The sequence below is a fragment of the Aurantivibrio infirmus genome (assembly GCF_054767315.1).
This window is the reverse complement of sequence record NZ_BAAFSK010000005.1, coordinates 403,701-504,978: the sequence shown is the minus strand read 5'-3', so window position 1 is coordinate 504,978 and position 101,278 is coordinate 403,701. Positions and strand designations below refer to the sequence as shown.

Sequence of the window (101,278 nt, the reverse complement as noted above, 5' to 3'; positions counted from 1 at the left end):
AACGGGATGTCCAGTCATTACAGGGCACGACGCGTTGCCTGCATTTTCTTTGGGGTTGCAGCCGCCGTCGGCGCAAGCGGGGTCATTAAAATAATAGTAATGTTCATGACACGTAAATGATGAACCACTACCGGGTAATCCCCCACAATGAGTTGGTGCGTAATATAGATGGGCGCCATTTTCAAGAACTTCAACCCAAATATACGCAGCGATATTATCGCCTCTTGGCTTGCATTCATTGTCTGGAACAGCTGCCACACATGCCGTTTGAGCTTCCTCGCTGGTTGTAAAATCACGGCGCTCTTGCGAATCCACTTGAATACCAAAAGACTTCTGCGCTGATACTACTATCCAGATGGTCAGCAACACCTTAACTTTTTTCCTTAGATTCATTTGAGCAAAAAAAATTATATGTCTTCCAATACCACCCTTTACATCATTAACTGAAAACAATTAATCACCTCGAATAAAATTTGGTCTTTTAAAATGTCGTGTCGCGGGTATCATGACGCTATTACACCAGACGCATCTACGTTTCGAAAATATGTCAATGAACAATCTATACAATCGCAAAAAAATTGCGCCTGAAAACGATAAAATTAATCGCAAAAGATAGGAACAAGTGATTGCTTATTCGTGGCCTTTCCTTGATTTAGAATCACTCAAAGAATGATCAATGGCTTTGATCATTTTTGGAAAGCAGAATTATTTTAAATTATTAATGGCGGGATTAAACACTATTCTGATTACTAAATCTATCTCCTCTATAAATTTTTTATTATTTTTTGTTTACAAATTTTTTATGGCAAACCGCTCACAAATTATTCTAAATGCTAGCCTGCGGACTTGCGGCGCAAATAGTTACCAATAGACACTATAAGGAATTTTGAAATCTGTCACACGTAGCGCTAAATAACCCCCAACACCCCTTCCCCATCAAAGGGCCAATTCAGCGTGGCGCCCGAATCAACATTTTCCAATACCGGTATCGTGTACTGATATTTCGCCATCAACTCTTCCGAATCGGCAATATCAATTTCTATCAATTCAAAATTATTTTCTTCTGCTATAGGTAGGACGATCGTCTTTGCGTGTTCGCAGAGATGGCAGCCGAGGGTGGAATAGAGTTTGAGGGTTTTCATTTAAGTTTGAATCTATAGATTAGCGATACGCTAACAGCAGGCTGTTGGCAATTATAATTGCGGAGTGTAGCAAAAAGTGAGACAAAAAAAGAGTGATAATTTATCACGTCAGGTGGTAAATATTGAGCCACAAACAAAAGAGCTATTCCTTGCGCTAAGCCGGAACAACTCTTTTTTTGTTTTTGTCGAAGACAAACGTGAAGTCGGCTAGTTTACTGACGAAGACTTTCTAAAATAGTTTTTATAAAGGGCGCAAAACGATTTTGATCGGTTTGAAAAAACGTGTTATCAATTACTTCGCTCTTATTGTTTTCAGAATTGTCCGCCGGTTTAGCTGCCGAGGGAGAGGATCCCGCTGGCACTTCTGGTTCGACGACTTCTTGCAGTTCATCATCGTCTTGGCCTAATTCTTCATTGATTTTCACCTGCTCTATATACGAAGCTAAATGTTGAATCAAGCGTGTTGGTTGTGAAAATTTACTCGCAGGCTCTAATGCATCAAGTAAACCCTGGGCAAAGTTGCCGATAGGTTGCAGGGCATCAATGAGTTTATTTGATTCCTGGTTCCCATTTGGTGCAAATTCATCATAAGCGACACGTACACGTTCGACTTCTACTTGACGAAGGTTTAACGAGTAGCCAACGATTTCTTCCGTATCATAGCCAAGATTTTGCGCTTGCGAAAATGCTGCATCAAGGTCGCCGGAGAAGAACTCTCTCGACAACCTTTCGACTTGTCTAAACAAATCGTTGAGCGCAAGCAATTCATCTTCATCCAACTCACCACTCACCTCAAACTGAAAACCTTGTGTAAACTCGGATGTTTCGGAAAAATACTCGGCAGTATTTTCAGCGGCATAAAGATCTTTGGTGTTTGCGGTCACCGTAACTTTATCGCCGTCAGCAGTCTCAACTTCAAAACTAAAAGTATTGGATTGTGCGAACTGATAGTTTGCGTAAGAATCAATTGGAGCCGAAACCGATGATGCGGTTTGGTTTAACGAGCCGAGAATATTTTGCTCTGCTTCTGCTGCAAAACTGTCGCGTTGTTGGGCGAGGCTAGAAATTCTATTTGATCCGGACCCTGAATCTTTTTGGTTTTCACGGCTTGGATTGTTTTCTAGTGCAGCATTTGGCACATCTTGTTTCGGCGCACTCTCGACGGCGTCGGATGCGTTTGAATCGACATCGTTCCGATCTGTTTCATTCGTTGTTTTTCCGCCCAGTAAACCTTGTTTTAAATTTTCAATGCCTCTAGTCACGGTATCGTAAGTCGCATGGATATCATCTTCGACTGATTGAGATAACAAACCACTTGCACGAAGTTCATTTTTCGCCTCATTGAAACCTTTCTCAAACGCATTAAGTGCGGTCTCTGCTCGCGCAACTAACTCTTCTTCACTTGCGCCGTTTGCTACATCTCTCTTTAGTTGCGCTTCGATAAAACCTAGAATGTTGTTTGAGGCTTTTTCTGAGGTAATCGCCTCTGAATCTATTGCACCCTGCTCAAAGCTAGGCACTTTCTCAGATGCCGTAGTTCGCTGGTAAGATTTTGACAAAACACTTTCAAAAACTCTAAAACCATCAAAACTGCGAGTTTCTTGACGGTAGCTTTCGGTATAACTTTCTACCACCCTCTCGCCATTGGTAACTTCTGATGAGCTAAATGATTGTTTTTGCTCCACATCATTTTCAGCTGAGCGTAAAAGACTTTCGGTCGCTTGAAAGTCATTTGAAAAATGATGATTAGAGATAGGTGAAAAATGCATGGCGTCAATCCTTAATAGATTCCAGTAATTTTGGTTTCCAATTACCAGTTATCGGCGCAAACTGAAATTCATTAAGACTAAAATCTTATTTCAGGACTTGGTTCACACATACGCGAGGAATAGAAGGCAACACAGGCAATGATTAGCGGTAGAAAAACACTAATAATGCCAGGTTACTAGGAGGGAGTTGGGCTAAAGAGTATTACCAAACTGACTGAAAATTTTTATGGCAACAAGCCCATTGAATAGGCCACAGCGATACAAGCTACAACTAAACCCAATACAATAAACCAAGCTAAAGATTTGCCTTTTCTCGGCTTATCAGCAGTTGCGTCATATTGCGGACGGTTTTGATTTTCTGAATTGGTATTATTTGTCGCTTTAGAAGTCGGTATATTTTTTTGCACCTGAACTTTATTCGCGGAAGACTCTTTGTTCACTGGAGACGCACCCGCGGATCGCGGCGCTGATTTAGCCGAAGCTTGTTTCGGCATCGCAGCAACGGGGCGAATCGTGGTTTTATCCAAATCTTCACTTGGACCAATGACACCAAAACTTAAGGTATCAAACTTTAATTCATCGCCACGTTTAACACGCGCTTCGGTTACCGGGCTGCCATTAATAAAGGTTCCATTTGCAGAACCAAGATCTTTTACATAAAGCAAACCATTTTTTACGGTGAGCTCAGCATGTCTTCTGGATAAATGCGCAGCCGCTAAAGTAATATCGCACTCGTTCGAGCGACCGACAATAGTTTTAGGACTAATTGTGAAAACACGATTGGCGAGTGCCGCGTGATTTGATTTTAGCGCCCATCCGGTGGCACTACTTACCTTCGGTGCCGCTTTTGCTTCTTCTCTCTGTTCTAATTTTGGATCAACCACTTCTATTTCAATATTGCCGATGGTGACGACATCATTAATATTTAAAGGAGAACTATTTTCAACTTCCTTACCATTAACGGATAACGGTTTACTCTCGACAAGATTTACTAGCGTGAGATTCTCATGCTTGACTAACACTTCTGCATGATTTGCTTCGACACTTGAATCGGCAACAACAAAACCATTTGTTGGCGCTGTTCCAATACTAACTTTTGGCTCCACTAGCCACACCGCGCTGTGTTTATTATTTTTGAGTCGGAGTTTTAACATTGACAATGCCTCGTAGCAGAAGAAACCCTTTGAACAACGATTCTACAAACCTTATCGATCACTAATATTGTTAGTCGTTTGTGCTCTCGTTATTCCGCCCTTTTAAAGAAACGGTTTATTATTATCAAAGCGACGTTACGCACTTTGTATTTCGCATCTAAACAGCAGTCTTATGCGTTTATGTAATGTAGCAAAAGCCACTGGTTTTTCAATAGCTTAGGCTTAAAAATTGTTTCACCTTAGTAGATATATCGGTAAGATGAGACATTTTACCCATTGGCGGCAGGGCAAATAATAGCGACTATAATGTGAGTCTTACGCGAATCATTCGCTCTTAGCGCTAGGGACATACCCTTTAATTAGCTATCGGCAACTCGCTAGTGTCATTCAACTAATAACGATAATTTTGGTAGCTTGTATAGATGTCATCACCCATTCATAGCGCGGCCACAGATAAAGGCCTAATCCGAGACAATAATGAGGACTGTTATCTCAGCCTACCGGACAAAGGTGTGTGGCTTATCGCCGATGGTATGGGTGGCCATGAAGCTGGCGAGGTCGCAAGCTCTATCGTTGTCGACACGATCAAGCAAAACACCGAAGAAGGTAAGGCACTCGCTGAATCTATTCACGAAGCCCACCAATCTATTCTCTCTGCTGCCGACGATGGCATTGGTGCAAAGGGAATGGGCTCTACCGTCGTTGCCTTGCAAAGTAACGCAAGTGATTACGAGATTGCATGGGTCGGAGATAGCCGTGCTTATCTATGGACAAGTGACGACAAAGGCGGTGTTCTTGAACAACTTTCAACCGATCACTCCTACGTTCAATTGCTTGTCCAGTCCGGAGCGATTGCTGAAGAAGAAGCTAGTAGTCATCCTGATAAAAACGTCATCACTCAATGCCTTGGCTCACAAGATGTTTCCCAGATCAAAGTCGATACCGTGAAAGGTCAGTGGAGCGAGAAGCAATGGATTTTACTGTGTAGTGATGGCCTTACTGATGAAGTAAGCGATGAGCTAATTGCTCAGGCACTCTGTGATAGCCAAACACCTCAGGAGGCGGTCAACAAATTAATAAAGCACGCGCTCAGTCATGGTGGTCGAGACAATGTAACTGTACAAATAATCGCCTCTCCTCTGCGTATTTTTCCACCCCTTGAATTTCTTTGGGATTGGCTTCCCAGTATTTTTGGTGACCGTAAGTGGGACGCCGCCCTATACAGCGCCACTGCTGTTTGTTTTTCACTTCTATGCTACTGGATTCTCGTCTAAGCAGAACTTCAGTGCGCCTTTATGGCCCGTTTGTCGACGGCTGGGTCATCTCCCCTCTACTCATCAGCTATAGTTAATCATCAAGAAGCGTAAATCCCTTTCCCGACGGGACTAGTAACTCTACATAAGAAATAAACAGTGAATCCCGTGAGACGTTCTTCGGAACTTGCACTTGGAACAACAGAGACGTCATGCAGATACCCGGCTATCGCATAATTCGTAAGATCAATGACGGCGGCATGTCTTCTGTCTATCTCGCCGTGCAATTGAGTGTTGGCCGAGAAGTCGCACTTAAAGTGATGTCTCCTGTCTTAAACGCCGATCCCATTTTTAGTGAGCGCTTTCAACGCGAAGCGAATATCGTTGGGCAACTATCACACCCGAGTATCGTGTCAATTTACGACATCGGCTGCTACAACAACTTAAACTATATTGCGATGGATTATCTGCCCGGTGGCACTGTGCACGATAAAATGCAAGTGGGTTTAAGCGCGCAAGAATCGCTAAAAATTATTAAAGAAATTGCTTTGGCCTTGCAGGTTTCTCACACCAAGGGATATGTCCACCGAGATTTAAAACCAGAAAATATTTTATTTCGGGAAGATAACACCGCAGTGCTCTCAGATTTTGGGGTTGCAAAAGCGGTTAGCGCTTCTTCAAAAGTTACCAACTCTGGCACTGTTGTGGGCACGCCCCACTATATGAGTCCGGAACAATCACGTGGTTTGTCGATTGATGGCCGTTCAGATATTTATAGCCTTGGTATTGTGTTCTACGAAATGCTGACGGGAACAGTGCCGTTTCAAGCGGAAGAATCCATTGCGATCGCGATCAAACATTTAACGGCACCGGTACCTACCCTCCCCCCACAATTTTCGGTTTATCAAGAATTAATTAATCGAATGTTGGCAAAATCGCCAGAGCAACGCTTCCAAAGCGGAGCAGATTTGGTGACCGCCATTACCATCATTGAGGAAACGTTATCTGGATTTCAAAACCGAGGAACTGCTCTAACTGACACTAGCGGCATGAGTGTGATGGCCTTATTGAAGGCCTTGTTATTAACAAGTTATGCTGCCTTAAGACACCAACTAGCGATTTGGTTTTCGAAAGTGTCAAGTTGGCGTTGGACGCCCAAGCGCGGTTTTTTTAGCCATCCAAATATTAAAGTTACCGAAATTCAAACTATCGCAAACACTCGCGATCAAGAACTAAAAACTATTATTTCTACGCGAATTCAAAAAGCAGCACATTATCAAGAAATCGCTTCTCGAAAACTTGGTGCCATTACACGAGGTTTTACGATTGTTTTCATCGCTTCAATTATTTGGAGTTCTTTTTGTGTTGGCCTCGTCCGCACCCAAACTCCCTACGAAAAAATAATGCCGGCGTTCATGGACAATGCGATCACCTCCACAGCAAACGTGATACTAGAATATTCAAACTCTATTATTGGTCGTGAAGAATCGTCTGATTATGTAGCAGGAACGGTGCGTCGAAATTCCGAACCAAATCAAGCCGACCAGCCAACGCCAAGTCGCAGTCGATACAACAACGCATTCGATAATGCTTCAACACAAGCCGCCGCAACAAATGACAGTTTAGAAAACCGCTCATACAACTACAGCGATTCCGATAACAGTACAAGGGATGAATGGCGCTCTGAATTTGAAACCAATATCACCTTACTCGGCGATCCAAATAAAAAAGTTGAAACAACATTAAGTGAAGACGCAAACCAAGAACAAGAAAATCTTTCTGAATCCGATACTCGACTGGAAGATGAGTTGCTTGAGGTCGAACCAATCGAAGTAAGCTATGCATTGACGATCGACGCGACGCCGAGTGATGCAAGAGTCAGGGTTTTAAATATTCGCGATAAGTATGCAGATGAAATGCCTTTGAATTCGGGACGCTATCACATAGAAGTCAGTAAGCCAGGATATAAAACAATAAGACAGTGGCTGCGTATTCGAGACAAAAATTTAACGGAAAGCTTCACACTGGAAATCGATCACAAACTTGGCGATACCCTCGTCGACGATTTGCAGGATAACAGCCCCGGACCAACATTGCGCGTCATCACCCCAGGTAGTTTTACAATGGGCAAGAAGGGCCAGGCCAATACATCTCCCGAACACGAAGTCGCGATTAAAAAAGCATTCGCTGTTAGCCAATATGAAGTAACTTTTGCCGCTTATGAAAAATATGCCATTGCCACAGAGACACCTTTACCAAGTGATGCGAAATGGGGGAAAGCCAGCAGGCCTATAGTGAACGTCAGTTGGGATGATGCACTGAACTACACAACTTGGCTTTCTGAGCAAACCGGCAAGACCTATCGCCTACCTACAGAAGCTGAGTGGGAATATTTCGCCCGCGCAGGTTCGACAAGCGATTATTGGTGGGGAGATGCATCGGCAGAAAAAATGGCGAATTGTAAACGCGGATGCGACAGTGATTATAGCGGCGTGTTTAAAGGAAAAACGGCTCCTGTTGGCAGTTATTCAGCGAATGATTTTTCCATCTATGATACGGCTGGGAATGTTGAGGAATGGACAATGGACTGCTATCAAAATCATTACATAGGCGCGCCGACTGACGGCTCCGCTGTTAATGATTCTGAATGCAAACTTCGCAGTGTTCGCGGCGGCTCGGCGAAAGATAATGCAAAGGAGATATACAGCTTTACGAGAACCGGACTAAAGGCAGATAGTAAATCGAATTATTTAGGGTTTAGAGTCGTTAGAGAATTGGAATAAGAGTTTGACTAAACGATCAATCTCATTAACGTTCCGGCTGATCACACTTCTCGATACAGTCGCATTGAAAAAATTCATTTTACAATGTGGACGTTTTTAGCTTATTGATTTCATCTCTAAGCTTTGCCGCCTGCTCAAACTCAAGATCTTTAGAATGCTGAAACATTTTCTCCTCAAGTTTTGCAATGGTTTTCCAAACATCTTCCCGACTCAGCTCGTCAATATCATATTCTGCATAGGTTTCTGCAACGGAACGTTTTTTGGTTTTTTTGCCCGGGGTGTAATGTGAATCAAGAATATCCTGAACATTCTTTATAATCCCCATGGGCGTGATGTTATTTTTCAAATTGTGTGCGACTTGCTTGGTTCTACGTCTTTCCGTTTCACCCATTGCTCTTTCCATCGAGCCGGTAATTCTATCCGCGTAGAGTATCGCGCGGCCGTGAACATTTCTTGCCGCCCTACCTATGGTTTGTATTAAAGAACGCTCTGAACGCAAGAACCCTTCTTTGTCTGCATCAAAGATTGCCACTAAGGAAACCTCAGGCATATCTAAACCTTCTCTCAGTAAATTGATTCCTACCAACACATCAAATTCACCTAAACGCAAATCGCGAATAATTTCGACCCGCTCAACCGTTTCTATATCGGAATGTAAATATCGCACTCTAACGCCGTGTTCACTTAAAAACTCGGTTAAGTTCTCCGCCATGCGTTTTGTCAATACGGTAATGAGTACGCGTTCATCTAAAGCGACATTTTTCGCTATTTCAGATAGCACGTCGTCAACTTGTGTGGTTGCAGGACGTACTTCCACTTCCGGATCTAATAGCCCGGTTGGCCGAACAACTTGTTCGACAACTTGGCCTGCATGTTCTTCTTCATAAGTACTAGGTGTTGCGGACACAAAAATCATTTGCGGAGCGAGTCTTTCCCATTCTTCGAAACGCATCGGACGATTATCTAAAGCCGATGGCAAACGAAATCCGTATTCGACCAAGGTTTCTTTTCTTGATCTATCGCCTTTATACATGCCGCCTATTTGCGGAACGGAAACATGGCTTTCATCAATGACCAGTAGAGAGTCGGGAGGTAAATAATCGAATAATGTCGGCGGCGCTTCACCAGCTTCTCGCCCAGATAAATAACGCGAATAGTTTTCGATTCCTGTGCAATATCCCAGCTCGCGCATCATCTCCATATCGTAACGCGCACGCTGTTCAAGCCGTTGGGCCTCGACTAATTTATTTTCTTTGCGCAAATATTCAAGACGTTCTTTTAGCTCTTCTGCAATTTCATCAATAGCGCCGAGCACCTTTTCTCGGGGAGTCACGTAATGAGATTTCGGATAAATTGTATAGCGGGATACACGCTGGTAAATCTCTCCCGTTAATGGATCAAACAAGGAAAGACCTTCAATTTCTTCATCAAACAAAGTAATACGCAACGCATCACGATCGGAATCAGCGGGATACACATCAATGACGTCACCACGCACACGATAAGTTGAGCGTCGAAAGTCCATATCATTTCGGGTGTACTGTAATTCTGCAAGTCGACGCAATAACTTTCGCTGATCAATCTGATCGCCTTGTACTAAGTGTAGAACCATTTTGAAATACGATTCGGGATCACCGAGACCATAAATTGCAGAGACCGTTGCAACTATCAGCGCATCTTTTCGCTCAATAAGTGCCTTCGTCGCTGACAAACGCATTTGTTCAATATGTTCATTTATCGACGCATCTTTTTCGATAAAGGTATCCGATGACGGCACATAGGCTTCTGGCTGATAATAATCGTAGTAAGAAACAAAATATTCGACAGAGTTTTCCGGAAAAAATTCTTTAAATTCACCATAGAGTTGAGCCGCCAAGGTTTTATTCGGCGCCATGACCATGGTAGGACGTTGGATTTTTTCTATCACATTGGCAATGGTGAAGGTTTTACCAGAACCGGTAACACCAAGCAAAGTCTGATGAGCCAAGCCAGACTCAATACCGTTGACCAATGATTCGATTGCCACAGGCTGATCACCTGCGGGTTTAAATTTACTGTGAACTTTAAAGGGCTTAGACATATTGGGTCATGATCTATGGTAAAAATTGGGTCGATTAAAACGAATGACGAATTAAAAAACTTTGATGTATTTTTTTATTGCGCTGATAATCACGATCGAGTGTAAGCGATGAGGTATCTTCGATTGTGAATTTTTCGAGTTGCTCATAATCTAAAACAAATCGAGTTAAATTTGTTGAGAAAACTAATACGCCACCTGGGTTCAACAAGTCCATTGCTCGTTTTATCAGCGCCACATGGTCTCTTTGCACATCTAATATCCCTTCCATTCGTTTCGAATTAGAGAAGCTAGGAGGATCAAGAAGGATAACATCGAAGGGCTCGCGACACTCGTTCAACCACGCAAAACAATCGGCTTGAACAAGTTTATGTTTAGCACCAAGTCTATTCAATTCGAAGTTCTTTCGTGCCCATTCAATATAGGTTTTCGAAAGATCAACGCTAACACTGCTTTGTGCTCCTGCCATCGCAGCACGAACAGTAGCCGTTGCGGTATAACAAAATAAATTAAGGAATTTTTTCCCTAATACTAATTCGGTAATCTTTTTTCGTACCAAACGATGATCGAGAAAGATACCGGTATCCAAGTAGGCCCAAAGATTTACCAGCAGTTTTGCCTCACCTTCTCGAACATTTATCATGTCGTCAAAAGGATGCGTCTTATTTTTTTCGTATTGTTGTTTACCTTTATTTTGACGTCGCTGCTTGATACTAATTTTATCGGGACTGATATCTAATGCAAATTTAGTCGCCTCACAGATTTCCAAAAATCTCGCCGCCGCTTTTTCCTCATCGACGGTTTTTGGCGCCGCATATTCTTGAATGTGAGCATAGTCACCATAGACATCAATGGCCGCTGAATACTCAGGTAAATCGGCATCGTATATACGATAACAATCGGTTCCCGCATTTCGCAACCATTTTTGTAGTTGCTTTTGATTTTTGCGTATGCGATTTGCGACCATCTCTGCACCGGGAGACAAGAGTCCGCTGTTCCGTTTCGCCTCGTGTTGATTAACTGGGCCGTCGGATTCTAGATTGCGATTTTTGACAAAATGTTTCTCGTCGATGTCAAACAATAATAGTTCGCTCGCGATCGTACCGTTAAAGAATTTGTATTTTTTGTTACTACGAATCCCCATTTTTTTACCGAGTTCGGGATTCCCGGTAAACACCGCCGCTCGCCAACCGACAAACTCCTCACGAAACACTTCACCTAATCGTTGGTACAGCGGGATCAAAGAATCGTATTCACCCAAACGTTCACCATAAGGAGGATTCGTTACCAATAGGCCTCTTGAAAAATCCCCATGGCTAGGCCGCTTGAATTCACTCAATGGTTTAACCATGACTTTTATGTGATTCCAAAAGCCACTATTTTCGAGATTACGTTCTGTTGCTCTGACCGATAAAACATTCTGATCATAACCGCGAATTTCCGGCAGAGATTTTGCCAGTCCCGCGTTCTTACGCGCTAATGCTTCCTCTCTAAGAGATTCCCATAGTGCTTGATCGTGCTGCATCCAGCGCATAAAGGCATAGTCTTCACGATTAAGGCCCGGTGCGATATCCGCTGCCATCATTAGTGCTTCAATCAACAAGGTTCCACTTCCACACATAGGGTCAATAAACGGCACGCCTTCGAGCATCATTTCTGGCCAACCAGCACGGATTATCAGGGCCGCGGCGAGATTCTCTTTCAGTGGTGCGATGACGGAATCGGCCCGATAACCGCGGCGGTGCAAGCTTTCGCCACAGAGATCAACATTTAAAGTGGCAAAGTCTTTGCCCAGCCGGACATTCACAATCAAATCCGGGCTTTCCTTCGACACACTCGGCCGATTACCCGCTAGATTCCTAAATTGATCAACAATCGCATCTTTAACTTTCTGAGCGCCAAACTGACTGTGCCTGATTTCATCATTGCTTCCGGAGAAGTCGACCCACAGGCTGCCGGTGGCGGCCATGTGTTCACTCCAGTGGATTTCTTGCACACCTTCATAGAGATCATCAGCCGACTGACAATCAAATTTACTCAGCGGCTGAAAGATCCTATTGGCCAGGCGGGACCATAGACAACTGCGATAGACGAACTCTTGATCACCTTCGGCTGACACCCCTGCCACAGTAAGTTGCACAGTGCTCGCTCCCAATGTGACGAGCTCCTCAGCTAGCAAGATCTCAAGGCCTTTGGGGCAGCTAGCAAAAATTTTTATTTTATTCGCAATTGTTGGCATAAATTATTAATCGATACTTTTCAATAAGTTAAATAAAGTTATTCCTGTAAACCATAACACTATCTGAGCATATGACAATTCGTTCATTCACAAGGGGAAATAAATTTTGTTTACTGTGCCTTCGTTAGCTTGTTCATGAATTCAAACCTATATTAAGCGCCCGGCATTCGCACGAGCATTAATGAACTTGGTTTTCTGCGCCAGCTCCCAGCGCCCATCACTTGTGTGGCCTCACAAGAACAAGCTGACGGGGAGCAACTTCCCTCTCTCTTAGCGAGAGCAATTTTACCGGCAATTCGCCGTCTTGCTTTAATTGCTGTAGATTTTCTTTTTTTGCGCACTGAAATTTTTGTTCAATCTTTCTTTAAATTTATTCTTTAAATTTAGACTATTTTTTCTCTGTGAAGAGCCTTTCAAAAATACACCCAGTTTTCATTTAAAGATTTACTTCAGTTTTTATAAAAACATTCGTCAGGAGCAATTTAAAACACAACAATCTTCCCACTAATTTACATCGCGTTATTAATTTCGAACCAGTAGCACAAAAACTATAAGAGTTTTTAAAGCGATTCAATTGTCTTCGTGACTTTAGGATTGCGTATTTAGACTAGCGCCAAAAGCTTAACAACTAAAAACAATTACTCTAAGAGGTGCACCAACACATGAAACGCCAAAAACGCAACCAAGCAGATCGTGCGTACGGAAAAGGTTATCAAGCTGGAGTTATGGGTCGATCTCGTACCTTATGCCCCCACGAGGCGGGCGAGCCTCGGTTTGAATGGATTAACGGTTGGCGTGAAGGACGCGAAGACCATTGGAACGGTTTTAACAATGCCGCCTATGCTCAAAAAATTAGCAATTTTTAGCTCTAGATTAAAGTTAATTATTTAGAATTCCTGTCTCCTCAACGGGATGCCCAAGACGAAACATCGTCTTGTTTTAAACGCCCGCTTCTTAGCGGGCAGGTACTAGCCGGTACCTTCCGAGCGGTGAGCGGACGCAATTGCGTCCGCCGCTTCGGAGATTAAACGCGGACCTCGATAAATAAGCCCCGAATAAATCTGCACCAAATTTGCACCAGCAGCAATTTTCTCTTGTGCTGACTTCCCATCTTTAATTCCACCAACACCAATAATTGGGAACTCCGCTCCCAAACACTGGCGAAGTTTTGTGATCACCTGCGTCGACAAATCTGTTAGTGGCGCGCCGCTTAGGCCACCCGCTTCCTTCGCGAAAGGATGCCCTGCGACAGAATCTCGACTTAATGTTGTATTTGTCGCAATCACGCCATCGATGTTCAGTTCGAGAAATGTTTTCGCCACCTGCGCAATCTCTTCATCATTCATATCCGGTGCAATTTTAATTGCGATTGGGACGTAGCGACGATATTCCTGTTCTAATTTCGCTTGCTCTTCTTTTATGCAAGATAGTAGTGCTATTAGCTGCTCTCCGTATTGCAGGCTACGCAATCCCGGCGTGTTAGGGGAAGAAATATTTACCGTAATATAATCGGCGAGAGAATAAACTTTCTGTAAACCAATTCGATAATCCGATTCTGCTTCTTCTACCGGAGTGACCGCATTTTTACCGATGTTAATACCAAGCACACCTCGATAACGACGCCCCTTCACACGATCTAATAAATAGTCAACGCCCTTATTATTAAAACCCATCCTGTTTAAGATGGCTTCGTGTTCAACCAGTCGAAATAAACGAGGCTTCTCATTGCCCGCTTGCGGTTTTGGCGTCACGGTACCAATTTCAATAAAGCCGAAACCCAAATTACCCAAAGCATCAATATGATCCCCATCTTTATCCAAACCCGCGGCGAGACCCACGGGGTTCGGAAATTCAATGCCCATCACGCTTGTCGGATTATCAGGAATTTTCGGGACTAGGTATTTTAATAACCCAAGAGAGTTTGCAAGATCCAGCGAATTAAATGTCAGTTGATGTGTAAGCTCAGTATCGAGCTTAAATAATGCAGAGCGTATAAGTGAATACATAAATTGTTTGCGTTAAGTGGCCCACAGACAGAATGGGGCGCAGCTTAACGCAAACGAGGATGCAGGTCGAACCTGAATGACGTTTTATCGTTTTATTATTACTCTTTGCGGGTAAATGTTTCCTTGTGTCGTTCAGTCCCATCGGGTTCATAATAGACAACGTCAACCTTGTTGCCCTCCGGGCCAAATACCCAGCTCATATTGGCAAATCCAATCGAACCCCCGTTACTGATGATCCCGCCTTCTATAGAGGTGCGCTTGGCAATCCCAACACCACTCCACTCACAGGCGCCAGTACCATCGGAATGCATTGAATAGACTGCATCAGCATAGCCCGACTCTGCTTCAAGCATTTCGACCGTTAACTGACAAGCATCTTTAGAAACATAAACACCCGGTAAACCCGCTTGAGCGAAAGCCCCTATGCTTGATAGCAATACGAACATGCCAATTTTCTTCATTGTCGAATTCTCCTCACTCTTTAAATCGAAACAAACTAAAAGCTCTAAAAGCCTCAAATTCTTGTTAAATATTCACGAGGATTAGGATTCTATCGAGGAAAAACCGAAACGCTATTGATCTAAGTCAAAAGAAATCGTTTAGCAAAATGAGTGTACAAACAAGCAGGGTTCGCTTTTGTTAAGAAGAGCTAATAGCGATGAATTAAGAAATATCGAGGGAGATAACTCACTTTCACATTTAACGAGGACTCAATATCAAATAAAGGCAAAGAACGAAACATGAAAAGATTAATGAGAATTTTTTTGCACGAACCAATCAAGATATTTTTTCTATCGATTCGAAGCGAAAATCATTGTTAAAACCAATTATAAACGAACCTGAGACACCACTATGGCCAACGAAGGGCACAAGAATCTTCGCGGGAAAGCGGACTTTTTTTCCGTCGCGAGAAACAGCGTAAACATCCTTCGCTGTTCCTGCGTAAAGCCTTTGATACTCTTCCACAGGGATCTCAATATCAACGATTAAACTTGTCATAACGAATATCGAAATAACACGGAAGATAGCGCCAAAGCAATCAGCGCTATTTTCTATGAGCTAAGAGTTATACATCACCAACAGCTTTTACAATCGAAACGGGTTCGTCCTTATTCTCGTCAGAAATAAATGTTTCTGAATGATGACTCGCTTGTACCAAATCGAGTAGTTCTCGTAAAGCCACCGAGAACATTGCAAAATCTGTCGATGCTGAAGATTGCAGTTCAGTCACCATTGACTTCCAGCGATTCACTAACACCGATTGCTGTTCCATCCATTGTCCTACAGTGTTTTCAATGGAATGCTTCTTGCCAGCCAAGCGAATTGTTGTAACCGCCAACAAACGGATTTGCGACTCCAAATCGTCCATATAGCTTTCACGAGCCATCGCTTGCCAGAAGCTCTCGACTTTTACTTCTGAAATCGTATCCGCAAACCATTGCAAACCAATTTTGTCACCCAGCGTGTAATAAGACTCTACGACCTTCTCGACGTCCGAGTTCGACTGCAATACCGCCTCCACCATACCCAAACCGCCGTACAGATTTGAGGGCATAGAAGCTTCACGTGCGATATCGTCAGGAATACCCGCTTGGGTTAAGCGGTTAAACTCATCGTCCCATTGTTGCTTCACGTCCCCTTGAATAAATTTGGGTAAAAACTTTGAAATCTCTTTGAGAACAGGTGAAAATTCTTTGATGATCGAAGCTGTATCACAATTACTGCGGCGATTCCGTAAAATCCAACGGGTTCCTCTTCGTACCTTTCTCATCATATTAAGCATCAAAGAAAACTGTATTTCCGCTGATACTTTATGATCTAAGGCCTCGACCTTTTTTCTATAATCCTCCAACTGAAAAATATCTCGAGCCGCAATGTAAGCTATTGCTACTTGTGAATAATCGACGCCTACAGATTCACTTAAACGATGACAGAATGTGATACCCATATTGTTAACAATATCGTTGGCAACCTGGGTAGCAACAATTTCTCTTTTAAGCCGGTGTTGATATATAGGCTTTTTATATTTCTTAAGTAAACGCGCAGGGAAAGGTCGCTCTAAGGCCTGCATGATATAGGGATCGTCCGGCAAGCTTGATGCGACTAGCTTTTCTTTCAACATAACCTTTGAATAAGATAGCAACACTGAAAGTTCTGGCCGGGCCAAACCCAAATTACTCGCTTGACGCTCATTTAATGCGTCTTCATCGGGGATAAATTCTAACTTACGCTTTAATCTGCCGTCACTTTCTAACATTGAAATAAATCGTCGGTACTCCCCCATCCTTTGCTGAGATTGAAATGCAGCAATACTCAAGGATTGGGTTTGCTGGTAATTATTGGCGAGCACCAATTCAGATACATTTTCAGTCATGTCGGCGAGTAAAATATTTCGTTGTTTTTCCGTTAGATCACCATTAGCAACCAGTTCGTTCAATAATATTTTAATATTTACTTCGTGATCCGAGCAATCAACACCGGCGGAGTTGTCGATAAAATCTGTGTTACATGCGCCGCCATTCAAACAGAACTCAACCCTGCCCAGTTGAGTGAGGCCCAAGTTACCGCCCTCACCAAATACTCGACAGCGTAACTCTTCACCATTCACACGTAATGCATCGCTAGCTTTATCACCAACATCAGCGTGGGACTCAGATTTTGCTTTCACATATGTGCCGATACCGCCATTCCACATCAGGTCCACAGGTGCTTTTAAAAGTGCGTGAATTAATGCCGAAGGAGTCAGTTCAGTTTCTTCAATATCGAAAACTTTGCGAATCTCTGGAGTCAACTTAATAGACTTTGCTGAACGAAGAAAAATACCGCCGCCTTTACTAATCAGCTTTTCATCGTAATCGGTCCACGAACTTTTCGGTAACTCGAATAAACGCTTGCGCTCTAAAAATGATTTTCCGGAATCTGGCGAAGGATCTATAAAAATGTGCATGTGATTGAAAGCGGCGCGCAAGCAAATGTGCTCCGACAACAACATACCATTACCGAAAACGTCTCCGGCCATGTCGCCAATTCCGATCACCGAAAAATCTTCTTTCTGGATATTAACGCCCAACTCTTTAAAATGACGCTGAACACCGACCCATGCGCCTTTAGCAGTAATACCCATACCTTTGTGGTCATAACCTTGACTGCCACCACTCGCAAACGCGTCACCAAGCCAATGTTTATACTCAATCGAAATTGAATTAGCGATATCTGAGAAGGTCGCAGTTCCTTTATCTGCAGCTACTACCAAATAAGGGTCATCGGAATCAACTCTAACAACTTTTTCTGGTGGAACAATTTTATTGTCAATTAGATTGTCAGTAATATCCAAGAGGCCTCGAATAAATATTTTGTAACAGGCTATCCCTTCTGCCAGCATTTCATCTCGGGAAAATTGTGGCGACATTTGTTTTGCAACGAAGCCCCCTTTCGCACCACCCGGCACAATCACGGCGTTCTTAACGTGTTGCGCTTTTACCAAACCTAAAACTTCAGTCCGATAGTCTTCTAATCGATCGGACCAACGTAAACCACCACGTGCGACATCGCTTGCCCGCAGGTGTACACCCTCAACTCTTGGTGAATAAACGAATATTTCAAACAGCGGGCGCGGCTCAGGGATATCTGGAATCTGTCGTGGCGAAAACTTCATGCTCAAATAAGATTTTGCTGCATTACCATCGTCGCTTTGAAAAAAATTGGTTCTCAAAGTTCCATTTATTAAATCTAGATAGCGGCGCACTATCCTATCTTCATTCAAATTGTCGACCGAATCTAAGGATTCCAAAATCTTATTATTAAGACGCTCCAACCGTTCTGGATTTTTATTGCTCTTGTGATCAATACGTGGATCAAACTTCGCTTTAAATAAAGCAATTAGATTACGGGTGATATCCAAATGTTGTGCGAGCGTATTGGCAATGTAGGACTGGCTAAAATTGAATGCAGTTTGTTTCATATAAGCCGCGTAAGCTCGCAGAGCAACAACCTCTCGCCAATTTAATCTTGCACCTAGAACAAGCCTATTAAATTCATCACTATCGGCTTTCTTATTCCATACCGCAGCAAAAGCCTCTTGGAAATAATTTCGTGCGGATCCAACGTCAATATTTACAGGCAAGCCAAATTTAAGATCAAAATCATGAAGCCAAATTGTAATAGTTTCGCCTTTTAGCTCTCTTTTGATTTTATAAGGATGTTCACCAATAACTCGGAGTCCTAAATTTTCAAGCAAGGGAATCACATCGGAAAGTTCTACAGGATCGTGGGCGCGAAAAATTTTAAAACGTACAGAACCTGACTCAACCCCTACGGGCTGATAGAAATTCATGGCAATATCTTTCTCTTCACAAAGAGAAGTTATATGTTGAATATCGTAAACGGCGGAGCGGGCATCAAAAGTCTCCCGATAACCATAAGAGAACCCGTTGCGAAATTGACTAAAGTACCTAACGCCCGTCTCTTCGCCTAAATTTTCAATGAGACAGCTAGCTAAATGATCTTCCCAGGAGCGCACTACGTCGACGATTTTCTTTTCGAGTTTATCGACATCATAATCAGCGACACAGCCGGCACCGACTTTAAATACCAGATGAACCCTGGCGAGAATCGATTCGGAAAAATAGGTATTGAATTCTTGTTCGCTTGCGCCAATTGATTCAGAGATTATCGCTTGAACCTTTTCTCTTACTGCCGTACTGAAAAGATCACGGGGAACATAAAGCACACAACTCACAAACTTACCAAAAGGACCTCGGCGCATAAACAAACGCACTTGGTCTCGCTCATTAATCTGTGCAATCTTTACCGCCACTTTATATAGTTGTTCACGAGTACTTTGAAATAACTCATCTCGCGGAAAGGTCTCCAGAATCTGTCGCAAGGCTTTTCCATCATGGCCGCTTGATTCAAAGCCTGACTTCTCGATAACGTAATCGATCTTCTCTCGAATTATTGGGAATGAACTAGGCGAGCGATTGTATACCGGTGACGTATAGAGTCCGATAAAGCGACTTTCCCCACAGACCTCACCTTTTTCATTGAATCGTTTTATCACGACGTAATCTGGATAGGCTGCACGATGAACTCGCGAGCGTTCACTTGCTTTTGCAAAAATAATACTGCGGTGATTTGAAAAGTACTCTGAAAAACCCGGATAATTTTTATCGAGAGGAATTTTTTCTTCATCATCCTTAGACAAAGCACACACACCTAGCCTAACTTTCGAATTTTCTATCAATAATTTCACGCCATCTTTCGACGTAACATCAAATTCCGAATAGCCAAGAAAAGTGAAATGCCCATCGATCATCCAACGAATAAATTCCTGACTACGAGAAACCCGACTAGTTTTTGCTTTTTTCTGGGCAAACTCCAAATTCTTTATACAATCCTCAGCCCGCGACATTAATGGGCGATACGCTGCCACCGCCGCTTTAACTTCGTCGAGAATAGCTTGCAGGCTTCGTGACAATTCAACGATTTCGTCTTTCGCGGTATGCAGGTCAATCTCAAAAAATATTAAGGATTCTTTGGAGAAATCTTTTTCATTGGCTCTAGTGTTTTTACCTAACTCAACAAGCTGATTTTTTGCATCTCTATTTACAGATAAAAGTGTACTTTTTATAGTGTGTATCGCAATGTTGCGACGATTGAATTCCATGCGGATTGAATCGACTAAGAACGGCATGTCTTCTTGCAGTATCGCGACAACGGTATGACTACTGACCCAGCCGTGCTCTTCAACATTGGGGTTAAATACATTTATTTTCGCTTGATTTACCTGATGGTCCTGAATGAACTGCCACAACCCATATACACAAGCGAAGATATCATCCCAACGTTTACCATAGAGCTCATCGACCGGGTATTGATGAAAAAACTGTTCAACGAAACGGGGGAAGTGTGGTGGCACTTTGTTTTGAAGTTTCTCAGCAAAATAAGCTGATGATTGCGCTAGAAGATCTTCTGTACTGCTGACGTCCACTGTATTTGATTTCACGATAAACCTCGTTGGTCACCCAAAAATTGTCGGAGCTTTACTATTGCCAACCTTCTTTCCTTTGGCCAACAATTTAAGTCAAAGGAAAAGGCTGGTACCTGCTATCAATATTCCTACCTATATATAGCTGAAGGCACGCTAAAAATTCAGCATCTAAATTAAATGATAGACTATCCCTCAAAAAAACTAGGGTGGAAAATGGCCAAACCCTTTCGCAGTAAGTTGGCGGGAACTTCTCCACCCGATAATGCTCAATAAAGACCTTACGCAAGACCTGAAAATCAGAAAATCTCTATAATTTTCAATGACCTGTATCATACAGCTGAAGATTACAATAAATGACTTCGCACAGACTTTATTTGTTCGTGATAAACCCTAAAATAGCGTTTTATCGAAAATCATAGTTAGAAACATGTTTTAGCCAGAAATAAGCCCTAAGGAATACCATGACGATAGATATCCAGCCAGAATCAACTAGTTCATCGGCCCAATCAACTCGCGATGACGACAGCTTGGCATCCCTCCAAGCCCTTCAACACTGGCTAAATGAACAAATAATTGGACAACCCGCCTTGGTAAGCCGGCTGCTCATAGCCATTCTAGCCGACGGCCACCTCCTGGTAGAAGGCCCACCGGGACTGGCCAAAACCAAAGCAGTCAAAACCCTTGCTGACGGGATAGAAGGTAATTTCCACCGGATCCAATTTACCCCTGACTTATTACCCTCAGATGTCACCGGCACTGATATATACCGCCCAGAAACCGGCGCCTTTGAGTTTCAGCCTGGGCCTATTTTTCACAATTTAGTCTTGGCCGATGAAATCAATCGCGCGCCAGCAAAAGTACAATCCGCGTTACTCGAAGCCATGGCTGAAAGACAAATTAGCGTTGGGCGATCCACCTACCCCTTGCCCGATTTATTCTTAGTTATGGCAACCCAAAATCCAATTGAACAAGAAGGCACCTACCCGCTTCCAGAAGCCCAGTTGGATCGTTTTTTAATGCACGTCAGTGTCGACTACCCCGACATCTCAGCAGAGGCAAAAATTCTGCAATTGGTGAGGAACGAAGCAGCCAACACGCAAACGGCCGCAGCACCAAAAGAAATTGATCAGAAAACCTTGATAAACGCTCGACAATCCGCACTCAACATTTTCATGTCCCCCGCTGTCGAGGAATACATCGTTCAACTCGTCATGGCGACTCGGCAACCCGAACTATACGACGAAGAGCTGCGCAGTTGGATTGAATTTGGATCAAGTCCTCGCGGAACCATCGCCTTAGACCGCTGTGCTCGCGTTAATGCTTGGTTAAACAATAACGATTTTGTTAGCCCTGATGATGTCCAAGCCGTATTACACGATGTCTTAAGACATCGATTGATTTTAAGTTTTGAAGCTGAAGCGAGGGGCATCAACCCCGATCAAGTTATTGATCGATTATTATCGGTAGTTCCAGCAAGCTAAAGCATCGTTTCATTTTTCTTAGCTTATTGTTCAATTGCTCACACTCACTCGATACATGTTCAAAACGTTATGGCTTTAGCAGAATCACATCCAGCAAGCGCAGCAATGCTTTCCAAAGGGCGTAAACAACCCCCAGCGAATGGTGTTTATACCGAACTCGAAACGCTTTTGAATCTGCGCTTTTTTGCGAATGAATTACAACTTAAAACGATTAAAAATAGTCGGGCAAGTGTTTCTGGTGGTGTGCGTACACGTTTTCGCGGCCGCGGGATGGAATTCGAAGAGGTTCGAGTCTATCACCCCGGTGACGATATAAGAACAATAGATTGGCGAGTCACCGCCCGTACACAAGTTCCCCACACCAAAGTTTTTCGCGAAGAACGAGAGCGCCCAACATTTATCGCCGCAGATCAACGCTCGAATTTATTTTTCGGCAGCCAGCGTTGCTTTAAATCGGTTCTTTGTGCACAACTTGCCAGTATTTTAGCCTGGGCGGCATTGCAAAATAATGATCGCGTCGGCGGCATGGTTTTCGGAAACCATGAACACAGTGATATACGACCGCGCCGAAGCAAACACGCTGTACTGGAATTTATTCATCATTTGAATGATTACAATCATGCTCTCAGCTCTCCCTTGATCTCAGACCGCGAAGTGACATCAACTTCAATGCTAGAAGACTTGCGAAGGCTCGCAAAGCCAGGTAGCGCGGTTTACTTAGTGAGTGATTTTCTAGATTACAACGAAGAGTGTGACGAACAACTCTATCTACTTTCTCGCCATACCGATGTTACCTTGTTCCAAGTTTTTGATCCCTTAGAAAAAAACTTACCGAACAAAGGGCTCTTGAGTGTTACCAACGGCGCAGAACGCCTACAAATTCACACCAACCGCAAACGCTTTCGAGACAATTATGCAGAACACATTCAGCAACGCTTTGATCTGCTAGAACAGCAATGTAAACGTTTAAAGACTGCGTTATTCAGATTTAGTTGTAGTGACAATGAGTTCGAACAATTGCGTTCCATTTATGCACGAAGAAAAAGCCGATGAATGAAGAAGATCCGCTAGCAAATTTGCGAGACATCGCTTTACCTGATCCCATAAGCTTTTGGCCACCTGCACCTGGGTGGTGGATTACTCTCTTTCTATCCTTAAGTTTAATTATCTGCTCCGCAATCTACTTTCGTCGTCACCGATTAAAAACCGCCTATCGACGCAAGGCAACAAATGAATTGAGTAAAATTTGGCAGAGTTTCCAGGATAATAATGATCCGCGTCTTTATCTTGAAGAGATCTCAAAACTAATACGCCGCTGCGCAATAGTTGCCTATCCCAGAAAAAACTTTAAAAATTTAAGCGGAGTTCCTTGGTTAGAATTCCTTGACATCACTTACGCCCATAAAAAAACTAATGCATTTACGAAAGGACTCTCGGCGGATTTTTCTACCTTGGCTTTTCAAAACGATATCGCTTTATCGAAGCTAGACCCCAATTTTTTTCAGTCATTACATCTATTGGCAAGTGACTGGTGCAAAGAACACCTGACGGAAGAGAAGCTTGATAATATCTTGCGCAAAAATAATAGTGACTCTAAGCTAGATAAGGGTATAGAAACTGGAGCAAACAATGTTGCAGTTTGATTGGCCCTACTTCTTTCTTATCCTACCTTTGCCAATATTGGCTGTACTATTTTTACCAAAAAGTAAAAATGAAAGCGGTGCCTTAATGGTGCCGTTCTACCAAGAATTAGCTAGCGTTCATGAAACCTCACAACAACACAAAGTTATTAACACCCCCGCATTAATTGTACTGACGATAATTTGGATATTAGGTGTTACCGCCGCAGCCAGGCCGCAATGGATTGGTGAACCGGTTAGTTTGCCCGCTAGTGCCCGTGATTTACTCATCGCCGTTGACATATCCGGCAGTATGGAAACGGCGGATATGATCTTAGAGAATCAGCAAGTTAATCGCCTTACCGTTGTTAAAAAAGTGGTCGGCGATTTCGTAACTCGCAGAGAAAATGATCGCCTCGGCTTAATACTTTTTGGCAGTCAGGCATATCTTCAAGCGCCTTTAACCTTCGATAGAGAAACAGTGAATACCTTTTTGCAGGAAGCTCGCCTCGGTTTTGCAGGAGAACAAACTGCCATTGGTGATGCCATTGGTTTAGCGACGAAACGCTTATTAGACCGTCCCGAAAATAGTCGAGTTTTAATCTTACTCACCGATGGTGCAAACACATCCGGTGCAATCGAACCGCTTAAAGCGGCATCTTTAGCCAATCAAGCAAAAATTAAAATCTACACCATTGGCATTGGTGCCGATGAGTTCATAACCCCGGGCTTTCTTGGTGGCAGTTTTGGTCGAAGACGGGTGAACCCTTCTATTGATCTAGATGAAGAAACTTTACAAGCGATTGCTGTTCAAACCGGTGGTGCCTATTTTAGAGCCCGTGACGTCGCCGAACTAGAGCAGATATATACTCAACTCGACGTGCTTGAACCACTAGAGCAAGACCCTGAAAATTATCGGCCGAGCACTGCGCTTTTTTATTGGCCACTAGCGATAGCGCTTTTGTTAAGCATGCTTTTCGCCTTGACGCGTCTAATTCGCTCGGATCTATCACTTGAGCCTTCACAGCAGTTCACAGCGAAATAAAATGTGGCATAAATGACAAACGAATTATTAGCAGAATTTCATTTCCTTAGACCTTACTGGTTAATTGCGATTATTCCCGCTATTTTACTGTGCTTGTTCTTACTGAAAACAAAACAAATTAATTCGCGATGGCAAGGCGTCATCGCGCCACATCTATTGCTTAAGCTTATCGACAGACAACAACAGAAAAAAAACAGTTCCTACTTGATAGGATTATGCTCCGCTTGGATGTTAACTTCCCTCGCCCTAGCCGGACCTACTTGGCAACGTTTACCGCAACCGGTCCAGCAATCGCAATCTTCCGTGGTTATTTTGTTAGACCTTTCACCTTCTATGTTGGCCGAAGATACCAAACCTTCTCGCTTAATTAGAGCGCGCTTCAAATTATTAGATTTTTTGAACATGCGCGAAGATGGTTTAAATGCATTGATTGCATATGCTGGTGAAGCGCATGTCGTAAGTCCATTGACTGATGACGCGGAAACAATTTCAAATTTAATGCCGGCAATGGAACCTGCGCTAATGCCGCTTCGCGGAAGCAATATAGAAATGGCCGTCGAAAAAGCAGTGGCTATCCTGAGTGATGCGGGGCTCAGCAACGGAGACATCCTTGCCGTCACGGATGGAATAGACCCCGTTGCATTTGAAAATATCCGAACTCAATTAAGCGCGACGAATTTTCGGTTCTCGGCACTCGGTATCGGTACCCCTGAAGGCGCACCTATTCCTACTGGAAGCGGCGGATTCGAGCGTGACCCTAACGGCAACATTGTGATACCCAAACTCAACCGCGATGAAATCAATACACTTGCCTCTTCACTAGGTGGAACCTACGTTGATATGAAAACAGATAACGCAGACATTGAGACTTTATTGTCACGCTTTGATAACAGCGTGTTAACAAATGAAACAATGGAATCTGGAAGACAATTCGATATCTGGGAAGATAAGGGTCAGTGGCTAGTGCTACTTTTATTGCCGTTTATTTTCCTTAGTTTTCGGCGTGGCTGGCTTTTAAGTCTCGCCTTCATTGTTGTCGTTATTCCTGAGCCCAGTTACGCCTTTGGCTGGGAAGACTTGTGGCAACGAAAAGATCAGCAAGCACAGCGTAGTTTCGAACAAGGCGACAACGTAACCGCATCCGAAAAATTTACTCATCCAGAATGGCAGGGAACGGCTTACTACAAAGATGAAAACTATGAAGCAGCAGCAGAGAAATTTTCACAAAAAGACTCCGCAAAAGCTCACTACAATCGTGGAAACGCTCTGGCCAAAGCAGGCAAGTTAGAAGCCGCTATCGAAGCTTACGACCAGTCCTTGGCGCTCAATAAAAATAATGATGACGCTATCTTTAATAGAGATTTGGTCAGCGATATATTAGAACAACAAAAACAACAAAATGAAGGTCAAGAACAAAACCAACAAAGCCAAGATCAACAAGAGGGTGAAAAAAAGGATCAAGAGTCAGACAGCTCTGACAACCCTGCTAACGACCCAAATCAACAAGCCTCACAAGAGCAGGAAGACGCCAGCGACTCACGGGAGAGCCGCAGTAATAGCGAGCAAGAAACCAACCTGAATGATGAAGATAGTGAAGCGCAGGAAGAATCTGCGCGAGAATTGGCCGATCGGGAACAAAAACCTCAAGACCTTAGTGAAGAACAGCTTCAACAACTCAAAGAGGCCGAGCAGCGACAGAAACAATCTGGAGAAAAAAGCGACCAAGAAAGTGAAGAAGAACTTCAACAAATGCTAGCCAATATGGAAGAAAGAAACGCGGAACAACAACAAAGTCTCGAGCAATGGTTACGGCAAGTACCCGACGACCCAAGCGGATTATTACGCCGTAAATTCGACTACCAACATCGGGAGCTGAGACGGAATTACCGACGAGGTGATTGGGTTCCCCCTGAAAACCAATCTTATCAACGCTGGTAAACTCTGAACTTCAAACAAACGATCCAAACAAATTATATTGAAGATTTATTAATGAAAAAAATTAATTCTTATATCGCGATTCTATCGCTCATGATCATAACAACGATTTACGCTCAGGCGCAGACTCTTACCGCGACAACGGATAGGGTTACCCTTAGCGAAAACGAAACCCTTGAGCTCACTATTCGTTTTGATGAAAGGGTTGATTTTGGCAGCCCGAACTTCGACAAGTTAGCCGAGAATTTTGACATTTTAAATCAACGACGCGGTGACCAAATCGAGCTATTCGATACAGGTGCGGGTTACTGGACAGAATGGAATCTCGCCCTTTCTCCAAAAAAAGTAGGTGAATTGGAAATTCCCGCCTTCACTATTCGCGGCGCCAGTAGCGAGCCAATTGCTATTTCAGTAAAGCCATCGTCACCCGCGACGCCGGGAGAGCTAAAAGACATTTTTCTAGAAGTCACCACGGACAAAGAAGAAGTTTATGTTCAGGAGCAATTGCTATTAACGGTAAGAATTAATACCGGCTTACTGTTCAGAGACATTAGGATATCGAAAGAATTAGCAGTCGAGAATGCGGTGGTCGAGAAAATATCTGAGACCATTTACAACAAACAATTACAAGGCAAACTCTACCGTGTTATCGAAATGAAATACGTCATATTTCCGCAGAAAAGTGAGCCCTTAAAAATTCCAAGCCTAAGCTGGAACCTTGTTATGGCGACCACCAAAAGCAGTCGTCTTAACAGCCGATTTAATACACCAGGAACACTAATGCGTTTACGCAGCGAAGAAATTGTAGTTCCGGTAAAACCAAAAGCAGCAACGTTCACTGGCCCCGAATGGATGCCCGCTCAGGAAGTGTCTATCGAACAACACTGGAGCAGTAGCACTTCTAAACTGGTTGTCGGTGAACCCATTACCCGCACCTTAACCTTAAGAGCATTAGGCTTGAGTGCAGCGCAAATCCCTCCTCTACCCGAACAACAAATTTCGGGTTTAAAAATGTATTCTGACCAACCTCAATTTGACGATTTACGAACACATACCGGATTAAAAGGAAACCGAATAGAGAGCCAGGCAATTGTGCCGACAAAAGCCGGTACAATTATTTTGCCCGAAGTGCAAGTTGCTTGGTGGGATACGGTCAACGACTACCAACGATTCGCTACTTTACCTGAGCAAGTTTTAACAATCGCACCCTCGGCTGCAAATGCGTCAATCCCGCCTCCCTTACCTGGACAAACTCCAACCCTAAACGACCCCGCACTAACTAGCGATGCTGATATTGAAAATTCAGAAAATATAAGCGTTGGGTTTTCACTCAATAAAACATGGCCATGGATCGCCAGCAATCTAGCATTCGCAAGCCTCGCTTTATTATTTTTTATCGCCTGGCAAAGGAAAGCTTCCGCTCAACAAAGCAGTCAAGAAGATGATGACAAAGCCAAGCTGGAGCTAAAAATTAATGACGTTTTTCACACTATTCGTAAAGCCTGTAGTGAGCAAAAACCGAAAGCGGCACGCACCGCTCTAAGCCAATGGGGTGGGCTATATTGGGGGATCAATCACACCCTCAGCCTTCAAGAAATTGCTCAGAGAAGTGGATCACCAGTTCTTACCAAGGCACTGGAAGAATTAGATGAAATACTTTATGGTAAGCAAAATATTCCCGAGCAATCGTGGGATGGTAACGGCCTATGGCAAGCTTTAGTAACGTTTAAAAAACAGAATAAAGACAAAGTTAAACGAATAAATATCGCAGAGAAGCACTTACCGCCTCTGTACCCAAAACAACTGTAAGTTTTTGAGAAGCCGTTTCGAATAGGCTTTTTGGAATTTGCTTTAAGGTTATAGCAATCCCCAGTAAACTTTTTGGCGTAAGGTCTGGATAGTTGTAAATTTTTATAATTATCAGTGGCAAACAAATATTAAATAATGAGGTCGTCTATTTTGCGAACATCATCTACTAATATTCATTATCGGTACTATCCGCTCGATATACGTATCACGCAGTTTTTATTTTTATTTTTGTTTCTCGCTCCAACACTCCTGCCCTTTAGGCTCTACGCCGCTCCTCCTGAAAACGTAAAACTCGCTAAAGAACAAATACTCCATCGCGGCAACTACGGCGAACCACAAAGTCTTGATCCACATAAATCTGAGGGAGTACCTTCATCTAAAATACAAGAAGACTTATTCGAAGGCTTAACTACTGAATCTTTATCCGGAGATATCATTCCAGGCATCGCAACGAGCTGGGAAATTAGTGAAGACAAAACACAATATATTTTCAAATTGCGTAAAGATGCTCGGTGGTCGAATGGTGACTTGCTTACGGCTCATGATTTTGTTTATAGCTGGAGACGTGTCCTTGATCCTCAAACCGCTTCGCGCCGTAATCAATTAATGTTTCCTTTGTTAAATGCTTTTGAGATTACATCGGGTAAGCTGCCGGTTGAAGATCTCGGTGTCAAAGCGCTGGATGATTACACATTAGAAGTCAAATTAGTTGGGCCGACGCCTTATTTTTTAGGTCTGCTTGTTCACCCTGCCGCGTTTCCAGTTCATCAAGGTGCAATCGAAACATTTGGCGAAAAATATGCGCGGCCAGGAAACTTGGTTTCTAACGGCGCCTACAAACTCCTCGAATGGGAAGTTAATTCGCACATTAAACTAGAAAGAAACACGCATTATTACAATGACAAAGATACGACGATCGATACCGTTTTCTTTTACCCAATCAACAATGCGAATAGTGAATTGCAACGGTTTCGCGCCGGCGACTTAACCTTTACCGAAGATGCACCGATCAGCCAAATTGATTGGCTTAAAGAAAATATGTCGAAGGAATTCAGAATCGCTACGTATTTGGGCATTTATTATTATGGGTTCAACCTCGAGCAACCCCCTTTCAAAGACAATTTAAAATTACGCCAAGCTTTGGCCCTAAGCGTTGAACGAGAAATTATTACCGACAAACTTATGCGAAACGGAATGATCCCTGCGTACTCCTTTGTTCCAGAGGGAACATCGGGCTATGAAAATGGGCCTGAATTTGAATGGAAAAATCTTTCCAGAGACGAACGCCTGGCCAAAGCAAAACAGCTTTATTCCGAAGCTGGTTATAGCGAAGACAATCCACTAAAAATTGAGTTTCGTTACAACACACAAGACATGCACAAAAAAGTTGGTCTCGCGGTGGCAGCAATGTGGAAGCAACATTTAGGCGTAATCACCACGCCAATTAATCAAGAGTGGAAAGTATTTTTAGAAGTTCGCAATCAAAAAAGATTAACGCAAGTTTACCGTGGTGGATGGATTGGCGACTACAACGACCCTGTCGCGTTTTTAGATATCATGACCTCTTTCAGTGAGATGAATAACAGCGGCTATAACAATAAGGAATACGATCGCTTGCTTGGTGTCGCTGCGGTTGAAACCAATCCACTCGCTCGCGCTAATTATCTAAAGCGAGCCGAAGTACTTTTATTGGCAGATGCTCCTGTAATTCCACTGTGCTATTACGTTACCAAGCGTTTGGTAAGTAATAAACTGGGCGGCTATGAAGATAACCTTACCGATCGGCATTTTAGCCGCTATATGTATATTCTAGAGTAGGCAATTTAGTCATGGTAAAATACGCTTTTCATCGATTATTGCATACCATTCCAACCTTGCTAATAATCATCACCCTAGCTTTTTTTCTCATCCGCTTAGCGCCGGGTGGGCCTTTTGACAGCGATCGCAGTTTACACCCTGAAGTAGAAGCCAACCTTAATGCTAAATATCATTTAGACGAACCCTTAGCTCAACAATACGGTCGCTACATGTGGGATATTTTGCGCGGCGACTTTGGCCCGTCTTTTCAGTACCGCGATTTTTCGGTGAATGAACTAATTTACGATAGCTTTTCTGTTTCTCTCAAACTTGGCATCGCTGCGATTATTTTAGCGATTGTATTCGGTGTTGGAATGGGAACCATAGCTGCACTTCGACAAAACAGTAACACAGATTACGGCATAATGACGGTGGCAATGACGGGTATTTCTATTCCTAATTTTGTCATTGCTCCTCTACTGGTTTTGCTTATTGCCGTGTCGTTAGGTTGGTTACCTGCTGGCGGCTGGGAAAGTGGAACTATTTCCGACATGATCTTACCAATAATTTCATTGGCATTACCACAAATCGCTTATATTGCACGACTAACTCGGGGTTCATTGATAGAAGTTTTACGCAGCAATTATATTCGTACCGCGAGAGCCAAGGGCTTACCTACCTCAAAAATAATATTGAGACACGCCTTAAAACCAATGATGCTTCCCATTGTTTCCTATCTTGGTCCCGCAACTGCAGCGGTAATCACCGGCTCTGTAGTTATCGAGCAGATATTTTCTATTCCGGGGCTCGGCACTCACTTCGTTACGGGTGCGCTCAACAGGGATTACACCTTGGTGATGGGTGTGGTGGTTTTTTATGGAACGCTAATTATTTTATTTAATTTTCTCGTCGATTTATTTTACGCCCTACTCGATCCTAAGGTGCGCTATTCATGAGCATAAGCAGCAGCGACAATATTGAAACGATCGCCAATTCAATCGCCAATTCTATCGACGACGAAAAAACGATAGCAGGCCGTAGCTTATGGGCAGATGCATACTATCGCTTGCGCAACAATCTAGCGGCCAAAATCAGTTTGGTAATTATGGCGATCATAGTAGTGCTCGTGATTGCCGCGCCGTTACTAAGCCCTCACGATTTCGACGCACCGGACTGGGACAATATTCAGATTTCGCCGTCTTTGGAAACGGGTCATATTTTTGGTACCGACAGCATAGGCAGAGATTTATTTGTGCGCACGCTCTATGGTGGCCGCATTTCGTTAATGGTTGGCCTTGTCGCAACAATTGTTAGTTTAATTATTGGTGTATCTTACGGCGCTATCGCAGGCTTTATCGGCGGGCGAGTTGACAGCGTTATGATGCGCATTGTTGATATCCTTTATGCAATGCCTTTTATGTTTTTCGTGATCATGTTGATGGTTGTTTTCGGTAGAAATTTGGTATTAATTTTTGTCGCAATCGGCGCTATTAATTGGCTGGATATGGCGCGAATAGTTAGGGGCCAAACGCTCAGTTTAAAACATAAAGAATATATTGAAGCCGCTGAAGCCTGCGGCGTTGGAACATTTACCATTATTCGACGCCACATCATTCCAAATTTACTCGGCGTGGTTATTGTTTATATTACTTTGACTATTCCGCAGGTTATTCTCATCGAATCGTTTTTAAGCTTTCTAGGGCTAGGCGTACAAGAACCCAATACCAGTTGGGGCGCATTGGTGAATGAAGGCGCATCCGATATGATTTCCGCACCCTGGACATTAATTTTTCCCGCGCTATTTCTCGCTACTACTTTATTTTGTTTTAACTTTCTTGGCGATGGCTTGCGTGACGCTTTAGATCCTAAAGATCGATAATCGAGAACAATATTGTGGCCTTACTTGATATTAAAAATCTTACCATCAGTTTTGATACTCTCGACGGCACCGTTAATGCCGTTAACGACCTAAGCTTTAGCCTTGAGAAAAGCGAAACCCTGGCTATTGTTGGCGAGTCTGGCTCGGGCAAAACCCAAGCGATGCTAGGAATTATGGGGCTACTTGCGAGTAATGGCCGCGCTAGCGGCGAGATACTATTTAACAAGCAATCTTTGCTTTCTATGCCCGCGAAAAACCTCAATAAGATTCGCGGTAAAGATATCGCGATGATTTTCCAAGATCCGATGACCTCACTCAATCCTTATCTACGTATTTCTACGCAAATGACAGAGGTACTGGTTCATCATGAAGGCATGGACGAAGCACGCGCGAAGCAACGTGCCGTTGAGATGTTAGATTTGGTAAAAATTCCGGATGCGAAAAAAAGAATTGATTATTATCCTCATGAGTTTTCCGGTGGCATGCGCCAACGCGTTGCCATTGCCATGGCGCTGCTTTGCCACCCGCAGATTATCATTGCTGACGAACCTACGACTGCTTTAGATGTAACAGTTCAGGCACAAATTCTAAAATTGTTTGGCGATATTAAACAAGAATTTAATACTGCAATCATTATGATCACTCACGACTTGGGTGTTGTCGCGAGTGTTGCTGAACAAGTATTGGTCCTTTACGCCGGGCAGATGATGGAATTAGGAAGCCTCGACGATATTTATTATTCTCCAGAAAACCCCTATACGCGAGGCTTATTACATTCAGTACCCAGGGCTAATCAAAAACATGATGAAGTACTTTATAGCATTCCTGGCAATCCACCGAACATGCTAGAAACACCAAGTGGCTGCCCTTTTCATTTGCGTTGCGAATTCAAAGACCAGCTGTGTTTAGAAAAAAGACCAAATTTAATTGAGACGACTTCCGGACACTGGAAAGCCTGTCATAGAGAAAATTTACCCTTGTCTTCCTTGAATCAAGAATTATCGAACCAGGAGGCCGGACAATGAGCACTCCCCTTTTGCGTGTCGAAGATTTAAAAATGCATTTCGAGATACCTAGTTCGGGTTTCTTCGCGAAAAACCAAGTGCTCAAAGCAGTGGACGGCGTAAGTTTTGAACTTAACGCAGGTGAAACTCTCGGTGTTGTTGGTGAATCTGGATGCGGAAAATCAACACTGGCAAAAGCGGTTTTACAATTACTCACGCCAACATCCGGAACTGTTGAACTCGCCGGACAATCATTAACGACCTTAAACAAACTTCAATTACGCGAACAAAGAAAAATAATGCAAATTATTTTTCAAGATCCTCTCGCTGCGCTGAATCCAAGAATGACGCTATCGCAGATTATTGGCGAACCATTAACGGTGTTTGAAAAAAACCTATCGAAAAAAGAAATAGCCAGCCGCGTCAAAGATATCATGGCAAAAGTTGGCTTGGCCGAAAACCTCATCAATCGCTACCCACATGAATTTAGTGGTGGACAATGTCAGCGTATCGGCATAGCTCGCGCATTAATTTTAAACCCTCGTTTAATCGTTTGTGATGAGCCCGTGAGCGCCCTTGATGTCTCCATTCGCGCGCAAATTGTTAATTTGCTTATGGAGCTACAAAAAGAATTGGATTTGGCGCTAATATTTATTGCCCATGATTTGCATATAGTCCGGCATATTAGCGACAAGGTTATGGTCATGTATCTTGGCAAGGCTGTAGAGATCGCCGAGAGTCAAACTTTATATAAAAACCCGGTTCACCCATATACCCAAGCTCTGATTGATTCTGTTCCTGAGCTCGACCCAAAATTGAATCGTCAGAAACAACAAGATTTTCTTGAAGGGGATCTACCCTCTCCACTCAATCCTCCCAGTGGTTGCGCATTTCGAACTCGCTGCAAAAAGGCTCAAGCTCACTGTAGCGAAGCAGCCCCTGAATTAGCTCCCTGGGGGAAAAACACCGAAGAGAGTCGCTTAGTTGCCTGCTTCGAGGTCTAACGCTCCATGGCGCGTTTAAACTCTATTCGGACTGACAAAACGACCCTCCCTTAAGTATCCGTCCTAGAATTAAGAGATGTGGCGTCAAAATATTGACGTAATTCGTATTTCTTTATTACTCATTGATGTTTTCCAGTAATTATTCAGCTGATATTGATATTTTTGCCTATCCTTATTAGCAGCACGTGTAATCAATATTGGGGTTTTGACCCTTAAGTAATCTGGGCTTAAGCGATAGCTTGAAGCTCAATTTTATCTGCGCATGCTTATAGTACGAGAAAGGATACGGGCATATCGTGAGTGATTTGTTAACAGTGTCGACGACCAACTAAAACAACAATTGGGATTCATGCAACAAGCACGAGATATCACAAAGCCAATCGAGCTTAGCGCCGACCAACGAGATTGCCTCCAGGAAATTAGCAATGTCGCCATGGGGCAAGCGGCCGACCATCTTGCTCGCCTTCTCAACGAATTCGTTATTCTTTCCATCCCGCACGTTGAAATTTTTTCACCTTCCGACATCACTATGGCATTGCAAGCTCTGCAAGGCAGTCGCTCAGTATCAGGGGTTTGCCAAGGTTTTCTCGGTGGTGGCTTGGCGGGAGAAGCGATGTTAATTTTTAATGACTCCAGCTTTACTGATCTCGCCAATTTATTTAATTACGAAGAAGAGATAGATGCTCAGGCAGAACACGAATTATTAATGGACACAACAAACGTACTTACCGGTGCCTGCTTAAAAGGAATCGCTGAGCAACTCGATATCGAATTCAGCTACGGCCCACCTGTACTATTGGGGCAACACCTCGACATCGAAGAATTATTAGCAAACACACAAAATGACTGGAAGCAAACACTGGTGATCGAGATTAATTATCGTGTAGAAAACTTTGATGTGAATTGTGACTTGTTATTAATACTTACAGAAGAATCAGTTCATCGCTTGATGAAAAAAATAGATTATTTAATTGATTAAAATTTATTTCAAAACGAACCAAATAAAATGGATGATCGCGAAAACATTCTAGAAGAATTCCACTGGGTCATGGATGTGCTACAAAGCATTGACGTTGGCCTTGTTGTTCTCAATCGGGATTACGAAGTGGAACTGTGGAATAGCTTTATGCAAAACCACAGCGCACTATTGCCTTCTGAAGTAATGGGGAAGTCTATATTTAGTTTGTTTAGTGAATTACCTGAAACCTGGTTTAAACGCAAAGTTCAGTCAGTACTTGTATTACATAATTCGGCTTTTACTACTTGGGAGCAGCGTCCCTATCTATTCCGTTTCAATAATTATCGGCCCATTACAGGAATGGCGCCCTATATGTATCAAAATTGCTCCATCATCCCTCTGCTCAGCACACAAGGCCAAGTCGATCATATTTGCCTAATAATTTACGACGTTACCGATACTGCCGTTAATAAAGAAGGCATGAAAACAGCCAACGCCAAACTAGAACACCTTAGCCGAACGGATCGCCTAACGGGCTTATACAATCGAGGTTGGTGGGAGGAATGTTTAAACACAGAGCATCGTCGCTATCAGCGACAACCTAACGCGATGAGTTTAGTAATGTTTGACATTGATCACTTCAAAAAAATTAATGACAGCCACGGACATCCCGCCGGTGATGAAGTTATTCGTCAAACTGCTGAAACAGTGCGCGCAACAATAAGAGAGGTGGATATCGCAGGCCGTTACGGTGGCGAAGAGTTTGCAATACTTTTAGTCAATGCTGGTATTGAAGGTGCCAGTTTATTTGCAGAACGAATGAGGAAAAATATCGAAAGTTTGGTGGTCTTTCACGAGGGTATCGAAATGAAATTCACCATCAGTCTCGGCGTCGCAGAATTAAACTCGCAATTTAAATCACCAAAAAATTGGCTTGAGGCCGCTGACCAAGCACTGTATCAAGCGAAAGAAAGCGGTCGAAATTGCTGGCGAGCTGCCAGCAATTCAACTTAGAACCATCCTTTATGCGCTTAACCAAATCTACTACACGGCCTTAAACTGCCGCTTTTTTACAGACTAACTTACTGAGCTATTGTTTTATTTTCGCAAGCGCCTGTAATTCTTGTTGGTACGCAGACAAACCAAGGTCTGCATTCATATTTGCCAATTGCTGCTTAATGTTTGTCTTTTCAGCGTCTGAAATACTCGCATAATCCGCTTCGGTAACTCTAGTGAGATTAATAAGTACGTAATCACCAGAAGCCGTTGTAAGTCCATTCACGATGGAGTTATTGTCAGGCTTTCCCATATTAAAAGCATGGCTCAATACTTCACTGGGCACTTGTGGGTCAGCACGTCCTGTATCTAAGCTCACTTGCCATTCGTATTCGTTTGCAATCGCAATTTCCTCAATACTTTTACCTGCCACAACTTCTTGCTTGAACGCCTCACCAAGCTCTTCAAGCTTAGCGATTGCTTGTTCGCGTTTTAATTCATTGACTATCTCAGCTTTCACTTCTTCAAAATCTAGAATACGCGCAACTTGGTGATCGGTCACACGCAAAACCAACACGTGATCCGCTGCCAGCTCGAGTAAAGAACTTGTATTACCCTCAATAAGAACGTCATCGGTAAATGAGGCTTCGACAACTTGCGGAATACTCGCTACTCCGAAACCACCTGAACGCCCAAAAGGACTGGAGACTTGTAAACTGAGATTGAGATCTTCAGCGACCTCTCCAAGGGTAGAGGCGTTATAACTCTTTTCAGCGAGCTCTTCTGTCAACCCTAGATATATCTCTTCGGCTTCTGCATTTACCAATACTCGCTTAATACGTGCTTTTTCTTCTTCAAATGCAGGCGGAGTTGCGCCATATTCATCGAGTAATTTAACAATATGAATACCATCACTACCTGCTATCGGCGAGGTGTATTCTCCTACGGCAATACTTTCCAACGCTGCTTCCGCACCATTTGGGAAAACGGAATAATCAGAAATCACCCCTAACTCACCACCTAAATTTTTAGTTCCGAAATCATCTGAGAACTCGGCGGCTAAAGTCGCGAAGTCGTCTCCGTTCGCCAGGCGACTTTGCACTTCTGCAATTTTCGCTTGCTCACTTCCGTCATCTTTCTTTTCAAAGAAAATATGTGCAACGCTTCGTTCAATAACTGCGGTGTACGCAGCAACATCTTGTTCATACTGCTCTCGAACACTCGCTTCAGATACTTCTATGCCACTTGCAATATCGTCTAATTTTATCTCGATATACTCAATTGATACTTGCTCTGGGCTTTCGTAATTATTTTTATTCTCCTCGTAATACGCCATCGAGGCTTCATCATCTATTTCGATTTCCGCTTGAGTTGGGGCTAATGGAATCGTTAAGTAATAAAAATTCCTTTTTTGTTGCGAGATCAAGGCGAGGCGTTCAAGCTCTTCTTCAGTGATAAATCCACTCGCGGACAAACCAGAAATTTGTTGATCAAGAACGATCGATTCGCCTATCTGCTTACGATAGGCCAAGGGCGTTAAATTTTGGTTATATGCTGCTTGCCTATAAAGGTCTTCGCTAAACTTGCCATCAATTTGAAACCCTGGAGCGGTGACTAAAAGCTCATTCACACGTCGGTCAGAAATATGCATACCGCCTTCATTACCGGCGTCCAGTAATACCGCCTTTAGAATTAAGTCTTTCAAAACCGGTTCTCTCAGAGCTTCGTCTGAAAATAAGTCTAGGGGTAAACTGTCACCAAAACGTTGTCTGTATTGGTCTTTTTGTCTCGCTATTCCAAGTCGCAATTCATTTTCGGTGATGCTAATACCATTCACATTGGCGACTTCGGGATCACTGCCAGAATTTACGAATATGGAGTCAACTCCAAACAGCACCAAAGGCACTACCATTATTCCAATTACGATGACTGCCACCGCACCCTTAAGATTATTACGAATGCTTTGTAACATGATGATCCTCTAAGTTTCTTAAGTAGGGTTTTAACTCTACTTTTAGACCGCAGCTGTATTGAATTACGAAATCTGGCAGCTGCTTTAGTTAGTTTAATTATCTTTTAAATTTGAGAGCGGTAAGCTCTCGTCTCAGAAATAAAAATTTTTGTACTTAATATTTTACCAAATGTGTTGACTAAGACCGCTACTGTAAACAAAAAAAGGCGCATCACAGCTTGATGCGCCTCTCTATCATTCAATTTATTGCTATCGTACGATAACCCCGAACTAATTCTGTAATAGAGCTTTTGGATGCTTCAAGTTTTAATATCAAATTACTTATATTGAAAAAATCTGCTTAGAAAAACCTGTCTTGACACATCTTAATTAACGGCGTCTTTCAATGCCTTGCCCGCTTTAAAACTAGGAATTCTAGCGGCTGCAATTTGAATTGGCTGACCAGTTTGAGGATTTCGACCAGTACGTGCAGCTCGGTCTTTTACACTAAAAGTACCAAAACCAACTAAAACAACTTGGTCGCCTTTTTTTAATGTATCGGCAACGGAATCAACCATTGCATCTAACGCCCGACCTGCGGCCGCCTTTGGAATATCTGCAGATGCAGCAATCGCTTCAATCAGCTCAGATTTATTCACTCTTAATACCTCTTATTATTAATTTCGAGAATTTTTGGGGATTCCAATTTTGCAGTTACTTCTTTTGTATCTACAGTTGGGGTTTCCGAAACAAGAAAAGGGAATAGACTTTGGAGCTAACTGTGAGCCTCACAAAAAAATAACCCAATACACGGTTCTTTAACTTACTGTGACCCGCCTAGAATCGAACTGCGATTTATACCAACTGCTCAAGGGAGGGTCAAGAACCCATTCATCAAATGAGAAGAAGAATTCACTATCTGGGCGGTTTTTAACCGTTTGGAGCTGAGCTCTTTGTTAGCAAGGGGTTAGCTGGTAAAAAATATGAATTCTTTTTATAACTAACGAGCAGACTGACTGAATTAAAATTCCGCTTAGAGCCAATTCACTCAACCAACGACGCTTACAAAATCACCGCAAAAACATATCGACACTAAACAGTTTTGCTAATGCGCTTGAATCAAATCTCTAGAAGATTCAGTATCGTACGCTTTTGCTTCTAAGGCTTTATATTCTTCATCCGAAAAAGGCCGTGGCATATGAACTAGTGCCACCTCCAAAACCTGATCGATCCACTTAACAGGGTGAATTTCCATCTCTTCAGTAATATTATTTGGTATTTCTTTTAGGTCAGGTTCATTATCAGCGGGGATGATAACATGCTTAATTCCGCCTCTATGTGCAGCCAAAAGCTTTTCTTTCAATCCGCCAATTTTTAAAACCTCACCGCGCAAGGTTATCTCTCCCGTCATCGCGACATCACTTCGCACTGGTATATTCGATAAAACCGAGACTAAAGCGGTACACATCGCTATACCTGCACTAGGTCCATCTTTAGGCGTTGCTCCTTCCGGCACATGGATATGTATATCGTATTTCTCATGAAAATCGGGATGCACTCCCAAAACTTTAGACCGCGAACGAACAACAGTCAGTGCTGCTTGTATAGACTCTTGCATCACGTCGCCCAAAGAGCCGGTTTTAACAACCCTTCCTTTACCGCGAACAGAGGATGACTCAATCGTCAACAATTCACCCCCAACTTGCGTCCAGGCCAAACCGGTTACTTGTCCAATTTGGTTTTCTTCTTCAGCTCGTCCGTAATCAAATTTACGCACACCTAAATATTCTTCTAACAATTCTGGTGTGACGGTTTGCGTAGCAGAGGTTTTTTCTTTGCCTTGATTACTTTTAACTGCTTTAGTAACAACTTTGCGGCAAATCTTTGCGATTTCGCGATCAAGCCCGCGAACTCCTGCTTCGCGTGAATAATATCGAATGACATCACGAACTGCTGACTCGTCAATACTAAGCTCGCCTTTCTTTAGCCCGTTCCGCTTCATTTGCTTAGGAACTAAATAGCGCATCGAAATATTTACTTTTTCGTCTTCGGTATAACCTGGAATTCTTATCACTTCCATTCGATCCAGAAGCGGACCGGGAATATTCATGGAGTTTGAGGTACAGACGAACATGACATCGGAAAGATCAAAATCAACTTCAAGGTAGTGATCGTTAAAGGTATTATTTTGCTCAGGATCGAGGACTTCTAATAAAGCGGAAGCAGGATCACCGCGATGGTCCATACCCATCTTGTCGACTTCATCGAGTAAGAATAGCGGATTCTTAACACCTGCTTTCGACATTTTTTGAATCAGTTTACCTGGTAACGAACCAATGTAAGTTCGACGATGGCCACGAATTTCCGCTTCGTCTCGAACACCGCCTAGAGCCATTCTCACGAACTTTCGATTCGTTGCGCGGGCAATAGACTCACCTAAAGATGTCTTACCTACGCCGGGAGGCCCTACTAAACACAGAACCGGCCCTTTAACTTTTTTCACACGTTGCTGTACGGCTAAATATTCAAGAATTCTTTCTTTTACTTCTTCAAGACCATAATGATCTTCTTCTAAAATTGCCTCAGCTTTTTTGAGATCATGACGAACTTTGCTGCGCTTTTTCCAAGGAACACTGACCATCCAATCAATGTAAGCACGAACAACAGATGCCTCAGCAGACATCGGCGACATCATTTTTAATTTATTCAGTTCGGCTTTGGTTTTTTCTTCAGCTTCTTTTGGCATCCCCGCTTCGAGGATTTTTGTTTCAATCTCCTCCGCTTCGTTAGGCTCTTCGCCCATATCGCCCAATTCTTTTTGAATTGCCTTCATTTGTTCATTGAGGTAATACTCGCGCTGGCTTTTTTCCATTTGCTTTTTAACGCGACCACGGATTTTTTTCTCAACTTGAAACAAATCTATTTCAGACTCTATTAGCCCAAGTAGATGTTCCAGTCTCGGACGAACATTTGGCATTTCTAAAATTTGTTGTTTCTGCGCGAGTTCCAGAGACATATTAGCTGCAACGGTATCTGCTAAACGACCCGGGTCTTCAATTCCCGTCAATGTTGTCATGACTTCTGCGGGAACTTTTTTACTTAAATTCACGTACTGCTCAAATTGATTCATTGCAGAACGTACTAATAATTCCGCTTCTCTTTCTGGAATTTCTTCGCCGAGCAATGGCTCAACAACCGCTCGAAAGTGGCTTTGTCTATCATCAACAGAAAGAATTCGCGCGCGTGCGCCACCTTCGACTAACACTTTTACAGTGCCATCAGGTAATTTTAGTAATTGCAGGATTGTTGAAACGGTACCTATAGAATAGATATCTGCCGCACTCGGGTCATCTTCGGTAGCGCTTTTCTGGGCAACCAAAAGTACCTGCTTATCAGCAGTCATCGCCTTTTCGAGGGCTTCGATAGATTTTTCTCTACCAACAAACAAGGGGATAACCATGTGAGGGTATACAACCACATCGCGAAGAGGCAGCAATGGCAATTCATTATGATCGGGATGTGGAGTGGGTGTATTTGTCATTCAAACCTCTAAAGACGACGGCTAAAAATCGATGCTTTATGCACCTGACATTAAGATTGGGGGCGGAATGTGAGAATTACAAGCGTAAACCTCGATTATCCTAATAAGCGGAATTAACAAGGTCACAATCGGAGCGTGAGACGATCAAAAAACAACCACTCAATATTATTCTGCGCTATTTAGCCGACAACGAAAAACAAAAGCTAAGAGCTTTTGTCTTTCGATGCTCCAGTAGCCGATTTTGACTCTGCGTTTTCATAGACAAGTAGCGGTTCAGATTCTCCCTTAATCACCGAATCATCAACGACAACTTTTGCAACATTTTGCTCTGAAGGAATTCGGTACATCGTATCTAAGAGTACAGACTCCATTATCGATCGTAGACCTCGAGCACCTGTTTTGCGCTCCATGGCCTTTTCAGCAACTGCTTCCAGGGCATCATCTCTGAAGTCAACTTCAACACCTTCCATGTTGAACAATTTCGCGTATTGCTTAGTCAGCGAGTTCTTCGGTTCAGTTAAAATCTGAATCAATGCGGCCTTATCTAATTCCTCAAGAGTAGCAATGACTGGTAAACGACCTACGAACTCCGGTATTAAGCCATAGCGAACCAAATCTTCTGGCCCAAGGTCTCGCAAAGTTTCACCAATATTTTTACTGTTGTCCTTGCTTTTAACTTCCGCACCAAAACCAATGCCACCTTTTTCAGAGCGGTCACGAATAATCTTATCTAAGCCAGCAAATGCGCCGCCACAAATAAACAAGATATTCGAGGTATCTACTTGTAAGAATTCTTGCTGGGGATGCTTACGTCCACCCTGAGGGGGTACAGACGCCACGGTACCTTCAATAAGCTTCAAAAGAGCCTGCTGAACGCCCTCTCCCGATACGTCGCGAGTGATAGAAGGGTTATCTGATTTACGGGAAATCTTGTCGATTTCATCGATGTAGACGATGCCTTGTTGAGCCTTTTCCACATCGTAGTCGCATTTCTGGAGTAATTTCTGAATGATGTTTTCAACATCTTCACCAACGTAACCCGCTTCGGTTAAGGTCGTTGCATCTGCAATGGTGAATGGGACATTCAAAAGTCTTGCAAGGGTTTCCGCCAAAAGGGTCTTACCACTACCCGTTGGCCCAACAAGAAGAATATTGCTCTTGCTAAGTTCAACATCATCCTTATCTTTCTTTTTCTTTTCGCCAATACGCAAGCGTTTGTAGTGATTGTAAACAGCGACAGAAAGTACCTTTTTAGCGCGTGTTTGACCAATTACGTATTCATCCAATATAAGGGAAATTTCCTGAGGAGTTGGAAGCGTTTCCGAGCTACCCTCTGTATTACTCTCCTGGATTTCTTCACGAATAATGTCATTACATAGATCGACACATTCATCACATATAAACACTGAAGGGCCCGCAATTAACTTGCGTACTTCGTGCTGACTTTTTCCACAGAAAGAACAGTACAGCAGCTTATCGCTGTCGTTACCATTTTCGTTACCACGATCGGACATTAAATCCACTCCGTAAAACAACTATCGACCTCAAAAGATGATAGCTTTTAACCAATTTTTCAAGCCCAAATTACTTAGATACGCCAAAAATGACGATTTAAATGCATTTTGGGGCAATTTTCGCAGGCCGCAGTATAACCGACTTCCACCCTATTTCGCTTATTTATGCCGAATTCGAGTTTCTACATAAGTCTAGACGGCCAAGGGCTAACGCGCATCGCTAATCTTCGATACCTCGGTCAATTAGTTTGTATTTTGACCAAAAGCCACGTTAGATTCACTTTTTGGCTTCGTCTGAATCCTTGGCACTGACCAATACATCGTCTATCAAACCATACTTTTTAGATTCTTCAGCACTCATGAAATTGTCACGCTCGGTATCTGCGGCTATTTGCTTTACTGTGCGACCAGTGTGCTTTGCGTAAATCTCATTCAAACGCTCACGAATCTTAAGGATTTCCTGGGCTTGGATATGAATATCACTAGCCTGCCCCTGGGCGCCACCGCTTGGTTGATGAATCATCATGCGTGAATTCGGCAAGCAGTAGCGTTTTCCTGGAGCACCAGCTGCCAGTAAAAATGAACCCATGCTACAGGCCTGTCCGATACACATCGTGCTCACATCGGGGCGAATATATTGCATGGTGTCGTAGATAGATAAACCAGCGGTCACTGAGCCGCCGGGAGAATTGATATAAAGATGGATATCCTTATCAGGGTTTTCAGCTTCTAAAAACAACAATTGAGCAACAACAACATTGGCCATGTAATCCTCAACTTGGCCAACCAGAAAAATAACCCGCTCTTTTAATAGACGAGAATAGATATCGAATGATCTCTCGCCGCGCGCAGTTTGTTCTATAACAATTGGAACGCCCACATTCGAGATATCTGGAGCAGTTTTCGTGTAATCAGGATTAGCCATTTTGTTTGTTGTCCCACGTGGTTAGAAATATTTTAGCTGGGAAAACCGGACGGATCTTCGATCGCGTCTCACCTTAACCGTAAATTATAAATTAGGGCGCCAAGGTGAAATTTACGCGCAGCTATTCAAGAGCTTAAACCGAGATCCCTGGTTATGCCAGCCCAAGTGAGAGAATTTTGAGAAGATATGCTTATAGCGCGGACGAATTTTTCGTTCTCTTTAAACAACGCAAGAAAATTGATGGTAATCGGCACGATTTGTAAAATATTTGAACAGCCAAATAGCTAGGAGTTTTGAGTAACACTAAGGAAAATATGGGAAAGGCTAGCCGACCTAGCCTCCCCAAAAAATCTTACTGGCCTTTTTGCGATTCCATTAAAGCTTGGTAATCCGTTTGTTTTTCTGTCACCTTAGCTCCGGCCAAAATGTAATCAATGACTTGCTCTTCCAAAACCATCGCTTCGACATTCGCCTTAGCTTCTTGATTAGAAGTGTAATATCTAATGACATCTTCAGGTTGATCGTAGGTTGCCGCAATTTCAGCAATTGCCTTTTTAACACGATCGTCTTCAGGTTTTATTTCCTGAGCGCTGATAATTTCATTGATGATAAGCCCAAGTGAAACACGCTTCGTTGCCTGCTCTTCAAACATTGTATCGGGTAACAATTGCGTCATATCCATAGATTTTGCAGCATCACCGAACTGCTGCATCATTTGCTTCCGCATGTTGTCAATTTCATTACTTATCAAAGCTTTCGGAAGTTCAACTTTTTGAGATTCAAAAAGCGCATCCAATACTTGTGTTTTTATTGACATTTTTTTTGCGTTGGCAAGCTCACGTTCCATATTGGATTTAACTTCGTTACGAAACGCTTCAAGATTATTTTCTTCAACACCAAACTTTTTAAAAAATTCTTCATCAATCTCAGGTAATTTTTTCTCAGCAACGGAATGCAACTTAATTGCAAACTCAACGGCGGCGCCTTTGAGTTCTTCCGCATGATAATCATCAGGAAAAGACAGGGACAAGGTTTTTTCGTCTCCTGCTTTCATACCAACGATACCAGACTCAAAACCTGGGATCATTGAATTGGAGCCTAACTCCAATTTTTGCCCTTCCGCTTTGCCTCCGGCAAACTCTTCACCATCTTTAGTACCGAGATAATCGATAGTTACCTGATCACCTTCTTTCGCGGCACGATCAAGGTCTTCCCAGGTCGCTTGTTGGGTTCTCAGATTTTCGATCATGGTGTCGATGTCTTTTTCTTCGATTTCGGCAAGCGGTTTTTCCACGGCCAAGGTCGACAAATCAACGAGATCAATTTCAGGATAAACTTCAAAAATCGCAACAAACTCTAAATCTTTGCCTTCAACGTTTGTCGTCGTATCAATAGTGGGAAGCCCCGCTGGTTTTATATCTTCCTTTTGCAATGCTTCGAAGTAGGTGCGGTTAATGACATCACCCAAAACTTCCTGTCGAATACCATCGCCCAATCGCTGCTTAACAACTTTTAGCGGCACTTTGCCAGAACGAAAACCGTTAATTTTGACTTTACCTGCTGCATCTTGAAGTCGCTTGGCTACTTCTCCATCCACTTGTTCAGCGGGCACGCCAACAGTTAATTTGCGCTCTAAACCCGATGTTGTTTCAACCGAAACTTGCATACGTTTCCTCACGGTTTTCATTATTCACTCTCAGCGAGTTTCATCGCCTAAGAATGAATCAAAGTTTTGACTGGTATTGTTTTCTAAATTGGTGCGGTCGGAGAGACTTGAACTCTCACACCTTGCGGCACCAGAACCTAAATCTGGCGTGTCTACCAATTTCACCACGACCGCTAAAAGACTTCCTGCCGCCATACCGCTCTTAATGAAAAAATTAAGATAGCTCGATATCTTATTGATTTTTATCACATAATGACAAAAAACAACTTGGCCTAAAAGAAAGGGGTGCTGATTGTGCCACAGCTACCGAAGGTGTTCAATACAAGAGATTTCGAATGAGTTTTTAAAGCAGATTCCATTGATATTGAATTCGGATTGCTGCTCAAAAAAGAGGCGCTCGAAGCGTCCTTCAAACCTCTTAAACTGGCTCGGAAGAATAAAAAATCATAGTGACCTTACAAAGCTACTACGTGCATTTCAGATGAAGGAACAATCAACTAAAACGACAAAATTATCATTTTACTTAGCCACTTAGTTTTGTTTAACTCACATACTAATTTAACCAATCAAACCTAAAGGCTAATGCCACCTCATTATTGAATTCACACTGAGCATACAAGTCCTTGCCTTTAGTGCCAGTAAAATAGAGGAACGATATAGCATGTCCGAACAGCGAACCTGGCCCGAAAACTGTTGGTACGTCGCGGCAATGCCCCAGGAACTGAATGGCAAGCCACTTGGCCGGGTTATCTGCGACAAACATGTGGTTCTATTTAGGAACGATAAAAAACAAGCTATTGCTCTGGAAGATTTTTGCCCACACCGAGGCCTGCCCCTGTCTGAAGGAGTAATCGAAAACGGTAAAATTGCCTGCGGTTACCACGGCATGGTGGTTAATTGCGACGGCAGTTGCCACAGCATGAAGGGACAGGACGTTTCTAGATTACGAGGCATCCATGCCTACCCTGTCATTGAGCGTCATGGGTTTATTTGGCTTTGGCCTGGTAATGCAGAGCTCGCTAATCCTGAGCTAATCCCCGACTTAGCCTGGGCCAACAGTCCCGATTGGGCTTATGGTGGCGATTACTACCATATGAAATGCGATTATCGGCTATTGATCGATAATTTGATGGACCTAACTCATGAAACCTATGTGCATTCGGACAGCATTGGTCAACCAGAAATTGAAGAAAGCGCGCCTATTACCGCTATAGAAAATGGAGAAGTCCGCGTTTCTAGAACTATGTACAAAATTCCCGCCCCCCCCTTTTGGCAAGACGCTTTAAAAGCCAATAACGCAGCACATGATGTTCTTTGTGATCGCTGGCAAGTTTGTCGTTATATCAAACCGTCACAAGTCATGATCGAAGTGGGAGTGGCTCATGCGGACTGTGGGATTCAAAACGCTGAAGCAAGTAAACGTGCCTCAGGAATCGTGGTTGATTTAATCACCCCCGAAACCAAAACAAGCTGCCATTATTTTTGGGGCTTAGCGCGAAACTTTAATGTCAATGATAGCGAACTAACCGAGACCGTTAGGCAATCGCAAGGGAAAATTTTCGCCGAAGATTTGGAAGTTCTCGAAAAACAACAAGCCAGCTTATTGCGAAACCCTGAGCGTCGATTGATCTCACTTAATATCGATGCCGGTGGCGTTCATGCTCGCAGAGTAATCGACAAAATGATCCTGGAAGAAAGTACCTAACGACAAAATATTTATGATTCAATTTTGTAGCATTCAAAAAAATACAAATATGAAATCTTTTCAGTAAAGATAAAAATAATAATTAGGAGCAAGCTAGATGAGTCAAGACCCAAGAGAAATGATTTCGAATTCTCCAATGAGCGGACTGCAAGTATTTGTGGTGGCGATCACCATTGGCCTTAATGCCCTCGATGGGTTCGATGTACTCGCAATTAGTTTTGCTTCACCTGGAATTGCCGCCGAATGGGGAATTGATAGAGCTGCACTGGGCATTGTTTTATCGATGGAACTGATCGGCATGTGTATCGGCTCTATAGTGATTGGTGGCATGGCAGATAAATTCGGCCGACGTCCAATTATATTAAGCTGTCTGTGCATAATGGCTATCGGAATGTTTATGGCAACCACAGTAAAAGGTGTCGTTGATCTATCTATTTGGCGAGTAATAACTGGTCTAGGAATTGGCGGTATGTTGGCATCAATAAATGCTGTCGCCGCTGAGTTTTCGAATAATAAATGGCGCCACCTAAATGTCTCATTAATGACAATTGGTTATCCACTCGGAGCAGTCATCGGCGGTCTTGTCACTTCTGCGATGTTGGAAACAATGAATTGGCGTAGCGTATTTTATTTCGGCGCTGGTGTAACTTTTGTTTCTATTCCTTTAGTTTATTTTTTCGTTCCAGAATCCGTTCACTGGCTAACTCAGAAACAACCCCTAGGTGCTGTCGATAGAGTCAATAAAGTATTAAAGCATATTAGCAAGCCTGTAATTTCTAGCATGCCGGTTATCAGTGAGGCGGTTCGTAAACGATCTATCGGTGATATTTTTGCACCTGGCTTAGTTGCCACAACGCTAATTGTTACCGCCGCTTACTTTTTTCATATCACAACCTTTTATTTTATTCTCAAGTGGGTACCCAAAATTGTCGTCGATATGGGCTTTCTTGCCTCTTCTGCGGCGGACGTTCTTGTATGGGCAAATGTCGGCGGCTTAGTTGGCGGTCTTTTATTTGGGTTACTCACGCTAAAGCTTGATGTAAAACACCTTAGCATAGCGATCTTGGTAATCTCGACTTTGATGGTTACATTATTTGGTCGAAGCCCGGCGGATTTGAGCACACTCTCTATTCTTTGTGCGGTGGCGGGCTTTTGTACCAACGCGGGTGTGGTCGGCCTTTACGCCCTATTCGCTCATTCGTTCCCAACACATGTAAGAGCATTTGGAACCGGTTTCGCGATCGGAATTGGCCGCGGGGGCGCTGTGCTATCCCCAATCCTCGCAGGATTTTTATTTGATGCTGGATTTGGGTTACCCACTGTCGCATTCATTCTCGCCTTGGGTTCCTTGATTGCGGCGGCCTTGCTGCTTTTCTTAAAAGTGCAAAAGAATTATGCGGTGATTGAAGATAATTAGTCATTCACGCTAGGGTTTTAAAAATAAGAAAGGCGACACAGAAGTGTCGCCTTTCTTGTTGATACCTATAAAGTTAAACCAGACGAGTTGATTTAAATCTCCACCGAGAAGTCATTTTTTTTACCTACTTGATAGAGCAATTCAATATCATTTTTTCGATTTTCTTGAATCGCACTTGCATTCAATGAACCTTTGTCGGTAATTTCATGGGCATCTAAAGAAGGCGGGTCAGCAAGCAACAGAATTTTTTTAATTAAATTTGAGCTTCCCGTTGCTTGCTTTGAAAATTCACTCAGCATTTTTTTAAATTCTTCTTTGATTACCGCACTCGAACAAATCTCTGTATCACTACAATGTGCCAGTTTCGAACTAAGCATTCGGCAACTATCCAAATCCGGAAACACCAAGGCGCTAACAAAAGAGCGATCACGACCGGCTATCACAACATCTTTAACCAGTGGCCCAAAGTGATCCAAGAATTTTGCCCTCAAAGGCCCTGCGCTAACCCAAGTACCGGTATCCAGTTTAAAATCTTCTGAAATTCTGCCGTCAAATCTAAAACCGCGCTGTAAATCATTTTCATCAACAAACTTAACTGCATCGCCAGTACAAAAGAACCCCTCTTCATCTTTAGCTTTCGCTGTTAACTCTGGTTCTCGCCAGTAACCCGGAGTGACACTGTCTCCTCGAAAACGAATTTCTGTTTTAGAACCAACTTTTACCAACTTTGCTTCTACACCGGGCACGGGCAAACCCAACCAACCAGCAAAGCCTCCATCGCCAGTAGTAAACATTGCGGATGGTGCCGTTTCGGTGCAACCCAAACCTGTGACGATCATAATGCGCTCTCCGCAAGTCGCCAACGCCAACTCTTCTAAGGCATCCCATACCGGTTGCGACAATCCCGCACCGGCGTAAAACAACATATTAACTCGACTAAAAAACTTCTCCCGCAATTGTTCGTCTGCTTTTAAATGTTTTACTAATTCCTCAAAACCTTTCGGCACATTGTAAAAAGCCGTAGGGGCAATCTCTTTCAAATTCTTAATCGATTCCAAAAAACCTTTTGGCGTTGGTTTGCCATCATCGATATACAAGGTTCCGCCGTTGTATAAGACGATACCGAAATTATGATTTCCGCCAAAGGTATGATTCCAAGGAAGCCAGTCAACCAAAACTGGTGCAGGATCAGCTAAGGTCGGCAAAGCTTGAAGAATCATTTGCTGATTTGCAACAAGCATTTTGTGCGTGTTAATTATCGCTTTTGGCATACCGGTAGAGCCGGAGGAAAACAAAAACTTGGCGATAGTCTCTGATGTTACAGAAGCGTGTACCTCATCGACTTTCGAATCCACTTCAGTATTTTCTAGTTCACTAAACAGAGTACATCGAGATTCCGCTAAGGGAGATTCTGTCACAAGAATCTCGGTTTCTTCGCTCACAACCGCTAGCAAGGCATTTTTATACAACTCGCCTTTGTCGACGAAAACCAAACCCGGCGTTATTAAATTTAAACAATATTTAAGTTTCGAATAGTCTGTTGAAACAAGGGAATACTGCGGCGAGATAGGTGCAAAAGGTACACCAATATACATTGCCGCCAAAGCCAGTAGCGCATGATTTATATCGTTGCCGGACAAAATAGCGATTGGGCGATCTTGAGAAAGATCTCGTTCCGCCAACGCGCTTGCGATATGTCTTACTTTATTCCACGCTTGTAGATATGTCAGCGTTTGCCACTGATCATTATTCTTGGGGTCACGTTTGGCGAGAAAAATCTGTTCCGGCTTTTCAGCCGCCCAATGGGTAAGTCGACTCAACATTGTTGTAGGGTATTGCTGTAGCTCTGTGACGCAAGAAATTATCTCGCAGCCATCTTCGCGCATCTCACTGACTGCACTAAGATTTCCCATGTTAATTTCTCTTACCGACGACATATTATTTTCTCGTTAATCTCAAATCTATTTTTAAATATTTCTTTTCTTAGCGTTGCATTAATTCAAGAAATCTTATTTTTAATTGTTAAACAGCTCGTAAAAAAAGGGCGGGACACCACTGAACCCGCCCAAAGTCACATTGACTTTCTAAAAGGTTTACTGCATTTAAGGCGACCCCCTTAATAAAGCCGCCCTAAATTCTTTAGCACTCACTCATTTTCGTCTACGTTTAAAAATTAACGGTAGCGGAAATATAAGCGGTACGAGGACGAGAATAAATAACTTCTGCATAACCACTGCTGGTTCCCAACGACGAATTTCCAGCAACAGCATAAGTCTCGTCTCTTACGTTATCTATCCCGGCAACAACGTTCCAGAGATCTCCTGCATCACCAAATTTGAGTGAGAAATTTACGACGGTTTCCGCATTATTCTGTGCAACTTCAACAGAGTTTGCGGCATCAAAAAATTGCTCATCGGTATAGGAAACGTCTAAACGTGGCGTTAACGCGAGATCACCGAAATTAAACGTATAAGCGGCACCAATACTCGCAGTGTATTCTGGAGTGAAAGGTAATGAGTTATTGGGACCGATTGTTGCAGTTGCTCCAGGAATTACAGAGATGCTGTCAATCTCATCATCGAGATACCCTAAGCTACCTTCTAAGATAAATTCCGCAGTCGGGGCGAAGGTGAATTCAACTTCAGCACCTCTAATGGAAGACTCACCGGCATTGAATAACAATGGTACGATGCCAACGCGATAAGTTAGCTGCATGTTTTCATAGTTTGTATCGAATATTGCAGCGTTCAAACGGAGACTATCAGTGAGGTCAGCTTTAAACCCAACTTCAATCGTTGTCGCTTCCTCTGAATCAAAAGGAATTACATTGCCACCCGGAGGTGTGGCGTTATAACGCTGATTAAAGCCACCGCTCTTGAAACCTTCTGACCAACTCAAATATGCCATTAGCGTATCGGTAAACTGATATTGCCCGCTTAATGAAAGTGTTGTTGCATCAAAAGATTCTTTATGAGGACCATAAGGCACTATGAATGGACCCGCGGGAACAGGGACCGAGATCTCTCCCGTCACGGGAATGGGCACAACACCTGGACTTATAGATATAATGCGCATAGTTTTATCTTCGTCGGTATAACGAGCGCCAGCCGTTAAACTCAGTGCGTCAGTAATATTAAACGACCATTGAGTAAAATACGCAGTACTTTTGTTATTCAAGTCCGCATCTTGGTAGTCAAATGGAACAGTGCCGGCCGGATAACCGCCTGGAGGACCAAAGGGAACCAGCAAGAAATCGTGGACATTTTCATCAAAAAAGAAAGCACCCACCACGCCATGGAAAGATTCACTTTGAAACAGTGCTTGCAGCTCATGACTCGTTTGATCCGCTTCACTTTCGTACTGAGTACTTAACAAAGTTAAATAAGTATTATCGGCATCTCTTGATCCGTCCCATTCGAGACTGCGGTCAGCATAAATGTATTTCAGCGAAACTAAGTCACTAACGTCCCAATTGGCATGAAAAGAATAACCGCTGTTTTCGACATTACTTTCAGCACGAGAATTTCCACCATTTTTATACTCCCCCAAATCCCATGTCGCATTGTTTGCACAACGTTGATCGATAAGACCGGATGGAACTGATGGTGGTGGAAAAGTTGCGCCCGGACAACCTTCTCTCACGCTTTGTGCGGCTGGAAAAACACCGTTCTCATTAATCGCTGCAAACACAAAAGGTGATCCATTTTCTTCTTCTTCCGTGTAATCTGCGCGAATAACAAAATTTAAACCATCCATTGGATCGATGTGAAGCGAACCGTTAAGGGTATAACTGTCTTCGTTACCCAGATCCAAGCCATCGAAAATTCTTTCTACGTAACCATCACGCTCACGAGATCCTAAAGAAACTCGCGCGGCCACTGAATCGGAAAATGGTAAATCAACAGCGCCAAAAAATTCTCGCAAGCTATCGCTACCAACACCGAACTTAACTTTTCCACCAAATTCGCTACCAGGTGCAGTCGTACTCAATAGCACTGCGCCACCAATTGTGTTACGACCGAATAAAGTTCCTTGCGGTCCACGCAACACCTGTACGTTTGATATATCGCGAAAATCTAGAACACCACCAACAGATCGACCCATGTAGACGTCATCAATATACATCCCTACTCCGGGATCAACGCCACCAGAGGAATCGGACTGTCCAACACCACGAATAAAAACCTGCGCAGCAGAACTGTTTCCCGATAAAGGACTGTAACTTTTAAATTGTAAGTTTGGTGTAATTCGACTTAAGTCTTCTGTACCAGTAATCATTCGGCGCTCTAAAGACTCTTCTGTAAATGCGGAAACCGCTACAGGAGTAGATTGAAGGTTTTCCTCAACCTTTCGCGCCGTGACGACGATTTCTTCCAGAAAACTGTCTTGCGCATTTGTTAGCGAGGGCATCGCAACCGCGAAAGCCACGGCGCTTGCTAACAAACAAGGTCGTTTTGGTTTTTTGTTGGAAATATTTTTTGTTTGCATAGACATTTGTTTCTCCCAGTGTTGCTTTTGATTATTAGCACTGACGCACTAATTATTATTTGTATGTCTTACATATTATATTTTATAGAACAAATTGGTATTAACCGGCTTTTGGCCCTCTTTTAGTTTTTGTGGCTTTTTGTAAAAGTCTTGGATACCAATAGGCTAACAAAATGGATCTATATTCAGTTTTATCGTTTTATTTCGACCCATCTTTGAAACGACAATCCATCGCCCTCTTCACTCAAACACCCTTCCAGGGCGTACATAGTGCCAATGTGTTTTAAGAACAAAAACAATTCACACCCATGTTTTGCTAAAGCAAATATTTAAAACAACCTCAACATTATGCTCTTAAATTTTTAACACACTCGAATAACTGTTCTACTTGCTTTTCAGAAAGTCGAGCGCAAACTGACTTATCGTAGTCTTCCACCTTCTTGTCGATGAGCAAAAATTCTTTTTTTCCGACCGAGGTCAGAAATAATGCCTGCATTCTCTTATCAACTAGAGACTTTCGCCTCTCTATCAAACCAGCAGTTTGTAATTTATCGACAATGGCCATCGTCGACGCCCGATCCATTTTTAACATTTCACCAATCGCCACTTGCGAAGAACCTTCATTGCTAGCAACTAAGGCAAAAACACTATACTGCACGGGAGTCATTCCCACTTCTTGCAAAAATCCTCGATTGATTATTCGTTCGGCCATTCTTATTTGGTAACCAATCTTACCTTCTAAAACCGACATGTCGACTGATTTAGAACTATCCGATAGCACTTTTTTCTGTACAGATAAACTCAATGTAAACCTCTTGTTCGATCATTAATTCTTGTGAATGAATGTCTGATTCTTCTTTTTTGGTCAGCCTTTTAGCTATAGCTCTTATGTATAACTCTTGGGGCAAAACTGACTTTCTTTAGTTAACTGATTTATCGATTTACTTAACTAAAATGGAATACATCCTTAAGCAATCAGCGACGCACAACTGTACACGCAAGCATCACTTCTGTACAGGCTTGGGCTAAGCCTTCGACCTTCCCTTCTCCCACTCCGCTAGCGTTTTACCGCTCTCCGCTAGCTCTTTTAAAAGGTTTGCAGGCTGCCAATGGGTATCACCAAACTGTTTTTGAAACTTGATGATACCTTCGTATATTGTTTTTAATCCGAGCACGTCAGCATAGAATAATGGGCCGCCGCGGTAACGCGGAAAACCGTAGCCTGAGCCCCAAACAACATCGATATCGCTAGCGCGAATCGCAACGCCTTCTTCGAGTATCTTTATACCGTCATTAATTAAGGCGAAAATACAACGCTCGATAATTTCCTGGCTACTATGATCATCACGCTGTGGAATATTTAACTCTTCCGCTCGCTTCTTAAGTAGTTCCAAGGCAATTGGATCATCATAACGATTACGATCTCCGGGCTCATAACGGTAAAAACCTTTACCATTTTTTTGCCCCATCCTGCCACCATCATAAATTGCTTGTGATGCCTGATAATACGCGGGATCCGGTGGAAATTGATGAGCGTTCGCTTTATGGACGTTTACGCCGACATCAACACCGGCCATATCAAATACAGCGAGGATACCCATTGCCATACCGAATTCTTGTAAAGCATCATCAATTTTTCGTGGTGTCGCACCTTCTAGCGCCATAAATTCCGCTTCACGGGCATAGCCTTCCATCATACGATTACCAATAAACCCGTAACATACTTTCGCAAGTACCGGCGTTTTACGAATCTTTTTAGCCAACTCCATCGCCGTACTAATAGTTTGATCTGAAGTCGCATCTGTTCGAATGACCTCTAATAAGGGCATCACATTCGCAGGACTAAAAAAGTGTAAGCCGATAACATTTTCAGGATGGGTTGCCACCGCACCAATTTCATTAATATCGAGAGTCGATGTATTTGTCGCAACAATTGCATCAGGTTTAATAATTTTATTAAGCTGCATAAAAATGGATTTTTTCAATTCCATATCTTCAAATACGGCTTCAATTATTAAATCTGCATCGTGCGCGGCATCCATACCAACATGGCCTTTAATAAAAGCCATCGTGGATTCTTTCTTAGCTTCAGTCATGCGGCCACGCTTAACGCGAGAAGCATAGTTTTTATCAATACTATCGAGCCCCCTATTGAGACCCTCCTCACTAATATCGATAAGAGATACGGCAATGCCCGCATTCGCAAAACACATCGCTATACCGCCACCCATTGTGCCCGCACCAATGATGGCGACCTTATTGACAGATCGCGCTTGACTGGAATCAATTCCAGGAATTTTTGAGGTCTCTCTATCAGCAAAAAATAAATGCACCGAACCTTTACATTCGGGTGTCGCCTTTGCCTTGTTAACCAATTCGGTTTCATACAACAAGCCTTCTGCAAAGGATTTACTTAAGGCTCCTTCAACTGCGGTAACAGCGGTTAAAGCGGCAACGCGATTGGGATATTTTTCTTTTGCCAACTTTCGATATTTTTCGAATACATCTTTTCCAGCGGTGGCTGTATCGATACTACGCTCCGACGTTCGATTGGGGCCCTTACCATCGCTAATGAGTTGTTTTGTGTAATCAAACGCTGCTTTGATCAAGTCCGAATCTGTTTTTACGACTTGATCAATAAAGCCCAAAATTTTTCCTTCTTCAGCAGGAATAGGTGTAGCATTTACAATCAAACCTAAAGCCGCATCAACGCCGATTAATCGAGGTAAGCGCTGGGTGGCGCCGGCACCAGGAATAATTCCCAATGTCACTTCCGGGAGCGCGAAACGAGTTCCTTCAATGGCTAGACGATAATGGCAAGCCAGGGCGATTTCTAATCCACCACCCATTACCGTACCGTGCATCGCAACAACCACTGGAATTTCTAGATTTTCTATCTTTGAAAATAATTCACGATATTCGTCTTCTTTTGGCGGGCCATTAAATTCGCCGATATCAGCGCCAGAAAAAAATGTTTTTCCTTCGCAATTCAGAACCACTGCCTTTAAGGATGAATCGCTTTCTATCGACTCAATAGCCTTTCGTAATTCCGTACGCACCTTGGCATCAATCGTGTTGACGGGTGGATTATTGACGAGAACGTGTGCTATCTCATCAACTTTAGTTACGCTTACTACATCAACCATTTATTACCTTCCCATCTCAATTTTTTTCAGTTTTTAATTCATTAACTAACTTTAAGGAAACAAGAACAGAGTGAAAAAACACCTCTGCATAGCACTTCCGTATTTATAATGTTGCTTCAGTACCGAGTATTGCTGTTACCTCACTGGATAAGTGGCCGCCATTTCCATTACACAAAGCCAACTCCGCATTTTTTATTTGTCTTTCGCCAGCGGCACCGCGAAGCTGTTCAACGGCTTCGATAATTAACATCAAACCGTACATACCTGGGTGAACACAACTTAAACCACCGCCATTGGTATTGACCGGCAAGCTACCACCAGGGGCGATATTTCCATTGGAAACAAATTCACCACCTTCGCCTTTCTTACAGAACCCTAAATCTTCTAAAAATAAAATCGTGTTAATTGTAAATGCGTCATAAAGTTCAACAACGTCGATATCTTTGCTCGTTACTCCCGCCATCGCGTAAGCTCGCTTACTCGCTTCAGCGGCGGCGGTCACCGTAAGGTTTTCCATTTGTGCAATTGCAGCGTGTGTCGTATGAACACCAACACCCAAAAGATAAACGGGCTTTTGCAGTAAATCTTTTGCTCGCTCTGCACTCACCAATACAACAGCAGCGCCCGCATCAGCAATTAAACAACAATCTAAAACAGACAAAGGATCACAGATCATTTTGGATTGCATAACGTCATCAATGGACAGTGGCGTTCGACGCATTGCACGAGGATTCAACTGCGCCCATTTTCTCGCAGCCACCGCCACTTCCGCCAAGTGTTCACGCTTAGTGCCGAACTCATACATGTGACGCGCGGCCGCTAAAGCGTAGGCATTCATGGGTGCTTTTGGTTTGTATTCGTCAGAATATTTAAAGTGTTCGCGGGGGGCATCGATAACGCCAGTTTGTTTCAATTTACTGCGCGTGTTGCTTCCCATCGTAATCAAAGCAACTTCGCATAAACCGGATTTAATTGCTGCGGCAGCATGCTGCAATTGGCTAACGTAAACTGAACCGCCAATATTGGTATCGTCCATCACTTTCGGATGAATACCCAAATATTCTGCGACATGCAGACAAGGAAACGTATCAGGGAAATTAGCGGTAAACAAACCGTCTACTTCGTTTTTATTTATTCCCGCATCGGCGAGTGCACGAAAAGTTGCTTCAGCTAAATTTTCTCTCGCGCTGCGACCAGGAATATCACCAAACTGTGTAAGACCAACACCGGCGACTGCTATGGAACCACGAAGGGGGTGTGACATCTTATTGCCCTCCTTCGGGTTTAAACAACACTACTTTTGTTCCATCAATTTCGCTGACAAAGGCTGTTACTTTCATGCCGATTGTTACTTTCTCAGGTTCAATATCAACCACTCGTGTCATCATCCGCGGACCTTCATCCAGATCAACGAGAGAAATATTGTAATCACCCTCTTTCGCACCACGAGGAATCGACGTTGAATACACGACTCCTGAACCCGAAGCATCTATCCACTCCATTTTTTCAGATCCGCAGTGACTACAAATTAGTCGCGGATAAAAAACGTGAGAATCGCAAGCCAAACAATGTTGAATCTTGAATTGTCCGTCTTCTAAATAATTTTGATAAACGAGATCCGGCCCTTGTTCATCAAAGGGCTCATTGACTGTATTACTCATTGAATATTTAGCCTTTGGTTTCTACACCCAAAATAAAATTGAGTGTGCTTCATCGATACTTTCGAAAGATTTTCATAAGCTGATTAGGTATCAACTAATTAGTCCTTAATTCATACTCGCTCGCTTTACTGACAACATCTGCAAGTCTGTAATCAAGCCTTGTTACATATACTTGTTAAACAAAAAATCATGTTTATCAATAAGGTATAAGATAAACATGATTTATTTTTGAACTCTTTTTACTCGCTTCTATGCCTTAGATTTGCCTCGGCGCTGCCAAGTGCGCTGGCAATGTTTGTATGTGTGACATACTATATTCAAACTGGAGCCAGGGTCAATATTTAATTGGAGGCGCCATTAAATACAAAGATCTACTCAGGGATAACCAACTCGATCAATACACGACGTTTTGTTTCTTCGGCTAACCCGCCTTGATAATGAGCGATCGCTACAGGGCTAAGATCTGTTTTTACAGAGAGAATGCCCGCTGGAACCCCTAAACGTGTCAACGCTAAGCGCACCATCTCTGCTCTACGTCTCGCCAAATCTTGTGGCTCTTTAAATTCACGACCATCAACGAGATAAACTTCAGTTGCTGCAGCACCGGTAATAACAACTTTCTTCGGTTTCGCGGCTTTAATTAGCAACGATACTTCTTCGAGAATAACTTCGCTGTACTGATAATTTAAAAAATCAGAATTAAAGTTAAACAAGATATCGAATTGGGTTGTTTCAAACGGCGGTGATGGCAGCACTCGCGGGCTTGAATTAGGTTGCATGCGCTTCAAGGGCAGCGTAAATTTTCGGCCTGGAAAGTTTTCAGCAGGAATAATTCTCGGCGGGCACGTTTCATCGAGCAAAACAGAAACACGAATAGGTTCTAACACTGTTGCACCACACATCTCAGAACCTGAGCTAATTGATACGCCTTCGACCAATACTGCCCTATCGGAAAACGGTTTAGTTAGCGCACCAGTAATATCAAATTGATTGCCACTTTCTCTTTCGAGCCCCAACCAACAACCTGATTTTGGACCCGCGTCAGTATCCCGATACACAGGACATGTCACGAAGCTAAACTGTTCGTTATTGCCCTCGACATTACTAGCTTCAACAGCCTGTTTAGATTTTTCTTCGGCGGATAAAACTGAGCCAGAAAAAAAACCTTGAAGCGCAAGCATGACCAAAACAAGTAACAAATTACTTTTTCGAGTATTCATCAGAGTACGCCCATCAAGTTGGTTAAGTCTTGTTTTTCTTGCTCACTTAAATTGATGTTGTAACGGCGCTCATAATAATCAACGAGATCTTCAATCGTCGCCGCTGATCCATTAGCGAAATACGGTGCACGGGCTGACAAGGCACGCATTGATTGAATTGTAATTTTACCGATGTCTTTACAACGACCTGTCGTCAAGGCCATTCCAGGATCGGTGGTATAAACAACTTTCCCAAAGTGCGCATGTTCGGGATAACCATCCTTACAGCTCAATTTAAATAGTGGCAAATGAGGTGCCGGATCAGCAAAAGGGTGGTTTGTCGTACCTAAATCGACTTGGCCTGGCGCAACGTCCATTCCTGTGCGGGTCATGTTATGACAAAAATTACAATCGTTTCTCACTGGGTTACCAAATCCCATATCAGTAATCCCTGCATTATCGGAAACTAAAAAAGTTCTATCGCGAAATAGCTTCACACCTCGCGCAATTGATTGCCTAAAAGCCAACTGCTGCGCGTTTAATGCTGACTCGCCTTCTTCACTTGTATAATCTTCATCAAGGTACTTAAGCCACGATTCAAATTCATCCCACATGGGTAAACGCGTGCCCGAATTAAGAACGCCGGCTTCTGCTTCGGCTAAATATTTTGGCCCCCCTTTTGCGCCATCGCTACTTAAATCACCGGCCTTGAAATCAAAACTTTGTGCGGCAAATATTTTTGTTTCGAAATCAACAAGTTTATTTAATAGCGCTTCACTGGGTTCTTCTGTTATTTCTAGATGTGTAATTAGCGCATCTCTGGCCTGTTGCTTAAGCGTCCAAACGCGGCTGTCGGCAGTAATATTTCCCGATACCGGTAAATTAGTTTCCGGATCAAGCGGTAGCGGTAATCCATTTTTAGGCTCAAATGGAAAACCCATCGCAGTAATATATTTCAGATTGGCCGTCGGACGCGGGCGTCGATATACAGACACCATCGGCGCAGCACTTTCCAACCCATAATTCGGATCGGTGTTACAACCATTCGGGTCTCGAACAACTTCGATAGTAAATTGTGGTACTACGGGAACGCCATTAATGGGTTCCGGCGGCCACGGACGAAATATTCTGAATAAACCATGATTGATTAGCAGTGAATGCGAACTTGCTTTTTCCTGCGGTAGATTTGGACAATCAGATCCGTCTATCGCTGCGAATAATGGGTCTTTTCCTTGCGTTAATTCCCAACGCTGCTGAATTGTTTTAACGGAAACACTCATCCCATCAGCAGGTTGATGGCAGGTGACGCAAGCGCGCCCATTGGTGCCCAACGCGGTAAAAAATGGATGGTCAGCAGCGGACATTTCGCCATCGCTTTTAAAAACCGACAATAATCCACGGTCGTTAGGGTAACTTTCGAATTCTGGAAATTGACGGTTTTCATCGGGCGACCACCAAGAGTCTGGAGAAGCGAGGCGACTCGACGCGTTTTGATTCTGAGGTTCAGCTATCGTGATCGGGGCGGATGAGTTTTCTGAAACTTTTGATGCCCCGTCATCACCTTGGCTACAGGCGGACAAAAACAACACGCTCGAAATGAGCGCAATAGACTGAAAATTAGAGCCTGAAAATTTTTCTCGCATAGCCTACTCATTTATTTATTTTTTTGAATCTAAAATAGCGCTAAAACATGTATCAAGATCTGAACAAGAGATTTTCCAACCCATTGATTAATACGGATGTAATTTTCGAAAAATCTGCCGAATTTTAGCAGATATACACCCCCTCTTAAATAGTTTGCACTACTAACTATCTAATAAAAAGTGCAGGGTCGTGACACACCCCTTCCAAAACTGATTGAGACTTGCCCCTCAGTAAGGAATAATATCCCGTTGATTTCGCCTCAGATGATGTTAACTAGGACAAGCAATGACCAAGCCCTCAAATACGCCTCAAGACAGCCCAGCCATAGAATCATCGGCTGAAATGCCCGAGCTACGTCACATGCTTGGTCACCATGTCCGAAGAGCCCACCTCAGCATTTGGCGTGAATTTAATGAAAAGGTTGGTCATGGCGGTCTGCGCCCCGGGCAATTCGGTATGCTTTCGTCGGTGGAAACTAATCCTGGTATCTCTCAAATTGAAGTGTCGCGTCTACTCGATTTAGATAAAGCCACCATTGTTTCGCTAACACTTCGTCTCGAAAAAGAAGGTTGGATTACTCGCAAACAGGCTAAAGAAGATCGGCGGCGCCACGAATTATATATCACTCCAAAAGGCAGAAAAAAAGTAAAAACTTTACGCGAAGAACTCGAAGTACTGGAAACTCAATTTAGTAAACGTTTCAAAAAATCCGAATACAACCAATTTATTGAGTTTTTGCAAAGGATTTATCAGCCTGAATAAAAAATGACAAGGCTCTAATTCTTCTTTAAATCTTTCGATATTATTTATTCAATTTTTTGCCGACAACTGATAAAGGAACCGACAAGGTTCCCCATTCCGGCCAGCGTGTCATTTTAACATCACCCGATAATTCGAAATACTCTGTCCTTGCCAGGACTTCCTGCAAGAAAACTTCTAGCATCATCCTCGCCAAGGGTTCACCCGCACAACGATGCGGCCCTAAACCAAATGCAACATGGTCCTTTATGTTCGGTCGATTCAAAATAAACTCATCGCTTCTTGGGAACACGTCTTCGTCCCTATTTGCTGAGGCATAAACCAAAGCGATAGGCTCATCTTTTTTAATTAATCGTCCGCGAATCACTACGTCTTTGTTTGACGTTCGCGCGAAACCTCGATAAGGCGTATAGAGACGTAAATATTCCTCGATAGCATTTGGAATTAATTCTTGATCCTCACGTAATTGTTTTTGCAATTCGGGGTTTTCACTAAGATGATGCAACATAGTTCCTAGGAAAACGCTTGGCGCTATCATGCCAACAACAATCATCTGACGAATCGTTCCCAAAATCATTTCGTCCGGAAGATGTTCACCATCAACTGTTTTTGCTAATAGTGCAGATGTGATGTCTTCTTTAGGATCTCTCGGGTAAGCTTTCCGATCAGCAATAATATCTCGTGCTATTTCATACAATTGCAAACTGGTTTCCTTTACCAGCTCATCATTCGCTTCCTGTAGCGCTTTATCATAAACGCAGGACGTTTCTTTAATCCGCATCGACAAATCTGTCGACAAACCAAAGAATTCGGCAAAAAGATGGCCTGGGAATTTATGTGTGAATTCGTGGCACACATCACCACCGCCTGCATCAATATAAGGTTGGAGCAACTCGACAACCACATTGTGCAAAACCGGCTTAAACTCTTCCATTTTTTTCTTAGTGAAGAACGGATTTAGCGCCGTACGATACGGTGTATGTTCTGGAGGATCTAAATGCAATGGTGGGCGTCGACCCGTAAAAGCAACCTTTGGCACAACATTTTGTACGGAAGTAATATACTGCTTTGGATTTTTGAGCACTCCAACCACGTCATCATATTTGAGCAAGGACCAAAAGCCGTTCCACTCATTACTGTGCACAACAGGGCAACCTGTCCGCATATTTTTATAAATATCATGTGAGCTATAAAAATCTTCTGATGCCAATGGGTCAAAGTCATCGGTTAATCTTTTCTCATCTGTATCATTTTGGTATTTAGAATCTGTCATCTTTGTTCCCAATTTCCTTTAATTTTTACCGTCAGGGGCTAGCCCACAGTGTTCACTTCACTGACTCATAAGTGACAAAATAGTACTTTGCTTAAGTCATTAAACTTTTCTAGATCTAACAAAGAACAATATAGCTCTTCATATTCTCGTTCTGATCTTAAGGTTTTAGAAAACCGGCAACACTGCATAAATTTATCTTTTAAAAAAACATCACTTAAAGGCCTATCAGGATTCCCATAAGCACCTTGTACCGAATACCCGAAAGACCTACCGTCATCTAAAAGAATTTCGACGGTTGCCGAGGTCATGCCTTCCGGGCCATCACCAAGCTGCGTGTCAATTTGATATTGTATTTTTTTAGTTGTTTTTAACACTTCCGCATCATCTAGTTGCTGCATTAAAAAATGATCAAGCACCACTTCACCATGATGAAGAGTTAACGCTACGACATACGGAATACTAAACTTGGCATCAATCGCTGACTGTGGAGAACGTTTTGATTCGATTGGTTCTGCCAACATGCGGTTTATTCTGCTCCCAGAACAAACAATTTTTTCGATGCTATCCAAGTCAAAATTATGTTCTTCCATCGCTGCCTGTATCGCTTCAATAAAAGCATGGGTACCGCGACAACTTGGCCAAGGTTTTAAACTAATATTTTCAATATAAAAATCCTTACCTAAATCAGCGGTGATCGGGTCTGACTTGTAATTGCCGCGAAGGAAGTTATTGAAAAAACCCGCCTTGCCTTGAAAGGGTTGATCGAAACCGTTCACTCCTTGTTTTGCAAGTTGCGCGGCTAATACACCCATATGTGCAGGAAAAGCATCCCTAATGGCACGTATCACCGAACTCGGGCTATGTTTTATTTCTGCACTACAACTTGTATTACACAAAGCAATTGAGAACGCTGATAAAACTTCTCGCTCTGTCAATCCATACAATTTCGCAGCCGCGGCGGTCGCGCCGAAAACATTAAAGATTGGTGGTGGATACCACCCAAAATCGTCTAAAGGTACTTCAACCGCACTTGCTAAACGACAAACCACATCGCACGCAACGGCGATGGCAGTAATCAACTCTTTGCCACTAACATTACCCAGCTCCTCACTTACTGCAATTGCGGCAGGAATACTCGCGGCGTTAGGGTGCATTAAGGTTTCGTCGTGCGCATCTTCAAAATCCAGCGCGTGTGCCAAAGCTCCATTTACAAATGCCGCTTGCACACTGGATGTCTTTTTATCTAAACCAAATAGCGAAGATGATCCCTTACTTTCTTGCATCGCTGATACTGCTTCAAAAGCTTCGACGCCTTCACCAATTCCGCTGGCAGCTAAAGAAACTCCTAAGCCATCAAGCAAGCAACGTTTTGTTGCCTCAACCGCCGCGCGGTTAAGATCTTCATATTTCGTATGCACGACGAAAGCAGCAAGCTGTTGTGAAATACCTGTTTCCATTTTCAAAATCTAATCACACGACCTTAGTAACTGAACAGTAAAGTCTATTGTTGTTCGGAATTCGGAGATGTAAGAGCAATAACAATTTCGTCTCCTCGCTTAGTAAATTCATAATGCAAATCTTGGTCTTTACTAATCTCATCTATATAGTCTGCAACCTCGTCGAACCGCGTATCTCCCGCAAACAAAATTTCAGGTACTGCTTGCTTATCGATGTATAGGGGCAAATAACTGACTTCGGAGATTTTCTTATTGTTAATTTTCGCTTTAACGATAATTGATTTTCGAGAATCCGGCGGGAAGTTATAACGACTGTCAAAATCGGGGATCCACTCTGGATGTAAACCTTGTATTTCCTTAAAACCCTTACTGTTTGCATGTTCTGGCGTCATTTCTAATTCAGTAGCAAAATTACATAAGCTGTAAAAAATTGGAACGCCTTTATAGACTTCAACACCTTTTAAAATATGCGCATGATGGCCAAGAATTAAATCAACACCGTTGTCAATCGCGACTCGTGCTACCTGTCTCTGATAGTCCGCTATGACGGCAGGAACAAAATGAATGCCCCAATGAATCGACATTACAACAACGTCTGCTTGTTGCTTCGCTTTTTTAATATCTTGAACTAGCGCTTCAAGATCTTCGCGATGCGGGAAGGTATGTATTCGACATGGAGTGCCTGGCTGATCATGTTCAATTTGTTCGTAGTGTGTAAAAGCACGCATTGGTGCGCAACCAGGGCGATCCGCTTCGGCCCAATAACATTGCGGTAAAATTGTTGAATAGGCGATAAACGCAACCTTAGTGCCATCTACTTCTGTGATAACAGGCTCTCGTGCTTCCTTAATATTTGCACCAACGCCAGCAACTTGCATCCCATCTTCTTGCAAAGCGTTAATCGTATCGAAAAATGCTTCTCGCCCCCAATCCATGCAATGATTTCCCGCGAATGAGACGACATTAAAGCCGGTATTCTTTAACGCCGTTGCGACATTTCGTTTAATACGAGTTGTATGTCGAGCTTGTGGCATACGCGTACCGCGTTCGGAAATATTTGCTTCCAATTGACAAAAACTTATATCGGCTTGGTTAATTTCCTGTTGCACATGTACAAACAATTCTTCTGGTTGATCCCGCTCTGGAAGCACATCACCAACCGCTAACAAGGTAATTTCTTTTTCACTCATCCGACTATTCCGCTTAATTTCTTAACAATCACTCATCATATAAAACGCAAGCAACCTGATGGTTCCGCCCCTCGACTTTTTTAAACTCAACGTCAATACTCGAACAACCCGCCTGCGCTTTCGGGCAACGGGTGTGAAAACGGCAACCAGGCGGGGGATTTAAAGGGCTTGGTAACTCATCGGTAACAGATAATTTATTTTCAAATTGTTCTCGATACGCTGGAGAATCTGGCAGATGCGCAGAAATCAGAGCTTGCGTATAAGGATGCTTAGGATTCAAAATAACCTCTTCTGAATCACCAAACTCCACGACCTTGCCTAAATACATCACACATACCTTGTCACTCATAAACCGCACTGTTGCCAGATCATGTGCGATAAATAAAAAACTGATATTCAATTTATCCTGCAAATCTTTGAGGAGATTTAGAATCTGGGCCTGAATTGAAATATCTTGTGAAGCGACAGGTTCATCTAAGATAACCAAACTCGGTTCCGATATGATTGCTCTCGCAATTGCGATTCGTTGGCGCTGGCCGCCACTGAACTCGTGAGGGTATTTTTCTGCATCGCTCGACTTCAAACCTACATCAACTAAAGCTTTTTCTACCTTTATGGAAATTTCCTGCTGAGAAAGTTGCGTCATAATTGCGAGAGGTTCCGCAATAATTCGGCCCGCACGCATACGCGGGTTTAAGGATGCATAAGGATTCTGAAAAACGGGTTGGACCTTGCGACGAAAATCTTTAAGGTCATTGGCGGAAAACGTTTGGGTTTCCTTCCCTAAAAAAATCAGATCACCACAACTGGGTTCGTCGAGCAATAATAATAAGCGACTTAGCGTTGTTTTTCCGCAACCTGACTCACCAACGATTGCCACGGTCTCACGCTTACAAATTTCAATATCAACACCATCAACTGCTTTTAATAATTGATGTTTCCGTTTCCAAACGGGTCCGGAGTTAACGGCAAAAGTCTTGCTCAATCCAGAAGCCTTGAGAATTACTTCACTCATCATGCCCCCTTGGAAACCAGCAGCGAACCCTATGATCGCTCGCCAGTAAAGTCGTTGGCGGCACTGCCTGCCTGCATTTATCTTCAGCTCTTTCACAGCGTTCCGCAAACCGGCAACCTGTTGGCAAATTATTCAAAGCCGGTGGCGAGCCTAGAATTGACGGCAAGCGACTTGGTTTTTCTGACAAGGAAGGCATGCTCTTTAACAAAGCCGCCGTATACCAATGAGCAGGATTTGAAAATATGCTTTCTGCTTTTGCATTTTCTACAATTTGACCGGCATACATTACACAAACGCGATCACACATTTGCGCAACAACACCAAAATCGTGAGTGATCAAAAGAATCGAAATACCGGTTTCTTTTTGAAGCTTTTTTAACAACAAAAGATATTGCGCTTGTACCGTTACATCGAGTGCCGTTGTTGGCTCATCGGCTATTAACAATTTTGGACTACATGCAAGAGCCATAGCACCCACAACCCGCTGTCGCATTCCACCACTCAGTTGATGAGGGTGAGAATCGACTCGCGAATCTGGATCAGGAATATTCACCATTTTTAAAGATTCAATAACTCGTGCTTTTACTTGATCGCTAGTTAGCTTTTCTGTCGCAGAAAATTCGTGACAACGAATCGCTTCTTCGATTTGATTGCCGACACTATAAACAGGATTGAGCGCGGTGAGATCTTGTAACACCATGGTGATATCGCGGCCCCGTAACTCCCTCAATTCTTTTTTTGACATCGTCATGATATCCCGACCAGACAAATGTATTTCACCGGTGGAATAAGAGTTTCGAGGTGAGTTTAATCGCATCAACGACAAACCGACGGTAGATTTTCCAGAACCCGATTCACCTACCAAGCCTACCGTCTCACCTTCGTTGATCGTAAAGCTAACGTCGTCTACGACTTTAATCATCGAGCGATTCGCAGGATTGGGTCCCTTTTTGGTGGCGATATTGATCGCTTTGGTATCACCAAAGTAAGTATTTAATTGCTTCACTTCTAACAAGGGTAGGATCATTGTTTACGAGTTCTTAATATTTTTACTTTCTGTTCTTACTTTGTGTTCTTACTTTGTGTTCTTAAAAAATTTCTACAACAATTAAGGTCAAGGATTAATCTGCCGACGAAGTTTTGGGTTTAACAATTCGGCAAAAGTATCGCCTAATACATTCACCGCTAACACCGTGACTAAAATTGCCATACCGGGAACCATCGACAACCAAGTAGCTGAAATCATATAAGAGCGCCCTTCAGCAATCATGGACCCCCAAGACGGTAACGGCGGCGGGATACCGACACCGAGAAAACTTAAAGAAGCCTCCAAAATTATGACGGTGCCCACCTGTAAAGTTGCCAACACAATTAATGCACCCGCAATGTTTGGCACGATATGCACTCGCATCAAATAAAAATTGGAGGCCCCCGCGGTGCGAGCTAAGTCGACAAACTCACTGGTTTTAGTTTTTAAAGTCTCTCCTCTTGCCATGCGAGCGTATTGCGACCACAAAACCAAACTTATAATAATGATGACATTGGTGAAACTCGGTCCGTAAACAACACCGAATAAGAGTGCCAAAAGAATTATCGGAAAAGACAATGCAAGATCGACTAAACGCATAATCACCGTATCTATCCAACCACCGTAAAAACCGGCAATCACTCCGAGACTTGAACCAATAATCCCAGCAACAAAAATTGCCAAGGCACACACAGTCAATGAAACACGCGCGCCGTATAAAAGGCGAGTCAGTACATCTCGCCCTAGCCGATCGGTACCGAGTAAATAGGCGCTCGTGCCCTCTTCACTCCATGCTGGCGGCATCAAGCGATCAATCAATACACCTTCGGTGGGGCTATAAGGCGCAATGACTGGCGCGAGTACGGCGAGTAAAATTAGTAAGCCGCAGAACAAACCAAGTGCAACGATAACGATTTTATTGAACGAACCCATAAAATTTACACTTTACTTTTCACTAAAACGAATTCTTGGATCAAGCCAGGCATAGCCGATATCAACTATTAGATTAACAATGACAAACAACGCGGTAATACATAAAACCACTGTTTGCATCAACGGAAAATCTCTATTAAGTATCGCCTCAAATGCGAGCCTACCAATACCCGGCCAAGAAAATACCGTCTCTACAACAACGGCGCCGGTAATCATGGTTGCAAAAAAAGATCCCATAAAAGACAAAACTGGAATCAAACTATTGCGCAGCGCGTGCTTATAAACGACTTTAAACTCCGACAAGCCTTTTATTCGAGCGAGTTTTACGTACTCGCTTCCCAATGCGTCAATCATGCTGACTCGAACCAGACGAGTAACTGCTGCGATAGTAAAAAACGCCATCGTGATTGCCGGCAAAATTAAGTGTTTGTAAGAGCCATAACCCGAGGTCGGCAATAACGAAAACCGCACACTTAACAAATACATCAAGATTATTCCCAACCAAAAAACAGGAATCGACTGACCCAACAAGGCAACAACTCTTGCAATAACATCTATTGAACTTTGATAATTGACTGCGGCCAGAACACCCAATGGGATACCAACTAAGAAACTAATAAGGAGTGCTGTCCCTGCTAGCTGCAAAGATGCTGGCATTCGTTCCATCACTACTTCTAGTGCCGGACGTTGTTCTCCTACGAGAGATTCGCCTAAATCACCACGTAAAGCATTACTTAAAAATGTTCCGTACTGCTGCCAAATGGGTTTGTCTAATCCTAACTCTTGAACCACCCGTGCTCGATCTTCGTCAGAGGCATAGTCGCTCAAAATCAACGCAACAGGATCCCCGGTTAAACGCCCGAGTGCGAACACCACCATACTCATTAACAGTAAGGTTACTAACATTTCAACAAAACGTCTGAAAATATAATTAGACATTAAAACTTAGCTTCCAAAAATAATTTCTTCTTGCATCTAGCGAAAAAATATTCATTCTACTTGTTCTAATTCGGCTCATTTACTTCAACTCAATTAAATCCATATTAGTTACATGCTGCGACAGTGATGGCCATGCCTTAATTCGGCTGCTTGCACCATAAGGTTCGTTACTAAAAAGCAAGAAAACCCCGGTCGCCTCTTCGCGGATAATTTCACCCATTTGCCTTATCAAGATATCCCGCCGTTCTGAATCCAACTCATTTTCGATTTTCGCCAAAAGAGCCTCAGTTTCCTTCGTCGCAAAGGTTGAAAACACACTGTCCGAACTATAACTGGCCTGTAAACCGACAAGCGGATTTGGAAAAGCGATACCTCGGTGAGTCCAGACAAAGGTATTGGCCTTGCCGTTCACTTGCGCACTTCTAAGTGATATCCAATCTATCGGAACAATATTTACCGATATGCCAATTTTCTGCCAAAACATCGCAACAATTTCCGCAATAATTGGCAACTCAGCCCCAGGAGTTGTCGTGAACGTTTTTAGCGTTACGCGAAAGCCATCGGGAAACCCAGCTTCTTTCAACAATTCCTTTGCCCGCTCCGGATCGTAAGGGTAAGGTTCGATATCAAAAAACGCATTTGCAGGAAAATCTGTACCCGCAACTCTGCCTTGATCATAAAAAATTGCCTGCAATATCGCTTCTTTATCGACAGCATAATTTAACGCTTGCCGAACGCGTTTATCTTGCCATGGGACGTTCGCGTTAAAATATTTTTCATTGGTTGTCACGAGCCCTCCTAGACGAACAATAGGAGACCAAGAATTTTTTAATGAAATAATTCCAATGTTTTGTTTTTGTAAGTTTTTGAGTGAATCAAAATTTACCGGTGCCAGATCAATCTCTCCAGCCACCAACATAGCAACCCTTGTTGATTCTTCTGGAACAGAAAAAAAGTGAATTTTTTCGAATTCGCTATTTGAACGCCAATGGTTTTTCGAGTTTGCTTGAGAACCAGGTGCTGAAGAAAACTTATTCGTTTTCTCTACGATGATCGAATAACCACCTCTAAGTTCGCGTAAACGAAACTGCCCTGTGCCAATAGGATTTTTCGCAGCGTGATCCTCACCCTTTTCTTCTAAATATTTTTTACTTACCATCATTGCTTGCATCGCGTTTGATAAATAGGCATAGACGAAGGCAATATCGGCACGATTTAACGTAATGACTAAAGTATAAGGATCGGTAGTTTCAATTTTTTCTATTATCGCTCGCAGCGAAGACGAGGGGCCCGATTTTGCGTTAGGATCGATTAGACGTTCAAGTGAATACTTTGCATCTGCCGCAGTGAACTCTCCCCAACCTTCCTGAAACTGAACACCCCGGCGGATTTTTAAGGTCCACTGTTTGCCGTCGTCCGACATCGACCACGATTCGGCCAAACCTGGCTCTAATTCGTGAGTTTCAGGATTCAGGTAAGTTAAATATTCGTAAATCGTATCAAGATAAAATTTACGCCCACCACCACCCTGCCAAGGCAAAAAGGTTTCTTCATGCAAGGATGACATCGCGACGAATAATTCAGTTTCCGGCAAATCATTTGCCCACGCAGCAAAGGACTTGCCAAAACTTAAACTTATCGCGAAACATAGAATTAAAACTGTTTTCTTGACGTTAGAGTTCATCAATCAATTTCTGCTGCAATGGAATTCAGTAAAAAAATAACTTCGATAAAACTAAAACAAGCATAGCACTCGTTGTACTCGATTGATAAAAAAAAAGAGCGGGCAGAACCCGCTCAAAACACTAGGGAAACTAATAAATCTTAAAAATCATACTTCGCCCGGATACCATATTGTCGCGGCGCCCCATAAATCTCACCGCCATCGGCACTGGAAGATGGCTGAATTTGCGAAGCAACATATTCTTCGTCAAATAGATTGGTTGCGAACACTTCAATCAACAGGCTTGAATTCGGTTCAATACTAACCTTAAGATCCGATATTGTTCGCTCTTCAATTGTAGTCGTTGGTTCCTTGAATGGCGTCGCAATCTGCTCTTCAATAAATGAAACCTGAAACCTTGGCGTAACGTAAGTATTTCCAATCTGGTATTCATATTGAAGCCCAAAGTTCAGACTAAATTTCGGAGTGAAAGGAAGATCACTACCAGCGCTAACAAGTTCGTTCCTTGCTGGAAGGCCAAGAACACCAACACAAAATGGGTCGTTCGAAGTCGGCAAAGCGTTAGTATTATTCAAACAAATGTCATCGCTAAACTCACTTTCTATATAACTAAAACCGGCGTTAAAGCTGAACTGGTCGTAAACGCCCTCCATTTCGATTTCAAGCCCGTTAATTTCAGCACTCGCGGCATTTTGAGTTACAGGTAACGCTGGGCCAAATAACGCTAATCGACTCGCAAATTGAATGTCTTTATATTCCGACCAAAAAAGATTTGCGTTAAAGCGTAGCCGTCCATCATCGGCTGTAGTTTTAACTCCAGCTTCAAGAACAACATTCTGCTCTGGTTCAAAAAAACCCTGACGAGGATCCAAATTTACTCCACCCGCTTTATAGCCTTTAGAAAGCGTCGAATACAACATTGTATCGCCAGAAACATAATAACTTAGGCCAATTCGACCTGTAGTTTCATTAGAGTCTTGCGTGGTGTCACATGGAAAACATTGAGCCGGTTGTGCGAATGGTGGCCCAGGTAGAGAAAAGCGAGTGTACACTTGTTCATCATCGGAATAACGTACACCGACTGTTAGGTTAAGAGCATCCGTTAAACTTGCATCTAACTGACCGAATAACGAAACCGAAGTGTTTTCAGCAACTGCTTCAATCGTTGAGCCAGGAGACGGTGAAACAAAGTCAGCCGTGTTTGCATTGTCTCGCTCAAGAATTACCGGTACGTCATCTTTCATAAAGAAAGCGCCGAGTACCCATTGCAAATTATTGTCGCCGATAGACAATAAATTTATTTCTGCAATCGTTGTTTCGAAATCTGTTCTCGCTTTTGCAATTCTACCAGCACCGCTCGCAAGCTCTGTAGATGAACGATCACCATCGGTTTGATCTTCAGTGTAACCGTCTTGATCAGAGAGCGATGCCCTGACTTGCAAATAATCAGAAAGATCCCAGCGCCCTTCTAAAGAAAAGCGATAACCTTTTTGATCAAGATAGGATTTCCCATCATAACTAATCTCAAAGGGATCCGGATTAGTATCTTGCCTATCTTTAACCGCAATATTACCGCTCTGATAATCAAAATATTCTAATCGAACATTGTAGCTCTGGCCGTCCGAAGGCTGTAAAGCCCAATTGGTTCGTAAAGAAATAAGTTCACTGCTTCCCGGATCCATGCCAGATGCAGGACCTAAATTATCGACGAAGCCATCTCTATTTTCATAAACACCTGCAATCCTCAAGGCGGAATTACCACCCGTTGGGGCATTGTAAGCACCGACTGTTCGATACCAACCGTCAGTACCGACCGTTTGATCGATGTAGCCTGAATGCCCATCAGGATCCGGAGCGGGTGAGCGAACATAAAGCGCACCACCCGTAGAGTTCTGACCCGTTAACGTTCCTTGCGGGCCACGTAAAACTTCCACTGAACCTAAATCAAAAAATGATTGCCCAATAAATTGTTCATGTGGAAAAAACACACCATCTAAATAATAAGCAACACCAGGATTTGAGGTTGGTGCAGATTGCGCAATACCGACTCCACGAATATTTATAAAAGTCGACCGGTTGTAGGTGTTTATTGCGATGCTCGGGGCAACTTGTTGAATTTCATCAACATTGTCGATGCCTTTTTTAAACAAGGCGTCCGCAGAAAGAACTGTAGCTGAAATCGGCGTATCCTGAAGATTGCTTTCGCGTCGTTCAGAAGTGATAACAATCTCTTCTAGTTGATTTCCTGATTGTGCAAACACTGACGCAGGAACCAGCCCGCTGATCATCGAGACAGTCGCGGCCGAAATAGCCAGATGTAAAATATTTTTCTTCATTATTAAGCTCTCCTCAAAAAATCCTAGGTGCAGGGCCAACTAATAGAAAAGTGATCCAACTCAAATTTGAAGATGGACGTTACTAGAAGACGTGACCATACCTGCGTTTAATAATTATCGTTATTGTTCACTACCAGTAAACCAAAGCCGCAAAACAATCGTTCTTAGACTATCAAGCAATTATTTTTTGGCAGGGCTACCTGAGCTATCTAATACTTGGCTGAGCCAGGTAGGCACTCAGTCGGCGCTGAAATTATTTTCTTTTATTTTTCAGCGTGTTAAGCATTAATGGCGCCAAATATTAGTTTGTTATACAAACTAATATTTGGCGATTCTATGCCATTCAGGTGACATTGCCAACTGTTAATTCAACAAACTATTGTAAAGAATCTAGAACTCGCGAACGGCAGATTCACGGTTTGCTCATCAACTAGCGAATTAGGATAAATATGCCTGCGCGCGGTTATTTTTAAAGCTGCTGGATAGGATGGGTATACAGCTAACTGAGGCACAATTGGTAGCTAACAGAGGAGAAACCGATGAGCAGGATTCTTACCCGTGTCGTTATTCGACTCAGTTGGCACACCATTCAGAGATACCAGGCTGTTTCAAATGTCCGTCTATCCCTAGATTGGTCGACCTCATCCCCAAAATTCTGCGCTTAAACATACATTGCCTTACACTTCCGGGGGTCAAAATTTTATAAGTACAATATACGATCAGATTCCAAGTAAAAGATACAAACTTTAATTCACTTCAGAAACCTCACCCAATCAAAATAAAAAGCTCCAATTAGAAAACCTAAAATGGATACGGGAATTAACAATGCAAAGCACAAAAAAATATATTTATGTCACTTTATTACTAACAATATTTCTGGGTGGCTGTGCTGGCACTTATAAACCAATCACGCAGTACGAGCTGCAAGAATATAAAACCGCAACTGTCATCTCAAATCTCCCTCAGCAAGAAATTAGAATGCAAATCATACCGTCCAATTCGGGCGGCGCTGCTGGTGCGCAATTTGGACTATTAGGCGCGCTGATTGGAGCTGCCGTGGATGCGGGCGTCAACAATAGCAAAGCGAATAAAGCGGAAGAATCTATTGAAAAATTTCGAGTAGCATTAAGAGATGACGATATTTCGGCTATGATCAACACAGAGTTGCAAAGCCAACTCATAGATCTTTCTTGGGTAAGCGTTAATGAATTCCAGCAAACAAGTGTTGTCGGTAGTGAATTTTCAGACCTGCCAAAAGAGAATACATATAACTCAGACGTAATGATTTTGGTCAGTACTGATTACGCAGTTACACCTAGCTTCGAAACTATAGAACTAACTGCTGACTTTTGGATTTATGAAGTCGATGATGAAGGCAAGGTTACAACGCAAGCTTCTAAGTCTGCGGGCAGACGCCCCAAAGCAAAACCTTTTTATTCTAATCAGGTTGTATATCAAGCTGATATTTTTCCCACCGCGAACTCTAAAAGAAAACTCACGGAACAAGAAAAACAAATCGAGATTGAGAAAATTAATGCCATTTACAACCCACAACTAGAAGCGGAGCCGAATCGTAGAATTAGAGACAAAATCAACAAACAACGAAGCGATGAAATCAGAAAAACTAATAAATTGCGAGTCCCTGTTGACGCATCTAACCTGAATGGCGCGCTTTGGCTAGAAAACAACGCTGAACTGACTAGACAAGCACTAGTAATCGGCTCGAAAGAAATCGCGAAGTTAATTGCGATGGACATTAGAGGTGACGGCAGCGACCTTGAAAGCTTAGAGCTAACCAAGTCGAAAGGATTAAAAATGCATCTCATTGCTAAAGACGAGGAAAATGGTCGTGTAATTTACAGAATACGTGAAGGGCTTTACCCGGGAAAACTTATTTCGAAAACGATAAAAGATGACTATTTAGTAAAGTTAGGCCGACTGTAATCAAACAGCATGTTTTTTAAAAATTTGATATCAGTTCCGTTTTTATTGATTGCAGCTTGTAGCTCAAAACCGGTAAAACTAGAGCTTGATAAAACTTATTCAAAACGACTGGATACGGAGTTTATCTCCTCAATATCTTGCCCGATAAGTTTAGTTGTTATAGATGAGCGAAAAAATAAAAAAACGTATGCAAAAATAATTGACTCTGAAACTTTAATGAATTGGGTAGAACTCGCTTTTCAAGAGTCGATTGAAAGGCCACAGTTAAGCGACGACACCCAATCGCGCTTAATCGATGTAGAGATCAGAGTTCGCCAAGCTTACGTTCATCACCTCAGCACATCCCACTCCGCTATCCTGGCGATTGATTTAAACATCGACAGAAGCCAATATTATATTCGCGGCCAAGACACTGACGTACTATGGTGGGGTGCAACTAGCGAGTACACTACCAATATGAACGGGGCTTTAGACAAAGTCATGTTCGATATTTCGGAAATTATCAGTTTAAGATGTCAGGATAAACCTATCTAACTAAATTGATTTAAAATAAAATTCAGCTCAATTGACTTTCTATTCTATTTGTATTTAAATCCTCGACGTCACTCACTCCTCTCAGAGGAAGAACCTGCCAATGAACAATCACCTTATCTAAATCTCATTCGCAATTTACAGCTTTTGTAATTGCATGCTGATTTAACATCTATTTATTCCACACACTAGTTAGCTACGCCTGAGCTTTCTGGCTTAGACCTATTGCCATGCCCAGAAATAAATTCTGCGCATCTTCACGTCTTTGTCAGCGTACGGTTTTAATTATCAAACCTCCGTTCTCAAGGAGAAAGACTGATGTTTTTCCACTTCACGTAATTACCACTTAACGACTCTATTCATAGGCAGTCACTTCACTGCCAATAAAACCCAAAACTTAATATGCCATATTTCTGCGGTAGGGTACCCTTATGAAAACAAAAGACAAACGAAAACTAAAGAAAGAACAAAAGACTCCTTCAAAATTAACCTTGAAAGAAAAACGAAAGATTAGAAGGGAAAAGAAAAACACTTAGGAGGTGATGCTGCGAAAAATTAGATTTCTATTTTTTCGCAGTCAAAATAGATCACAAAGATTATATCGTAATATTAATTGTTACTGGCATTAGCCAAAACAAATCGACTGCCAATCGATTTAGATACAATTCTACCTTGAAATGGCTGATCATAGAATCTAAGTATTTCGCGTTTGGCCGCCTCATCTCGTTCAATAAGTTGAACCTTATAACCATCACGTACGATTATTGGGTGCTCAGATAAATTAGCAAGTTTTCCATTTAAGTCCATTTCAATCATTTTAGCGATTTCCTCGCTACCTTCTCGTAACGCTTCTCGCGCTAAAACTCCATCATTTTCAAACCATCTACTGCCTTCGATATTCGGGTCTTCAACCGGAACTTTTACATTATTAATCATTCTTATACGTGCCGCTTTCTCGCCGAGCAACGCTTCACGCTTGCGGCGATTCTTAACCTCGGCAAGTTGTGGCTGGTAAATCTCATCAATTATTGTTCTAGCCTCTTGCCTCTCTTCAGTAGAAAGCCGGCGCATTGTATTCGTCGAATGAACTTTAGCTTGGTAAATAACTCGATTTGAATAAAACGGTTGATCGTTAAAAACAAGCTGAATCCCAGCATCACTATCAGCACCAGACTCTTCCTTTAACTCGTTTGAAAATACAGAATAATGCGCAACCACCTCAATGGTTTCAAAATTTTTTGTGAAAGAATAGCCTGACTCGATTACGATAAGTACGTCGCCAGTATAATTACTTGCGGCAAGCGTTTCACGAAACTCCCTCGATGGTAAATTTCGCGTACTGAAACCAATTTCCGACACCCATGATAAATTCCTAACACGAAATTCTAAGGCACTATTTATCACCGTGGCGATATTTTCATCTTTTAAGACAGAACGAAACTTGTTTACATCCTGTTCTGCTTGATGTTTATTTAATTTATATCTTCCGTAATCAAGAAGCATTCCGAGCATCGCGCCCCCCCAACCAAAATAGGCGCCCGCGTTAACTAAATTTATTTCTCCACCTTCAATTTGTAATTCGATCTCTTCTTGGGCTATATTCGATACTACCGTTGCACTTTCAAATTCCGCGAGGGGGTAGTTACTTATTGGTTGATAGGTACTTGAGCATCCGCCAAGTATCATCGAAATAAAAACAAACGATACTAACTTATCTATTGAATTCAAGCTCCCTCCTCACCCAGTCGAAATGAGCCACATTTATGTTTTATTACACTAGCGCTCTAACTCAGACAACTTAAACAAAATTGAAAATACAAAATCTATTCGTATTGCAAATTAAAATTCCGACGCAAAGCCAAAAAATCAATTTTTGCGTCGAAAAGCTAAGAGTACATTTCCTGGCGTTTCGTTAAAAAGCCCATAACCAGAACTCACCAATAACAAACCATTTTTAGCAACGATGGTCGCGTTATCATTACTACCACCGCGCCCTTCTACGCCATTGACCGTTTCGAAGTCTTGAGCCGTATCGAATTCAAATAGAACTTCACCGGTTTGGGTGTCAAAAATACGAAATAAAGCGTCGTTACTGCCAGATATCACTGCGCCATCGACGACTGTGGGCGCCCCACTGAAACCCATTCTTCGTTCGCAGCCGCGAACGCGCTCCGCCCTGCCTCCATCACAACTTGCTTCTGCCGCATAGGTCCAAACGCGCTCACCCGTCATTACATCAACGGCATGTATTCCTGGCTTTTCAGTCCCCCCCGGTGGCGGCGTTCTTGTCGGGTAAGCAGCGTTGATCGGTGCATAAACGCGCTTACCATCATAGGCAATACCCCAATGAATTCCGCCACTTGCCGAGCCTAAACCAAACTGTTGCTGCCATACTACTTCGCCATTTTTGTCAGGATCTAAAGCCCAAAGAGTTCCAGATTTCTGTCCGCCTAAAACCACATCGGTACCATCCGGGCGAGTTGCCAGTATCATCGATGCACCGAAATCAACATCGCGATACACGGTGTTCTCTTCGCTTTCACAGTTTAATCCGCCGCGCCGGCAACCTGCCAAATAAATATCGTTCGCAGTCGCCTGAAAACTCCAACGAATCGAACCGTCTTTTAAATCGATGGCAAGAATTGCATCGGTATTCTTATGTGCAGGTGCGGAAGTTGCCTCCCCCGTACCGACATATAAAACACCGCGCTTTTCATCAATGACGGGAGAATTCCAAATCGGCGCGCCAGAAGGCCCCCACAACATTTGTCCATCACCACGATCACGAACAGGCTTCGCCTCTTCCATTGTGTGTGCTTCCCATAAAATTTTACCCGACGTTGCGTCAAGTGCGACAACCATGCCATGGGTTTTGCAACAAAGATAAGTAGGAATGGCACCGTGCATAATTTCATTCTGCGAAACCGGTACATAAATAACGCCTTTATGAATTGCCGGCGTTCCTGTACCCAAAGATAATTCATAGGCACCAAGTTGTTTTTTCCACAATAATTCACCAGTGCTCGCGTCAACGACATGAACGGCACCACCGTAATCATTGGTAGCAATAATTTTTCGACCATCTACTTGCTCACCAAAAGCAGCGCCACTACGTAAAATTGTTTCGCTTTGGTAAACCCATTGCAAGCAGGGTTCATTTTCAATATTAATCGCATAAATCTTTGCGTTTTCAGCGACAGGTAAAAATAATGTGCTTCCCATTACGGCCGGTTGCGAACGCATACCTGTCACGCCTGGAAAAGCAAAAGTCCAAGCCAGCTCCAGGTTTTCAAAATCCTTGCGATTTAATCCGGCTTGTTGTTCTGTCAAATAGCGCGTGTTTTTGATATCGAAACCAAAACCGCGAACGGTAGGCTCTACAAATGCAATCTTCCGTTGCTCATCAGAACACATTGCACCAGCAATCCACTCGTCACCTTGGGTTGCAGACGTGAGGTAGCCCACCAAATTATTTTTCTCGTCTAAACTTAATAGATCACCCTGGGCTTTCATTTTTCCACTGGTTAGTGCCGCTGTGACTACACCTGATGTCATTTGTAACAAAGTTTCAAATGCTGGGGCTTTCATTTCTTCTGGCTTATCGTGGCAAACTGCGCAATTTTTTTGGTAAACCGCTTTGCCAGGATGCTCCATATCCTGCGCGCTAGCATTAAAGGCAACTAACATAGATGTAAAGAGTGGAAGAAAAACTTGTGACGATAACTTAATAACTTTCATGATCTCTTCTACCTTCCCGGCACTGATTTTTATGAGAATCGCTATAGTAAGGGATTTGTTGCGTTTTGTAGTATCTGAAAAAACGACTTAGCACTACATTACATTTTATGGCGCTGCCGAATAAGTTACTGCGCACGAAATATTAAGTCGCAGATGAGAAAGCCCTACGATTTATTGTTTTGCATTATTCTTATTAGTCGACCAAATTGAAACGTGTTCCGCAAATCATTAGCTGGTTCTCTTTGATCATCACGCCACGAGCCTCCGCTTGCTTTAGTAAGCGTTGTTTGTCTACGACTTGTAGGTCCAAAGCACCTAAACCGGCACCACGACCATCATTTGCTTTTACAAAACGTAACTCTACATTGGCAAGAGGCACTATCGGTATTTCATTTTTATACTCAACGTGAAGGCCAGCAACGGCTGCCCAATGAAGAGCGAGCTTATCAGGATCATCACTTTGTAACTCGATAGCAGAAATTTTATTAACAACCTCCGTTGACACTTTACCCTGCCAGCCTAAACCGCCAGCGGGATGCCAGCTCCCCTGCATATCGGCTTCTTTATCCCAGTCGACTTCAAAAAAAGCTGCGCCCATGTCGGCGGGATGCAACTGCATAATATTCCAGGTTTCACGATCGGATTCGTAAGCAACCCGAACATTATTATCAAGTGCGCGAGCGCGAATCGCTCTTTGTTCTTGCAAGGTTGGTACCTGGCATATCACCATGTAACCGCCATCACCAGCTCGCCGTTTTAGAAACCGTCCCGCCGCCGTACTCTCAAGTGGGGAATTATTTTCTAATGGTGCGACCACTTCGATAAACTGGCTACCGATGAGCAACAAGGTATTTCCCAAACCAAATTTATTAACCGCGGGATCAACATAGCAATTCGGGATTGAAAAAATCGCACTGAGCTCGTCGATAGCCGGTGCGAGCTTTTCAGCTACTAAACAAATTTGCCGTAAGTAAATCGCCATTTAACTTGAAACCTTTAATTAGCGATTTTTCCATTCGGGTTTCCGTTTTTCAACGAAGGCGTTAACACCTTCTTTAAAATCTTCCGTGTTGCGTAGTTCGGACATCACTTCACGACTGTAGAGCAAACTCTCTTTGAGTCGGTCAAGTTCGTCCATATTGTTTAATATTCTTTTCGTCGCTTTAATGGAAGACGGCGATACCGAACTCAGTTCGCGAGCTTTTTCCATCGCGGTTTCCATTAACTTTTCTTTTGGCACTACTTGATTAACGAAACCTAAGCGTTGCCCTTCTTCCGCACTCACGTGGCGACCAGACAACATCATTTCAACCGCCGGTTTACGCCCAATTTGACGACTCAAGCGTTGCACGCCACTCGCTGCAGCAAACAAACCTACTTTAACTTCAGGTAATGCAAAGGTTGCTGTATCTGCGGAAAGAATAATGTCGCAAGACAGCGCCGTCTCAAAACCACCACCCATCGCAAACCCATTTACGGCTGCGATAATGGGTTTTTCCAAATCAAAACGCGAAGACAAACCCGCAAAACCTGTCGGGGGTGCTGTTCCCTTACCGCCCTGTGCGGTATATTTCAAATCATTACCGGCGGTAAACGCTTTTTCTCCTGCACCCGTTAAAACCGCCACCCACAAGTCCGAATCAGCAGCAAAATCATCCCAAACTTTTGACATTTCGTTATGCATAGGAGCATGCATAGCGTTGTAAACTTCAGGACGATTCATGGTAACAATTAAAATATTGCCATCGCGTTCTGTTTTAACAAATTCGTAAGTCATTACACGCTCCCGTATTAACGTTCTAATTAAAGTTTTAATTCTAATTTAATCGAAAAATGAATTTTTTCTTTATCGATCTTTAGCTGTTTTTAAACCGCCTAAGTCAAGCTCAAGAAACGACCCACCTTCCGCGGCTAATTTCTTAAGTGTTTCTGCAGGAGAAAACTTATCATCCTCGGCAGCGAGCTTTTCCATTCGCGCCAAAATTGTAGCGGCGCCCACCGTGTCAGCGTAGAACATCGGGCCACCTTTATCGGCTGGCCAGCCATAACCATTTAACCAGACGATATCAATATCCGATGGTCGCTGCGCTTTGTTTTCTTCGAGAATTTTCAAGCCTTCATTGATCATAGGAAAAATACAAGTCTCAATAATTTCTTGTTGATCAATGCTTGAAGATTCCGCGCCGGTAATATCACGAATCACTTTTGCGACGATATCGGAGGGAATCGGTTTACGGTTTTCATCATAATCGTAAAAACCCGCTTTGGTTTTTTGTCCACGGCGGTCCATTTCACACAAAGTATCGCGAATGGGGTTTTCCGTTTTTGCACCTTTTGACCAGCCAATATCTAGTCCAGCTAAATCTGCCATTTGATACGGACCCATTTTAAAACCAAAGTGATTTATTGCGGCATCAACATCCCAAGGCATCACACCTTTATACAAAAGTTTATTCGCTTGAGCTTGACGCGCACGTAAGATTCTATTGCCGATAAAACCTGGCGTTACCCCGGCCAACACAGCAATCTTGTTAATTTTTTTCGCGAGATCCATCGACGTTGCGACAATGTCATCTGCAGTGTGATCAGCGCGTACAACTTCAAGTAGTTTCATAACGTTCGCGGGCGAGAAAAAATGTAAGCCAATGACATCTTCCGGTCGTTTAGTTGCCGAAGCAATTTCGTCAATATCAAGAGCTGAACTATTGGTCGCTAAGATCGCGCCTGATTTTACGATCTGATCTAACTCGCCAAAAATCTGTTTCTTTAAATCCATATTTTCGAAAACGGCTTCGATCACTAAATCACAATCAGCAAGATCACTTTTGTTTAAGGTACCTGTTATTCGGTTCATGCGAATATCAACCTCTTCCGGCGCGAAACGACCGCGATCCGCACTGCGTTGATAATTAGCGCGAACCACACTCAAACCTCTATCCAAAGCTTCTTGTTGAGTTTCAACGATCGTGACCTCGTAGCCGGCAGTCGCAAAATTCATCGAAATACCGCCACCCATAGTGCCGGCACCGATGATGCCTACTTTTTTAATAGGTCGGAGTGCCGTATCAGCCGGTAAACCGGGGACTTCCCAGGCTTTATTACTGGCTTGGCCTACATAGGCGGCTACATCATTGGCGGTAGGTTGGCTTTGTTCAGTCACTATTGGATCTCCGTTGGTTTGTCTGATTAGCTTAGATATCTACAATTTGCTGCAAGAACTTGTGCCTAAAATAGGGGTATTTCCGCCCCTGACGTTTGTCAGGAACACTACGGCGGATGCCAAGTTACTGTCAAGCAGGAAAGGACGAAATTATGCTGTCCAATCGATTGACCGAATGTCCTCAAGTCCTCTAGTATTGCGTTCCTGACATTTGTCAGTCGATTATAAATAGGACAACGGCACAACTATCAAACACATTAATTCTACATACATGCTTTTAATTTTTTACCCAGGAGATCAGAAACTTGAATCATCTAACACCGAATAACGACCTGAATAATTTGTCGATGTCCGAAAAGGCTCGCCCACTGCTAAATGCCGTCATTAAGCACATCGAAGACAATGTTAAGCCTATCGAGGAAGAATTTTACCGGCTTGCAGAAGGTCTAGAGGATCGTTTCAGTTACCATCCAAAACAATTGGAATTACTTGAAGGCGCAAAAGCCAAAGCAAAAGCAGCAGGTTTGTGGAATTTCTTTTTGCCAAACGCCGAAACCGGCGAAGGTTTGTCGAACTTAGATTACGCTTACATCGCATTTGAATTAGGGAAACACCCTCTTGCCTCGCAGACTTTAAACTGCTCTGCACCAGACACCGGCAATATGGAAGTATTGGAAAGAATTGGTACACCCGAGCAAAAAGAAAAATGGCTGAAACCATTGTTGGCGGGTGAAATTCGCTCTTGCTTCGGTATGACCGAGCCTCATGTCGCTTCTTCCGATGCGCGTAACATTGAAACTCAAGCCGTACTTGAAGGCGGCGACTGGGTTATCAATGGCGAAAAATATTACATCTCTGGGGCCGGTGATCCGCGCTGCAAAGTTATGATCTTAATGGTCAAAACTAGCCCTGGTGCTGAAGCGTTCCGTCAGCAATCGCAAATCTTAGTTCCTCTTGATGCGCCCGGCCTGACAATTGTTGGCCCGATGAAAGTATTCGGCCATGACCATGCGCCTCACGGACACATGCATATCAAACTCGAAAACGTTCGCGTTCCTCAAGAAAATATTCTTTGGGGCGAAGGCAAAGGTTTTGAGATTTCACAAATTCGCTTGGGCCCTGGTCGTATTCACCACTGCATGCGCTCTATTGGAAGTGCAGAAAAAGCCTTGGACCTAGCCATTGAACGCGGCTTAACCCGTACTGCTTTTGGCCAAAAAATTCTCGACCTTGGCAAAAATATGGAAACCATTTCGCGCTCACGCATTGAAATTGAAGCCTGTCGTTTAATGGTTTTGAAAGCTGCTAAAGCGATGGATTTGATGGGTAACAAAGAAGCGCGCATTTGGGTTTCTATGGCGAAAGCGATGGTGCCGGAAAAAGTGTGCGACATTATCGACGACGCGATTCAAATTCATGGCGCAACGGGTTTAAGCCAATGGTCCGACCTCAGTGAAATGTATATGCAACAACGTACTTTACGTTTTGCCGACGGCCCCGATGAAGTGCATCACAACGTGATTGCCCGCGCAGAAGTAAAAGCCTTCAAAGCCACCAAAGCTCCTAAAGACTAAACCGGACGCCAACACCATGGTTGAAACAAAACTATTTGATCTCACCGGAAAGGTTGCGCTCTTAACGGGCGCATCAAAAGGCATGGGACGGGCGATGGCGGAAAGCCTCGCCAGTCACGGCGCTAAAGTAGTCATCTCTTCACGTACACAAGAAACACTAGATCAAGTTGCCGCAGAAATTAATAAAAGCTGTGGCGAAGAACGTGCTTTCGGCGTCGCAGCAAATGCTGGGCGCAAAGAAGAATTGCAACATTTGGTCGACAAAACTCACGAACTTGCTGGGCCAGTCGATATTCTTGTTGGCAACGCGGGAATAAATATTTTTTTCGGTAACATCACAGAAATCCCAGATGATGCTTACGAGAAAATTATGAAAACTAATGTGCAAGCAAATTTGTGGTTAGCCAAAATGGTTGCACCAGACATGATCGCAGCCGGGTCCGGTTCGATGATGTTTACATCAAGCATCGGTGCATTCAAACCCTCCGATAAACTCGGCGTCTACGGCATGTCGAAACTTGCCCTGATTGGCTTAATAAGAAATCTTGCCTTGGAATACGGCCCTAGTGGTATTCGCGCCAATGCAATTTGCCCTGGTTTGATTCGTACCGATTTTTCAAAAGCCTTGTGGGACAATCCCGAAGCGCTCGCGCGAGCTAACTCGCAAATTCCTTTACGTCGCTTAGGCGAAGCAGAAGATTTTTCTGGTCTCGCTGTCTTTCTCGCGTCTGATGCAAGTCGATACATTACTGGCCAAGCACACACAGTTTGCGGCGGAACGGATATGTGGAATTAAGCACTTCGCTTTATTCGACGGTTGCGTTTTGGATTTTTTTTGATTTAACAATAGAAAGAAAATAATGGATATTCAAGACAAAATTGTTGTTATTACCGGTGCTGCCAGCGGAATCGGTCGCGCCATGGCATTCCGTTTTGCGAAAGCCGGTGCAAAAAAAATTGTTTGTGTGGATTTAAATTCTCAGGGTGTAGAAGCAACAGCAAAAGAAGTTAAGGGTGTGGCGTATACCATTAACGTCGCTAACGATGAAGCAGTCAAAAATCTAATTGACGATATAGAAACAAATATCGGCCCAATAGATTTGTTTTGTTCAAACGCGGGGATATCTGTTCGCGGCGGCGCAGAAGTCAAGAATGACGATTGGTACAAAATATGGGATGTGAATGTGATGTCCCATATTTTTGTTGCACGCTATTTAATTCCTAAAATGATCGCCCGTGGCGGCGGTTATTTATTAAATACCGCGTCGGCTGCGGGATTACTTTCGCAGATCGGCTCGGCGCCCTATGCAGTCAGCAAACATGCTGCGGTTGCTTTTTCCGAATGGCTAGCCCTCACCCACGGTGACGATGGCATTAAAGTTTCAGTACTTTGCCCACAAGCAGTGCGCACAGAAATGACCAAAGGCTTAGAAGATGCCGTTGCTAGCATCGACGGCATGATGGAACCAGAGCCTGTTGCGGAAGCGTGTTTACAAGCTATCGAAGCCGAAACATTTTTAGTTCTCCCCCACCCCGAAGTTTTAGATTATATGCGTCGCAAAACTGATAATTATGATCGCTGGATTGGCGGCATGCGGAAATTAAATCGCGCTTACAATCCCAAAGATTAAAACAACAAACCAAGTAAATTTATTAGCAACACCTGTTATCACCTTACTAGGGTATACGCTATGAATATTGATTTCTCACCCGAAGAACTTGCGTTTCAAGATGAAGTTCGTCAATTTCTAGAAAACAATTATCCAAAACATATTCGAGAAAAATTAGAGAAAGGTATTCACCTAGAAAAAAATGACTGGGTTGAATGGCAAAAAATACTAGCAAAGAAAGGCTGGGCCGGAATTAATTGGCCAGTTGAACACGGTGGCACCGGCTGGACGTCAACCCAAAAATATATTTGGTCTAACGAATGCGCGAAAGCCCATGTCCTTGAACCCATGGCCTTCGGCTTAAAAATGGTCGCGCCCGTCATTTACACCTTCGGCAATGACGAACAAAAACAACGTTTTCTTCCCGATATTCTGGCTAGCAATGTGTGGTGGTGTCAGGGTTACTCGGAGCCGAATGCCGGTTCCGATTTGGCGTCACTGCGCACTACTGCAACCAGCGACGGTGACGACTACATTGTTAACGGCACCAAAACATGGACGACGCTAGGTCATTTTGCTGATTGGATTTTTTGTTTGGTGCGCACTGGCGATAGCAATACGAAAAATCAAGAATCCATTAGTTTTCTGCTCATCGATATGAAAACGCCAGGGATTACGGTTTCACCTATTATTACCCTAGAAGGTCATCGGGAAGTTAACGAGGTTCATTTCGATAACGTACGCGTACCAAAAGAAAATTTAATCGGCCAGGAAGGTCGCGGTTGGACCTATGCAAAATTATTATTGACTCACGAGCGAACCGGCATCGCGATGGTCGCCCGTTCCAAGGTTCGCCTTGACGAATTAAAAGAAAAAGCCAGCCAAAATACCAATGGCGCACCTGCCCTAATGGACGACCCTGCTTTCAAACAAAAAGTGACTGAGCTAGAGATCGATTTACTTGCTTTAGAATATACAGAATTACGAACGCTTTCTTCTGTCGCAACCGGCAATGCACCAGGACCGGAATCCTCCATATTAAAAATTAAAGGTTCTGAAATCGGCCAGATGATTGACGAGCTGAATGTTGAACTCGCTGGTTATTATTGCCTGCCTTTTGTAAAAGAACAATTTACGGAAAATTTTGATGGCGAATGGATCGGTCCTGACTCTGCGTGTAACGCTGCACCTCACTACTACAATTTCCGAAAACTTTCCATTTTTGGTGGCAGCAACGAAATCCAAAAAAATATTATTTGTAAAGCCGTGCTTCGTCTATAACTGAGTAAGATATTTTCGTTTGTGTAGAATCTCATTAACTTTCTAGAAAATAATGCGGGAAAAATAAGAATAAATGAGCAGTTACCAGCAAATACTATTTGAAAACAAAGACCGCATCACTACCATCACGTTAAATCGCCCAGACCGTTTAAACGCCTGGACGGCAACGATGGCAGAAGAAGTACGAGATGCCGTTTTCCGTGCGACCCAGGATAAGGAATCACGCTGTATTGTCATCACCGGCGCTGGCCGAGGATTTTGTGCCGGAGCCGACATGGGTGGCTTGCAAGATACTGCTGACGCAGGAACAAACGAAATTGTTTCTGCCGATACAACTGAATTAACATTTGCTAAGGAACTCGGCCCTCACGTAAATGATATGTTTAGTGGTCGTTTTGCGTATTTATATAACTGTCCTCTTCCTATCATTGCCGCAATCAACGGCCCCTGCGCGGGGATCGGTCTAATTTTCGCCCTGTATGCAGACTTACGTTTTGCTGCTGAGAACGCAAAATTCACCACCGCTTTTTCTGCTCGTGGCCTAGTCGCCGAACACGGAATCGCTTGGTTACTGCCGCGCTTGATAGGCGAAGCCAATGCCCTCGATTTATTGTTTACCGCGCGAAAATTTACCGGCGTGGAAGCTGCGGAACTTGGGTTGGTTAACAAAGCGCTCACAAGTGAAGAATTACCAAAACATGTCAACTCATTAGCTAGCACTTTAGCTAATGACGTGTCACCGCGTTCAATCGCCATTATGAAGCGTCAAGTGCGCGCAAGCTACGCACAAAGTTTTAATGAATCTTTGACCATTGCCGACGCGGAAATGAATAAAAGTTTTTCTACTTTTGATTTCAAGGAAGGCGTACAAAGTTTTGTTGAGAAACGTGCACCAAATTTTAAAAATTTATAAGAAAATATGAGTCAAGATTTATGAGTAAAACTTCCATTGACACCCCCTTAGACGCAGGCCCGGTCATCGTCGAACCCTTACCCATACACAAAATTGATAACAATGCATTGTCAGCTTGGTTAAAAAATGCCGCGCCGGAAGTCGCGGAAGGTTTAACAGTTCGCCAATTTCAAGGCGGCATGTCTAACCCAACTTATTTTTTAAGTAGCGCCTCAGGCAAGAACTATGTGTTACGAAAAAAACCACCGGGAAAATTATTACCCAAAGCCCACGCGGTGGATCGCGAACACCGAGTAATGCACGCCTTAGCGGATACACCCGTTCCCGTACCCAAAATGATTGCCTATTGCGACGACGCAAAGGTTATCGGCGCAGAGTTTTTTATCATGGAATATATTCATGGTCGCATCGTTCCCTCTCCGGCAATGGGCCCGCTTGATAGAAAAGATAGGCCCGCGATGGCCTATTCGCTTATTGACACGATTGCCGACTTACATAACGTTGATTGGCGAGCTGTAGGGTTAGAGGGTTTTGGCCGACCTGAAGGTTATCTTGATCGACAAGTAAAACGTTGGGCAGGACAATATGAAGAATCAAAATCGGCATTACCAGCGGATTTTGATTACAGCGATATGGATGCATTACGCGACTGGTTACTTGAACGCGCCGAAGATTCGGATGAGAGTTCCATCGTGCATGGCGATTTTCGTTTAGGTAATACCATCATTCACCCCACAGAACCGAAAGTCATTGCCGTACTCGATTGGGAGCTTGCGACCATTGGCCACCCTCTCGCCGACTTAGCCTACTTATCTCTGCACTATCACATTCCTTTAGGCATGCCCGGTGCGGAAAGTAAAAGTAACGAAACCGATTTAATTGCTGCAGGCTTACCAAGGGAAGAGGCTTTGTTAGAACGTTATTGCGAACGCACTGGCCGCGACGGAATTCCTGAGTGGCCAATCTTTCTCGCCTTCGCCTGTTTTCGCTTTGCGGCAATTGTACAAGGTGTTGCTGCACGTGCCGCACAAGGTAACGTTAGCAGCGCTAGCGCAGATCCAGAACGGGATGGTGCACGAGCAAGAAAGGTAGCTGAAGTAGGATATGAAATCGCAAAGAAAATGGATTAAGGATTTTTAGAATTTTATGAAACCATTAATTGTAGAGTTAAATATTTCCTGATTAATCAAACCGGTTTCGTTGCCACTAGCTGATCGATCATCGCGGCAACACCAGCGGCTACTGTATCCAAAATTAATTCGTCATCAATATCTTTCATGAGCCAATCACGCATGGGCGCAAAAGATGCGAGATAAATAATAAGTTGAGCAAGAATTTCTAATTTCGGATCATCGGCCGGTAAGTTAGTGACATTTTTTAATTGTGTCGCAAAATCTTTTGCAATATTACGTTCTCTTGTGCGCATAGCAGCGCGATCTTCTTCTTGCAAATAAGGTACTGTGCGATAAGCCAGCAGCGTCCCTTTACGCTTTATACTCCACGTATCACGAAAGTAATAAGTTAAGTTTTCTTGCAGAGAGAGTTCGCTTTGATTTTCTAAACGCTGAGCCAAAGTAGGTACATCGGGACGAAACCACATTTTATTTAACAAACGCCGTAAAATATCATTCTTATTAGCGATGTAATCGTAAATACTGGCTTGGTTTACACCAGACTTTGCACAAATATCTCGAATGGTTGTGGAAGCAAAACCTTTTTCCAAAAACAATTCTAAAGCAGCATCACAAATCTGATCGCGACGGCGTTCCGCGAGACTGGTATTTTGCACACCGTCAACCACGGCCTCAGCCAACTCATTGGTTGTTAGAGTTTTAGCTTTTTGGTTTGTATTTTTGTTATTTTGGGCTTTCAAACACAGCCTCCACAATGATCATCTAATCAACAACAACTATATATAGATCCTTTACAGCGATAGCTTTAGGTCCAGGGCGAGATATGTACTCTAGCCTTGACCACAAGTCGGGACTATCTTAACCTGACAAACGTCAGTCTGGCAAAATAAGAATATTTAAGTCCCGCTCGACGTTCTAATAGTGCTCATCAAAATAGACCAATAAGGAAGTAACCCATGAGTAATGGGCAGTCCAAGACCCTCTCATCAACCGCACCTATAACGAAGCTTCTCATCGCCAATCGCGGAGAAATAGCGATAAGAATCGCAAGAACCGCCGCCGACATGGGAATTGCCACCGTTGCTATTTATTCGGAAGACGACGCGAACAATTTGCATGTGAAGCGGGCAGACCAAGCCATAGCGTTGCAGGAGCGAGGAGCAAAAGCCTACCTAAACACTGCAGCGGTGATAGCAGCAGCACTCAGTTCTGGCGCTGATAGCGTACATCCAGGCTACGGTTTTCTCGCTGAAAATGCAGAATTTGCCCGGCAGGTAGAAGCCGCAGGTCTTATATTCGTTGGGCCTACCGCAGAGAGCCTCGACTTGCTCGGAGACAAAATCGCCGCTAAGCAATACGCAGAAAATCTTGGCGTTCCAACCATACCCGGTACAAATACCGATACCAGCTTGGAACAAGCCAAAACGTTTTTTGAGTCCTTAGCCAGCGGCGAAGCGATGATTATCAAAGCCGTTGCCGGTGGCGGTGGTCGCGGAATGCGTGTGGTGTCTAACTCCGAAGAAATTGAAGATGCTTGGCATCGTTGTCGCTCTGAGGCACTCACGGGGTTTGGCAAAGCTGATGTTTATGTTGAACGTAAGATTCCCGCAGCTCGTCATATAGAAGTTCAAATTCTCGGGGACGGAAGTGGCGCCTGTGTTCATATGGGTGAACGCGAGTGTACTTTACAGCGCCGCCATCAAAAAGTTGTCGAAGTCGCCCCCTCTCCTACATTGACCAAAACTGATCGCGATAAAATTTTTTCTTACGCCTTAAAAATTGCCGAAAGCAATCACTATCGCTCACTGGGTACCTTTGAGTTTTTACTGAGCGACGCTGGTGAAAAACGAGAAATATTTTTTATTGAAGCGAACCCGCGTATTCAAGTTGAACATACCGTCAGTGAAGCGGTTTTCGACGTTGATTTAGTTCGCTTGCAGTTAGAAATTGCAAAAGGCATCGACCTGTCTGAACTCAGAATCGATCAACAAAAATTTGATGCCCCGAATGGTTACGCAATACAGTGCCGAATAAACATGGAGACAATGGACGCATCTGGAAATGCTAAACCAAGTAGCGGAAACATTGATATTTATGAAGCACCGAGTGGCGCGGGCATTCGAGTTGATGGATTCGGATATTCGGGTTATCGGAATTCGACGAGTTTCGATAGCCTGCTCGCTAAATTAATTGTTCATAGTCGACATGCTGATTTCGAGTTAGCCGTTAAAAAAACTGAACGCGCGCTAAGTGAATTTAGAATCGAAGGCCTCGATACCAACTTAGTGTGGCTACGCGCCCTACTCGCGCAACCAGACATTCAGAACAATATAATTTCCACCCATTTTATCGAAGCGCATGCAAAAGATATCGCGAAAAGTTGCGAAACAATCGCTACAAATTTATTTTTTAATTCAAAAGTAAAAACCAGGCAGGTGCAAACCACCGCCCCGGAACTGCCCCAAGGTAGTACGGCTGTCATCGCCCCAATGCAGGCAACGGTAGTCAGTATCGAGATCTGCGCTGGAGACCAGGTTCAAGCTGGTCAACAAATTGCTGTACTAGAAGCAATGAAAATGGAACACGTGATAGTCTCGCCCTGCGCCGGAGTGGTACAAAGTATTTTTGCAGAGGTGGGCGAAACTTTGATGGATAACGCGTTTATTCTCGCTATCGCTGCTAACAACAATAGCGATTCGGAAATGAAATCCGAGCTCGACGTTGATCTTGATTTAATCCGTGATGATTTGCGGGAAGTCGAAGAACGTCGTGCATTTGGCTTGGATAAAAACAGAAAGCAAGCGGTAGAAAAACGCCATCAACGGGGACAACAAACCGCTCGGGAAAATATCGCGCAGATTTGTGATGACGATTCTTTTATTGAATACGGTGAGTTTGCTATCGCTGCACAAAGTCAACGTCGTACCATCGATGATTTAACTCGCAATACCAGCGGCGACGGGATTCTTACGGGGCTCGGCCAGGTTAATGGCAAGTATTTCAGCGAAGATAAATCACGTTGCGCTTTTGCAATTGGCGATTACATGGTGCTTGCAGGCACCCAAGGTCAACGTCATCATCGAAAATTAGATCGTATTTTATCAGTAGCCGCTGAGTTTAATTTACCACTCATCTTTTTTGCCGAAGGCGGTGGCGGTCGCCCTGGCGATACTGATCGTTCGACTCACGCAGGTGTATCAAATGGTACGTTTACCAAGTTCGCGCAACTCAGTGGCCAAGTGCCGATGGTCGGTGTCGTTTCGGGTCGCTGTTTTGCAGGTAACGCAGCATTTCTAGGTTGTTGTGATGTCATTATCGCTGATGAAAGTGCCAATATTGGCATGGCTGGCCCCGCAATGATTGAAGGCGGTGGACTCGGTGTGTATCCACCAGAAGCCATCGGCCCTATTGATATTCAAACCAAAAACGGCGTCGTTGATATTCGTGTAAAAAATGAAGCGGAAGCCTGCGAAGTTGCAAAAAAATATCTGTCCTACTTTCAGGGTTCGCTAAAAAACTGGCAAGCACCCGACCAACGTCAGTTACGTCACGTCGTCCCCGAAAATCGTTTGCGAGTTTATGAAGTTCGCGATGCGATAAATAATATGGCCGATGAAGATACCGTACTGGAATTACGAAAAGAATTCGGCGTTGGTATTGTTACGAGCTTCATTCGCATTGAAGGCAAAGCTTTCGGCGTTATCGCCAACAACTCCAAACATTTGGGTGGTGCTATTGATGCTGCGGCTGCCGATAAAGCGTCACGCTTTATGCAACTCTGCGATGCTTACGATATTCCAATAATTTCTTTGTGTGATTGCCCTGGGTTTATGGTGGGTCCAGAGGCAGAAAAAACTGCTTTGGTGCGCCATGTTTGTCGAATGTATGTCACCGCCCGTTCAATCACTGTTCCGATGTTTGGCGTCGTGTTGCGCAAATGTTATGGCTTGGGTGCTATGGCCATGCTGGGCGGCGGCACTTACGATAATTTCTTTACGATTTCTTGGCCGACCGGAGAATTTGGTCCGATGGGTTTAGAAGGTGCGGTAAATCTTGGTTATCGACGCGAATTTGAAGCACTGAATAGTCCAGAAGAAAAACAAAAACTCTACGACACATTACTCGCCCAAATGTACGAACAAGGAAAAGCCCTTGCCGTTGCCAACTCATTGGAAATAGATGCGGTGATTGATCCCATCGAAACACGCAAATGGATTATTTCCGGTTTGCGCTCGTGCAAATTGCGCGAGCCTTTGTCCGGACAAAAACGACCTTTTGTGGATACTTGGTAGCTCTTTATATGAATATTTCCTGGAGAAGATAAATGTCAGAATTTTTAAAAAAAGAATTAAACAATGGTTTATTAATATTAACCATGAACCGAGCCGAGCGGAATAATGCTCTTAATGGGGAAATGCTCAGTGATTTAGTAGATGCCACGGCAATGGCCGCGAATAATGATGACGTTCGGGCGGTGTTATTAAAAGGTGAAGGTAATTATTTTTGTGTTGGTGGCGACGTTAAAGCAATGAACGATGGCCAGGGCCGCGAGCTGTCTCTTGGAGAACGCATGCATAGTTTACGTGATCGCATGAATGTATCGCGTTATTTACATGAGATGCCAAAGCCTACTATTGCTGCGGTACAAGGTGCTGCTGCAGGCGCGGGTTTATCTATGGCGCTTGCATGCGATTTTAGAATTTGCGCAGAAGATGCAAAAATCACCACAGCTTTCGCAAAGGTCGGCCTATCCGGTGATTTTGGCGGCACTTACTTTTTATCAAAGATTCTCGGCACGGCAAAAGCCCGGGAATTATATTTACTGTCGCCAAAACTCAACGGAAAAGAAGCGACAGAACTCGGCCTGATGACACGCTGTGTATCAGCAAGTCAATTGCAAGACGAAGCGCTACAATTTGCTGCAGAACTTGCCAATGGCCCCACGCAAATACTCGGCAAAATAAAACAAAATCTTAATTTGGCAGAAAATGGCGCAAGCCTGGTGGATTGTTTTGATCAGGAAGCAAAAAATCACACTTTGTGTACGCTGACCGAAGACCATAAAGAAGCCGCCGCCGCCTTCGTACAAAAACGCAGTCCCAAATTCATTGGAAAATAATTCCGGTGAAAATACGCTACGAATAAACACGGAAGAAAACATAAAGAAATGCTAAGTGATCGATAATCGGCGTTAATATATAGCCAATTCATTCCGTAATGATCTACGCTATGAGCGCTTTGCATTACTAGAAACCCGAATTAAAATTTAATTTTTTCTCTAACACGAAAACCTTATAACAATAACCTAAAAGTGGTACGTCCCATGAAATTAGTAAAACCCATAATTATAATGTTCATCTTATTTTCCTTTTACGGATGCGCGACCAATCAGAAACCGTATACCGCTGATGTAGTCTATGGTCATAAAGACGGTATGGCTTTATTCTATGACGTATTTAAACCAAGCGGAAAAAGCAACAAGGCTGCCGTTATTTACATGGTCAGCGGAGGCTGGTTCTCACGCTGGCAGGAACCCGAAAACAGATTAGCAGGGTTCGCGGATATGCTTGATGCGGGTTACACCGTTTTTGCCGTCCATCACGGCAGCGCGCCCCGCTATTTTGTTCCGGAAGCTTACGCTGATGTCAGCCGTGCGGTACGCCATATTCGTTTGCACGCGGATGATTACGGCATAGACCCCGAGCGAATGGGTGTAACGGGCGGCAGTGCCGGCGGGCATCTGTCGTTAATGTTAGGATTTGATTCGGATCAAGGCATTAGCGATTCTGAAGACCCTGTGATGCGAGTAAGCAATCGAGTCGCGGCAGTGGTTTCATATTATCCGCCAGTAGATTTACGAGCTATGGCTGGAGGAAACAATGAACGCTTCCCAGCGCTTAACTTTGAAAAAGAAAAAGCCGCTGCCATCTCGCCGATTTTATTTGTCACGCCTGACGATCCACCTACTTTACTGTTACACGGCGATGCCGACACATTGGTACCGATTAGCAACAGCGAAATTATGCTCGCCGAACTAAAGAGCAAAGGGATTGAATCAGACTTTATTACTTATGAAGGTGGCGACCACGGCTTCCGAAACCCTGAACACCGAGCACAAGCCGCCGCTGAAAGATTGACTTGGTTTAATAAATACTTACTAAAATGAGACACGCTAAAAAAACAGTCTCATTTCAATACCAATAAAACCAAATAAGAAAATTAACAATACATCAAATAAAAACTATAGGAGTTTGACGTGAATAAGATATTAAGTACTACAGTGAGTGGAATAGCATTAACTTTCCTCTCACAGTTTGGCCAAGCCGCCGACATTCTCGGAGTCGCCTGTCAATCGCCACCACCCGTACATTGTTCTGAAGGAGATTGTGCCGCAAAAACAGCGGTTCGTGGCAACGTAAAAGACCCAGCAACGGGTCGTGAATTTTTTCTTGATTATCCTTGTGATTTAAAACCTGGCGAAGACGTGATGTTCGTTTTAAATATTCATGGCGCGGGTTCTATCGCAAACTGGCAACGACATTATTTTCCTGCCATGGATCATAAAGAAAAGTTTCGCATGGTTGTGGCGACATCCACGGCAGAAGGCTCAGGCTCTTTCGGTTCTGGCCCCGGTATTCGCATGTGGATGCCAGACAAAGATGATGCGCATTTACAAAATATTACCACTTTGGTAACGGAAGCATTCGGCAAAGAAAATATTAAATCCTTTTGGTTAGCCGGACATAGTCAAGGCGGTATGACTTCGCAGCGCATTGTTTGTAGCGATTTTTTTGCAGACAAAGTTGACGGCGTTTTAAGTTTATCCGGCGGTCGCGTTGGTGGCGTTGAAATGGTACCTCGCTTCGGCCCGCCACTTGCTGACGGTTCACCTCCGCCAGCAAGACCAGCACGCCCTGTATCAAGTACTTTACCTTCGTGCAGTTACTCTCACATATATACGACTGGCGAACACGAAATTGTTGCTTTACCTGAAACTTCTAGCCTTGCAGAAAAATTTTCTTGTGACGCGCGAGTTAAATCAGAAATTGTTGATACAAAAGCGGGTTGGATTCAGGACTCTAGTCGAACCGGTTATCCGGTTTGGGGAATGGCTGCTCGCCCCGGAACTGCAGAAGAATATAACTACCCAAATTGCGATGACGGTCGCGTGGTTGCCGACGTTGTCCGTATCGACAAAGGCCACACCGAAGGATTGGAACCTTTGGTCACGCAAAGAATTTTGGAACTGATGGCGTCTGCAAAAGGTGGCAAAATTGCAGCTAGCCAATAAAATTATTTTTGATGCTTAAAAAAAGGAGCGCTGAGCGCTCCTTTTTTATTGTCCGTAACAAACCGTTGAATAAAAATTTAATCGTTTTAACTCTGTGAAAGCTTACTGTAAATCCCATCAATTAACGCGCGCACCGCCAATTCGAATTCTGCTTTTGGTTCGTGGGGTTTATCAAACATTAATTTCGCATTGGGAAACTGTGACAACGTTTTTGCGTCGGGCATCGGAAGATCACGAAGAATAATCTCTTCCTCTGCTAAACCGGCAATGGCTTTACCGCTACTTGACGCTGCCAACAAAGCTTTCGATAATTCAAGACCGCTTTGTTGCCAAAGACTTAACCATCTTTCTGATTTTTGTAATATAGCAGGTGTCCATACTTGGTATTCACGCCTTAATCGAGAAACTGCCGGATGAGCCAGTGTAATCTCCCAGCTCCACTCTGACATAGCCCACAAATCTTCCCGCCAATCACCGGTCGTTGGCGGCAAAGCCACTTCTCGCATCACACCATCAACCAACAAGGCGGCCAAGCCCGCCTTATCTTTAACATGATGATAAAGCGCCATCGGAGTAACATTCAGTGCTCTAGCCACTGCACGCATTGTGAATCCCGCAACCCCTTGCTCATCGACAACAGCCATAGCGGCCTTGGCAATAAGTTGTGGATCTAGTTCGCGGGTTTGTTTTTCTTTTTTTGATGCAACCATAAGCACCTTATTGGCTTTTTATCTTGTTCATTATTCAACGATAACACGCACTCTACCAATATTTTGTACCGAGGCATACTCATCGTTCGCATCACCGTCTTTATTTGAAGCAACGCGAATTGCTGGAAAGTAAGTGCCGGGTTCAGAGAAAGAAAAAGAGCTTGTAACGGTTATTTTATTCTTAGCTTTGCCCGTCAAATTTTCATTTCGTGGATATTCACCAGCGCCGTCAAAATCCCATTCCGCTTTGACTATCTGACCCGTTTGCGGCGGTGCTTCGATCTCTGCGCTGAACTTTACTGTTTCACCTACTTTAACTTTAGCGAGTTCACTGCCATTTACCTTCAGTGTTACAACGGGTTGAATGCCTTTACGCTCATCTGCACTATCGGGAATTACGATCTGCCCTCCGTCAACTTGATACTGAGTTCCCATTGGCGGTGCAACATCATTTTCAACCCAATTACTTAAATCACGTAGCGCCTGCTGCAACGCACCCTGGTAACTAATCACCCGCGTCGTTGCAACAGGGCGTGGGTCGCGAGGTTTTGCCAATTGCGTTGTGTGCATGCTGTTGTCGATGTAATAAAGTCGGTAGCGATCATCGAACTCGTCTCCCAATGCGGTTTTAACTCGCGAACGATACCAATCTGCTTGCCACGGAAAAGCAGCTTCATCCATTAATGCGCTTATCACAATCATCTTCCCGTTAAAATTCCCGCTCATTGTCGAACCACCACTTTGCATGCTGGGCAAAGGTCGAGGTCGCTGCGGATATTTAGGCTCGCCATCTTTATCTTTAAACAAATTCCAAATATAAAATTCCGGTGCCTGTACTTGATGACGATGATACGTTTGCGCGGCTAAATAGACTGAATTGTCGATAGCAATTTCATCACCTTCACGAATTTTTGCCATCGCTTGAAAACTACCGACACCAAAACCAATCATGACTAAATCATCGACGACGCCGACAATATATAAAACACTACCCTGCGCTTCACCACTTTTCATTGTAATAGTGGCTCCCTGTAAATCGCCTTTCGGTAAATTCGCAATACGGAAAGCCGCAGGAAACTCCACCCCACTGTTCACCTGGCTAGCCGGCATAGAAAGTGGGAGGCCTAATTTTCTAATCTCATCCGGCATTACCAGCGCCGAAATTTTTGCGTCTTGTTGAATCCTTGCCTTTTTTAAAGACTCGGTCGGATTCGCACCCAAATATCCTGGTTTACTCCAAAAATCTTGGAAGTATGTGGGATCACCTAAACGCAAGCTATCAACCAAAGTGGTAAAAACACCGGTGTACCCAAAGGCGATTTTTTCTACGTTAAACCAAGCCCGAGGTGGAAAACCCATGTAGGTCACTTCTTCGAGCGCTTCCTTTTCTTCATCACTCAAACCCGCGTACATATCGCCGCTACCGCCCGGCTCTATCGCGTCAACTATTTGCGGAAACTTATCTTTTAGCACTCGCATCGCATGTGCTTGAACGGTAAAAACATAGGGAATTGCAACGGGCGAGCCGTGCACAAAGGGAATGCTACCGTCCCAAACGCCGGGATGATTTTCTACGCTACCAAGCGTTTTAAAAGCGCCACCACTACCGCCGTAAACGTAACCGTATGGACGATGCTCCCCATACATTTCAACGGCAATGGTTCGCGAATAAATCGCTACCGCTGCATTAGCATTAGAGTCACCTCCAAACATATTGCGACTACCCTGATTGGATTCGACAAGATAAGCACCGCTGTCTAACGCAAAGCCAACGCCACTGGCCTGATACAAGGCCATTGGCGCGGTGTTTTCATTTCCAGACACAGCTTGAAGGGGCTGAAAAAAACGGCCGTCATATTGTTCTTTGGGGGGAAAATACAATGAGAAACGCAGCTCAGTGTCGGTAAAACCGCCGTGTACATAGCGATGTCTAACTGGAGTATCTCGCCATTCATCGACGTCAATATAAGGCTTGTCGTAAGGCGCCGTTAAGCCTTCAGAAGACTCGGCCGCATTCAGCAAGTTAGTAAAGCCAAGTATCAGAACGATGCAGAAAACTAGCTTAGTTATTAAGTTTCTTGTTTGCCTGGAAGAGCCCGTCTCGATCGCCGAACCCGTATATTCACTCCATTTTTTCATGTAGCTGACCTCATTATTAGATAGTTGTCGCCAATCTCGATCTTCAAGATGAAACCGCTGCAAAGCCCTTGCTACAGCTAGGCTTTCGAATTGCCTACAAAAACGCAACCTTAACTAGACAGCCCAACTATACAGCGTATAGAAGACAGTACAATAATAGCTATACATTGTATAGCTAAAAGTTTAAAGTTTAGCGCTTCGCTCTGTTAATAAAAATAAACTTTCAAGGAGACTACGATGATCTACATACAAAAAATCAAACACTTAGTACAAACCCTATCTATCGTTTTCGTACTGCTGCTAACGGCTGTCGGCGCGAACACTTATGCGGCTGAAGAAGCGAAATACAGCAAAGACGTTTCTATGGCAACAATATTGGATAATGATGAGTTGCGTGCAGTCATGGCTAAATATGTGCCGGACATGATGTCAAACCCAGAAATTGATCAAGCCAGAGTTATTTCTTTAAGTGAACTTGCGGGCTATGTTCCCGACCAGTTAACAGACAAAGTGCTTGACGCGATCGTGGCGGATCTTAACAAACTTGGTAAATAGTTCTCTCAGGTATATAGAGGCTATTTAAAAAGTTCCTCCTGTGCGTAAGTAGTGCACTCTTGATAAGGCGATGTTTAGGCATCGCCTTTTTTTAATTTCTTTCCCGCCGCATTCGAAATACTTACGCCGCAGGAGCCATCAGCTACTTTGACAAGATGAAGTGAAGTGAAGGAAATAGCAAGAATTTGATTTCATTCAAGATGTTTGAAGCCAGCTTGCCATTTTTTCCAAAAAATAATGACTAGCCGCCAATTTTTGGAATCTTTAGGTTTGCAGATTTTAGTTTTTCGATATCAAGAGCACCGTGAATCCAAAAATCGAAAGCTGAATACACACTTTGCTCTCTCGACATGCCTATTTTTTCAAACTTTTTGGGCGACGCTGAAGAAGTCATTAACATAAAATACGTAGACCACGCGAAATCATGATTAACATCTTCGCGGATATATGGCGTTAACTGCTGCTGCATCGCTGCCATTTGTGCATAAAGCGAATCCAAATAGATTTGATGTAGCTTGGGATAATCTGACTTTAAATCAATCCAAAAACTAGCTGAAAATTGCGCGTCATTTTCCACCCAAACATTTATCCAATAACGCAGTACTTCTAGCAAACTCATCCCATAAGATGATATCGGACGATGGGTTCGATTTTCCCAACGAACAATTAATTCGTAAACTAAATCTTCTTTAGTGCGGAAATACTTATATATGGTTTTAGTGCTTGTTCTCAGTTCTCTCGCGATATCATTCATCGCAATGGAACGAATACCCAACACCTTGGCCTTACGTGCGAACACTTCGGTAATTTGCTGAGTAACAAATGTATTATTGGCTTTCGATAACTTTGAGCGGATAGGGCCAGGTCTAGCAAGTGAATCGTTCTTTAAACTAAGCATATATTTCAAACCAGAAAGAATTTAGAGCAGACAAACACTTCAATTAATACGAAATCAGAGATGATACCAAATAAGTATCACCTCTGTTGAAAAGTATTATCCACCGTCATAATCGACGGTCATCAGTTATCAACGTGCAGGGGATGGACGCTGATAAAGCTCTATATTATAGCCATCAGGATCTTTAACAAAATTCGTCCCGTCAACTATCTTGGCAGGCGGATAACCTGCCGCCGCAACACGCTCTGCCATTTTTCTTCCGTCACTGACCACGATAACGATGTTACCGAATTCGGTTGCTCCTGGTTTGACTTCACCTTTGCGGATAACAATCAAGGTATCTTCACGAATATTTCCCGTCATCCCCAAAATGTACTCGATGACTTCTCCTT

At 43.3% G+C, this 101,278-nt stretch carries 75 protein-coding genes and 1 tRNA gene (1 of these 76 running past the window's edge); 32 read left to right on the top strand and 44 right to left on the bottom strand.

Features of this window, described 5'->3' with window-relative positions; translation table 11 throughout:
* The 4 genes from ACYUCY_RS13755 to ACYUCY_RS13740 all read right to left on the bottom strand — a co-directional run.
* Positions 1 to 369: hypothetical protein (locus ACYUCY_RS13755; RefSeq protein WP_460227077.1), on the bottom strand; the 369-nt coding region annotated here is incomplete at its 3' end.
* A gap of 539 nt (positions 370 to 908) precedes the next feature.
* Positions 909 to 1,142: a glutaredoxin family protein gene (locus ACYUCY_RS13750; RefSeq protein ID WP_460227076.1), complete on the bottom strand. Its 234-nt coding sequence runs from the start codon at positions 1,140 to 1,142 to the stop codon at positions 909 to 911.
* A 212-nt stretch (positions 1,143 to 1,354) separates the two neighbouring features.
* Positions 1,355 to 2,911: a DUF5610 domain-containing protein gene (locus ACYUCY_RS13745; protein WP_460227075.1), complete on the bottom strand. Its 1,557-nt coding sequence runs from the start codon at positions 2,909 to 2,911 to the stop codon at positions 1,355 to 1,357.
* Positions 2,912 to 3,135: 224 nt separating this feature from the next.
* On the bottom strand, positions 3,136 to 4,065 hold the full coding sequence (locus ACYUCY_RS13740) for an FHA domain-containing protein (protein ID WP_460227074.1): 930 nt from the start codon (positions 4,063 to 4,065) through the stop codon (positions 3,136 to 3,138).
* Between the two features lie 422 nt (positions 4,066 to 4,487).
* On the opposite strand from ACYUCY_RS13740, the gene ACYUCY_RS13735 reads away from it, so the two are divergent.
* Together ACYUCY_RS13735 and ACYUCY_RS13730 are read left to right on the top strand one after the other, a co-directional pair.
* Positions 4,488 to 5,339, top strand: a complete 852-nt coding sequence (locus ACYUCY_RS13735) for a PP2C family protein-serine/threonine phosphatase (RefSeq protein ID WP_460227073.1) — start codon at positions 4,488 to 4,490, stop codon at positions 5,337 to 5,339.
* 191 nt (positions 5,340 to 5,530) lie between these two features.
* On the top strand, positions 5,531 to 8,101 hold the full coding sequence (locus ACYUCY_RS13730) for a protein kinase domain-containing protein (RefSeq protein ID WP_460227072.1): 2,571 nt from the start codon (positions 5,531 to 5,533) through the stop codon (positions 8,099 to 8,101).
* Between the two features lie 79 nt (positions 8,102 to 8,180).
* Here ACYUCY_RS13730 and uvrB read toward each other — a convergent pair whose 3' ends face one another.
* Both uvrB and rlmKL read right to left on the bottom strand, forming a co-directional pair.
* Complete coding sequence (gene uvrB, locus ACYUCY_RS13725; protein ID WP_460227071.1) at positions 8,181 to 10,181, bottom strand: excinuclease ABC subunit UvrB; 2,001 nt, start codon at positions 10,179 to 10,181, stop codon at positions 8,181 to 8,183.
* 34 nt (positions 10,182 to 10,215) lie between these two features.
* Entirely contained in the window at positions 10,216 to 12,417 is a 2,202-nt protein-coding gene (gene rlmKL, locus ACYUCY_RS13720) for a bifunctional 23S rRNA (guanine(2069)-N(7))-methyltransferase RlmK/23S rRNA (guanine(2445)-N(2))-methyltransferase RlmL (RefSeq protein ID WP_460227070.1), read from the bottom strand.
* 662 nt (positions 12,418 to 13,079) lie between these two features.
* Between rlmKL and rmf the strand changes: the two genes are divergently transcribed.
* Positions 13,080 to 13,283 (top strand): ribosome modulation factor, encoded by a 204-nt coding sequence (rmf, locus tag ACYUCY_RS13715; RefSeq protein ID WP_460227069.1) that lies wholly within the window; start codon positions 13,080 to 13,082, stop codon positions 13,281 to 13,283.
* A 102-nt stretch (positions 13,284 to 13,385) separates the two neighbouring features.
* Here rmf and ACYUCY_RS13710 read toward each other — a convergent pair whose 3' ends face one another.
* The 4 genes from ACYUCY_RS13710 to ACYUCY_RS13695 all read right to left on the bottom strand — a co-directional run bounded on the left by ACYUCY_RS13710 (position 13,386) and on the right by ACYUCY_RS13695 (position 20,427).
* Complete coding sequence (locus tag ACYUCY_RS13710; protein WP_460227068.1) at positions 13,386 to 14,423, bottom strand: quinone-dependent dihydroorotate dehydrogenase; 1,038 nt, start codon at positions 14,421 to 14,423, stop codon at positions 13,386 to 13,388.
* Positions 14,424 to 14,521: 98 nt separating this feature from the next.
* Positions 14,522 to 14,884: a hypothetical protein gene (locus ACYUCY_RS13705; protein WP_460227067.1), complete on the bottom strand. Its 363-nt coding sequence runs from the start codon at positions 14,882 to 14,884 to the stop codon at positions 14,522 to 14,524.
* Positions 14,885 to 15,200: 316 nt separating this feature from the next.
* Complete coding sequence (locus ACYUCY_RS13700) at positions 15,201 to 15,422, bottom strand: DUF2835 domain-containing protein (protein ID WP_460227066.1); 222 nt, start codon at positions 15,420 to 15,422, stop codon at positions 15,201 to 15,203.
* 67 nt (positions 15,423 to 15,489) lie between these two features.
* A complete protein-coding gene (locus ACYUCY_RS13695; RefSeq protein ID WP_460227065.1) occupies positions 15,490 to 20,427 on the bottom strand; it encodes an NAD-glutamate dehydrogenase in 4,938 nt (1,645 codons plus the stop codon).
* A gap of 446 nt (positions 20,428 to 20,873) precedes the next feature.
* On the opposite strand from ACYUCY_RS13695, the gene ACYUCY_RS13690 reads away from it, so the two are divergent.
* The 13 genes from ACYUCY_RS13690 (at position 20,874) to ACYUCY_RS13630 (ending at position 35,957) form a co-directional block, all read left to right on the top strand.
* A complete protein-coding gene (locus tag ACYUCY_RS13690; RefSeq protein WP_460227064.1) occupies positions 20,874 to 21,893 on the top strand; it encodes an AAA family ATPase in 1,020 nt (339 codons plus the stop codon).
* A 69-nt stretch (positions 21,894 to 21,962) separates the two neighbouring features.
* Complete coding sequence (locus tag ACYUCY_RS13685) at positions 21,963 to 22,946, top strand: DUF58 domain-containing protein (RefSeq protein ID WP_460227063.1); 984 nt, start codon at positions 21,963 to 21,965, stop codon at positions 22,944 to 22,946.
* Positions 22,943 to 23,536: a DUF4381 domain-containing protein gene (locus ACYUCY_RS13680; protein WP_460227062.1), complete on the top strand. Its 594-nt coding sequence runs from the start codon at positions 22,943 to 22,945 to the stop codon at positions 23,534 to 23,536. Before ACYUCY_RS13685 ends, ACYUCY_RS13680 begins: the two co-directional genes overlap by 4 nt.
* Positions 23,523 to 24,557 (top strand): vWA domain-containing protein, encoded by a 1,035-nt coding sequence (locus ACYUCY_RS13675; RefSeq protein WP_460227061.1) that lies wholly within the window; start codon positions 23,523 to 23,525, stop codon positions 24,555 to 24,557. Before ACYUCY_RS13680 ends, ACYUCY_RS13675 begins: the two co-directional genes overlap by 14 nt.
* Before the next feature lie 12 nt (positions 24,558 to 24,569).
* Complete coding sequence (locus ACYUCY_RS13670) at positions 24,570 to 26,495, top strand: VWA domain-containing protein (RefSeq protein ID WP_460227060.1); 1,926 nt, start codon at positions 24,570 to 24,572, stop codon at positions 26,493 to 26,495.
* A gap of 51 nt (positions 26,496 to 26,546) precedes the next feature.
* Positions 26,547 to 28,301, top strand: a complete 1,755-nt coding sequence (locus tag ACYUCY_RS13665; RefSeq protein ID WP_460227059.1) for a BatD family protein — start codon at positions 26,547 to 26,549, stop codon at positions 28,299 to 28,301.
* 150 nt (positions 28,302 to 28,451) lie between these two features.
* Positions 28,452 to 30,119 carry a peptide ABC transporter substrate-binding protein gene (locus tag ACYUCY_RS13660; RefSeq protein WP_460227058.1) on the top strand — a complete coding sequence of 556 codons (1,668 nt, stop codon included), beginning with the start codon at positions 28,452 to 28,454 and terminating at the stop codon, positions 30,117 to 30,119.
* 11 nt (positions 30,120 to 30,130) lie between these two features.
* Complete coding sequence (gene oppB, locus ACYUCY_RS13655) at positions 30,131 to 31,054, top strand: oligopeptide ABC transporter permease OppB (protein ID WP_460227057.1); 924 nt, start codon at positions 30,131 to 30,133, stop codon at positions 31,052 to 31,054.
* Positions 31,051 to 31,977: an ABC transporter permease subunit gene (locus tag ACYUCY_RS13650; RefSeq protein ID WP_460227056.1), complete on the top strand. Its 927-nt coding sequence runs from the start codon at positions 31,051 to 31,053 to the stop codon at positions 31,975 to 31,977. The genes oppB and ACYUCY_RS13650 overlap by 4 nt, the downstream gene beginning before the upstream one ends.
* 14 nt (positions 31,978 to 31,991) lie before the next feature.
* Entirely contained in the window at positions 31,992 to 33,002 is a 1,011-nt protein-coding gene (locus ACYUCY_RS13645) for an ABC transporter ATP-binding protein (protein WP_460227055.1), read from the top strand.
* Positions 32,999 to 33,985, top strand: a complete 987-nt coding sequence (locus tag ACYUCY_RS13640) for an ABC transporter ATP-binding protein (protein WP_460227054.1) — start codon at positions 32,999 to 33,001, stop codon at positions 33,983 to 33,985. The genes ACYUCY_RS13645 and ACYUCY_RS13640 overlap by 4 nt, the downstream gene beginning before the upstream one ends.
* A gap of 349 nt (positions 33,986 to 34,334) precedes the next feature.
* Positions 34,335 to 34,964 (top strand): histidine kinase, encoded by a 630-nt coding sequence (locus ACYUCY_RS13635; RefSeq protein ID WP_460227053.1) that lies wholly within the window; start codon positions 34,335 to 34,337, stop codon positions 34,962 to 34,964.
* A gap of 27 nt (positions 34,965 to 34,991) precedes the next feature.
* Positions 34,992 to 35,957, top strand: coding sequence for a GGDEF domain-containing protein (locus ACYUCY_RS13630; RefSeq protein ID WP_460227052.1), 966 nt, complete (start codon positions 34,992 to 34,994; stop codon positions 35,955 to 35,957).
* A gap of 76 nt (positions 35,958 to 36,033) precedes the next feature.
* Here the strand turns inward: ACYUCY_RS13630 and ACYUCY_RS13625 are convergent, their stop codons facing one another.
* The 7 genes from ACYUCY_RS13625 to ACYUCY_RS13595 form a co-directional block, all read right to left on the bottom strand.
* Entirely contained in the window at positions 36,034 to 37,911 is a 1,878-nt protein-coding gene (locus tag ACYUCY_RS13625) for a SurA N-terminal domain-containing protein (RefSeq protein WP_460227051.1), read from the bottom strand.
* A gap of 365 nt (positions 37,912 to 38,276) precedes the next feature.
* Positions 38,277 to 38,549 carry an HU family DNA-binding protein gene (locus ACYUCY_RS13620; protein ID WP_460227050.1) on the bottom strand — a complete coding sequence of 91 codons (273 nt, stop codon included), beginning with the start codon at positions 38,547 to 38,549 and terminating at the stop codon, positions 38,277 to 38,279.
* Positions 38,550 to 38,995: 446 nt separating this feature from the next.
* Entirely contained in the window at positions 38,996 to 41,431 is a 2,436-nt protein-coding gene (gene lon / locus ACYUCY_RS13615; protein ID WP_460227049.1) for an endopeptidase La, read from the bottom strand.
* A gap of 203 nt (positions 41,432 to 41,634) precedes the next feature.
* The gene (gene clpX, locus ACYUCY_RS13610; RefSeq protein WP_460227048.1) at positions 41,635 to 42,945 is read right to left on the bottom strand and encodes an ATP-dependent Clp protease ATP-binding subunit ClpX; all 1,311 of its coding nucleotides are present in this window, start codon (positions 42,943 to 42,945) and stop codon (positions 41,635 to 41,637) included.
* 277 nt (positions 42,946 to 43,222) lie between these two features.
* Positions 43,223 to 43,870: an ATP-dependent Clp endopeptidase proteolytic subunit ClpP gene (gene clpP, locus ACYUCY_RS13605; protein ID WP_460227047.1), complete on the bottom strand. Its 648-nt coding sequence runs from the start codon at positions 43,868 to 43,870 to the stop codon at positions 43,223 to 43,225.
* 352 nt (positions 43,871 to 44,222) lie between these two features.
* On the bottom strand, positions 44,223 to 45,536 hold the full coding sequence (gene tig / locus ACYUCY_RS13600) for a trigger factor (protein ID WP_460227086.1): 1,314 nt from the start codon (positions 45,534 to 45,536) through the stop codon (positions 44,223 to 44,225).
* Positions 45,537 to 45,625: 89 nt separating this feature from the next.
* A tRNA-Leu gene (locus ACYUCY_RS13595) sits at positions 45,626 to 45,710 on the bottom strand.
* A gap of 487 nt (positions 45,711 to 46,197) precedes the next feature.
* Here ACYUCY_RS13595 and ACYUCY_RS13590 point away from each other — a divergent pair.
* Both ACYUCY_RS13590 and ACYUCY_RS13585 read left to right on the top strand, forming a co-directional pair.
* On the top strand, positions 46,198 to 47,241 hold the full coding sequence (locus ACYUCY_RS13590) for a Rieske 2Fe-2S domain-containing protein (RefSeq protein ID WP_460227046.1): 1,044 nt from the start codon (positions 46,198 to 46,200) through the stop codon (positions 47,239 to 47,241).
* Between the two features lie 97 nt (positions 47,242 to 47,338).
* Complete coding sequence (locus ACYUCY_RS13585; RefSeq protein ID WP_460227045.1) at positions 47,339 to 48,658, top strand: MFS transporter; 1,320 nt, start codon at positions 47,339 to 47,341, stop codon at positions 48,656 to 48,658.
* A gap of 92 nt (positions 48,659 to 48,750) precedes the next feature.
* On the opposite strand, the gene ACYUCY_RS13580 is transcribed toward ACYUCY_RS13585, so the two are convergent.
* The 8 genes from ACYUCY_RS13580 to ACYUCY_RS13545 form a co-directional block, all read right to left on the bottom strand.
* Positions 48,751 to 50,595, bottom strand: a complete 1,845-nt coding sequence (locus ACYUCY_RS13580) for a feruloyl-CoA synthase (protein WP_460227044.1) — start codon at positions 50,593 to 50,595, stop codon at positions 48,751 to 48,753.
* A gap of 229 nt (positions 50,596 to 50,824) precedes the next feature.
* Complete coding sequence (locus ACYUCY_RS13575) at positions 50,825 to 53,152, bottom strand: TonB-dependent receptor (protein WP_460227043.1); 2,328 nt, start codon at positions 53,150 to 53,152, stop codon at positions 50,825 to 50,827.
* Between the two features lie 340 nt (positions 53,153 to 53,492).
* A complete protein-coding gene (locus tag ACYUCY_RS13570; protein WP_460227042.1) occupies positions 53,493 to 53,951 on the bottom strand; it encodes a MarR family winged helix-turn-helix transcriptional regulator in 459 nt (152 codons plus the stop codon).
* Positions 53,952 to 54,171: 220 nt separating this feature from the next.
* Positions 54,172 to 56,292: a 3-hydroxyacyl-CoA dehydrogenase NAD-binding domain-containing protein gene (locus tag ACYUCY_RS13565; RefSeq protein WP_460227041.1), complete on the bottom strand. Its 2,121-nt coding sequence runs from the start codon at positions 56,290 to 56,292 to the stop codon at positions 54,172 to 54,174.
* A gap of 103 nt (positions 56,293 to 56,395) precedes the next feature.
* Positions 56,396 to 57,556 carry an acetyl-CoA acetyltransferase gene (locus tag ACYUCY_RS13560; RefSeq protein WP_460227040.1) on the bottom strand — a complete coding sequence of 387 codons (1,161 nt, stop codon included), beginning with the start codon at positions 57,554 to 57,556 and terminating at the stop codon, positions 56,396 to 56,398.
* Position 57,557: 1 nt separating this feature from the next.
* Positions 57,558 to 57,953 (bottom strand): Zn-ribbon domain-containing OB-fold protein, encoded by a 396-nt coding sequence (locus ACYUCY_RS13555; RefSeq protein ID WP_460227039.1) that lies wholly within the window; start codon positions 57,951 to 57,953, stop codon positions 57,558 to 57,560.
* Between the two features lie 371 nt (positions 57,954 to 58,324).
* Positions 58,325 to 59,173, bottom strand: coding sequence for an OmpA family protein (locus ACYUCY_RS13550; protein WP_460227038.1), 849 nt, complete (start codon positions 59,171 to 59,173; stop codon positions 58,325 to 58,327).
* The gene (locus ACYUCY_RS13545; protein ID WP_460227037.1) at positions 59,173 to 60,795 is read right to left on the bottom strand and encodes a hypothetical protein; all 1,623 of its coding nucleotides are present in this window, start codon (positions 60,793 to 60,795) and stop codon (positions 59,173 to 59,175) included. Before ACYUCY_RS13545 ends, ACYUCY_RS13550 begins: the two co-directional genes overlap by 1 nt.
* 286 nt (positions 60,796 to 61,081) lie before the next feature.
* Here ACYUCY_RS13545 and ACYUCY_RS13540 point away from each other — a divergent pair, with 286 nt between their 5' ends.
* The gene (locus tag ACYUCY_RS13540; protein ID WP_460227036.1) at positions 61,082 to 61,558 is read left to right on the top strand and encodes a MarR family winged helix-turn-helix transcriptional regulator; all 477 of its coding nucleotides are present in this window, start codon (positions 61,082 to 61,084) and stop codon (positions 61,556 to 61,558) included.
* A 40-nt stretch (positions 61,559 to 61,598) separates the two neighbouring features.
* Here the strand turns inward: ACYUCY_RS13540 and ACYUCY_RS13535 are convergent, their stop codons facing one another.
* From ACYUCY_RS13535 to ACYUCY_RS13495, 9 genes are all read right to left on the bottom strand, one after another.
* Positions 61,599 to 62,828: a cytochrome P450 gene (locus ACYUCY_RS13535; protein WP_460227035.1), complete on the bottom strand. Its 1,230-nt coding sequence runs from the start codon at positions 62,826 to 62,828 to the stop codon at positions 61,599 to 61,601.
* 65 nt (positions 62,829 to 62,893) lie between these two features.
* On the bottom strand, positions 62,894 to 64,285 hold the full coding sequence (locus tag ACYUCY_RS13530; protein ID WP_460227034.1) for an MmgE/PrpD family protein: 1,392 nt from the start codon (positions 64,283 to 64,285) through the stop codon (positions 62,894 to 62,896).
* Between the two features lie 44 nt (positions 64,286 to 64,329).
* Entirely contained in the window at positions 64,330 to 65,475 is a 1,146-nt protein-coding gene (locus ACYUCY_RS13525) for a CapA family protein (protein WP_460227033.1), read from the bottom strand.
* Positions 65,476 to 65,503: 28 nt separating this feature from the next.
* Positions 65,504 to 66,490, bottom strand: a complete 987-nt coding sequence (locus tag ACYUCY_RS13520; protein ID WP_460227032.1) for an ABC transporter ATP-binding protein — start codon at positions 66,488 to 66,490, stop codon at positions 65,504 to 65,506.
* Entirely contained in the window at positions 66,483 to 67,517 is a 1,035-nt protein-coding gene (locus tag ACYUCY_RS13515; protein ID WP_460227031.1) for an ABC transporter ATP-binding protein, read from the bottom strand. Before ACYUCY_RS13515 ends, ACYUCY_RS13520 begins: the two co-directional genes overlap by 8 nt.
* Before the next feature lie 87 nt (positions 67,518 to 67,604).
* Positions 67,605 to 68,450, bottom strand: a complete 846-nt coding sequence (locus tag ACYUCY_RS13510; protein WP_460227030.1) for an ABC transporter permease — start codon at positions 68,448 to 68,450, stop codon at positions 67,605 to 67,607.
* A 12-nt stretch (positions 68,451 to 68,462) separates the two neighbouring features.
* Complete coding sequence (locus tag ACYUCY_RS13505; RefSeq protein WP_460227029.1) at positions 68,463 to 69,389, bottom strand: ABC transporter permease; 927 nt, start codon at positions 69,387 to 69,389, stop codon at positions 68,463 to 68,465.
* Positions 69,390 to 69,468: 79 nt separating this feature from the next.
* Positions 69,469 to 71,073 (bottom strand): ABC transporter substrate-binding protein, encoded by a 1,605-nt coding sequence (locus ACYUCY_RS13500; protein WP_460227028.1) that lies wholly within the window; start codon positions 71,071 to 71,073, stop codon positions 69,469 to 69,471.
* A 140-nt stretch (positions 71,074 to 71,213) separates the two neighbouring features.
* Positions 71,214 to 73,409: a TonB-dependent receptor gene (locus ACYUCY_RS13495; protein ID WP_460227027.1), complete on the bottom strand. Its 2,196-nt coding sequence runs from the start codon at positions 73,407 to 73,409 to the stop codon at positions 71,214 to 71,216.
* 825 nt (positions 73,410 to 74,234) lie between these two features.
* On the opposite strand from ACYUCY_RS13495, the gene ACYUCY_RS13490 reads away from it, so the two are divergent.
* Together ACYUCY_RS13490 and ACYUCY_RS13485 are read left to right on the top strand one after the other, a co-directional pair.
* Complete coding sequence (locus tag ACYUCY_RS13490) at positions 74,235 to 75,353, top strand: hypothetical protein (protein ID WP_460227026.1); 1,119 nt, start codon at positions 74,235 to 74,237, stop codon at positions 75,351 to 75,353.
* Positions 75,354 to 75,362: 9 nt separating this feature from the next.
* On the top strand, positions 75,363 to 75,887 hold the full coding sequence (locus ACYUCY_RS13485) for a hypothetical protein (RefSeq protein ID WP_460227025.1): 525 nt from the start codon (positions 75,363 to 75,365) through the stop codon (positions 75,885 to 75,887).
* A 606-nt stretch (positions 75,888 to 76,493) separates the two neighbouring features.
* On the opposite strand, the gene ACYUCY_RS13480 is transcribed toward ACYUCY_RS13485, so the two are convergent.
* The 5 genes from ACYUCY_RS13480 to ACYUCY_RS13460 form a co-directional block, all read right to left on the bottom strand.
* Positions 76,494 to 77,612, bottom strand: coding sequence for a hypothetical protein (locus tag ACYUCY_RS13480; RefSeq protein ID WP_460227024.1), 1,119 nt, complete (start codon positions 77,610 to 77,612; stop codon positions 76,494 to 76,496).
* A 138-nt stretch (positions 77,613 to 77,750) separates the two neighbouring features.
* Positions 77,751 to 79,622 carry an outer membrane protein assembly factor BamB family protein gene (locus ACYUCY_RS13475; protein WP_460227023.1) on the bottom strand — a complete coding sequence of 624 codons (1,872 nt, stop codon included), beginning with the start codon at positions 79,620 to 79,622 and terminating at the stop codon, positions 77,751 to 77,753.
* Positions 79,623 to 79,815: 193 nt separating this feature from the next.
* Positions 79,816 to 80,604, bottom strand: a complete 789-nt coding sequence (locus ACYUCY_RS13470; protein ID WP_460227022.1) for a VOC family protein — start codon at positions 80,602 to 80,604, stop codon at positions 79,816 to 79,818.
* A gap of 18 nt (positions 80,605 to 80,622) precedes the next feature.
* Complete coding sequence (locus ACYUCY_RS13465; protein ID WP_460227021.1) at positions 80,623 to 81,399, bottom strand: enoyl-CoA hydratase-related protein; 777 nt, start codon at positions 81,397 to 81,399, stop codon at positions 80,623 to 80,625.
* Positions 81,400 to 81,468: 69 nt separating this feature from the next.
* On the bottom strand, positions 81,469 to 82,782 hold the full coding sequence (locus ACYUCY_RS13460) for a 3-hydroxyacyl-CoA dehydrogenase (RefSeq protein WP_460227020.1): 1,314 nt from the start codon (positions 82,780 to 82,782) through the stop codon (positions 81,469 to 81,471).
* A 347-nt stretch (positions 82,783 to 83,129) separates the two neighbouring features.
* Between ACYUCY_RS13460 and ACYUCY_RS13455 the strand changes: the two genes are divergently transcribed.
* The 6 genes from ACYUCY_RS13455 (at position 83,130) to ACYUCY_RS13430 (ending at position 89,290) form a co-directional block, all read left to right on the top strand.
* Positions 83,130 to 84,356: an acyl-CoA dehydrogenase family protein gene (locus ACYUCY_RS13455; protein WP_460227085.1), complete on the top strand. Its 1,227-nt coding sequence runs from the start codon at positions 83,130 to 83,132 to the stop codon at positions 84,354 to 84,356.
* A 16-nt stretch (positions 84,357 to 84,372) separates the two neighbouring features.
* Positions 84,373 to 85,152: an SDR family NAD(P)-dependent oxidoreductase gene (locus ACYUCY_RS13450; RefSeq protein ID WP_460227019.1), complete on the top strand. Its 780-nt coding sequence runs from the start codon at positions 84,373 to 84,375 to the stop codon at positions 85,150 to 85,152.
* Positions 85,153 to 85,216: 64 nt separating this feature from the next.
* A complete protein-coding gene (locus ACYUCY_RS13445; RefSeq protein WP_460227018.1) occupies positions 85,217 to 85,987 on the top strand; it encodes an SDR family oxidoreductase in 771 nt (256 codons plus the stop codon).
* 60 nt (positions 85,988 to 86,047) lie between these two features.
* Positions 86,048 to 87,247 (top strand): acyl-CoA dehydrogenase family protein, encoded by a 1,200-nt coding sequence (locus ACYUCY_RS13440; RefSeq protein ID WP_460227017.1) that lies wholly within the window; start codon positions 86,048 to 86,050, stop codon positions 87,245 to 87,247.
* A gap of 73 nt (positions 87,248 to 87,320) precedes the next feature.
* On the top strand, positions 87,321 to 88,160 hold the full coding sequence (locus ACYUCY_RS13435; RefSeq protein WP_460227016.1) for an enoyl-CoA hydratase: 840 nt from the start codon (positions 87,321 to 87,323) through the stop codon (positions 88,158 to 88,160).
* Positions 88,161 to 88,180: 20 nt separating this feature from the next.
* The gene (locus ACYUCY_RS13430) at positions 88,181 to 89,290 is read left to right on the top strand and encodes a phosphotransferase family protein (protein WP_460227015.1); all 1,110 of its coding nucleotides are present in this window, start codon (positions 88,181 to 88,183) and stop codon (positions 89,288 to 89,290) included.
* Positions 89,291 to 89,346: 56 nt separating this feature from the next.
* Here the strand turns inward: ACYUCY_RS13430 and ACYUCY_RS13425 are convergent, their stop codons facing one another.
* On the bottom strand, positions 89,347 to 90,033 hold the full coding sequence (locus ACYUCY_RS13425) for a TetR/AcrR family transcriptional regulator (protein ID WP_460227014.1): 687 nt from the start codon (positions 90,031 to 90,033) through the stop codon (positions 89,347 to 89,349).
* Positions 90,034 to 90,249: 216 nt separating this feature from the next.
* Between ACYUCY_RS13425 and ACYUCY_RS13420 the strand changes: the two genes are divergently transcribed.
* From ACYUCY_RS13420 to ACYUCY_RS13405, 4 genes are all read left to right on the top strand, one after another.
* The gene (locus tag ACYUCY_RS13420) at positions 90,250 to 93,585 is read left to right on the top strand and encodes an acetyl-CoA carboxylase family protein (RefSeq protein WP_460227013.1); all 3,336 of its coding nucleotides are present in this window, start codon (positions 90,250 to 90,252) and stop codon (positions 93,583 to 93,585) included.
* 32 nt (positions 93,586 to 93,617) lie between these two features.
* A complete protein-coding gene (locus ACYUCY_RS13415; protein ID WP_460227012.1) occupies positions 93,618 to 94,412 on the top strand; it encodes an enoyl-CoA hydratase-related protein in 795 nt (264 codons plus the stop codon).
* A gap of 204 nt (positions 94,413 to 94,616) precedes the next feature.
* On the top strand, positions 94,617 to 95,459 hold the full coding sequence (locus ACYUCY_RS13410) for an alpha/beta hydrolase (RefSeq protein ID WP_460227011.1): 843 nt from the start codon (positions 94,617 to 94,619) through the stop codon (positions 95,457 to 95,459).
* Between the two features lie 90 nt (positions 95,460 to 95,549).
* Entirely contained in the window at positions 95,550 to 96,584 is a 1,035-nt protein-coding gene (locus ACYUCY_RS13405) for a hypothetical protein (RefSeq protein WP_460227010.1), read from the top strand.
* Positions 96,585 to 96,670: 86 nt separating this feature from the next.
* On the opposite strand, the gene ACYUCY_RS13400 is transcribed toward ACYUCY_RS13405, so the two are convergent.
* Positions 96,671 to 97,294: a TetR/AcrR family transcriptional regulator gene (locus ACYUCY_RS13400; protein ID WP_460227009.1), complete on the bottom strand. Its 624-nt coding sequence runs from the start codon at positions 97,292 to 97,294 to the stop codon at positions 96,671 to 96,673.
* 30 nt (positions 97,295 to 97,324) lie between these two features.
* Positions 97,325 to 99,433 carry a hypothetical protein gene (locus ACYUCY_RS13395; protein WP_460227008.1) on the bottom strand — a complete coding sequence of 703 codons (2,109 nt, stop codon included), beginning with the start codon at positions 99,431 to 99,433 and terminating at the stop codon, positions 97,325 to 97,327.
* A 237-nt stretch (positions 99,434 to 99,670) separates the two neighbouring features.
* Here ACYUCY_RS13395 and ACYUCY_RS13390 point away from each other — a divergent pair, with 237 nt between their 5' ends.
* The gene (locus tag ACYUCY_RS13390; protein ID WP_460227007.1) at positions 99,671 to 99,988 is read left to right on the top strand and encodes a hypothetical protein; all 318 of its coding nucleotides are present in this window, start codon (positions 99,671 to 99,673) and stop codon (positions 99,986 to 99,988) included.
* 241 nt (positions 99,989 to 100,229) lie between these two features.
* On the opposite strand, the gene ACYUCY_RS13385 is transcribed toward ACYUCY_RS13390, so the two are convergent.
* Both ACYUCY_RS13385 and ACYUCY_RS13380 read right to left on the bottom strand, forming a co-directional pair.
* Positions 100,230 to 100,886, bottom strand: a complete 657-nt coding sequence (locus ACYUCY_RS13385) for a TetR/AcrR family transcriptional regulator (RefSeq protein WP_460227006.1) — start codon at positions 100,884 to 100,886, stop codon at positions 100,230 to 100,232.
* Positions 100,887 to 101,015: 129 nt separating this feature from the next.
* Positions 101,016 to 101,278: the 3' portion of a VOC family protein gene (locus ACYUCY_RS13380; RefSeq protein ID WP_460227005.1), read on the bottom strand. 217 nt of this gene lie beyond the right edge of the window; 263 of the gene's 480 nt are visible here — the last part of the coding sequence; its start codon lies off the right edge, out of view — the gene reads right to left on this strand; it ends in the stop codon at positions 101,016 to 101,018.

Bases quoted from the DNA above. Each gene is read 5' to 3' on its own strand.
- ACYUCY_RS13750 (WP_460227076.1), bottom strand. From the start codon at position 1,142: ATGAAAACCCTCAAACTCTATTCCACCCTCGGCTGCCATCTCTGCGAA.
- ACYUCY_RS13745 (WP_460227075.1), bottom strand. From the start codon at position 2,911: ATGCATTTTTCACCTATCTCTAATCATCATTTTTCAAATGACTTTCAA.
- ACYUCY_RS13740 (WP_460227074.1), bottom strand. From the start codon at position 4,065: ATGTTAAAACTCCGACTCAAAAATAATAAACACAGCGCGGTGTGGCTA.
- ACYUCY_RS13735 (WP_460227073.1), top strand. From the start codon at position 4,488: ATGTCATCACCCATTCATAGCGCGGCCACAGATAAAGGCCTAATCCGA.
- ACYUCY_RS13730 (WP_460227072.1), top strand. From the start codon at position 5,531: ATGCAGATACCCGGCTATCGCATAATTCGTAAGATCAATGACGGCGGC.
- uvrB (WP_460227071.1), bottom strand. From the start codon at position 10,181: ATGTCTAAGCCCTTTAAAGTTCACAGTAAATTTAAACCCGCAGGTGAT.
- rlmKL (WP_460227070.1), bottom strand. From the start codon at position 12,417: ATGCCAACAATTGCGAATAAAATAAAAATTTTTGCTAGCTGCCCCAAA.
- rmf (WP_460227069.1), top strand. From the start codon at position 13,080: ATGAAACGCCAAAAACGCAACCAAGCAGATCGTGCGTACGGAAAAGGT.
- ACYUCY_RS13710 (WP_460227068.1), bottom strand. From the start codon at position 14,423: ATGTATTCACTTATACGCTCTGCATTATTTAAGCTCGATACTGAGCTT.
- ACYUCY_RS13705 (WP_460227067.1), bottom strand. From the start codon at position 14,884: ATGAAGAAAATTGGCATGTTCGTATTGCTATCAAGCATAGGGGCTTTC.
- ACYUCY_RS13700 (WP_460227066.1), bottom strand. From the start codon at position 15,422: ATGACAAGTTTAATCGTTGATATTGAGATCCCTGTGGAAGAGTATCAA.
- ACYUCY_RS13690 (WP_460227064.1), top strand. From the start codon at position 20,874: ATGACGATAGATATCCAGCCAGAATCAACTAGTTCATCGGCCCAATCA.
- ACYUCY_RS13685 (WP_460227063.1), top strand. From the start codon at position 21,963: ATGGCTTTAGCAGAATCACATCCAGCAAGCGCAGCAATGCTTTCCAAA.
- ACYUCY_RS13680 (WP_460227062.1), top strand. From the start codon at position 22,943: ATGAATGAAGAAGATCCGCTAGCAAATTTGCGAGACATCGCTTTACCT.
- ACYUCY_RS13675 (WP_460227061.1), top strand. From the start codon at position 23,523: ATGTTGCAGTTTGATTGGCCCTACTTCTTTCTTATCCTACCTTTGCCA.
- ACYUCY_RS13670 (WP_460227060.1), top strand. From the start codon at position 24,570: ATGACAAACGAATTATTAGCAGAATTTCATTTCCTTAGACCTTACTGG.
- ACYUCY_RS13665 (WP_460227059.1), top strand. From the start codon at position 26,547: ATGAAAAAAATTAATTCTTATATCGCGATTCTATCGCTCATGATCATA.
- oppB (WP_460227057.1), top strand. From the start codon at position 30,131: ATGGTAAAATACGCTTTTCATCGATTATTGCATACCATTCCAACCTTG.
- ACYUCY_RS13650 (WP_460227056.1), top strand. From the start codon at position 31,051: ATGAGCATAAGCAGCAGCGACAATATTGAAACGATCGCCAATTCAATC.
- ACYUCY_RS13640 (WP_460227054.1), top strand. From the start codon at position 32,999: ATGAGCACTCCCCTTTTGCGTGTCGAAGATTTAAAAATGCATTTCGAG.
- ACYUCY_RS13635 (WP_460227053.1), top strand. From the start codon at position 34,335: ATGCAACAAGCACGAGATATCACAAAGCCAATCGAGCTTAGCGCCGAC.
- ACYUCY_RS13630 (WP_460227052.1), top strand. From the start codon at position 34,992: ATGGATGATCGCGAAAACATTCTAGAAGAATTCCACTGGGTCATGGAT.
- ACYUCY_RS13625 (WP_460227051.1), bottom strand. From the start codon at position 37,911: ATGTTACAAAGCATTCGTAATAATCTTAAGGGTGCGGTGGCAGTCATC.
- lon (WP_460227049.1), bottom strand. From the start codon at position 41,431: ATGACAAATACACCCACTCCACATCCCGATCATAATGAATTGCCATTG.
- clpX (WP_460227048.1), bottom strand. From the start codon at position 42,945: ATGTCCGATCGTGGTAACGAAAATGGTAACGACAGCGATAAGCTGCTG.
- clpP (WP_460227047.1), bottom strand. From the start codon at position 43,870: ATGGCTAATCCTGATTACACGAAAACTGCTCCAGATATCTCGAATGTG.
- tig (WP_460227086.1), bottom strand. From the start codon at position 45,536: ATGCAAGTTTCGGTTGAAACAACATCGGGTTTAGAGCGCAAATTAACT.
- ACYUCY_RS13590 (WP_460227046.1), top strand. From the start codon at position 46,198: ATGTCCGAACAGCGAACCTGGCCCGAAAACTGTTGGTACGTCGCGGCA.
- ACYUCY_RS13585 (WP_460227045.1), top strand. From the start codon at position 47,339: ATGAGTCAAGACCCAAGAGAAATGATTTCGAATTCTCCAATGAGCGGA.
- ACYUCY_RS13580 (WP_460227044.1), bottom strand. From the start codon at position 50,595: ATGTCGTCGGTAAGAGAAATTAACATGGGAAATCTTAGTGCAGTCAGT.
- ACYUCY_RS13575 (WP_460227043.1), bottom strand. From the start codon at position 53,152: ATGTCTATGCAAACAAAAAATATTTCCAACAAAAAACCAAAACGACCT.
- ACYUCY_RS13565 (WP_460227041.1), bottom strand. From the start codon at position 56,292: ATGGTTGATGTAGTAAGCGTAACTAAAGTTGATGAGATAGCACACGTT.
- ACYUCY_RS13560 (WP_460227040.1), bottom strand. From the start codon at position 57,556: ATGTCACACCCCCTTCGTGGTTCCATAGCAGTCGCCGGTGTTGGTCTT.
- ACYUCY_RS13555 (WP_460227039.1), bottom strand. From the start codon at position 57,953: ATGAGTAATACAGTCAATGAGCCCTTTGATGAACAAGGGCCGGATCTC.
- ACYUCY_RS13550 (WP_460227038.1), bottom strand. From the start codon at position 59,173: ATGAATACTCGAAAAAGTAATTTGTTACTTGTTTTGGTCATGCTTGCG.
- ACYUCY_RS13545 (WP_460227037.1), bottom strand. From the start codon at position 60,795: ATGCGAGAAAAATTTTCAGGCTCTAATTTTCAGTCTATTGCGCTCATT.
- ACYUCY_RS13540 (WP_460227036.1), top strand. From the start codon at position 61,082: ATGACCAAGCCCTCAAATACGCCTCAAGACAGCCCAGCCATAGAATCA.
- ACYUCY_RS13535 (WP_460227035.1), bottom strand. From the start codon at position 62,828: ATGACAGATTCTAAATACCAAAATGATACAGATGAGAAAAGATTAACC.
- ACYUCY_RS13530 (WP_460227034.1), bottom strand. From the start codon at position 64,285: ATGGAAACAGGTATTTCACAACAGCTTGCTGCTTTCGTCGTGCATACG.
- ACYUCY_RS13525 (WP_460227033.1), bottom strand. From the start codon at position 65,475: ATGAGTGAAAAAGAAATTACCTTGTTAGCGGTTGGTGATGTGCTTCCA.
- ACYUCY_RS13520 (WP_460227032.1), bottom strand. From the start codon at position 66,490: ATGAGTGAAGTAATTCTCAAGGCTTCTGGATTGAGCAAGACTTTTGCC.
- ACYUCY_RS13515 (WP_460227031.1), bottom strand. From the start codon at position 67,517: ATGATCCTACCCTTGTTAGAAGTGAAGCAATTAAATACTTACTTTGGT.
- ACYUCY_RS13510 (WP_460227030.1), bottom strand. From the start codon at position 68,450: ATGGGTTCGTTCAATAAAATCGTTATCGTTGCACTTGGTTTGTTCTGC.
- ACYUCY_RS13505 (WP_460227029.1), bottom strand. From the start codon at position 69,389: ATGTCTAATTATATTTTCAGACGTTTTGTTGAAATGTTAGTAACCTTA.
- ACYUCY_RS13500 (WP_460227028.1), bottom strand. From the start codon at position 71,073: ATGAACTCTAACGTCAAGAAAACAGTTTTAATTCTATGTTTCGCGATA.
- ACYUCY_RS13495 (WP_460227027.1), bottom strand. From the start codon at position 73,409: ATGAAGAAAAATATTTTACATCTGGCTATTTCGGCCGCGACTGTCTCG.
- ACYUCY_RS13490 (WP_460227026.1), top strand. From the start codon at position 74,235: ATGCAAAGCACAAAAAAATATATTTATGTCACTTTATTACTAACAATA.
- ACYUCY_RS13485 (WP_460227025.1), top strand. From the start codon at position 75,363: ATGTTTTTTAAAAATTTGATATCAGTTCCGTTTTTATTGATTGCAGCT.
- ACYUCY_RS13475 (WP_460227023.1), bottom strand. From the start codon at position 79,622: ATGAAAGTTATTAAGTTATCGTCACAAGTTTTTCTTCCACTCTTTACA.
- ACYUCY_RS13470 (WP_460227022.1), bottom strand. From the start codon at position 80,604: ATGGCGATTTACTTACGGCAAATTTGTTTAGTAGCTGAAAAGCTCGCA.
- ACYUCY_RS13465 (WP_460227021.1), bottom strand. From the start codon at position 81,399: ATGACTTACGAATTTGTTAAAACAGAACGCGATGGCAATATTTTAATT.
- ACYUCY_RS13455 (WP_460227085.1), top strand. From the start codon at position 83,130: ATGTCCGAAAAGGCTCGCCCACTGCTAAATGCCGTCATTAAGCACATC.
- ACYUCY_RS13450 (WP_460227019.1), top strand. From the start codon at position 84,373: ATGGTTGAAACAAAACTATTTGATCTCACCGGAAAGGTTGCGCTCTTA.
- ACYUCY_RS13445 (WP_460227018.1), top strand. From the start codon at position 85,217: ATGGATATTCAAGACAAAATTGTTGTTATTACCGGTGCTGCCAGCGGA.
- ACYUCY_RS13440 (WP_460227017.1), top strand. From the start codon at position 86,048: ATGAATATTGATTTCTCACCCGAAGAACTTGCGTTTCAAGATGAAGTT.
- ACYUCY_RS13435 (WP_460227016.1), top strand. From the start codon at position 87,321: ATGAGCAGTTACCAGCAAATACTATTTGAAAACAAAGACCGCATCACT.
- ACYUCY_RS13430 (WP_460227015.1), top strand. From the start codon at position 88,181: ATGAGTAAAACTTCCATTGACACCCCCTTAGACGCAGGCCCGGTCATC.
- ACYUCY_RS13420 (WP_460227013.1), top strand. From the start codon at position 90,250: ATGAGTAATGGGCAGTCCAAGACCCTCTCATCAACCGCACCTATAACG.
- ACYUCY_RS13415 (WP_460227012.1), top strand. From the start codon at position 93,618: ATGTCAGAATTTTTAAAAAAAGAATTAAACAATGGTTTATTAATATTA.
- ACYUCY_RS13410 (WP_460227011.1), top strand. From the start codon at position 94,617: ATGAAATTAGTAAAACCCATAATTATAATGTTCATCTTATTTTCCTTT.
- ACYUCY_RS13400 (WP_460227009.1), bottom strand. From the start codon at position 97,294: ATGGTTGCATCAAAAAAAGAAAAACAAACCCGCGAACTAGATCCACAA.
- ACYUCY_RS13395 (WP_460227008.1), bottom strand. From the start codon at position 99,433: ATGAAAAAATGGAGTGAATATACGGGTTCGGCGATCGAGACGGGCTCT.
- ACYUCY_RS13390 (WP_460227007.1), top strand. From the start codon at position 99,671: ATGATCTACATACAAAAAATCAAACACTTAGTACAAACCCTATCTATC.
- ACYUCY_RS13385 (WP_460227006.1), bottom strand. From the start codon at position 100,886: ATGCTTAGTTTAAAGAACGATTCACTTGCTAGACCTGGCCCTATCCGC.